The sequence below is a fragment of the Tenacibaculum aiptasiae genome, from assembly GCF_008806755.1.
Classification (GTDB): Bacteria; Bacteroidota; Bacteroidia; order Flavobacteriales; family Flavobacteriaceae; genus Polaribacter; species Polaribacter aiptasiae.
This window is the reverse complement of the sequence record NZ_WAAU01000011.1, coordinates 1-103,373: the sequence shown is the minus strand read 5'-3', so window position 1 is coordinate 103,373 and position 103,373 is coordinate 1. Positions and strand designations below refer to the sequence as shown.

General features: G+C 30.1%; 106 protein-coding genes and 3 tRNA genes. 49 read left to right on the top strand and 60 right to left on the bottom strand.

The window, feature by feature from the left end:
- Positions 1-217: 217 nt before the first annotated feature.
- The 8 genes from F7018_RS07390 to radA all read left to right on the top strand — a co-directional run bounded on the left by F7018_RS07390 (position 218) and on the right by radA (position 6,904).
- Complete coding sequence (locus F7018_RS07390) at positions 218-2,146, top strand: hypothetical protein (protein ID WP_150899402.1); 1,929 nt, start codon at positions 218-220, stop codon at positions 2,144-2,146.
- Positions 2,147-2,150: 4 nt separating this feature from the next.
- On the top strand, positions 2,151-3,023 hold the full coding sequence (locus F7018_RS07385; RefSeq protein WP_150899401.1) for an HNH endonuclease signature motif containing protein: 873 nt from the start codon (positions 2,151-2,153) through the stop codon (positions 3,021-3,023).
- A gap of 1 nt (position 3,024) precedes the next feature.
- A complete protein-coding gene (locus F7018_RS07380) occupies positions 3,025-3,438 on the top strand; it encodes an SMI1/KNR4 family protein (RefSeq protein ID WP_150899400.1) in 414 nt (137 codons plus the stop codon).
- A gap of 199 nt (positions 3,439-3,637) precedes the next feature.
- Positions 3,638-4,054 carry an SMI1/KNR4 family protein gene (locus F7018_RS07375; protein WP_150899399.1) on the top strand — a complete coding sequence of 139 codons (417 nt, stop codon included), beginning with the start codon at positions 3,638-3,640 and terminating at the stop codon, positions 4,052-4,054.
- A 62-nt stretch (positions 4,055-4,116) separates the two neighbouring features.
- Positions 4,117-4,374, top strand: a complete 258-nt coding sequence (locus tag F7018_RS07370) for an SMI1/KNR4 family protein (RefSeq protein WP_150899398.1) — start codon at positions 4,117-4,119, stop codon at positions 4,372-4,374.
- A 165-nt stretch (positions 4,375-4,539) separates the two neighbouring features.
- The gene (locus tag F7018_RS07365) at positions 4,540-4,950 is read left to right on the top strand and encodes an SMI1/KNR4 family protein (protein WP_150899397.1); all 411 of its coding nucleotides are present in this window, start codon (positions 4,540-4,542) and stop codon (positions 4,948-4,950) included.
- A gap of 124 nt (positions 4,951-5,074) precedes the next feature.
- Positions 5,075-5,467: a hypothetical protein gene (locus F7018_RS07360; protein WP_150899396.1), complete on the top strand. Its 393-nt coding sequence runs from the start codon at positions 5,075-5,077 to the stop codon at positions 5,465-5,467.
- A 75-nt stretch (positions 5,468-5,542) separates the two neighbouring features.
- Positions 5,543-6,904: a DNA repair protein RadA gene (gene radA / locus F7018_RS07355; protein ID WP_150899395.1), complete on the top strand. Its 1,362-nt coding sequence runs from the start codon at positions 5,543-5,545 to the stop codon at positions 6,902-6,904.
- 2 nt (positions 6,905-6,906) lie between these two features.
- Here radA and F7018_RS07350 read toward each other — a convergent pair whose 3' ends face one another.
- From F7018_RS07350 to F7018_RS07310, 9 genes are all read right to left on the bottom strand, one after another.
- Complete coding sequence (locus F7018_RS07350; protein WP_150899394.1) at positions 6,907-7,266, bottom strand: RDD family protein; 360 nt, start codon at positions 7,264-7,266, stop codon at positions 6,907-6,909.
- A 128-nt stretch (positions 7,267-7,394) separates the two neighbouring features.
- Positions 7,395-8,363, bottom strand: coding sequence for an arsenosugar biosynthesis arsenite methyltransferase ArsM (arsM, locus tag F7018_RS07345; RefSeq protein WP_150899393.1), 969 nt, complete (start codon positions 8,361-8,363; stop codon positions 7,395-7,397).
- Entirely contained in the window at positions 8,360-8,788 is a 429-nt protein-coding gene (locus F7018_RS07340) for a DoxX family membrane protein (RefSeq protein ID WP_150899392.1), read from the bottom strand. The genes arsM and F7018_RS07340 overlap by 4 nt, the downstream gene beginning before the upstream one ends.
- Entirely contained in the window at positions 8,788-9,609 is an 822-nt protein-coding gene (locus F7018_RS07335) for a purine-nucleoside phosphorylase (protein ID WP_150899391.1), read from the bottom strand. The genes F7018_RS07340 and F7018_RS07335 overlap by 1 nt, the downstream gene beginning before the upstream one ends.
- Before the next feature lie 63 nt (positions 9,610-9,672).
- Positions 9,673-10,272, bottom strand: a complete 600-nt coding sequence (locus F7018_RS07330; RefSeq protein WP_150899390.1) for a TIGR04282 family arsenosugar biosynthesis glycosyltransferase — start codon at positions 10,270-10,272, stop codon at positions 9,673-9,675.
- A complete protein-coding gene (locus tag F7018_RS07325) occupies positions 10,265-10,720 on the bottom strand; it encodes a rhodanese-like domain-containing protein (RefSeq protein WP_150899389.1) in 456 nt (151 codons plus the stop codon). Before F7018_RS07325 ends, F7018_RS07330 begins: the two co-directional genes overlap by 8 nt.
- Positions 10,721-10,978: 258 nt before the next feature.
- Positions 10,979-12,031, bottom strand: a complete 1,053-nt coding sequence (gene arsS / locus F7018_RS07320) for an arsenosugar biosynthesis radical SAM (seleno)protein ArsS (protein WP_150899388.1) — start codon at positions 12,029-12,031, stop codon at positions 10,979-10,981.
- A gap of 93 nt (positions 12,032-12,124) precedes the next feature.
- A complete protein-coding gene (locus tag F7018_RS07315) occupies positions 12,125-12,460 on the bottom strand; it encodes an arsenosugar biosynthesis-associated peroxidase-like protein (protein WP_086029663.1) in 336 nt (111 codons plus the stop codon).
- 30 nt (positions 12,461-12,490) lie between these two features.
- Positions 12,491-13,198 (bottom strand): DUF547 domain-containing protein, encoded by a 708-nt coding sequence (locus tag F7018_RS07310; RefSeq protein WP_150899387.1) that lies wholly within the window; start codon positions 13,196-13,198, stop codon positions 12,491-12,493.
- A gap of 136 nt (positions 13,199-13,334) precedes the next feature.
- On the opposite strand from F7018_RS07310, the gene F7018_RS07305 reads away from it, so the two are divergent.
- Positions 13,335-13,721: a hypothetical protein gene (locus F7018_RS07305; protein WP_150899386.1), complete on the top strand. Its 387-nt coding sequence runs from the start codon at positions 13,335-13,337 to the stop codon at positions 13,719-13,721.
- A gap of 72 nt (positions 13,722-13,793) precedes the next feature.
- On the opposite strand, the gene F7018_RS18425 is transcribed toward F7018_RS07305, so the two are convergent.
- Positions 13,794-13,946 (bottom strand): hypothetical protein, encoded by a 153-nt coding sequence (locus tag F7018_RS18425; RefSeq protein ID WP_175578683.1) that lies wholly within the window; start codon positions 13,944-13,946, stop codon positions 13,794-13,796.
- 217 nt (positions 13,947-14,163) lie between these two features.
- Between F7018_RS18425 and F7018_RS18680 the strand changes: the two genes are divergently transcribed.
- Positions 14,164-14,619, top strand: coding sequence for a hypothetical protein (locus F7018_RS18680; RefSeq protein ID WP_217701363.1), 456 nt, complete (start codon positions 14,164-14,166; stop codon positions 14,617-14,619).
- A gap of 403 nt (positions 14,620-15,022) precedes the next feature.
- On the opposite strand, the gene F7018_RS07300 is transcribed toward F7018_RS18680, so the two are convergent.
- Both F7018_RS07300 and F7018_RS07295 read right to left on the bottom strand, forming a co-directional pair.
- Positions 15,023-15,757: a LytR/AlgR family response regulator transcription factor gene (locus tag F7018_RS07300; RefSeq protein ID WP_150899385.1), complete on the bottom strand. Its 735-nt coding sequence runs from the start codon at positions 15,755-15,757 to the stop codon at positions 15,023-15,025.
- Between the two features lies 1 nt (position 15,758).
- On the bottom strand, positions 15,759-17,957 hold the full coding sequence (locus F7018_RS07295) for a tetratricopeptide repeat protein (protein WP_150899384.1): 2,199 nt from the start codon (positions 17,955-17,957) through the stop codon (positions 15,759-15,761).
- A 171-nt stretch (positions 17,958-18,128) separates the two neighbouring features.
- Between F7018_RS07295 and F7018_RS07290 the strand changes: the two genes are divergently transcribed.
- Together F7018_RS07290 and F7018_RS07285 are read left to right on the top strand one after the other, a co-directional pair.
- Positions 18,129-19,730, top strand: coding sequence for a thioredoxin domain-containing protein (locus F7018_RS07290; RefSeq protein ID WP_150899383.1), 1,602 nt, complete (start codon positions 18,129-18,131; stop codon positions 19,728-19,730).
- Between the two features lie 131 nt (positions 19,731-19,861).
- Entirely contained in the window at positions 19,862-20,050 is a 189-nt protein-coding gene (locus F7018_RS07285) for a hypothetical protein (protein WP_150899382.1), read from the top strand.
- 311 nt (positions 20,051-20,361) lie between these two features.
- Here the strand turns inward: F7018_RS07285 and F7018_RS07280 are convergent.
- From F7018_RS07280 to F7018_RS07270, 3 genes are all read right to left on the bottom strand, one after another.
- Positions 20,362-20,447: transfer RNA gene (locus F7018_RS07280), tRNA-Leu, on the bottom strand.
- A gap of 58 nt (positions 20,448-20,505) precedes the next feature.
- A tRNA-Leu gene (locus F7018_RS07275) sits at positions 20,506-20,594 on the bottom strand.
- A 20-nt stretch (positions 20,595-20,614) separates the two neighbouring features.
- Positions 20,615-20,686, bottom strand: a tRNA-Gly gene (locus F7018_RS07270).
- 173 nt (positions 20,687-20,859) lie between these two features.
- Here F7018_RS07270 and cyoE point away from each other — a divergent pair.
- The 10 genes from cyoE (at position 20,860) to tsaB (ending at position 28,155) form a co-directional block, all read left to right on the top strand.
- Positions 20,860-21,762, top strand: coding sequence for a heme o synthase (gene cyoE / locus F7018_RS07265; RefSeq protein WP_150899381.1), 903 nt, complete (start codon positions 20,860-20,862; stop codon positions 21,760-21,762).
- Positions 21,762-22,346 carry a cytochrome c oxidase subunit 3 gene (locus tag F7018_RS07260; protein ID WP_150899380.1) on the top strand — a complete coding sequence of 195 codons (585 nt, stop codon included), beginning with the start codon at positions 21,762-21,764 and terminating at the stop codon, positions 22,344-22,346. The genes cyoE and F7018_RS07260 overlap by 1 nt, the downstream gene beginning before the upstream one ends.
- A 56-nt stretch (positions 22,347-22,402) precedes the next feature.
- Complete coding sequence (locus F7018_RS07255; protein WP_150899379.1) at positions 22,403-23,386, top strand: cytochrome c oxidase subunit 3; 984 nt, start codon at positions 22,403-22,405, stop codon at positions 23,384-23,386.
- Positions 23,387-23,404: 18 nt separating this feature from the next.
- On the top strand, positions 23,405-23,743 hold the full coding sequence (locus F7018_RS07250) for a cytochrome C oxidase subunit IV family protein (RefSeq protein WP_150899378.1): 339 nt from the start codon (positions 23,405-23,407) through the stop codon (positions 23,741-23,743).
- A 63-nt stretch (positions 23,744-23,806) separates the two neighbouring features.
- Positions 23,807-24,454, top strand: a complete 648-nt coding sequence (locus F7018_RS07245) for a hypothetical protein (RefSeq protein ID WP_150899377.1) — start codon at positions 23,807-23,809, stop codon at positions 24,452-24,454.
- Positions 24,455-24,466: 12 nt separating this feature from the next.
- Positions 24,467-25,114 (top strand): SCO family protein, encoded by a 648-nt coding sequence (locus tag F7018_RS07240; RefSeq protein ID WP_150899376.1) that lies wholly within the window; start codon positions 24,467-24,469, stop codon positions 25,112-25,114.
- A gap of 1 nt (position 25,115) precedes the next feature.
- Positions 25,116-25,637 carry a DUF420 domain-containing protein gene (locus tag F7018_RS07235; protein ID WP_150899375.1) on the top strand — a complete coding sequence of 174 codons (522 nt, stop codon included), beginning with the start codon at positions 25,116-25,118 and terminating at the stop codon, positions 25,635-25,637.
- Positions 25,630-25,842 (top strand): hypothetical protein, encoded by a 213-nt coding sequence (locus tag F7018_RS07230; RefSeq protein WP_150899374.1) that lies wholly within the window; start codon positions 25,630-25,632, stop codon positions 25,840-25,842. Before F7018_RS07235 ends, F7018_RS07230 begins: the two co-directional genes overlap by 8 nt.
- A gap of 217 nt (positions 25,843-26,059) precedes the next feature.
- Complete coding sequence (locus F7018_RS07225; RefSeq protein WP_150899373.1) at positions 26,060-27,385, top strand: TolC family protein; 1,326 nt, start codon at positions 26,060-26,062, stop codon at positions 27,383-27,385.
- A 92-nt stretch (positions 27,386-27,477) separates the two neighbouring features.
- Positions 27,478-28,155, top strand: a complete 678-nt coding sequence (tsaB, locus tag F7018_RS07220) for a tRNA (adenosine(37)-N6)-threonylcarbamoyltransferase complex dimerization subunit type 1 TsaB (RefSeq protein ID WP_150899372.1) — start codon at positions 27,478-27,480, stop codon at positions 28,153-28,155.
- Here the strand turns inward: tsaB and F7018_RS07215 are convergent.
- The 3 genes from F7018_RS07215 to F7018_RS07205 form a co-directional block, all read right to left on the bottom strand.
- Complete coding sequence (locus tag F7018_RS07215) at positions 28,152-28,958, bottom strand: mechanosensitive ion channel family protein (protein WP_150899371.1); 807 nt, start codon at positions 28,956-28,958, stop codon at positions 28,152-28,154. The genes tsaB and F7018_RS07215 overlap by 4 nt on opposite strands.
- A 64-nt stretch (positions 28,959-29,022) precedes the next feature.
- Positions 29,023-29,376 carry a DUF1304 domain-containing protein gene (locus tag F7018_RS07210; RefSeq protein ID WP_150899370.1) on the bottom strand — a complete coding sequence of 118 codons (354 nt, stop codon included), beginning with the start codon at positions 29,374-29,376 and terminating at the stop codon, positions 29,023-29,025.
- Between the two features lie 163 nt (positions 29,377-29,539).
- Positions 29,540-29,740, bottom strand: a complete 201-nt coding sequence (locus tag F7018_RS07205) for a dodecin family protein (RefSeq protein WP_150899369.1) — start codon at positions 29,738-29,740, stop codon at positions 29,540-29,542.
- Positions 29,741-29,911: 171 nt separating this feature from the next.
- Between F7018_RS07205 and F7018_RS07200 the strand changes: the two genes are divergently transcribed.
- Positions 29,912-30,259 carry a toxin-antitoxin system YwqK family antitoxin gene (locus tag F7018_RS07200; RefSeq protein WP_150899368.1) on the top strand — a complete coding sequence of 116 codons (348 nt, stop codon included), beginning with the start codon at positions 29,912-29,914 and terminating at the stop codon, positions 30,257-30,259.
- Between the two features lie 55 nt (positions 30,260-30,314).
- On the opposite strand, the gene F7018_RS07195 is transcribed toward F7018_RS07200, so the two are convergent.
- Both F7018_RS07195 and purN read right to left on the bottom strand, forming a co-directional pair.
- Positions 30,315-30,953, bottom strand: a complete 639-nt coding sequence (locus F7018_RS07195) for a ribonuclease H1 domain-containing protein (RefSeq protein WP_150899367.1) — start codon at positions 30,951-30,953, stop codon at positions 30,315-30,317.
- Positions 30,946-31,515, bottom strand: coding sequence for a phosphoribosylglycinamide formyltransferase (gene purN / locus F7018_RS07190; protein ID WP_150899366.1), 570 nt, complete (start codon positions 31,513-31,515; stop codon positions 30,946-30,948). The genes F7018_RS07195 and purN overlap by 8 nt, the downstream gene beginning before the upstream one ends.
- 180 nt (positions 31,516-31,695) lie before the next feature.
- Between purN and F7018_RS07185 the strand changes: the two genes are divergently transcribed.
- From F7018_RS07185 to pyk, 5 genes are all read left to right on the top strand, one after another.
- A complete protein-coding gene (locus tag F7018_RS07185) occupies positions 31,696-31,932 on the top strand; it encodes an acyl carrier protein (protein ID WP_093871978.1) in 237 nt (78 codons plus the stop codon).
- Positions 31,933-31,939: 7 nt separating this feature from the next.
- On the top strand, positions 31,940-33,190 hold the full coding sequence (fabF, locus tag F7018_RS07180) for a beta-ketoacyl-ACP synthase II (protein WP_150899365.1): 1,251 nt from the start codon (positions 31,940-31,942) through the stop codon (positions 33,188-33,190).
- Between the two features lie 6 nt (positions 33,191-33,196).
- Complete coding sequence (gene rnc, locus F7018_RS07175; RefSeq protein WP_150899364.1) at positions 33,197-33,934, top strand: ribonuclease III; 738 nt, start codon at positions 33,197-33,199, stop codon at positions 33,932-33,934.
- Positions 33,935-34,018: 84 nt separating this feature from the next.
- A complete protein-coding gene (locus F7018_RS07170; protein WP_150899363.1) occupies positions 34,019-34,489 on the top strand; it encodes an IPExxxVDY family protein in 471 nt (156 codons plus the stop codon).
- 3 nt (positions 34,490-34,492) lie between these two features.
- The gene (gene pyk / locus F7018_RS07165) at positions 34,493-35,920 is read left to right on the top strand and encodes a pyruvate kinase (protein WP_150899362.1); all 1,428 of its coding nucleotides are present in this window, start codon (positions 34,493-34,495) and stop codon (positions 35,918-35,920) included.
- Positions 35,921-35,974: 54 nt separating this feature from the next.
- On the opposite strand, the gene F7018_RS07160 is transcribed toward pyk, so the two are convergent.
- Positions 35,975-38,275, bottom strand: coding sequence for a M20/M25/M40 family metallo-hydrolase (locus F7018_RS07160; protein WP_150899361.1), 2,301 nt, complete (start codon positions 38,273-38,275; stop codon positions 35,975-35,977).
- 102 nt (positions 38,276-38,377) lie between these two features.
- Between F7018_RS07160 and F7018_RS07155 the strand changes: the two genes are divergently transcribed.
- Positions 38,378-38,845 (top strand): CBS domain-containing protein, encoded by a 468-nt coding sequence (locus F7018_RS07155; RefSeq protein ID WP_150899360.1) that lies wholly within the window; start codon positions 38,378-38,380, stop codon positions 38,843-38,845.
- Here F7018_RS07155 and F7018_RS07150 read toward each other — a convergent pair whose 3' ends face one another.
- Together F7018_RS07150 and F7018_RS07145 are read right to left on the bottom strand one after the other, a co-directional pair.
- Positions 38,846-39,196 (bottom strand): hypothetical protein, encoded by a 351-nt coding sequence (locus F7018_RS07150; protein WP_150899359.1) that lies wholly within the window; start codon positions 39,194-39,196, stop codon positions 38,846-38,848.
- Positions 39,186-39,728 carry a GNAT family N-acetyltransferase gene (locus F7018_RS07145; RefSeq protein WP_150899358.1) on the bottom strand — a complete coding sequence of 181 codons (543 nt, stop codon included), beginning with the start codon at positions 39,726-39,728 and terminating at the stop codon, positions 39,186-39,188. Before F7018_RS07145 ends, F7018_RS07150 begins: the two co-directional genes overlap by 11 nt.
- Positions 39,729-39,896: 168 nt before the next feature.
- Here F7018_RS07145 and F7018_RS07140 point away from each other — a divergent pair, with 168 nt between their 5' ends.
- Positions 39,897-40,232, top strand: a complete 336-nt coding sequence (locus F7018_RS07140; RefSeq protein WP_150899357.1) for a single-stranded DNA-binding protein — start codon at positions 39,897-39,899, stop codon at positions 40,230-40,232.
- 58 nt (positions 40,233-40,290) lie between these two features.
- On the opposite strand, the gene F7018_RS07135 is transcribed toward F7018_RS07140, so the two are convergent.
- Genes F7018_RS07135 through F7018_RS07125 form a run of 3 tightly spaced genes read right to left on the bottom strand, consistent with a single transcriptional unit; the run spans position 40,291 to position 44,194 of the window.
- Positions 40,291-41,046 (bottom strand): LytR/AlgR family response regulator transcription factor, encoded by a 756-nt coding sequence (locus tag F7018_RS07135; RefSeq protein WP_150899356.1) that lies wholly within the window; start codon positions 41,044-41,046, stop codon positions 40,291-40,293.
- A 3-nt stretch (positions 41,047-41,049) separates the two neighbouring features.
- Positions 41,050-42,102 (bottom strand): sensor histidine kinase, encoded by a 1,053-nt coding sequence (locus tag F7018_RS07130; RefSeq protein ID WP_150899355.1) that lies wholly within the window; start codon positions 42,100-42,102, stop codon positions 41,050-41,052.
- Between the two features lie 7 nt (positions 42,103-42,109).
- Positions 42,110-44,194, bottom strand: a complete 2,085-nt coding sequence (locus tag F7018_RS07125) for a two-component regulator propeller domain-containing protein (RefSeq protein WP_150899354.1) — start codon at positions 44,192-44,194, stop codon at positions 42,110-42,112.
- Positions 44,195-45,036: 842 nt separating this feature from the next.
- Between F7018_RS07125 and F7018_RS07120 the strand changes: the two genes are divergently transcribed.
- Positions 45,037-45,366, top strand: coding sequence for a hypothetical protein (locus tag F7018_RS07120; RefSeq protein WP_150899353.1), 330 nt, complete (start codon positions 45,037-45,039; stop codon positions 45,364-45,366).
- Between the two features lie 204 nt (positions 45,367-45,570).
- Here F7018_RS07120 and F7018_RS07115 read toward each other — a convergent pair whose 3' ends face one another.
- The 3 genes from F7018_RS07115 to metG form a co-directional block, all read right to left on the bottom strand.
- On the bottom strand, positions 45,571-47,700 hold the full coding sequence (locus tag F7018_RS07115) for a Tex family protein (protein ID WP_150899352.1): 2,130 nt from the start codon (positions 47,698-47,700) through the stop codon (positions 45,571-45,573).
- Positions 47,701-47,762: 62 nt separating this feature from the next.
- On the bottom strand, positions 47,763-49,253 hold the full coding sequence (locus F7018_RS07110; RefSeq protein ID WP_150899351.1) for a hypothetical protein: 1,491 nt from the start codon (positions 49,251-49,253) through the stop codon (positions 47,763-47,765).
- Positions 49,254-49,324: 71 nt separating this feature from the next.
- Positions 49,325-51,385, bottom strand: a complete 2,061-nt coding sequence (gene metG, locus F7018_RS07105) for a methionine--tRNA ligase (protein ID WP_150899350.1) — start codon at positions 51,383-51,385, stop codon at positions 49,325-49,327.
- A gap of 115 nt (positions 51,386-51,500) precedes the next feature.
- On the opposite strand from metG, the gene F7018_RS07100 reads away from it, so the two are divergent.
- The 3 genes from F7018_RS07100 (at position 51,501) to F7018_RS07090 (ending at position 54,026) form a co-directional block, all read left to right on the top strand.
- Positions 51,501-52,487 (top strand): S66 peptidase family protein, encoded by a 987-nt coding sequence (locus F7018_RS07100; protein WP_150899349.1) that lies wholly within the window; start codon positions 51,501-51,503, stop codon positions 52,485-52,487.
- 80 nt (positions 52,488-52,567) lie between these two features.
- Positions 52,568-53,650 (top strand): cytochrome-c peroxidase, encoded by a 1,083-nt coding sequence (locus F7018_RS07095; protein ID WP_150899348.1) that lies wholly within the window; start codon positions 52,568-52,570, stop codon positions 53,648-53,650.
- 16 nt (positions 53,651-53,666) lie between these two features.
- A complete protein-coding gene (locus F7018_RS07090; RefSeq protein ID WP_150899347.1) occupies positions 53,667-54,026 on the top strand; it encodes a YraN family protein in 360 nt (119 codons plus the stop codon).
- Between the two features lie 51 nt (positions 54,027-54,077).
- On the opposite strand, the gene F7018_RS07085 is transcribed toward F7018_RS07090, so the two are convergent.
- Positions 54,078-55,460 carry a TlpA family protein disulfide reductase gene (locus F7018_RS07085; protein ID WP_175578681.1) on the bottom strand — a complete coding sequence of 461 codons (1,383 nt, stop codon included), beginning with the start codon at positions 55,458-55,460 and terminating at the stop codon, positions 54,078-54,080.
- Between the two features lie 128 nt (positions 55,461-55,588).
- Between F7018_RS07085 and F7018_RS07080 the strand changes: the two genes are divergently transcribed.
- A complete protein-coding gene (locus tag F7018_RS07080; RefSeq protein WP_150899345.1) occupies positions 55,589-56,383 on the top strand; it encodes an SDR family oxidoreductase in 795 nt (264 codons plus the stop codon).
- 2 nt (positions 56,384-56,385) lie between these two features.
- Here F7018_RS07080 and F7018_RS07075 read toward each other — a convergent pair whose 3' ends face one another.
- Positions 56,386-56,742 carry a hypothetical protein gene (locus tag F7018_RS07075; protein WP_150899344.1) on the bottom strand — a complete coding sequence of 119 codons (357 nt, stop codon included), beginning with the start codon at positions 56,740-56,742 and terminating at the stop codon, positions 56,386-56,388.
- A gap of 111 nt (positions 56,743-56,853) precedes the next feature.
- On the opposite strand from F7018_RS07075, the gene F7018_RS07070 reads away from it, so the two are divergent.
- The 3 genes from F7018_RS07070 (at position 56,854) to F7018_RS07060 (ending at position 61,040) form a co-directional block, all read left to right on the top strand.
- The gene (locus F7018_RS07070) at positions 56,854-57,375 is read left to right on the top strand and encodes a CvpA family protein (RefSeq protein ID WP_150899343.1); all 522 of its coding nucleotides are present in this window, start codon (positions 56,854-56,856) and stop codon (positions 57,373-57,375) included.
- 9 nt (positions 57,376-57,384) lie between these two features.
- Positions 57,385-58,515 (top strand): helix-turn-helix domain-containing protein, encoded by a 1,131-nt coding sequence (locus F7018_RS07065; protein WP_150899342.1) that lies wholly within the window; start codon positions 57,385-57,387, stop codon positions 58,513-58,515.
- Positions 58,516-58,655: 140 nt separating this feature from the next.
- Positions 58,656-61,040 (top strand): TonB-dependent receptor domain-containing protein, encoded by a 2,385-nt coding sequence (locus tag F7018_RS07060; protein WP_150899341.1) that lies wholly within the window; start codon positions 58,656-58,658, stop codon positions 61,038-61,040.
- Between the two features lie 58 nt (positions 61,041-61,098).
- Here F7018_RS07060 and F7018_RS07055 read toward each other — a convergent pair whose 3' ends face one another.
- From F7018_RS07055 to F7018_RS06990, 14 genes are all read right to left on the bottom strand, one after another.
- Positions 61,099-61,728 (bottom strand): carbonic anhydrase family protein, encoded by a 630-nt coding sequence (locus tag F7018_RS07055; protein WP_150899340.1) that lies wholly within the window; start codon positions 61,726-61,728, stop codon positions 61,099-61,101.
- 18 nt (positions 61,729-61,746) lie between these two features.
- On the bottom strand, positions 61,747-63,618 hold the full coding sequence (locus F7018_RS07050) for a SulP family inorganic anion transporter (protein ID WP_150899339.1): 1,872 nt from the start codon (positions 63,616-63,618) through the stop codon (positions 61,747-61,749).
- A 103-nt stretch (positions 63,619-63,721) separates the two neighbouring features.
- Positions 63,722-64,405: a universal stress protein gene (locus F7018_RS07045; protein WP_150899338.1), complete on the bottom strand. Its 684-nt coding sequence runs from the start codon at positions 64,403-64,405 to the stop codon at positions 63,722-63,724.
- A 2-nt stretch (positions 64,406-64,407) separates the two neighbouring features.
- Entirely contained in the window at positions 64,408-65,940 is a 1,533-nt protein-coding gene (locus tag F7018_RS07040; RefSeq protein ID WP_150899337.1) for a SulP family inorganic anion transporter, read from the bottom strand.
- 269 nt (positions 65,941-66,209) lie between these two features.
- Positions 66,210-66,506 (bottom strand): hypothetical protein, encoded by a 297-nt coding sequence (locus tag F7018_RS07035; protein ID WP_150899336.1) that lies wholly within the window; start codon positions 66,504-66,506, stop codon positions 66,210-66,212.
- Positions 66,507-66,573: 67 nt separating this feature from the next.
- Positions 66,574-67,326 carry a tetratricopeptide repeat protein gene (locus tag F7018_RS07030; RefSeq protein WP_150899335.1) on the bottom strand — a complete coding sequence of 251 codons (753 nt, stop codon included), beginning with the start codon at positions 67,324-67,326 and terminating at the stop codon, positions 66,574-66,576.
- Positions 67,326-69,089 (bottom strand): BatD family protein, encoded by a 1,764-nt coding sequence (locus F7018_RS07025; RefSeq protein WP_150899334.1) that lies wholly within the window; start codon positions 69,087-69,089, stop codon positions 67,326-67,328. The genes F7018_RS07030 and F7018_RS07025 overlap by 1 nt, the downstream gene beginning before the upstream one ends.
- 50 nt (positions 69,090-69,139) lie before the next feature.
- Positions 69,140-69,967, bottom strand: coding sequence for a tetratricopeptide repeat protein (locus F7018_RS07020; protein WP_150899333.1), 828 nt, complete (start codon positions 69,965-69,967; stop codon positions 69,140-69,142).
- 6 nt (positions 69,968-69,973) lie between these two features.
- Entirely contained in the window at positions 69,974-71,017 is a 1,044-nt protein-coding gene (locus F7018_RS07015) for a VWA domain-containing protein (protein ID WP_175578680.1), read from the bottom strand.
- A 3-nt stretch (positions 71,018-71,020) separates the two neighbouring features.
- Positions 71,021-72,028: a vWA domain-containing protein gene (locus F7018_RS07010; protein ID WP_150899332.1), complete on the bottom strand. Its 1,008-nt coding sequence runs from the start codon at positions 72,026-72,028 to the stop codon at positions 71,021-71,023.
- Positions 72,015-72,932 (bottom strand): BatD family protein, encoded by a 918-nt coding sequence (locus F7018_RS07005; protein ID WP_150899331.1) that lies wholly within the window; start codon positions 72,930-72,932, stop codon positions 72,015-72,017. Before F7018_RS07005 ends, F7018_RS07010 begins: the two co-directional genes overlap by 14 nt.
- Before the next feature lie 28 nt (positions 72,933-72,960).
- Complete coding sequence (locus F7018_RS07000) at positions 72,961-73,827, bottom strand: DUF58 domain-containing protein (protein ID WP_150899330.1); 867 nt, start codon at positions 73,825-73,827, stop codon at positions 72,961-72,963.
- Complete coding sequence (locus F7018_RS06995) at positions 73,828-74,157, bottom strand: hypothetical protein (protein WP_150899329.1); 330 nt, start codon at positions 74,155-74,157, stop codon at positions 73,828-73,830.
- Positions 74,158-74,244: 87 nt separating this feature from the next.
- Positions 74,245-75,234 carry an AAA family ATPase gene (locus tag F7018_RS06990; protein ID WP_150899328.1) on the bottom strand — a complete coding sequence of 330 codons (990 nt, stop codon included), beginning with the start codon at positions 75,232-75,234 and terminating at the stop codon, positions 74,245-74,247.
- A gap of 262 nt (positions 75,235-75,496) precedes the next feature.
- Between F7018_RS06990 and F7018_RS06985 the strand changes: the two genes are divergently transcribed.
- From F7018_RS06985 to F7018_RS06965, 5 genes are all read left to right on the top strand, one after another.
- Positions 75,497-78,496, top strand: a complete 3,000-nt coding sequence (locus F7018_RS06985; RefSeq protein ID WP_150899327.1) for a TonB-dependent receptor — start codon at positions 75,497-75,499, stop codon at positions 78,494-78,496.
- Between the two features lie 17 nt (positions 78,497-78,513).
- A complete protein-coding gene (locus F7018_RS06980) occupies positions 78,514-79,386 on the top strand; it encodes a hypothetical protein (protein WP_150899326.1) in 873 nt (290 codons plus the stop codon).
- 10 nt (positions 79,387-79,396) lie between these two features.
- Entirely contained in the window at positions 79,397-80,194 is a 798-nt protein-coding gene (locus F7018_RS06975) for a hypothetical protein (protein ID WP_150899325.1), read from the top strand.
- 279 nt (positions 80,195-80,473) lie between these two features.
- Complete coding sequence (locus F7018_RS06970) at positions 80,474-83,437, top strand: SusC/RagA family TonB-linked outer membrane protein (RefSeq protein ID WP_150899324.1); 2,964 nt, start codon at positions 80,474-80,476, stop codon at positions 83,435-83,437.
- A 13-nt stretch (positions 83,438-83,450) separates the two neighbouring features.
- The gene (locus F7018_RS06965; RefSeq protein ID WP_150899323.1) at positions 83,451-84,779 is read left to right on the top strand and encodes a RagB/SusD family nutrient uptake outer membrane protein; all 1,329 of its coding nucleotides are present in this window, start codon (positions 83,451-83,453) and stop codon (positions 84,777-84,779) included.
- Positions 84,780-84,834: 55 nt separating this feature from the next.
- On the opposite strand, the gene F7018_RS06960 is transcribed toward F7018_RS06965, so the two are convergent.
- Complete coding sequence (locus F7018_RS06960) at positions 84,835-85,599, bottom strand: UDP-2,3-diacylglucosamine diphosphatase (RefSeq protein ID WP_175578679.1); 765 nt, start codon at positions 85,597-85,599, stop codon at positions 84,835-84,837.
- Positions 85,600-85,693: 94 nt separating this feature from the next.
- Between F7018_RS06960 and F7018_RS06955 the strand changes: the two genes are divergently transcribed.
- The gene (locus tag F7018_RS06955; RefSeq protein ID WP_150899322.1) at positions 85,694-86,140 is read left to right on the top strand and encodes a nucleoside deaminase; all 447 of its coding nucleotides are present in this window, start codon (positions 85,694-85,696) and stop codon (positions 86,138-86,140) included.
- Between the two features lie 6 nt (positions 86,141-86,146).
- The gene (locus tag F7018_RS06950; protein ID WP_150899321.1) at positions 86,147-86,770 is read left to right on the top strand and encodes a hypothetical protein; all 624 of its coding nucleotides are present in this window, start codon (positions 86,147-86,149) and stop codon (positions 86,768-86,770) included.
- A 60-nt stretch (positions 86,771-86,830) separates the two neighbouring features.
- On the opposite strand, the gene F7018_RS06945 is transcribed toward F7018_RS06950, so the two are convergent.
- The gene (locus F7018_RS06945; RefSeq protein WP_246175081.1) at positions 86,831-87,316 is read right to left on the bottom strand and encodes a methylated-DNA--[protein]-cysteine S-methyltransferase; all 486 of its coding nucleotides are present in this window, start codon (positions 87,314-87,316) and stop codon (positions 86,831-86,833) included.
- Entirely contained in the window at positions 87,309-88,073 is a 765-nt protein-coding gene (locus tag F7018_RS06940) for a TatD family hydrolase (protein ID WP_150899319.1), read from the bottom strand. Before F7018_RS06940 ends, F7018_RS06945 begins: the two co-directional genes overlap by 8 nt.
- Before the next feature lie 76 nt (positions 88,074-88,149).
- On the opposite strand from F7018_RS06940, the gene F7018_RS06935 reads away from it, so the two are divergent.
- The gene (locus tag F7018_RS06935) at positions 88,150-88,632 is read left to right on the top strand and encodes a retropepsin-like aspartic protease (protein ID WP_150899318.1); all 483 of its coding nucleotides are present in this window, start codon (positions 88,150-88,152) and stop codon (positions 88,630-88,632) included.
- Positions 88,633-88,844: 212 nt separating this feature from the next.
- The gene (locus tag F7018_RS06930) at positions 88,845-89,060 is read left to right on the top strand and encodes a hypothetical protein (RefSeq protein ID WP_150899317.1); all 216 of its coding nucleotides are present in this window, start codon (positions 88,845-88,847) and stop codon (positions 89,058-89,060) included.
- 59 nt (positions 89,061-89,119) lie between these two features.
- On the opposite strand, the gene F7018_RS06925 is transcribed toward F7018_RS06930, so the two are convergent.
- Together F7018_RS06925 and F7018_RS06920 are read right to left on the bottom strand one after the other, a co-directional pair.
- Positions 89,120-90,307 (bottom strand): pyridoxal phosphate-dependent aminotransferase, encoded by a 1,188-nt coding sequence (locus tag F7018_RS06925; RefSeq protein ID WP_175578678.1) that lies wholly within the window; start codon positions 90,305-90,307, stop codon positions 89,120-89,122.
- Positions 90,308-90,333: 26 nt separating this feature from the next.
- The gene (locus tag F7018_RS06920) at positions 90,334-91,425 is read right to left on the bottom strand and encodes a fatty acid desaturase family protein (protein WP_150899316.1); all 1,092 of its coding nucleotides are present in this window, start codon (positions 91,423-91,425) and stop codon (positions 90,334-90,336) included.
- Positions 91,426-91,570: 145 nt separating this feature from the next.
- On the opposite strand from F7018_RS06920, the gene rsmG reads away from it, so the two are divergent.
- A complete protein-coding gene (gene rsmG / locus F7018_RS06915; RefSeq protein ID WP_150899315.1) occupies positions 91,571-92,200 on the top strand; it encodes a 16S rRNA (guanine(527)-N(7))-methyltransferase RsmG in 630 nt (209 codons plus the stop codon).
- A 48-nt stretch (positions 92,201-92,248) separates the two neighbouring features.
- Here rsmG and F7018_RS06910 read toward each other — a convergent pair whose 3' ends face one another.
- The 5 genes from F7018_RS06910 to chrA form a co-directional block, all read right to left on the bottom strand.
- Positions 92,249-92,875 (bottom strand): arsenate-mycothiol transferase ArsC, encoded by a 627-nt coding sequence (locus tag F7018_RS06910; protein WP_150899314.1) that lies wholly within the window; start codon positions 92,873-92,875, stop codon positions 92,249-92,251.
- An 11-nt stretch (positions 92,876-92,886) separates the two neighbouring features.
- Positions 92,887-93,354, bottom strand: coding sequence for a DUF6428 family protein (locus tag F7018_RS06905; protein WP_150899313.1), 468 nt, complete (start codon positions 93,352-93,354; stop codon positions 92,887-92,889).
- Between the two features lie 48 nt (positions 93,355-93,402).
- A complete protein-coding gene (locus tag F7018_RS06900) occupies positions 93,403-93,732 on the bottom strand; it encodes an ArsR/SmtB family transcription factor (RefSeq protein ID WP_150899312.1) in 330 nt (109 codons plus the stop codon).
- A 103-nt stretch (positions 93,733-93,835) separates the two neighbouring features.
- Positions 93,836-95,068 (bottom strand): DEAD/DEAH box helicase, encoded by a 1,233-nt coding sequence (locus tag F7018_RS06895; protein ID WP_150899311.1) that lies wholly within the window; start codon positions 95,066-95,068, stop codon positions 93,836-93,838.
- A gap of 75 nt (positions 95,069-95,143) precedes the next feature.
- Positions 95,144-96,265, bottom strand: coding sequence for a chromate efflux transporter (gene chrA / locus F7018_RS06890; RefSeq protein ID WP_150899310.1), 1,122 nt, complete (start codon positions 96,263-96,265; stop codon positions 95,144-95,146).
- A 309-nt stretch (positions 96,266-96,574) separates the two neighbouring features.
- Here chrA and F7018_RS06885 point away from each other — a divergent pair, with 309 nt between their 5' ends.
- Positions 96,575-97,192, top strand: coding sequence for a YceI family protein (locus F7018_RS06885; protein WP_150899309.1), 618 nt, complete (start codon positions 96,575-96,577; stop codon positions 97,190-97,192).
- A 46-nt stretch (positions 97,193-97,238) separates the two neighbouring features.
- On the opposite strand, the gene F7018_RS06880 is transcribed toward F7018_RS06885, so the two are convergent.
- The 5 genes from F7018_RS06880 to F7018_RS06855 form a co-directional block, all read right to left on the bottom strand.
- Entirely contained in the window at positions 97,239-97,712 is a 474-nt protein-coding gene (locus F7018_RS06880) for a hypothetical protein (RefSeq protein WP_150899308.1), read from the bottom strand.
- A gap of 186 nt (positions 97,713-97,898) precedes the next feature.
- The gene (locus F7018_RS06875) at positions 97,899-99,626 is read right to left on the bottom strand and encodes an NACHT domain-containing protein (protein WP_150899307.1); all 1,728 of its coding nucleotides are present in this window, start codon (positions 99,624-99,626) and stop codon (positions 97,899-97,901) included.
- A gap of 449 nt (positions 99,627-100,075) precedes the next feature.
- The gene (locus tag F7018_RS06870) at positions 100,076-100,885 is read right to left on the bottom strand and encodes a hypothetical protein (RefSeq protein WP_150899306.1); all 810 of its coding nucleotides are present in this window, start codon (positions 100,883-100,885) and stop codon (positions 100,076-100,078) included.
- Between the two features lie 160 nt (positions 100,886-101,045).
- Positions 101,046-102,176 (bottom strand): hypothetical protein, encoded by a 1,131-nt coding sequence (locus F7018_RS06865; protein WP_150899305.1) that lies wholly within the window; start codon positions 102,174-102,176, stop codon positions 101,046-101,048.
- 566 nt (positions 102,177-102,742) lie between these two features.
- A complete protein-coding gene (locus tag F7018_RS06855) occupies positions 102,743-103,198 on the bottom strand; it encodes a hypothetical protein (protein ID WP_150899303.1) in 456 nt (151 codons plus the stop codon).
- Between the last annotated feature and the right edge of the window lie 175 nt (positions 103,199-103,373).

Genomic DNA, 103,373 nt, shown 5'->3' with positions numbered 1-103,373 from the left:
AAATTACAAAATTAATTTTGTAATTTGTTTTTATTTACTTATGTTTGCATCCTGATTCTACATAATTAGTTAAGAAAATAGCTATTTAATCAAACAAATGTTATGTTTTTAGGTTTTTGAAGTTTTACCACATTACTTCTTTAAAACTTCACCTAAGCTTTCAGAATTACAAAGTAGCAAATGCTACACGTACTTTTTTTAATATAAAACTATATTTATGAATGCTTATGAATATGGGTTGAAACATTTTGCGGTAAAGTTTCAGCCTCAATCAAATTGTGTCGTTTTTAACGATAAATATAAAATAGAAGGAGATGAAGATGAGCATACCCAAGAAGGGTATATACCAAGCTTATTTAGTTATTTACAAGTGGAACTTGTAAATGGAACACATTTTAAAAAACAGGCTAATCCTAAAAAATTAAATGCAGATTTGGTAGAGGGTTTTTTAATACCAAATAATTATATAACTATTACTGAAAATAATACCTTAGAAGAACTTCCAGGTAGTTATGTAAAGGTGTATAGTTATAATGACAATTATTTTGTTAGAACTGAAAAATCAAATACAGAACATTTAGAGGAGGTTGAAATATTGGGAGCTCAAAAGAATAAAAAAACAGCGAAGCCTAAGATTTTTGGATTGTCTGAGGTTAAACTTAGAGAAATTTTAGAAGATAAATCAAAATCGCTTGTCTTCTTTTTTACAGAAGATGGAGCGGTTTTAGAACATGCTTATTCACAAATTACAACTATTGAAACAAATGAAATTGTATTTTTTTTAGAAAAGAATAGTCTTTTTAATCCTATGTCTGTGTTAAGGATCAAGTCTGGAAGTGGTATAGATAAGGATACAAAACTACCTTTTTCAGCAATAACAAAATTAGCCCAGTTATATAATGTAGCTATAGGAAAAGGAGAGGTAGAGAAAGTATTTAAAAATCATTTTGAAAGTAAAACTTCAAAAGGGGATAATCCACTAGCTACTGTTTTTTATGAAATAGGAGGTTTTATTTTAGAAGTTAAAGCAAAAGCTTTAAAAGGATTGTTGGGAGATCCTTTGGTACTTATTGGAAATGAAATAACAAAAACGTTTAAAACAGATGTAAATCGTTGGGAATATTATAAAGAAGATGGAAGTGTAAATGAAAAATTTGCACCAATTTTTCCTGGATTTAAAGAGTACTTAAATAGTCCTAAAGAAAAAGAAAATGTAGGTGTTACTTTAGAGAGTAAAATAACATCTTTAAAAGAAGAGCTTTCTAATGCAATTAAAAGTGTACCCAATAAAGAATTTAGAGCTTTTTTGTTTAACAAATTAGCTTTTGTTTTTAAAATTACTGACGCTCTTATTGATTTGTACAAAAGTTTAAAAAAATTAATTACATCTAAAAATCTGTTTATTTATTTAAACGCATTTTTTATAGGTGTTTATAATAGTCTTGTAGAGGCTATTGGAGGTATTGTTTCGTTGATTGGTCATATTATAAATTTACCAGCTTATTTATTAAAAATAGACAAAATTACTTTTAAACAAAGTGTTTCATTAGGAATGGAGATGTTGGAAAATGCAACAGAGGCTTTTTTAAAGTTATTTTCAATAAAAAATATAAAGACGCTTTTTAATGGGTTGATTTCAGTTGCTAAGCTATTAATAAACGCTGTGTTAAATCCAGATACAATATTGTCTAAGTTAGCAGATGGAGTAAACTATACAGCAACAAAAGTAGATCAGGTAGGGTACGGTATAGGTTATGTTATTGGTTTTATTGTAGAAGAAGTATTAACAGCAATAGCTACAGGAGGTGCTAAAACAGTAGCTCAGGCTTTAAAAATTACTTTTGAGTCGTTAGCAAAAGCAGTAAGTAAAGGTAAAACTGCAGTTAAAATTGTTGTAAAAAAACCTTCAGATTTTATACATGCACTGTCAGGTTTGTTTAAAAAACTAAAAGAATTAGATGTAGCAAAATTGATGGATGAATTTCTTACATGGATACAAGAATTGATCAAGACAACAAAGCAATTGGCAACAGAGAAATTTGATGATTTATTTAATTTTTCTGAAAAATCATGGTTGAAGAAGTTCAATCTTTCACCAACTAATTTTATAAATGATGTTTTAACACTTTGTCCTGTAAAAAAATAGAGCTATGAGAAATATAATACAATATCTTCTTAAAAGAAGAGAAGTAAAAAGACAATTAAGATTATTTATAAATAATCCTCTTTTTAAAATTGTTTATTTAAAAGATTCTAGTTTAATTCTTGGGTGTTTAGGAGCTGCTTTGAATGAAAGAGGAAATAGAGTTATAACTTGGAATAATGTTATTATTTTTAACGAAACAAAAAAAATATCCTTATCTAAATATGTGAAAAAGTTATATAAAGACTGGAAGAAGTCGAATAAAACTTTAGAAGACTTTATGAATATAAAAGCTCAAAAGTTTTCAAACGAAATTAATGATTTGTTGATTAAGTTTAAATTAAATGTTAAGCCAAACACAGTTACAATTGATTTTTTAAATGAAAGTGGAATAATTGTTTTTAGGGGTATTCGCGAAAACATTGAAAAATACTTTAATTTTATCAAGAAAACTGAGAATGAGAGAAGGAAATTAATTTCGGAAATGAATGAAAGAATAGCTTTGAAAGGAAATAAGTATAAACCTGAAAATGCAATAGCTAAGGGCTATGATGATATTCCTATTAGTAAAGGAGGAAAAGGAGCTTCTCCAGATTTTGATGGCTTAATCCATTATTTATATAATAATGATCCAGCTTTTGGTAAAGTAAGAATTAAAGTAACAGGGAGTAGAGATAAAGATTTTAAACAATGTTTAGAATTAATGAATTTAAAAAAAACTCCAAAAGGATATACATGGCATCATTTAGATGATTTAGATGAAAACTTAGAATGCACAATGCAGTTAGTACTAAGGGATGCGCATGAGGCAACAGTAACACATTTAGGTTCAGCAGGTCAGTTTAATAATTTATTAGGTATAAAAGAAGAATATTTATAATATGAAATTTATTGATACAGAAAAGAGAATAACAATAAAAGAATTAGATTTATTTACAGAGAGTTTTAATTTAAATCTTCCTGAAGAGTATAAGAAACATATTTTAAAATACAATGGAGGGTATCCAGAAGATAATTATTTTCAAGGTAAAGGGATTAATTATTTTCATTCAATAAAATATGGAGAATATGGAAGTTTAGAAGATACTTTAAAAAGAATATCGGATGTTTTACCAGATAATTTTTTCCCGTTTGCTTATGATGAAGGGGGAAATCAGTTTTGTATTTCTTTAAGAAAAGAAGATTATGGTAAAATATATTTTTGCCCAATGGATATGGGAGAGGTAGTACCTGAATTATTGGTAAGTTCTTTTGAGGATTTTATGAGTCAATTAACAGATAATGAGGATTATTAATGAGGAGTTTTTTGTAGGTGGTTAGAAGTTGTTTTGTTAATCTTAATAAAGGAAAATAGCTAAGTGTATTTTGTTATTATAATGGTTTTGATATATTTATAAAAGTTGATTTCTTTGAATTTTTTAACTGAAAATATTGAAGTTATTTTAAAAGAGTTTTTAATAAAAGAGAAATAAAATATGATAGATAATTTAAAAGATGAATTTTAAAACAAAATTTGAAAAAATAACACAACTAGAGTTAAATGAATTTGAGTTGTTATTAGATGGCTTAAAATTACCAGAAGATTATAAGCAACATCTGTTGCAATACAATGGAGGGTATCCTGATGGAGACTATGTTTGTTTTAAGCACCCCAATAAAATAATTCATTTAGAGTATTTTCATGCTGTTAAATCTGGATTAGAAGAGTATTTGTTTTTGAGGAATGTATTGCCTAAGGGGCAGATATCTATAGGGGCTATTCCTGGAGGAAGAATAAGTATTTCTTTAGATGAAGTTAGTTATGGGAGTATATACATATCTTATGAAGATGTAAACCCAGAGAAAATAGCTGATTCTTTTACAGAATTTATAAATGGTTTATTTGAAGCAGATCCAGATACTTATTTTTAAAAGAACCTATTGTTCTGAATGGAGTAGGGTAATTCTTGTTTAGATATGGTTTTTAAAATATTATGATAACATTCACAAAAAGATTTGAAGATACTAGCTTAGAAGAAATAAGTGAGATAGAAAGTTTATTAGAAGCTAAATTGCCTAATGATTTTAAAAGTATTTTATTGATATACAATGGAGGTTATTTAGCTATTGGTTATCAAAAGGATAATTTGGGTGAAATTTATGTTTATTTTTCTAGTGAAGGTCCATATAAAGTAGCAAGCTCTTTTACGGAATTTCTTGAAAGTTTAAAAATAACAGATACAGATTTCTAGAATGGTACGAATAATATTATTCTAACGTCATACTCTAAACTAAGATAAGGAGTTTCTTAGCTGTATGTGTTTAGGATATTTTAATATGCCAATTAATTTTTTTTATCGATAAAAAAATGGGAGCTTATAGTAGAAAAATTATAAATAACTTGAGTAATATGCTATATGAAATTTATAAGAGATGATAAATTGATAAGTTTAAATGATTTGAAAGATTTAGAAAAATTAATTGAATCAAGTTTATCAAAAGATTATAAACAACATATGTTGAGTTATAATGGAGGATATATGTATTCTGAAAGAAGTAAAGTATATTCTTATGAAGAAGAGTATGTTAATTTTGGGCGGTTTTTTGATTTAGAAAAGGTTAAAAAAATGTTTAACCGCAAACATGATTTTTTAAAAAACAGTTTTTTAACGATAGGTACAGTTGTTGGAGGGTATATAGCAATAGGATACAATCAAAATAACTTTGGAGAAATTCATATTTATCATTCTGATGGAAATCCAAAAAAAATAGCTAATTCATTTACGGAATTTATTGAAAATCTTGAAGAAGAAGATGAGTACTTGTAAAATAGTATTGTAATAATAATTTTAACACTTTACTTCAACTGAGGTAAAGTGTTTTTGTATAAAAAGTAGGGTTTTTTAATCGTGATTCGTTTACCTAAAAAATAATTTAAATAAACAGTGAATCATGATAAATATAATTAGAAAATCAAGCTTAGTTTTAATGTTAGTTACTTTGTTAGCTTCTTGTAATGATAACGATGAATTAGTTATAGATAAAAATCCTTTAAATGCTAAAATTGAATTTAAGAAGGCCAAAGGATTAGATATCCAAGTAATAGGGACTAGTGATGATAAAACAGCCGATTATGAGTGGGAAGTTATTGATGAAGTAGAAAAGAAAGCACAACGTTATAAGGCTGAAAATAATGAAGGAAAAGCGGTTTTAGGATGGGGTCCAAGATTAGGAGTTACAAAGTTTACCTTAATCATTACTTCTAAACAACAGAAAGAGCCAATTAAAGTAACAAAAGAGTTTACAAGAACTCAAAAAGAAATTGACGATCATAACGGTAAATAAGTTATAGAAAAACCAGAGTAAATTTACTCTGGTTTTTTATTGTTGTAATATATTTGTTGAATAAACACAACAACAATGGCTAAAACCAAAACAACTTTTTTCTGTCAAAACTGTGGAACACAACATGCACAATGGGTGGGGCAATGTAATATTTGTAAAGAATGGAATACTATTGTTGAAGAAGTAATACAGAAAGAGGAAAAAAGGAGCTGGAAAACGCCGTCAAATAAACAAAAAACAACGTCTAAACCACTTAAAGTGGAAGATATTCAATTGAATCTTGAAGAGCGTGTAGAAACTAAAAATAATGAGTTAGATACGGTTTTAGGTGGAGGTATTGTTAAAGGAGCAGTTGTTTTGTTAGGAGGAGAGCCAGGAATAGGGAAATCAACATTATTATTACAAATTGCTTTAAAAATTCCTCAAAAAGTATTGTATGTTTCAGGAGAGGAGAGTCAATCGCAAATAAAAATGCGAGCAGAACGTTTAGAGGCGAGCAATTCAAATTGCTTAATTCTTACTGAAACAAATACACAACAAATATTTAAAAATATAGAAGAGGTTCAGCCAGATGTTTTGGTAATTGATTCTATTCAAACATTACATACAAATACTATAGAAGCATCGCCAGGAAGTATTTCGCAAATTAGAGAGACCTCAGCAGAGCTTATAAAGTTTGCCAAAGAAACTTCGACTCCAGTACTATTAATTGGACATATAAATAAAGAAGGTAATATTGCAGGACCTAAAATATTGGAGCATATGGTTGATGTAGTATTACAGTTTGAAGGCGATAGAAATCATACCTATCGAATTTTACGTTCTCAAAAAAACCGTTTTGGATCTACGGCAGAATTAGGGATTTACGAAATGTTGTCTAGTGGGTTAAGAGAAGTATCTAATCCTTCAGAAATTTTAATATCAAAAAAAGACGCCGATTTAAGTGGAACCGCAATTGCTTCAACGCTGGAAGGAATTAGACCGTTAATGATTGAAATTCAAGCATTGGTTTCTACAGCGGTGTATGGAACACCTCAGCGAACCACTACAGGGTATAATTTAAAACGATTGCATATGATTCTTGCAGTGTTAGAAAAACGAGCAGGTTTTAAATTAGGGGCAAAAGATGTCTTTTTAAATGTAACAGGAGGTATTCATGTAGATGATCCTGCGATTGATCTAGCAGTAGTAGCAGCTATTTTATCATCAAATCAAGATATGGCGATTAATCCAAATGTTTGCTTTGCTGCAGAAGTAGGTTTGGCTGGGGAAATTAGACCAGTTTCTAAAATAGATCAACGCATTATAGAGGCTGAAAAATTAGGATATAAAACTTTTGTTACTTCTAAATATAATAAGATTGCAAGTAGAGACCATTCTATAAAACTAATTTTGGTTAGTAAAATAGAAGAGGCTTTTGCTACGTTGTTTGCTTAATATTATTTATTTTTTAGTCGGGTTTTAGATATTAAATCATGTCCGCCTTGTTCTAGTCCAAATAAATAAGAAACTGTATCAAAAGGGTTTAATCTTAGCAAAGTTCTATATAAAGTTTTTCTTATACTAGGTTTAGAATTAGTCATATCAACAACTACAGTATTTGTAATCATTTTACCCAATGTTTGACCTAAGAAATATTCAAAAATGAAATAATAAAATATAAAGACTAGATAGTATAATTCTGCATAATCGAAGGAATAAAGTCCACTATATAAAATAAGACTAATAAAGCTTACGGCTAGAGTATCAATCACAAAATTTATTATCCGTGTTCCTTTATTAACCTCATTTGTTTTCATAGCATCTTTATGATTGATTATTTGGTGGCTAAACTATAAGATTCAGGATAAATAATCAAACTCAATTTTGTAAATAAAAAAAACTCTTACACATTACATTATAAGAGTTTTTTTAGTTGTAAGGTTTTTTAACAGCATCCACCACCATCATAGTGATAAGTAGATTCTGAGAAATAAATATCATCTCTGCCTAAAGCTTGTAAAGCGGCAGCAGTTTTATCGCAAATAGCTAATGGTTGATTTTTTAATAATGTATGTCCAGCTCCATCATCAAAATAATCTTCATCACCATAATAAATAGCAGCTTTTCCTGTAAATACACAAGGGCCATCTTCTGGCATTGGATCTTTGATAGCAGCTACTTCAATAGATTCAATGTAAATTAACTCATCAGTTGGGTAATTCTTTGGGTCTAAAATTCTATAAGGTTTTCTAGCTCTAATTTCAATAGTTCCAAAGCCTGCATCGGTCAACATTTTTACATATTCCGCAATAGGTAAGCTCCCACTTAAACAAAGAGCACGTAAACGCTCGTCGTTACGTAGAGTTTCGTTCATAGGTTGCTCACATGTAGGATCGCTCATTACTAAACGCCCGTGTGGTTTTAAAACACGATACATTTCAGCAATAGCTTTCTTTAAATCTTCAGTTTTAAAGATATTAAATAAGCAGTTTTGTGCAGCTACATCAATAGAGTTGTCTTCTACTGGTAGATTTAAGGCGTCTCCTTTACGTAAATCAACAAACTCACTTTTAAACCAATCGTTTTGCTCTTCGGCAACTTTAAAGTTTTTACGAGATGCTTCAAGCATTTCATCTACTACGTCTAATCCTATAACACCACCTTTGTTTCTGTTGAAATAAGAAAACTGTAATAGTTCCATTCCACCACCAACTCCTACATATAACATTTTAGGGTTATTGGTTAAATCACGTGCATGTACAGTAGAACCACAGCCATAGTTCATTTCTTGCATAATACGTGGGATTTTTAATCCAGGTAATTCCCATATTGGATTGGTAGTACAGCATAAACCAACATCAGGTGTTAGTGCAGCTTCTTTGTATACATTATGTGTTGTATCTAAATAACTCATTTTTGTTTTTTTAATTTAGTGTCGATAAATACATCGACAGAAAAAATATCTAATTCACGGGGTAGTATTAATAAACTTACTAAAAGTATAGTTCTGTACATTACATGCGATAAGTCCCAAATAGGTTCCTTTAATCCATGTCCAATTGTTACGATAACTAAAACACTAGCTAAAGCATATAAAGCATAGTCTCTTTTAAAGCCTATTACTAACAAAAAACCAGCAGTTAATTCAATAATAGAAGTGTAATATGCTGTAAATAACAATAAAAAATCTGGAAGTAAATCGCCATAGCTAGCTAAGAAAAAGTTTTTATAAACTGCTTCTAATCCAAATTTAAATACTTTGCCAAATCCTTGAAAAAAGAAAATGAATCCAAGAATCAAACGGATGGTTGTTATTGCTATTTGTTTATTTTTTTGCATTAAATGTTTTTAACTAATTCTTTAAATAAGGTAATCATTTTAGGTTCTGCTTGTCCAGCTATTGCAATGATTTCTGCAATATCAACAGGTTGTAAATTTTTAGGGTCACACTCATCTGTCAATACAGAAATTGCTGCACAAGGCAAGTCTAGTTGTTTAGCTACAATTACTTCAGGAACTGTACTCATACCAACAGCATCAGCTTCTAATATTTGTAACATTCTGTATTCAGCTCTGGTTTCTAATTGAGGGCCTACAACACTAGCATATGTACCTTCATGCAATTGTATGTCGTTAGTTTTTGCGATATCTTTCAATAAAGCATTAATTTTTTTCGAATACGGCTCTAGCATGTCAGCAAAAATATTTCCAAACTCGTTAGCTCCTTTAAAAGCTAATGGAGATCCTCCTTGTAAATTGATATGATCTTCAAGTAACATTAAATCTCCTTTTTTATAAGAAAGATTAACAGCTCCAGCAGCATTTGAAACTAATAAAGTTTGAATTCCTAAAGCATGCATTGTACGAATACCATAAGTTACTTCCCATAAGTTATAACCTTCGTATACATGGAAACGCCCAGACATTACCAATACTTTTTTTCCAGATAAATTACCATAAATTAATTTTCCAGAGTGAAACTCAACAGTAGCTTGAGGAAAGTGTGGGATTTCTGAATAAGGAACTTCATGCTCTATTTCAATTTCATCTACTAGTTTACCTAAACCAGTACCTAATACAATTCCTATTTGCGGGTTTGTTATTCCTTTATTTTGAAGAAACTCTTGCGTTTCTTGTAAATCTAATTGTTTTTTTAGCATTTTAATTTTGTGTTTGTCGTTACGATGTACAAAGTGTTTCCTTTATACTGTTCGAAATAGTTTTTATAAAAATTGTTCGAATGCAGGATTACCTTTAATGTCATCAAAAACATCTACATCGTTTAAGGTTTCTAACAAATGTACTGAAACGTTTTGTAAATCGTTTAAAGTGTCTTGTCTTACGGTAGAAGTACCCCAAGCTTTGTTTTTAAACACTTCTGAATGCAGTTCTTTCATTCCTAAAAGATAGTAACCGCCATCCTCGGCAGGACCTATGACAACATCGTTTGAATTTAGTTTTTCAAAGGCTTCATTAATATGATTTGGCTTTAAATTGTATAAATCGCTCCCAATGATTAAAACCTTTTCATAGTTTTTGTTGAAAGCTTCTTGAAAAGCGTTCTTCATTCGTATGCCTAAATCATCACCATTTTGTTGATGTTTTTGATAATTCGAAGTATCCCAAATATCATTGTTTCTAACTTTTACTGAATAATAGACGGCTTTATCGCAGTTTAAATCTTGTGTAACCTCTTTGGTATGGTTTAGCAAGAATATATAAATGTTTAATGCAGATTCATCTCCTATTGTTTTTGCTAAACGTGTTTTAACTTTTCCTAGTTCTGGGTTTCTAGTGAAGATTAATAGTAAGTTTTTACTCATAAATTTTTTCTCCTTTATGTAACCACTTTCCCCATTCTTTGTTAAAGGCGTGGATTTTTGTAGTAGGTTTATTTTCTTTATTAACAACAGTGTTGTTTTGGTTTTTCCATTCAAAAATACCACCGTATAAATTATAAATATTTGAAAAACCAGCATTGCGTAGCTTTTCGGCAATATCTTCAGAACGAATTCCAAGTGAGCAGTATACTACGATTTTAGTGTTTTTGTTTTCTGGAAGCTTTTTTAAGGTGTTTTCTAAGTTAAAAAAGTCATATCCAACACAAATCGCATTTTTAAGATGGCTTACAGCAAATTCTTTAGGTTCACGAGCATCTAGTAAAATTGCTTTTTGGTCTTTAGCTAAATCACTTACAGAAATATAAGGAATGCTTTCTGTGTTGTGTTTTTTTAATAATTGCTTTAAGTTTTGTTGAGAGAAACAATTCATTGAGAATAAAAGACAGAATACCAAAGTAATTGCATTTACCTTTTTTAAAAACTGAAATTGATATGAAAAAAACTTTAAAAACATTATTTCTATTAGTGGTTGTTTCTACTTTATAGTCTTGGGAAGATGAAGTTCCTTGCAAAGGTAAAACAACAACCTATATTTTACTATATGATTTGACTAGAACTATGGATGAACCTTGTTTTGAAAATATTTTAAAAGATGAAAAGTTCCCTGTTAAGGGAACTTTTTTATATGTTAAGCAACAGTGCCTTGACAACTACTTCCTGCACCTGCAGTACATCCGTAACAATGTTGATTAATAATAATATTTCTGTTTTGAATAAGCTCTTCGTTGTATTCTGAAATATGTTTTACTTTGCTGTCTACTTTTAAATTTAACATTTGGTTAAAATCGCAATCATATAAATAACCATCCCAGCTTACAGATAATGTATTGGTACACATTACATTTTCTACTGCCATAGGATTGTATGCTTCTACTAAAGCATACATATAATCTTCATAGTTTTCAGAAGCAATTAAATAATCTAAAAATCTACTAATAGGTAAATTTGTAATAGCGAATAAGCTGTTAAAATCAATGTTGAAATCTTCTTTTAAAGCTTTTTTAAAGTCAGACTCTAAAGCAGCTTGATCTCCAGGTAAAAATGCTCCAGAAGGATTGTATACTAAATCGAGTTTTAAGTTAGTTCCTTCAATACCGTAACCAACATCATTTAGCATTTGAAGGGCTTTTATCGATTTATCAAAAACACCATCGCCACGTTGTTTATCGGTTTTTCCACGAGTCCAATGTGGCATTGAAGATACTACGTGAACGTTATGTTTTTTAAAGAAATCAGGTAAGTCGTAAAATTTTTTATTAGCTCTAATAATAGTTAGGTTAGAACGTACAATAAAATCTTTAATTCCAGCTTTAGAAGCTTCTTCAACAAACCATCTAAAATTAGGGTTCATTTCAGGGGCTCCTCCAGTTAAATCTAACGTATGGGCGCCAGTAGTTTTTATAACATCTAAACATTGCTGCATGGTTTCTTTGGTCATAATTTCTTTACGGTCAGGACCAGCATCAACATGACAATGCGCACAAACCTGATTACACATATATCCTAAATTAATTTGTAAAATTTCTAATTTACTAGGACGTAGTGGAAACTGATTTGTTTCTTTTATTTTTTTAGCGAATGTAGGTAGTTCACCGTCAGCGAAAATTCCATTTGATAAAATTTCTAACTGACGTTGAGTGTTTGCTAAATCATTGTTTCTTGCTAAAAGCGATTTCTTCATTTGTATACATTATTCTATCAGGTCGAGCGCAGTCGAGACCTAAGCAGTATCTCTCGACTGCGCTCGAGGAAACATTTTTTGAAGAAGGGATAATTACATTTCTAATTTATTCACCTTGTTCATCATTTGAACTCCGTGTACCAAAGTAGCACCACTTTTTATAGCGGCTCCTACATGAATAGCTTCCATCATTTCTTCTTTGGTAATTCCACGTTGTAAACCATCTTTTGTATAGGCATCTATACAGTATGGGCATTGCTCTGTGTGTGCTACAGCCAATGCAATTAAACTTTTTTCTCTTGCGGTTAAAGCTCCTTCTTCAAATACTTTACCATAATAATCGAAGAACTTGTTTCCAAGTTCTTCACTCCATTCTGTTATTTTTCCAAACTTACGTAAGTCAGCCGGATCATAATATGTTTTAGACATATGTTTATTTTAAGTTGAAAAATAAAAATACTACTTTCCGTTTAAACTCCAATCATATTCTAAGAATCGAACCTTAGCTTTAGGGTCTATCTTGGTGTTTGAATATTTGTTTAGGAAATCAATTAATGATCCTTTTTTAGTAAAATCACCTTTAAACCACTCAAATATTTTAGAAAGCTCAACTTTATTTTTACTAATCTTATTTCTATTGGTATCATTAATGAACTTCTTCATTAAGTCTTTGGTTTTAGCTTCGTAATTAGCTTCTGTAAAAGCAAAATTTCCTAATTGAGGACAAGAACCCGAAGCACAATTTACACCTACATGTATTTTAGGATCGTTGTAATCTTTACGTAAAATTTCATGTTCAATATGATTTAATGTGTAAGATTTACCTCCAACTTTTGCAAAAGGAATGCTCCAAGCATCTTTTCCTTTCTTTTTTATTTTCAAAATACTTTTTAAAGGGTAGTTGTCTAAAATTAATTTAATAGTATAGGCATTATAAGCATTTACCCAAAAAGCTTTTGTTTTTGCTGCAGACCATGATTTTTTAGGAGAGGTTTTGGCTAAATAATCTAGGTAAGATTGCAATTTAGCTTCGTCTTTTTTGAATGCTTTGTAGTTTACATTCCCTTTAGTACTTACGTGTTTTTTTAATAGAGCATCGAAAGTTGATGTTTGACTATAAGAGGTTAAGAAAAAAGATAAACTTAATATTAGAAATAAATTTTTCATGCTTATTTGTTTTAAACTGTCTGTTTAGACGTTGACTTATATAAGACATTACAAAGGAAATATAGTTTACTGTAAATGTTCTATTTTTGCATAGCTAAAAAAAGAAAATTGCTAATTTAATTTCAACAGTATTTTTATGTTAAAGAGGTTAATGTTTATTAATTACTGTACCCAGAGAATAGGTTTGTGGGATAAGAAAGATTTAGAAGATGGAGTAAGTCATATATTTAAAACACAATTAACATTTTTATTAACACCGTTTATAATCATTCCCTATTTTATTTTTGCATCTAATATTAATGGAGCATACTTATTAGTAGCTATATATGGTTCATTTATTTGGTATTCTCCATTTGTAAATGAAAAAATAAAAAAAATAATAGTTTTAAAAGAATTGGTGTCTGAATATAAAAAAATTAATATGACAAAAAAAGTATTTAATTTTATGATAGGAATTCTAATAACTGCCTTGTCTGTAGTTTTTCTTATTTTCTCATTTAGTGTCTTTAACTATATTGAATAATAAAGAGTTGAATAACATAATGTAAGTTTTATAATATATGACTAGTTTGATAAGATTTTATCTTAAAGTAAATTATTGTAGCCAAAAAATAGGTAATAGATATAATGTTGAAGGAGGTGTTGTTAATAAAATACTTTTAGAATGGTCGTTTATAACTTCTGGAATAGTTTTAGGAGGGCTGATTCTATTGAAGATAAGGAATGTTTTAGTTGCAGTTTTGATCATGGCTGGATATGTTTATCTTTTTAGATCACTTTTAGCAAAAAAAATAAAAAATTCGATAGATTTTGATTCCTTGGAGATGCATTATAATAGTGCTTCTAAATTAATTAGGTATTTTTATTTTTTTCTGGGATTAATTTTTTTAATATCTAGTGTTTTTATAATGCTTTATATTCTTAAATTTTTTGGTTTATATGTTTGATGGAAATAGGTTTAAATAATGAGAAAATATTCAATTCATACAATTAGGTATAGAAAACATTATTTATTTTTTTTCTTGTCTTTTATAATCTCAAATTTTATATCTCTCGTTTTTATTTCAGAAATAAAGAACTTTATACCAGATGGAGGTGTTTTTTTTAGCTACATTATTTTGAGTATAGTGTTAGCTTTTCTGTTTTTAAGACTTTTTAAGTCAAAATACTTAGGTTATATTGAGGTTGCGTTTACTAAAAAAGAAATAATTATAAAAAATAAAGATGGGGAAAGATTATTAAATGAAAGTATAGAAGATTTAGAGAAAATTAACTACAGATTTATTTTGAAAAATTATCCCTCTATTTTATTGAAGTTTAAAAATGGGAAAAAGATTAAGTTTTATTGTTATGAGAAGTATAATAATGAAGTTGATAATTTAATAATACATTTAAATACGATTTTTAATAAAAAGGATTAAGGATGTTAGAGAGTATAAGTGTATAAAAGTTCTTTTGCTTATGCTAGTTTGTAGTTATATAGGATATATGAATAGTAATAATATAAAGTTATAACGATAAAATGTTGTGACTTTTTTGGTGTAAATAGGTGATTTATAAAGTATGAGTGCTTAGGTTCTTAGGATAAAACTGTCTGTGTTTTAGAAAGAGAAACCAAAAATGTTATAGATTTTTATTTCTTCATTATCTATAAATTCATCTTTATGAGGAGTGACATTCGAACTTGAAATCAAAATGAAAAAGGCAAGAGGGTACATTTATATTTCATTAAAAAATATTAAATTCTATAGTAATTTCTACAACCTACAAGAGCTTAATTGAAAGTTTATTTCAAAAATAAATTGACGTAATATATTAAAAAAACTACCCAATTATTCTCATTAACATTTCTATGTTTTTTTTATTTCTTCTAGAAACAGTTAATACTTTTTTGTTCTTCAAAATAACAGTGTTTTCTTTAATTTCATATATCTGTTTTATATTTACCAATAAAGAACGGTGAATTCTGAAAAAACCTACTTCTCTTAATATATTCTCGTAATATTTTAATTGTTTAGAAGCTATTAATTGTCTTTCCTTTTCCATAAAAATGATAGTGTAATTTCCAGAAGCCTCACACCACATTATGTTATCTATATTAATTAAATTGTATCCTTTGCTAGATGGAATGGATAGTGTTTTGAAACCAGAACTAAAGAATTGCTTTAAAAAAGCATACTTCTGAAGGGTAAATCGTTTTGCTTTTCTTTGTTCATAAGAAGAAACAACGGATTTAAGTTTTTCAAAATCTATAGGTTTCATTAAATAATGTAGTGCAAAATAATCAAAAGCTGTTTCTTTAAATTCACCATAAGCCGTAGTAAAAATAATTTCAAAATCTAAATTATCTAGACTATCTAGTAATTGAAAAGCATCTTTAGTGCCTAGTCGTATATCTAGCAAGACTAATTCTGGGCATAATTGTTCAATTACTTGTTTTCCTTCCTCTATTGTAGTGGCTTCTCCTATTATTTTTAATGCGGGTATGTATTGTTGTATTCCAATTTTAAGAGATTCTAATGCGTTAGGTTCATCTTCAATAATAATAGTCTTTATCATGTTAATACACAGGTATTAATATTCGTGTTTGAGTTCCGTGAGGTGTCTTGTTTGATGGGCTAACAAAAAGACGTTGTGTGTTTTTTGTATCAAGTAATTTTAACCGTTCTTCGATGTTCTTTATAGCAATTGATTCATGATTAATAATACGTTGTTGTTTTTCTTTTGTAGATGTTTCAATTCCTATTCCATTATCATTAACTACACATTCTAATTCTTGATTTATTATATTGAAGGAAATACTAATAAACCCTTTACGTTCTTTTAAGGTTGAAACGCCATGGATAACAGCGTTTTCTACTAGCGGTTGAATTAGAAGTGGAGGTAGATAGATTTCTGAGCTATCTTCTATAGAGTTTACTATTTCAAAATCAAAAGAGTTTCTAAAGCGCTTTTTTTCTAGTTCTATATAGTTTTTAATAATCTCTATTTCTTTGTCTAAAGAAATAATCTCTTTTTTACAAGAAGCTAATATAGCTCGCATTAATACTGAAAATTGTGCTAAATATTGTTGTGCACTATTAGGGTCGTTTGCTAAAACGTATTGTTGAATACTGCTTAAACTATTGTAAATAAAATGTGGATTCATTTGCATGTTTAGAGCTTGAAAACGTAAATTAGTATTCTCAGATTGTGCTTTTAATTGTTTAAAACGATGATTTCTGTGTAAAAAAAACAGAAGTAGTATTAAACAGAAGAAACCAATAATCCACCATAGTTTTTGTTGCTCGGAAATTCCTAATTTTTTATCTATAGTAGTTACTTCATTTTTTAAATTATTTTCCCTTTGTGCAGCAGAATCTAAACGTTTTTTGTAAGCATATTCATATTCTATTGCTGTGATTTTTTGTATTTTCTTTTTATTGAAAAGGCTGTCGCTTAATGTTTTAAACTTAATTTGATTATTATAGGCTTTTTTAAATTGTTGTGTTTTATAATATGTTTTAGAAAGTAATTCAGTAGCTAGTTTTTGATTTTCTACAGATTCAAATTTTTCAGCTAGCTTTAATCCTTTTATTAAATTATATAATGCTTTTTTATATTTTTTTTGATGATAATAAGTTTCTCCAATGCCTATATAAGAAACGCTTTCTCCAAATTGCTTCCCCTCACCAACTTCTAAATTAGTTGATAATCCTTTTTTGAAATATTGAAGTGCTTGTGTGTACTTTTTTGTTTCTAGATGAATTTTTCCCAAAGCATTTAAACAATAAGAAATATGTTCTTTATTACCTATTTCTTGACTCATTTTCAATGCTTTTTTGAAATATTCTATAGCCTTTACATTTTCTCCATTTTCTTTATAAATTCTCCCAATATATCTTAAGCTTTTTACTAGTGAATTATTTTTTTTAGAATCATTTATTTTTAATGATTTTTTAAAGTATTCCAGAGCTGTCTTAAATCTTTCTTGACGAAAATAGATGTCACCAATTTCGTTTAAGCAAAGAGAAACTCCTTGAGTTTTATTGTTTTTTTTTAATATTAGTAGTGCTTTTTTGTAATTTTCAATGGCATGAGGATAATCGCCTCTAACAGCATATATGGTTCCAATATTGTATAATCCACGGCCAACTCCCACTTCATCATTAATTTCTTGCTTTATAAGTATAGCTTTTTTTAAGTATTCTAAAGATTTCTCATATTCTCCTAGGCTTTGGTATAAGGTTCCAATATTATTTAAGCAGGCAGAAACACCATTTTTGTCTTTTAGTTTTTCGTCAACCTGTAAAGATTTTTTAAAATATTCTAATGATTTTTCTCTATTACTTAGTTGAAAATAAGCAACTCCAATAGAGTTAAGATTTTTCGATACTCCTTTTAAGTTACCAATCGCTTTATAAAGAACCATTGATTTTTCAAAATTATCAATTGATTCTTTGAAATTTGATTGATACATATGTGCTTGTCCTGTATAATTTAGACTTACAGCTTTTCCTTTTTTATAATCTATTCTGTCTGAAAGTAGTCTAGATTCATTAAGAATTTTTAACTCCTTATCTAGGTTAGTACCATAAATTTCATAGGCAATAGCATTCAATAAGTTTACTCTAGTAGTGTCCTTTTTGGTATGTGTTTTTAATACATGCTGTAGGCTATCTAATTTAGCATTTTGTGCAAAAGTTATATAGAAATTACTAAAGAAAAATACTAGTAAAGCGTAGATGCTTATTTTCTTTTCAAAACATTTTCTTTTCATATTCAATTAATTTATGCAAATGTAAAAGTTATTATCAGTAAAAATACCGCTTATACATTTTTTATAACCGCTAACGAATTATTTAATGTCTAACTCACTGTTTCTTATTAAATAGCAGAGAATTTTAGATTGATATTAAACCTAGTTACAATTAAATAATTTCTTAATTCTTTGAAAAAGACCCTTATCTACCAAATACAACAATTGCTAAGTTATAATAGAATTGACTTTGATAAAACAGAATTGGCTTTTCAGATAGAAAGCCATCCTTCATATCCGAGTCTACATGCAATAACTGGTGTTTTATCACACTTTGATATTGATAATCTAGCTTTAACTATTCCTATAAATCTTGGAGTATTAAAACAGTTACCTACTAGTTTTTTGGCTCAAATAGAAACTGAAAAAGGGGAAAGTTTTGTTGTTGTAAATAAAGATGATTCATACTGTAGGCTTCTCGTTTCTGACAAGAAAAAATACAAGCTTACTTATACTAAGTTCTTAGAAATGTTTACAGGGGTTATTGTAGTCGTTGAAAAAACTGAGTTTTTAGAAGTTAGAACAAAGAAAAATAACTTTGATAAAGTCTTGCTAATATCAACAATCATTTTATTTATTGGCTTGTTGGTTATACTAGAAATATCAATTCCATCCCTTTTTTATTTTGCTTTAAGTTTAGTTGGTGTTTTTATAAGTAGCTCAATCATTAAGCAAGAGGAAGGAAGTCAAACTATTTTAGGAAATACTTTTTGTTCTGATGCAACTGATAAAAAAGATTGTGACGCTGTTATAGGCTCAAAAGGGGCATTGATATTTAATCGTTTTAAATTAAGTAATATTAGTCTTTTATATTTCATTGGTTTGACATTCAATGCATTATTGCTTTTTCTCCAAGGTGGTGACTTAAATATATTATATCTATTGAGTTTTTTTGTGTTACCTATCACAATATATTCAATTTATTATCAAGCAGTAGTAGTAAAAAAATGGTGTTTGTTGTGTTTAGGGATTGTGGTGACTCTTTGGGTGCAAGCAATAATTACCTTCATAAATTCTGATATTTCTGCTTTTTCTTTTTCTATAAAATCAATTTTACTTATAAGTATTGGGTTTTTAGCTTCAGTAACATTATGGAGTTATCTCTCTCGTAAATTAAAATCATTAAAAGAATTAAGTCAAACAAAAATTGATTATTTCAGGTTTAAACGAAATTTCAACCTCTTCAACGCACTTTTGAAGTCGTCTGAAATAAAAGATACAACAATTATAAATACAAATGAAGTAGTTATAGGTAATGAGAATGCACTTCTTAATATTACCATTATTACAAATCCCTTTTGTGGACATTGTAAAGAAGTGCATAAGCTAATTGAAAATATTTATAGAAAATATCCAAATGAGACAAAAATAACAATTCGTTTCTATGTTAATATATATGATAAAGAGAGCGATGGAGTAAAAGTGACTTTGAGATTACTTGAATTATTTGATGAAAAAGAAGTGTTAATATGTCTTGATGCGATGCATGATATTTATGATGGAATGAAAACCGAAGATTGGTTAAACAAGTGGGGAAGTTGCTATGAAAAAGAAAAATATTTGTCAGTATTAACCAAAGAAGTAAGGTGGTGTAAAAACAATGAAATTAATTTTACACCTGAAATTTTAATTAACGGTAGGTCTTTTCCAAAAGAATATGATAGAAGTGATCTAGTTTATTTTATTCAGGAATTGGCTGAGGACTGTATTGAAAAGAATATACGCAAGAATTAGGAATGGGTTTCTATAGAAATGAAGTCTTTTTTTAATGCTTCGCGTTTTAACAATATTCTCTCGAGAAGAATAGACACAAACCTTGAGTGTCTTTAAATAGTCAAGGCTTATAAATATTTAAAACTTTAATTATGAAAAATTTAAAAAAATTAGGAAATGCCTTAAGTAAAAATGAGCAAAAAGCAATTAGTGGAGGAGGGGAACCTCATGCAAGTGGACGTCCATGTACAAATGCGCAAATAGCAGCAGGATGCTTAGATTTTCCTAACGATCCGAATGGGCCAAATCCATCAGGGACTTATTGTGTTTGTCCGTTTTAATCACGTATTTTTAGGTTAAAATTCCGTTGCTAATAAAAAATTATTAGCAACGGTTTTAATAAATAAAGTAGGCTCATTTCTTGAAAAAAATAACATGTAAACAAGCTGAAGTGTAAGATTTCGGTTTAATTAGTGTTAAGGGGCAAACGCTGTTGAAAAAGATAATTCTTAATAGTAAATTAAATAGTTTGAGGTTTGGGTTTATTTTTTACATGAAATGAGTAAAAGATAAAGGGAAAAGTATATGGAAAAGTTGATTTATAGAACATTTATAAAACAAAAAAGCCTTAACAAATTTGTTAAGGCTTTTGTACTGAAGGCGGGACTTGAACCCGCACGGGCATTACGGCCCATTGGATTTTAAGTCCAACGTGTCTACCAATTCCACCACTTCAGCGTTTATGCTTTTTTTTTGACTACTTTTAAAATTAAGCCTCGCTAATGAAAGCGAGGCTTGGTACTGAAGGCGGGACTTGAACCCGCACGAGCATTACGGCCCATTGGATTTTAAGTCCAACGTGTCTACCAATTCCACCACTTCAGCATAATCTCTTAAAAGGATTGAGCGAAAGACGGGATTTGAACCCGCGACCCTCACCTTGGCAAGGTGATGCTCTACCCCTGAGCTACTTTCGCGTAGTCAAAAATTATTTTAAAGAACTTCTGCATTGCTCCGAATGCGGGTGCAAATATAACACCATTTTTTGAATTACAAAGCAATTTTTTATTTTTTTTAAATTTAATTACCAATAAATTTTATTGCGATTACATAAGAAAGAAATATCTTTGCACAAATTTTAAAAAAAGAAGTGAGCACCGTTTCATCTGTAAATACAAAAACCTCTTTAAAATCAGTCTTTAACGATTTTAAGCAATTAACAAAAGTTGGCTTATCGGTTAGTGTAGTATTCACATCTATTACAGGATATCTTTTAGGAGCAGAAAATATAAATTATACAACAATACTATTATTAGCTATTGGAGGATACTTTATGGTAGGTGCATCAAATGCATTTAATCAAGTAATAGAAAAAGATATTGATGCAGTAATGCGACGTACTAAAAACAGACCTTTGCCTGCAGGTAGGATGTCTGTAACAACAGCATTAATCATAGCAATAATATTTACAATAGCTGGAATTGCTATACTATATGCCATTAATCCTAAATGTGCATTATTTGGAGCAATTTCGATATTCTTATATACAAGTGCGTATACTCCATTAAAAGCTATAACACCTTTAGCAGTTTTTGTAGGGGCAATCCCAGGAGCAATTCCTTTTATGTTAGGCTGGGTAGCTGCTACCGGAAATTTTGGAATTGAAGCTGGCTTTTTATTCATGATTCAGTTTTTCTGGCAATTCCCGCATTTCTGGGCAATAGGTTGGTTACAATATGAAGAGTATAATAAAGCAGGATTGCATATGTTACCTATGGATAAAAAAGACAAAGGAGCTATTGTGCAAATTATATTTTATACCTGTGTAATGATATTAATGTCTATTGCACCAGTATTAAAGGTAACAGGAAAGTTTTATATATATCCAGTAACAGCTGTTATTATATTATTATTAGGAATGCTAATGTTGTATTACGCATTTCAATTATACAAAACAGAAAAAAACACTGATGCACGAAAATTAATGTTAGCGAGTGTTTTTTATATTACAATAGTACCCATTATATATGTGGTAGATAAATTTTTACATTAATGAGTGAACAAACTTTACAAGAAGAGTTAAGAGCGGGTAAAAGAAAATCAGCGAAACCAATGTTATGGATTTCAATGATTAGTATGGTAATGTTTTTTGCAGGACTTACAAGTGCATATGTAATAAGTATGAATCGTGAAGATTGGGTTACTTTCGAATTACCACAAGCATTTTATGTAAGTACGGTATTAATAGTAATGAGTAGTATTACATTAATACTATCGCAAAAATTTTTAAAAAAGGATAAAATTCAGGTGTCATTCATGCTATTATTAGCAACTTTAGTGCTAGGATTAGGCTTTGTATGGCAACAATATGTTGGATTTAACGAATTAAAAGCTGTAGGATTGTATTTTACTGGACCAGAAAGTACAGTGTCTACATCTTTTATAATAGGGATAACATTTTTACATGTACTGCATTTATTAGCGGGTGTAATTGTATTATTAGTAGTAATTTATAATCATTTTAAAAAGAAATATTCATCGGCGGATATGCTTGGGTTTGAGTTAGGTGCAATCTTCTGGCATTTTGTAGATGTATTATGGATTTATCTATTTTTCTTTTTCTATTTCATAAGATGATGAAAAATGCGTAATTTTGGCGCACTGTTTTAACAAAAATTAACAAAAAGAGATTTATGGGAGCAAATATTGCTGTAAATTCTGACAACAAAGAGACCTGGGGCGGAGGTGGTGCAAAACCATTTGGCGCTAGTTATGGTAAAATGATGATGTGGTTTTTCATCGTATCTGATGCATTAACATTTTCAGGTTTTTTAGCAGCGTACGGTTTAACACGTTTTAAGTTTATTGACTCTTGGCCTATAGCCGATGAGGTATTTACCCACTTTCCAGGGTTACATGGTGTACACGCACCTATGTATTATGTAGCATTAATGACATTTATTTTAATTGTATCGTCGGTAACAATGGTGTTAGCGGTAGATGCTGGTCATCAAATGAAACAAAAGAAAGTAGCTTGGTATATGTTTGCAACGATTGTTTTTGGTATTATTTTCGTTGGATCACAAGCATGGGAGTGGAAAAACTTTATTAACGGTTCGTACGGAGCAGTTAAAACTTCTGATAACCATATTATACAATTTGTAAAAGATGGACATCAGATAGCGTTAGCCGATTTTGTACATACTGATAGAAAAGACGACAGAATCCACCATACCCGTAAGAATGGATTATGGTTTGATCAAGAGCCAGCAATTTCTCAGTATTCAGTGGCACAAGTACAAGAAGCTTTTAAAGCTGATCCTACTTTAAGAATTAGAACTGAAAAATTAAATCCAGAAACTAAACAAAAGATAATTTTATCTAGAGAAGAAAGTTTAGCGCAATTAGCTTTAGCAACTCAAGTTGTTGAAGGAGCTAACTTAAAAGTAAATGAGTATGGTAATCCAATATTTGCAGATTTCTTCTTCTTTATTACAGGATTCCACGGATTCCACGTATTCTCAGGGATTTTAATTAATATAATCATATTCTTTAATGTTGTACTAGGAACATACGAGCGTAGAGGACATTATGAAATGGTTGAAAAAGTAGGTTTATATTGGCACTTTGTAGATTTAGTTTGGGTATTTGTATTTACCTTCTTCTACTTAGTATAATAAAAAAACGATAGTAAAATGGGTCACGCACACGAATCGAATCAAAAAAGAATTTGGATTGTTTTAGCAATCTTAACAATTATAACAACTGTAGAAGTTGTATTAGGTATCATAAAGCCTGCATCGTTACATTTACATGGATGGGGAACTAGTTGGTTAAACTGGATTTTCATTATCTTAACAATTGCAAAAGCATACTATATTGCATGGGCTTTTATGCATTTAGAAGGAGAAAAAACATGGTTTAGAAGATCAATTGTTTGGACAGGAGTTTTCTTAATATCTTACTTATTATTTATTGTATTGATAGAAGGAGATTATTTATATGAAACATTAGCGCCATTAGTAAAATGGTAATTATATAAAATTGAAAGAAAAGGTGGTTTTAACCACCTTTTTTTGTCTTTAATTTGAAATCAAATGAAGGTAACAAAAAAACACGTAGTCTTATTTGCATTATTTATAGTGCCCTTGTTATTTTATATATTCTTATCATTAGGAATCAATAACTTTGCTAAACTACCAGTACTTACTAAAAATGTAACAGATATTTCATCAATAAATAAAAAGTATACGTTCGATAGGAAAATTTCAATCGTTACTTTTCTAGGAACTAATATTGATGAAGCAAGAGGAGAGTTATTTAATTTAAATGAAAAGATTTACAAGCCATTTTATGGGTTTAAAGATTTTCAATTAATCGTAATTGCACCGAGAGGAATGGAAGATAAAGTTTTAAAACTTCAAAAAGACATAGGAGCATTTACAAATATGATTAAATGGAATTTTGTATTTGCTAATGAAGCAGAAATAAAAGTGTTGTTTGATAGTTTTAAAACCAACCAATCATTAGATAATGCATTACACACATCAAAAGCTTTTATTATAGACAAAGAAATGCACTTAAGAGGAAGAACTGATGATGAAGATAGTGCAAATGGAAAGTTGTTTGGGTATAATATGAAATCGGTAGCTGAGTTAAATAGTAAAATGAAAGACGATGTTAAGGTGGTATTAGCAGAATATCGTTTAGCATTAAAAAAGAATAATGCTGATAGAAAAATCTAAAAACTTACAACTATGAAAAAACAAAATTATTCATACATAGGAATTTCATTCATTATCTTATTATTTGGTATTTATTCAGTGCCAAAAATTGTAAAACACTTTAATGCTGCAGACTTATATAAGTACACTAAGGTTCCAGATTTTGAATTTATAAACCAACATGGAGAAACGATTTCAAATAAAGATTATGAAGGTAAAGTATACGTAGTAGAGTTTTTCTTCGCAACATGTCCAACAATTTGCCCAATAATGAATGCAAGGTTGGTTGAAGTTCAGAATGAGTTTATGGGAAATCCTAATTTTGGAATTGCATCATTTTCAATAACACCAGAGATAGATACACCTAAACAGTTAAAAGCATATGCTAAAAGAAATGGTATAAATCATAAAAACTGGCATATGTTAACGGGTAAGCCAGAAGAAGTAGTTTATAATTTGTCAAATGACGGATTTAAATTATTCGTTGGAAAAGGTGAAGTATCTCATGGAGGGTTTGAGCATTCAGGTTTGTTTGCTTTGGTAGATAAAGATGGGTATATCCGTTCTCGTTATGACGAACAAGGTAATCCAATAGGTTATTATAGAGCGTTGGAAGAACATGGTTTTGATAATCAAATAAAAGAATTAAAAGAAGACATAAAATTATTGTTAAAGGAGTAACATGAGTGCAGAAGAAAAAAAATATAAAAGGTTTATTACAATAGTATCTATAATAATACCAATAGCGGTAGCTGCATTATTTAGAATTAAAATACCTAATGTAGAGCCCTTGACTTTTTTGCCACCTATATATGCAAGTATAAACGGATTGACAGCTGTGTTATTAGTAGCATCGGTAGTAGCAATTAAAAAAGGAAATAGAAAGCTTCACGAGCAGTTAAATACTTTAGCAATTGTATGTTCTGTGTTGTTTTTAGTTATGTATGTAGCCTATCATATGACTTCGGATTCAACAAAATTTGGAGGTGAGGGAGTAATAAAGTATATATACTTATTTATTTTATTAACACATATTGCTTTGTCTGTAATAATAATTCCATTTGTACTGGTAACATTTATGAGAGCTAGACTGGGGAAGTTTCCAGAGCATAAAAAAATAGCTAAGATCACATTTCCGCTATGGTTATATGTAGCAGTAACAGGAGTTGTAGTATATTTAATGATATCACCATATTATGTTTAAAAAATTAGTTTTAATTCTAGTATTAATAGCTTCAACAAACGTATCTGCACAATGTGCAATGTGTAAGGCTGTAGTAGAAGGAGGTAATGAAACAATGGCTGAAGGAGTTAATAATGGAATAACCTATTTAATGGTGTTTCCTTATATATTAGTTGGGTTGTTGTTTTATTTTATATACCGCCATAAAAAGGCTTCAAAAAATTAACAGTCTAATAAGAGTTTTTTTTTGTAACATATTCTATTTTTAGTCGTCATATAAAAACAGTTTTAAAAAAATGTTCGATTTTGAATCTAATAATGTTCGAAATCAAACAGTTAAATGAAATTGAAAAACAACTAGTTTACTGGTATACAAGAAGTTATGTTTTATTCTTTTTTGGAATACCAATTGACTAACTATAATGAACAAAAAAATATTCGTCTTGAAAACAAAAATTGTATTACTAGGAGCTCTATTAGTCTCATTAACAGGTTTTTCTCAAAAACAGTGGACGCTTAAAGAGTGTGTAGACCATGCATTAAAAAATAACATTACAATCAAACAAAATAAGCTAAGTGTACAACTTGCTGAAAAAGATGTAGCTATTGCTAAGGGGAGTTTTCTACCAGATTTAAATGCATCTTCAAGTGGTTCTGTAAATTTTGGTTCTTCAATTGCCCAAAATGGATCAAGGATTTCTGCCGATAACCTTAGGTTTAGTGGAAGTTTAAGAACTTCAACAACTTTGTTTAATGGGTTTAGAAATTTAAATACCTACAAACAAGCGAAATTAGGAGTTGAAGGAAGTAAATTAGATTTAGAAGTTATTGAAAATGATATTTCCTTAAATGTAGTAAATACTTATTTGAATGTATTATTTGCTAAAGAAAATTTAAATGTAGCTAAAATTCAGGCTGAAATAAGCAAAAAACAAATTGATAGAGCCAAAGCTCAATTTGAGGCTGGAGCAGTACCTAAAGGTGATTTGTTAAATGTTCAATCTACAGCAGCAACTGATGCGCAAAATGTAGTTACTCAAGAGAATACATTAAATTTAGCTTTGTTAAGATTATCACAGTTATTACAGTTGCCTTATGAAGGATTTGATGTTCAAACAATAGATTTAAATTCTCCTTCAGGTGCCCTGTTATATGATAATTCGAATGTGGTTTTCGAAAAAGCAGTAAAAAATAGACCAGAGATTACTAAAGCAGAATTAAATGTAAAGAATGCAGATCTTTCTATAGATTTAGCTAAAGGAGCTTATCTACCTAGCTTATCTTTTGATGCGAGTGCAGGAAGTTCATATCAGCATTTTTTCAATACAGATATTTTTCCCAATGATTATTTGTTTAAACAAATAAATGATAACTTAGGATATAGTGTTGGTTTATCATTAAATATCCCAATATTTAATCGTTTTCAAACAAAAAATAGAGTTTCAAAATCTATTATCAGTAAAGAAAATTCAGAGTTAGCTTTAGAGAATCAAAAATTACAATTGCGTCAAACAATAGAGCAGTCATTTTTAGATGCGAAAGCAGCAGCAAAAACATTTGAAGCAGCAAAAGTATCTTTAGATGCCCAAAAAGAAGCTTTTAAAAATGCACAAGTAAGTTATGATTATGGTTCAATGACACAGTTTGATTTTGATCAAGTTCGTAATCGTTTGGTTAATGCAGAAGGAGCTATGATTAGAGCTAAATACGATTATGTGTTTAAAACAAAAGTATTAAAGTTCTATTTTGGAGAGTCGATAGTAGATTAGACATAAAGTTCATATAAAAAGAAAAACCTCGTTAATTTTTACTTAACGAGGTTTTTCTTTATAATGTATCTTTGCAAAAAAGTATTATTAGTTTGGCATTAATTTTAAATATAGAAACAGCTACTAAAAACTGTTCAGTAAGTATTGCAGAAGACGGAAAGGTTATAGCTATTAGAGAATTAAATGAAGGAAGTTATTCTCATGCAGAAAAATTACATCCATTTATTCAAGAGGTTTTAGACGAACTAGCGTTAACCACAACTAAGTTAGATGCTATAGCAGTAAGCAAAGGCCCTGGTTCTTATACGGGACTTCGTATTGGGGTTTCTGCTGCAAAAGGACTTTGTTTTTCGATAGATAAACCATTAATATCCCTCGAAACTTTAAAGTCGTTAGCACATAGTATAAATGTTGAAGAGGGACTAATAGTACCAATGATAGATGCACGTAGAATGGAAGTGTATTCAGCAATATATAATTCAAACTATGAGCAAGAGCGAGAAATACAAGCTCAAATAATTGATGAAAACTCTTTTGAAGAAGAGTTGTCAAAAGGAAAAGTATATTTCTTAGGTGATGGGGCTGCAAAATGCAAAGAAGTTATTACACATGAAAATGCTGTGTTTGTAGATGGAAAGTTTCCTTCATCAAAAGAAATGGCTGCATTAAGTTATGAGAAGTACAAAAAAAACGACATCGAAGATGTCGCTTATTTTGAACCTTTTTATTTAAAAGATTTTATTGTGATTCCTGAAAAAAAGAAGGTTTAGCCTTCTTTTTGGATTTCCACAGAGTGTGGATAAGGAATTTCGATACCAGCTTTGTCTAAAGCTAATTTTACGTTTTCAGTAGTTTCGAAGTAAACATCCCAATAATTTGGAGTTTCTGTCCATGGTCTTACGGCAAAGTTTACAGAACTATCTGCTAATTCAGAAACATTCACACTAGGAGCAGGATCTTTTAATACTTTAGGGTTTGATGTTAAAACATCCATTAAAATTTTCTTAGCTTCTTTGATGTCTGCATCATACGATACTCCAAAAGTTAAATCAACTCTTAATTTACCTTCAGCAGTATAATTAATAATGTTACCATTTGATAAAGCACCATTAGGTACAATAGCTAATTTGTTTCCTGGAGTATTTATGTGAGTAGTAAATACTTGAATTTCTTTTACCACACCAGTTACACCTTGTGCTTCAATTAAGTCACCAATTTTAAAAGGTTTAAAAATCATAATTAAAGCTCCTCCAGCAAAATTTGATAATGATCCTTGTAAAGCCAAACCAACAGCAAGACCAGCAGCACCAATAATAGCAGCAAAGGATGTTGTTGCAACTCCTAAGTTAGAAATAACAGTAACAAATAATAAAGCTTTTAAAGACCAGCTTAACAAATCGCCCAAAAACTTCTGTAGTGTAACATCCACGCTACGTTTGTTCATTATTTTTTTAAAGGTTCTTACAACAAATTTAATGGCAAATAATCCTACAATTAAAATTGCTAAAGCAGTTAGTACCTTAGGTGTGTAATCAATTAATAAGCTTTGAAACTTGTCTAAATACTCTTTCATGTTTAAGTTTTTAAAAAATTAATAAAATGTAAGTAGCGTTAGTTTTTTAAAAAGTGAAGCAAAGTTACAGTATCAATAACAATATACCAATTAAAGAAGGTATAGATTGAACAAAGAATATTCTTGGCTTTTTTGTTGAATAAGCGCCATAAATCCCGGCAACAAAAACACAACCTAAGAAGAATAGTGCTACATCAGTTTTCTCAGATAAAATAGACCAAATTAAGCCAGCAGCTAAAAAACCATTATACAACCCCTGATTGGCAGCTAATATTTTAGTTTCTTCAGCATATTCTTTCGATTTTAAACCAAAGGTTTTAATTCCTTTAGGTTTGGTCCATAAAACCATTTCTAAAATAACTATATAAATATGGATTAACGCTACTAAGGCAACGAAAAATAATTGAGGATAAGTCATTGTTAATTGTTTTTTAGGTTAGTTAATAGTTGCTTTTTAATAACAACAAAGTTTATTTACACAAACATATGCAAAAAAATAGAGAGAAATTAGTAAGAATTATAGGCATAAAAAAACGATATTGTACACAATATCGTTTAAATAGTAGTTAGTTAATATAGTGTTACTTTACTTCAAAAGTAACTTTTAAGTTAACTCTAAATTCAGTTACTTCATCATCGTTTACAACTACGCTTTGCGATTGTACAAATGCTGATTTAATTCCTTTAACTGATTTAGAAGCTTGTTTTACGGCTTTTCTGGTAGCATCTTCCCAACTTTTGTCAGAATTGGCTAAAATTTCAATAACTTTCATTACTGCCATAATAATTTCTTTTATGATTTATACCTCATAAATATACTAATTTTAAAGGTTATTTCCTTGTCAAAAAATAGGATTAAAAACCAATGTTAAATTAATGTTACGAAAATGTTTCAATTATGTAAATATTTTTATATATTTGTAATGTAAGTGTTAATCCTTAAAAGTTTAGATATGAAGAAATTAATAATAGCCGCTTGTGTTTTATCAGTATCATTATTACAAGCTCAAGATACAGAACCAAAATTTGAGAAATCAGGAGATTTAGTAAAAGCAACTTATTTTTATAAGGATGGTAAAGTAAAAGAGCAAGGTTTCTTCAAAAACAAAAAGTTAACAGGGACATGGACTTCTTTTGATGAAAAAGGAAACAAGACTGCTATTGCACATTATGAAGCAGGAAAAAAAGTAGGTAAATGGTTTATGTGGAAAGAAGATGGATTGAAAGAAATTGATTATAACAATAATGTTATAGCAAGCGTGCAAACTTGGAAAGAAGAAACTAAAATGGCTATCAAATAGCCTTTGGGAGATTAAACAGAATAAAAAAAACCGAGTAGATTTTCTACTCGGTTTTTTATTTTCTTCCAAAATCAGCAGGAATTTCTCCCCAAGCTTTAGTTTCCCATTTTAATAAAGGGTTTTTAAAAGAGTTTTCTTTTAGCCATTTCTCGGCACGTTTTATTAAGTCTAAAATATCTTTATTCTTCTCATCAAAAACAATATTAGTTCTACATTGTTTTTTTCGAACCCATCCCATTGCTATTTTAGAATCTGAATAAATAGGTAGTTCATGCATGTTTTTACTTTTTAATAAAGCAATTCCATGGACTAAAGCTAAAAACTCACCAATATTATTGGTTCCATTAATAAAAGGCCCCATTTTAAAGATTTCTTTTTTATTGTGAGTTAAAACACCTCTGTATTCCATTTTTCCAGGATTACCAGCACAAGCGGCATCTACAGAGATACTTTCTAAAATAGGATTTCCATATTTAGCTTTTTCGGCAGCAGATAGAACAATTTTTTTAGTATCTTTTCCTTTATAGTCGTTATAACTCTTGGTAAACGCAATTTCGGCTTCTTTTTTATCAATAAAAGCTTTGTATTGGGCACCTTCATACCCCGTTATTTGTTTTTTGCAAGCATTCCAAGAGGTAAAAATACCTTTTTCTTTACCTTGCCAAACAACATAGTATTTTTTCTTTTTAGACATTCTTTGTAATTACTTCTTCAATTATTTTAGGAAAATGTTCATATTCTAAGATATGAATTTTTTCAGCTATTTGCTCAGGTGAATCGTTTTTGTCTATAATTGTTTTAGCTTGAAAAATAATAGCTCCTTCATCATAATTTTCATTAACATAATGAATTGTAATACCGGATTCCGTTTCATTATTTTCCTTTACAGCTTTATGAACATTCATTCCGTACATGCCTTTTCCTCCATATTTAGGTAACAAAGCAGGGTGAATATTTATAATTTTATTAGGAAAAGCTTCAACAATTTTTGCAGGAATACGCCATAAGAATCCAGCAAGGACAATTATGTCAGCTTCAACCTGTAAAAAGTTTAGTACGGTGTCGTCTTTTGTAAAGCTCTCTCTATCAAAGAGTGATGCTTCTATGTTTAGTCGTTCACAACGGTCAAAAACTTTGGCATGTTCATTGTTAGACAGCACGTGAGTAACAGTGGCAATTTGAGAAGAATTGAAGTATTTAATTATATTTTCGGCGTTGGATCCAGAGCCAGAAGCAAAAATTACGATACGTTTCATGTTAAAATTTAGTTGTTTTGTTACTGCAAAAAAAAGAATAATTATTAACAACGGTGGTGTGTGTAGCGAAATATTCAAGTATTTTTTTTATTTTAGGCATCACATTTTTGAGCAAAAGTTAGAATTAATAACTAAGATTTGTATTTTTGCCTCGATTTTAAATTTTAAAACAAACAAATTATGTCAGACATTGCATCAAGAGTAAAAGCAATTATCGTAGACAAGTTAGGAGTAGACGATAACGAAGTAACTAACGAAGCAAGCTTCACAAACGATTTAGGAGCAGATTCATTAGATACTGTTGAGTTAATCATGGAATTCGAAAAAGAATTTGATATTCAAATTCCAGATGATCAAGCAGAAAACATTGGTACTGTAGGTCAAGCGGTAAGCTATATAGAAGACGCAAAAAAATAAGATTTATATGCAATTAAAGCGAGTTGTAGTAACTGGACTTGGCGCATTAACGCCAATAGGGAACAATAAAGAAGAATATTGGAATAGCTTAGTTAACGGAGTTAGCGGAGCAGCACCTATAACGTATTTTGATGCTGCCAAGTTCAAAACTCGTTTCGCATGTGAGTTGAAAAACTTCAACGTGAATGATTTCATACATAGGAAAGAATCACGTAGAATGGATAGATTTACTCAGTATGCAATGGTAGCTTCTGATGAAGCTATTGCTGATGCTAAGTTAAACTTAGATGAAGTCAACAAATTAAGAGTTGGTGTTATCTGGGGAGCAGGAATTGGAGGATTGGAAACATTTCAAAACGAAGTATTAGATTTCGCAAAAGGAGATGGTACACCAAAATTCAACCCATTCTTTATCCCAAAAATGATTGCAGATATTGCTCCAGGAAATATTTCTATTAAAAATGGATTTATGGGGCCTAACTATACTACGGTATCTGCTTGTGCATCATCTGCAAATGCGATGATAGATGCACTTAATTACATTAGACTAGGTCATTGTGATGTTATTGTAACTGGTGGTAGTGAAGCTGCTGTTACAGTTGCAGGTATGGGAGGGTTTAATGCAATGCACGCTTTATCAACTAGAAATGAAAGTCCAGAAACAGCATCAAGACCATTTGATAGCGAACGTGATGGGTTTGTTTTAGGAGAAGGAGCAGGAGCAATTGTATTAGAAGAGTACGAACATGCCAAAGCTCGTGGAGCTAAAATTTATGCAGAAGTTATTGGAGGTGGAATGTCATCTGACGCTCACCACATGACTGCACCACATCCAGAAGGAATTGGTGTAATTGCAGTAATGAAAAACTGTCTTGAAAATGCTGGTATAAAGCCAGAAGACGTAGATCATATTAATACTCACGGTACTTCTACCCCTCTTGGAGATGTAGCTGAGTTGAAAGCGATTTCTGAAGTTTTTGGAGATCATGCTAAAAATATAAACATCAATTCTACAAAGTCCATGACTGGACATTTATTAGGAGCAGCTGGTGCTATAGAATCTATTGCAGCAATCTTAGCAATGGAGCACGGTGTTGTACCTCCAACAATAAATCACGAGAATGTTGATGAAAATATTAATCCAGATTTAAATTTAACACTGAATAAGCCACAAGAGAGAGATATCAAAGTCGCGGTAAGTAATACATTTGGTTTTGGTGGACACAATGCTTGTATCGCTTTTAGAAAACTAGATTAACCCTATATGAATTTTCTTCGTAGAATAGTAAGACCCCAGACTAAAGAAGATGAAAACTTTTACTACGAATTAAAAGAACTGCTTAATTTTAAACCTATAAAATTATCGCATTATAAGAAGGCTTTTACACATAGGTCTCTTAAATTAGTTGATAGCAAAGGAAACCCTATTAACTATGAGCGATTAGAATTTTTAGGTGATGCAATTTTAGGTTCGGTAATAGCATCTTATTTATATAAAAAGGTGCCTAAAGGTGACGAAGGATATTTAACTCAAATGCGTTCTAAAGTAGTAAGTAGAGAACACTTAAACGCTTTGGGAAAAGATTTGGAGTTGATACGTTTTGTAAAAAGCAATATTTCACAAGATCATATTAGCAATAATATTTATGGTAATATATTTGAGGCTCTAATAGGTGCTATATACTTAGATAGAGGATACAATTATTGTCATCAATTTATTTATGAACAAGTAATATTACCTTATGTAGATATTGAAAGATTAGAAGGTAAAATTTCTAGTTACAAAGGTTTTGTGATAGAATGGTGTCAGAAGAAAAAGAAGAAATATAAATTCGAATCATACGAAGATTCTGGAAACCAAAACAAGAGGCATTTTAGTGTTAGAGTAAGTATTGATGGTACTATTGTAGCCAAAGGAAGAGCTACTTCTAAGAAAAAAGCAGAGGAAATTGCAGCAAAAAGAGTGTACTATGCTATGCAAAGTCAGATGACAAATTCTTAACATTTAGCCGAAAACGTTTTCGTAAATTTCACATTATATTTTAGATACATTCATTAATTTAGCAAAAAACAAATAGTTGTTTTAATGGCTACCTATGCACTAAATATTGATGATTTTTCTGATAATGATTATGCATTAATAGGTATTCATACTGTATTGAGTGAGTACAGGTTAGCTTATTTGTTAAATCAATACCTGCAAATTAAGTTTTGCAGAGCCAGTTATGATTTAGATTTTACTCGAAAAAACAACCAATCTTCTTACGCCGTGTATGAGTATACTAACGTAGAATTAGAATATGATTGGTTCTTAATTTCCAATAAATATAAATCGACACAAAAAACTATATCAACGAGTCTTTTTAATGAAAGTGATTCTATAATGTATTTAGTTTCTGAAAAAAAGAAGGTTGATTATTTTCTCAAGATAGAAGGAGATTTTGATTATGAATATATTGTGAAAACAATAGAAAAAATAAATCAAATACCTCAAGTTATAACCTCTTACGAAGTAGAGGTTGAATCGTTAAAATCGAAAGATTTTTTAATATTTTAAATTATGCCACACAATAAGAAAACAAAAATTGTAGCAACATTAGGACCAGCAACAAGTACAAAAGAGGTTTTAGCTGAAATGGCTGCATCTGGAGTAAATGTTTTTAGAATTAACTTTTCTCACGCAGATTATGATGTTGTAAAAGAGCGTATTCAGCAAATTAGAGAAATTAATGAAGAAAGAGGTTACAATGTAGCAATTTTAGCTGATTTACAAGGGCCAAAGCTTAGAGTGGGGGTAATGCAAGAAGGAGTAGAATTAAAAGCTGGAGATACCTTTACTTTTACTACAGAAGAATGTGAAGGAACTAAGGAAAAAGCTTTTATGACTTACCAACGTTTTCCTAAAGATGTAAAAGCAGGAGAACAAATTCTTGTAGATGATGGTAAACTATTATTTGAAGTAGTTTCTACGGATAAAGAGAAAGAAGTAGTAGCTAAAGTAATAGTAGGTGGTCCATTAAAATCTAAAAAAGGAGTAAACCTCCCAAATACAAACATTTCTTTACCAGCATTGACTGAAAAAGATAAAAAAGACGTTGTTTTTGCTTTACAACAAGAAGTTGATTGGGTTGCTTTATCTTTTGTAAGAACTCCAGAAGATTTAAGAATTTTACGTGACTTAATTAAACAAAAGTCAAGATATAGAGTACCAGTTATTGCTAAGATTGAAAAACCTGAAGCAGTAGAAAATATAGATGCATTAATTCCTTATTGTGACGGATTAATGGTAGCTCGTGGTGATTTAGGTGTTGAAGTACCAATGCAAGATGTTCCTTTAATTCAAAAGAGTTTAGTTCGTAGAGCTAAAGAAGCAAGAATTCCAGTTATTATTGCTACTCAAATGATGGAAACTATGATTGATAATGCAGTACCTACAAGAGCAGAGGTAAATGATGTTGCAAATTCAATTATGGATGGAGCAGATGCAGTAATGCTTTCTGGTGAGACATCAGTAGGAAAACACCCTATTAAAGTTATTAAAAAAATGACTGAAATTATTAGTAGTGTTGAGTTCTCTGAATTAATTAAAGTTCCACAAGAGCCACCTCATATTCGTACAAACAGATTTATAACAAAATCTATTTGTCATCACGCAGCTTTAATGGCTGATGATATTAACGCAGCAGCAATTTCTACATTAACTAATAGTGGTTATACAGCTTTCCAAATTTCAGCATGGAGACCAAAATCACACGTATTAGCATTTTCATCAGAGAAAAGAATCTTAGGAAAGTTAAATCTTTTATGGGGAGTTAGAGCTTTCTATTACGATAGAGATTTAAGTACAGATGATACTGTTGAAGATATTAATGAAATAGCCAAAGAAAAAGGTTTTGTAAAAGGAGGAGATTTTATGATCAACTTATCATCAATGCCAGTAAAAGCAAAAGGTATGGTAAATACTTTACGTGTTTCTCAAATAGACTAAGAAGCATAAGATAAATAAAAAAGCGCAACCTATTTTGGGTTGCGCTTTTTTATTTTATAACTGTATTTTTTTGGAAGTTATAATGGCATCGTTGGTTACAAAAGGCATTGGCATCATTATTTCACTTCTAGGCTTTAAATTAAACTTAGGATGTGTTAATAAATCGTACGAAACTTCATTTAAAACAATGTTAGGTTTTTCATCTTTATCTATAGTGAATGATACGGTTACATCCTTATCAGAGTTTGCTATTTGATAAATTAATAATACTCCTTTGTGAGCTTTAAAAGCCTTGCCAGCATCATAAAAAGCGCCGTTTACTTTCAAATCCTTTAATTGGATAGGAGTATTGTTGTAAAACTCATATTTATTGATGTTACGCGTAGGTGTAATTGTTAAGTTTAACTTCCTTTCATTATTAATAATGGTATCTAAATTGATTTTAATATTAGAAGTACTTAAGTTTTTGTTTTCTGCCTTTTTATGATAGTTAAAACGAGTATTATACTTGCTTTTACCTTCCACCGAAGGAATACTTCCTTCTTGATAATCTGAGTCGAAAATTTGTTTTGTGTAATTATCTAATGTTTTGTTATAAGTACCCCAGTAAGCAGTATTGTCATCAGAATTTTGAATATAAACTATACTATTAGGTCTTTTTTTATCAATTGAAAAACCACTGTTAAAAGTAGCAAGAACAAAGAATACTATAGATATAATGCCAACAATAGTTTGCCATCTGTTCTTTCGTTTTTGTTGATGAAAAACAGGTAAGGTAAAACCAAAAACTAAAACAATAAAAATAGCTGAAACAAATAAAATTTTAAGTCCTAATGCAACAGGAAACAATTGAATCATAGGAGCTATAATATATACAGTTGGAACTGATATTATGGCAAATAAAGTGGCTTTAGAATTTGCTTTTAGTTTCATTAAAATTAGAATAGCTAAAATTAAAAGAGAAGCATATACAGGAATAATAAAGAAACCTGCTCCTGGTAAGTATTGGTAAATGAAATAGTTTAAAATAAAACTAAGAGCTATTGGAGCAATAAATAAATCTGTAGTTTTATGTTCTTTAAAACGGCTGTAAATTTTAAATACAATCCAAATATTTAAAAATATAAAAGCAATGATGTATTGATACCCGTTATAAGTAAAACCATGAAGCATATCGGTATATTGCGGGTGTATTATTAAAATTAACTGCCATAAACCGTAAGATACACCAGCACAAATAACCAATGAAGCTATGTAAGGTATAAAACCAATAAAAGTGCCTCTAATAGTAAGTTTATTCTTTGAAAAACCTAAAAAGAGTAGCACACAAAATATGATGAAACTTATAATTAATAAGGTGCCTCCCCAAGAGAAAGGGTAAGTCAACATTTTAATTATTGGAAAGTTTACATAAATATAATCTTCGTCACTGTTTAAGTTTGTTAAGTCAGAATTAGCAAAATAATTTAGAGATGTAGTAAAATATTCTGCCTGATGCATTAAAGTTTCTCTATTTAACCTTTCATAAGAATCCTGAGCAGTATGATAATCGAAATGATCATCAATAAAAGCAAAATTGAATCCATTGATATTTCCTTTTTCTCTAAATACAGTTAAATCAGTATCGTTAGGTAATTTTTTATAAATACTGTACATTAGTGAATTAGCAGCAGGGTAGTTTGGGTTAGAATTTAAAAATTCAGTAAGTAATTTTTTATTCATACCATTTGTTTCCATTAGCATATAGCTAGAGCCTCCACTACCTCGTGCTTCAAAGTTTAATACTATTCCAATATTCTTAGCTAGAGGATGATTTTCTACAAAAGCTTGTGCCCCTAATAAACCTAATTCTTCGGCATCAGAAAAAAGAATAATTATATCATTTTTTGGCTGTTTATTTTTAGCTAAAAATGCTCTTATTCCTTCTAGTATAGTTACAACACCTGAACCTGCATCACTAGCTCCTAATGAAGAATGTGGATTAGAGTCATAATGAGTAAGTAATAGTAATGATTTTCCATTACCAGATCCCTTAATTTTAGCTATGATGTTTTCAGTAGTAGTACTTGCTCTCCATTTTTTATTAATAGCTGTTTGGTATTGAATTTCAGGAGTTAAATTCAGTTTTTTTAACTCATTTACGATATAATCTTGAACCACTTTGTGCTCAGGTGAACCTGTGTGGTGTGTTTTTTTCGAAATGTTTTTTAAATGAGATAAAGCATTACTTAACGAAAAGTCCTCAGATTTTAGTTCTTTATTATTTGAGGGAACCGAAGGAATTACATCTTTAAAACTCCAATAAACTGTAAAAATTATGATTAGTACAGCGATAAAATTATTTGATGATTTCATAGTAAAATTTTAATGCATATAAAAGTAAGTAAATTTATTCTTTATCTGCGAAATAGTTAATTAGTTAAAAATCAGTATATTTAGTAGCTAAATCTTACTATTATGGGAATTATTAACTTTCAAGGGAAGCGAACAAATCAACAAGAAAAAGAGTCAGTGCCAATTTTGGTTTCTGATTATATGTCTAAAAATCTTATTACGTTTAGAGAAGATCAATCTATTGAAGATGTTATCGATTCTCTAATTAAAAATAAAATTTCTGGAGGTCCTGTTGTCAATGATAAGAATGAATTAGTTGGAATAATTTCTGAAGGAGATTGTATAAAACAAATATCTGAAAGTAGATATCATAATTTACCTATTGATAAAAATAATACAGTTTCAAAGGCCATGATTACGCAGGTTGAAACTATTGATGGAGATATGAATATTTTTGATGCTGCTAATAAGTTTTTAGAATCGAAAAGGAGACGTTTTCCAATTACTGAAAACGGAAGATTAGTTGGATTAATAAGTCAAAAGGATGTGTTAAAAGCTGCAATGAAGTTAAAAGGTAATACTTGGAAATAATTAATCTTGTTTAACCAATAAATACATTTCATTTTCCAGTTCTAAGTATCCTTGGTCATATACATAAAAATAGGTGTTTCCTGTTTTTGTAGTATAGATAGAGGTGATGAATTTAAAATCAAAACCTCTATCAAATAATTTACGCCTGCTAACTTTTGTCTTTCCCGATGCGTTAAGTTCAGCAAGGATTTTATAATTTTTACGCAATCTATTATTGGTATTTCTAACGAGGTTTTTACTTTCCTTGTTAATTTTATTGTTATAGGCGTTTCGACAATAATCAGAACAGAATTTTTTATCAACTCTACCAATAACTTTTTCAGCACATTCTAAACATTTTTTAGCATCCATAGTCTGTTTTTTTCAATTCATACCATTTAGCATTGTTACCTTCGAACTTAAAATCGTTTACATATTTCAATCCTATTTTTTGTAGAATTTTATTGGATCCAATATTATCTGTTTCTGCAGCTCCATAAATGATATCATATTTCATTTGCTTGAAACCAAATTTTAAACATGTTATTGCTGATTCTGTTGCATATCCTTTTCCCCAGAATTTTGGTAATAATCTATAGCCTATATCAATAAAGTTTGTAAAGCCATTTAATTCTTCTTCTATACCTTTATTAAATTTTAACCCTGACCATCCTATAAAATCTCCTGATTCTTTTTCAAATGCAGCAAGCCTACCAATACCATTTTCATTGTATTGTTTTTCGAAAAATTCAATAATATCTTCAGCCTGTTTATAAGTAGTAATTGGATTATTTCCAAGATATTTATGTACTTCTGGGTTTGAGTCTAATTCAAAGATATGTACTGTATCTTTTTTTTCAAACGGCCTTAATTTCAAACGATTTGTTTCTAATTGGAACTTCATTTTTAGCTATGCTTTTTTTCAAATATAGGAAAATATAAACGACTACATTCATTTACAAACGAAAACAAACGACTACTTACCGATTATGATTTGGATTGTGTTAGATATTTGCAGTGTTAATTCGATTGAATAACAAAGTCTTAACTGTTTAATGAAAAAATAATAATTATGAATGCACTAAAAAACAGAGTACAGTTGATTGGAAATTTAGGAAATGACCCAGAAATTATCAATTTAGATAATGGTAAAAAAATAGCTAAGTTTTCATTAGCTACAAATGAAACGTATAAAAACTCGGAAGGAGAAAAAGTTACTGATACAGAATGGCACTATATAGTTGCATGGAATAAGATTGCTGAAATTATAGAACAATACTTGCAGAAAGGAAGTGAAGTAATGATTGAAGGAAAATTAACTTCTAGATCTTTTGAAGATAAAGAAGGTATTAAGCGCTATGTTACCGAAGTAATTTGTAATGAATTACTAATGCTAGGTGGTAAATAGTGGGAAAGTTGTTTTATGAAAAAGAGGAAAAGGCATTTTATAAATGCCTTTTTTTATTTTAAATACCTAAGACTCTATTTAATATTTCTTGTCTTCTTCTAGCTACTGGAATGTTTTTATTGTTATTCATTTTGCAATAAAAACCGTCATTTTTAATAATTTTTGAAGTATGATTTATGTTGATGATATAACTTTTATGAGTTCTAAAAAAGGGTAAACCATCAAAAACATCATCGTAATCACCAAGATTACGAGATGCTATTATTTGCCTGTTGTTAGTACAATGAAAAATGGTATAGCGTCCTTGAGATTCTAAAAAAACAATATCTTTAAATTTAATCAACTCAATACGATCGTTAGATGGTATTGCTATGAAATCTTGTTTTATAGAATCACTGATTGTTTTATTTAGACTGTTAATTTGTGTTTTTGATGTAAATATTTCTTCTTGAATATCTTTTTTTACTCTATTCACAGCAGAGATTAATTCTTCTGTAATAACTGGTTTTAAAATATAATCAACAGCATTGTATTTAAAGGCTTTTAAAGCATACTTTTCATGAGAAGTAACAAATATTACTTTTAGATTTTCTGGTAAAATACAGTCTAATAATTCAAATCCAGTTTTGTCTTTTAATTGTATATCTAGAAATAAGATATCAGTATTGTTGTTTTGTAAAACTTTTATTCCTTCTTCAAAAGAAGTAGCTTCTGCTATTACATTAATATCTCCACAAAACTCATTTAAATAATATTTTAGGAGTCTAATGTTTTTTACTTCATCGTCTATAATAATAGCATTTATTTTATCCATAGTTTATTTTTTATGTGATGTCATGTTATTTTGGGTAGGTATGTTTAAAACAACCTTGGTTCCTGAAGGGGTACCATTTTCATGTAAATCAATTATTTGTAATCGCATTTTTTTCTCATGTATACTATTGTAACCAGAAATTCTATCTTTTAAAATCTCGGTACTCCAAGAGCGTCTCTTTTTCCTTCTATTAATTTTAGCAGCAGCTCTTCCAACACCATTATCGATAACTTTAATTTGAATATAATCATCTATCATTGAAAAATCTATAGTTAATTTCCAATTCTCTTCTTTGTTAGATAATCCATGTATAATAGCATTTTCAATTATGGGTTGAATTAGCATGCAGGGTATTTTATGGTAGTTGATATTTATTTCAGGGGAGATATTGAAAATAGTGTTTAGTTTTTTTTCGAAACGCATTTCTTCTAATTCAATATAATTTTTTAAATAAGATATTTCATCTTTTAAAAAAGTCCACTCAGACCCTGTCATATCTAATGTTGTTCGAAAAAGTTTAGAGAATATTTGAATATAATGTGTTGCTACTTTAACACCATCAAAAATTAATACGCTTTGAATACCATTTAAAGCATTCGATATAAAATGAGGATTCATTTGCGCTCTCAATGCCTTAGATTCTTGTTTGACAATTTGTAGTTGTGCTAAATATTTTTCATGAATTCTATTTTTTTTATGTTGATAAAAAAGATATAAACTGGATAAAATTATTAATGTACTTAAATAATAAAACCAGGTTGTTTTATAAAAAATTTGAGAAACAAAAATGTTATATTTTAAATGATTTGATTGTTTTCCTTCATTATCATAACCTTTTATTTCTAGTGTATGATTTCCAGAAGGTAAATCTCTTAAACGTAATGAGCTAGTGTTTTCCATTTTTGTCCATTCATTATTATCATAATAGCTAAGCTTGTAAAAGAAAAGGTTATCATTTGCATTGTTTATAACACTGTTTTTCAAAGCAAATCCCATTTCTATACTATTATGATTATAAGAAAGCTTTATTTTTTTAGGTTTGTTTGAAAGCCCCATTCGTGTTCTAGTAACTTTCTTTTTTTTCTGGATTGTATTTCTGTATATAAGAACAATAAATGGATGACTTTTGAGGATTAAATATTAGTTCATCAGGATTAAAGTTTACAATACCATTTAAACCTCCAAAATATAAAGTACCGTTTTTAGCCTTATAAAAAGACTTAGCATTAAATTCATTATGAGGCATTCCATCTTTTTCATAATAATGATTAGTTAATGAGTTTTCTAAATTGAGTTGTATGAGTCCATTAAAAGTACTAATCCATAAAAAATTACCATGTGGAATTAATCCTACAATATTGTTGTTTTTTAACCCGAAGTCTTTTAATTCTATGTCTTTATAATTGGATTTTGCTGAGATTTTATAAAGACCATCACGAGAACCAGCCCAAATGTTTCCATAAGAATCCTTTGTGATAACCTTTATAGATTTTGACATATCTAAGTTTGAATTATCATTTTTTAGATAAGTAACAGCCTTATTGGTTTTTAAGTTTTTTTTGTATAGGCCTTGTAGCCCTCCAATCCATAGATTATTATTTTCTTTATCTAAAAATAAATAATTAACTTCTTTATTTAAAGATATTGAAGGAGATAAGTTTCCAGTGTAAATTAATTTTTTAGTGCTTAAATTATATTTAAAAAGACCATTAGTAGTGGCTAGTAATAATTCATTATAGTTACTATTTAGAATATCTATAATAGTAGGAGGAAATTTTAATTTTAGCTCATTAAAAATAGGGTGTACATTAAAAGTATTAGTTTTTAAATCAACATCAAAAAGGCGATTTGCAAAACCATATAAAATAACTTTACTTTCATTATTAATAAATTCTATATCGTAGATAATTCCTTCATAAAATGGATCTTTATTGGTAGTGTTTTTTAATTCAATTTTTGAAAAAATACTGTCTGTAATAGTTTTTTTATACAAACCATAATGAGCAGCAACATAGGTGTTTAAACTATCGTCCTCAATAATTCCTCTAGTACTAATGAGTTTGTTTTTATTACTTAAAAATCGATTAAAGGAATTATTATAAAGTTGAAAGCAGTAGATTTTTTCAGGGCTTATACCTATAATAGTATTGTTTTGAAAAAATTCTACCTCTTTTACAGATACGTTAATAGAATTTAAAGTATTGTTTTTTAAAATAGGTATTCCATTACGAAACTCAATAGTTCCTAAGTATATTTTTTTGGTGTCAGTTGCTATTAACTTATATGTATTTTTTGATGTGTACTTTAATTTATAATTAAAAAAGGGTAATTGAAGAACAAATGCTTCTAGGTTTTTATCATAAAAATAGCCTCCTTGTTTTTTTTGTAGTTTGAATTTTCCTGAATAACTTTCTTTATAAGGAATATTTTGATGTGATTTGAGATAGTAAAATGGACGATCTTTATAATCTTTTTCTATTTTGTTTAAGAAAAAATTTGGTAAAGGATGAAAAGTTAGTTTTTTACTCTCTAATTCTCCTACATAAATACCATGATAAGTTAAAAAAGTAATCTGTTGATTTTTTATGTTTAAAATTTTAGAGATTAATAGTAGATGAAGATTATCTTTAGGTAAGGGAACATTGAAGCTATATTTTTTTGTTTCTTGATTTGGTCTAATACAATAAAATGTATTGGTACAGGTACCTAACCAAATATTACCATTTGCATCTTCATAAGCGGAGTTAAACCAACTATCTCTTTTTTCTCCAATTTTTTCTGTAGGATGTAAACATTGAATAACTCCTTTGGTTGGATCAATTTCGAAAGCCCCAAATTCGGTTAAAGCCCAGAATAGTCCATTTTTAGTTTCAATAAAATCGTATACTTCTTCAATGATATTACCATTTTTAGTTTTTAGCTTATAAAATTCTTTTTGGTTTCCCATTTCTCTGGTAACACCATTTAGGCTATTGTGCCAGATAAAACCGGAACTATCTATAAATAAAATTTTATTTTGAGATGAAGAGATGCCACTGTCGGCAATTGAAATTTCGTTTATTTTATTCTGAGAAAAACAATGTATAGAAGAAACAATAAGCCATAACAAACTTATTCTTCGATTCCATTTAAGCCCCCACTTAATCATATATAATATTATTACACCTAAATTAATAGGTGATGTTAATTCATTTTAACAATAGAAAATTATTATACTTAAGTAGTTTGGGCTGTTAAATATAATTTTTTATGATTAGAAGAACTAATTTTTAGTTACTTATTACTTGACTTTAATTACCCATTACTAGTTATTTTTTAATAAAAACTAATACATTCTTCAAACGGCTTCAAAAAAGCCTTTCTGACATCTCCTTGAATTTACCGTTTATTACATATTACCTACCGTTGGTTACACAGATGTATACGTTAGTTGATTTGCATAAGGTTTTAATTAGGTATAGATGTTTCTTTGTATAGGAGTTAGCAAATATATAACTCTAACTAAATTAGTGATGATAGTATTCTACTAAACAGAATTAGATAATTCTTTTTATAAAATCTATTTATCAAGAAGCTAGTTTAAAGTTCATGAAGTTAGGAATAAAGAAACAATGATAGAGTGGAGGCCATCAATGTTAAATCACCTACCAATAATAGTAGTTTGTTATTATGTTTAGATAATTAAGGGATATCTAGGGATACGTTATGTAAGGTTAGGCTATGGATTATTGGTAGGGAGTTGATGGTGATTTTAAAATTTTATCATAATAAAATAATCATCAGCCCTATTCACTGAGTTGGGGGACTTAGGCTCTTTCTATTAAATATAGTATTACGGAATAGGGTTTGATGATTTATAAAAATGTTTTTGATAGACAATACTAAGTAAGGGCTATGAATATACTTATTGTGTTAATGTTTGTTCTCGTTCTATGTAATTGCATGATAAAGATATGTTTAACTAGCCCCTACTTTTATTTGAAAAATAATATGGAGTTTAAGTTGATAACTTACAAAACTATTAGAGGTACAAAGAAAATTTTAGAGTTAAAAAATTATAAAGCAACCGAAGCTATAATTTACAAAGATGGTTCACCATGTTTTTATGTTGATTGTTTTGATTTAAGGACAGAGTCAAATGTAATTCTGAATAGTATGGTGCTATGTCGTCAACAAAAACTTAAGGAGGTAATAAAAGAAATAGGTAGAATAAATAAAGTAAATATATCAGTGCAAAAAGTTCCTTTTTTTTCGATTAAGACAAAGATTGAGTTTAAGGAATTGGATTTACCTCCATTACCTAAAGAATGGTTGATGTAATTGAAGTTTCAATAAAATAAACGAATGTGTTTTTATTTCAATGTTGTTTACTAATTACTATTAAATATAAAGGGAAATTGCAAAGAAAACAATGCCCCGCCCCCCGAAAGACGCTTTATATTTAGGATGTTTCGAATTTCTAAGAATAAAGAGTTAGAAAGATGTTATGTAAATAACATCTTTCTTTTTTGGTTAAACTTTAGTTTACTTGTTAAAAGCCATACTTAATTGAATTCGTTTTCTAGTAATGTCAACTTCTAATACTTTTACTTCTACATGTTGATGTAAATTTACATACTCATTCACATCTTTTACAAAAGTATTGGCAAGGTTAGATACATGAACCAATCCACTTTCCTTAATACCGATATCTACAAAACATCCAAAATTGGTAATATTATTTACAATTCCAGGAAGTTTCATGCCTACTTTAATATCGTTAATAGTTTTTATGTGTTCATTAAAGCTAAAAGCTTTAGCCTTTTCTCTTGGGTCTAAACCTGGTTTTTCTAGCTCCTTTACAATATCTTGTAAAGTAGGAAGTCCATAGGATTCTGTAATATAATGCTGTAATTTTAATTGTTTTAAAATTGATGTATTACCTATTAAATCAATTACATTATTACCAGAATCTTTAGCTATTTGTTTTACTAAAGTATATCGTTCAGGGTGAACTGCAGAATCATCTAATGGATTAGTACTGTTTTTAATACGTAAAAAACCAGCAGATTGTTCAAAAGCTTTTCCTCCTAATCGTGGTACTTTTTTGATAGCAGTTCTATTTGCAAAAGCTCCATGTTCGTTTCTATAGTTTACAATGTTTTCGGCTAATTTAGGACCTATTCCAGATACATAGCTTAATAAAGAAGCACTTGCTGTATTTATATTTACACCTACTTTATTTACACAATGTTCTACAACAGTATCTAATGATTTTTTTAAACTTGATTGTTCTACATCGTGTTGATATTGCCCTACACCAATAGACTTTGCATCGATTTTTACCAATTCTGCTAAAGGATCAGCTAATCTACGACCAATTGAGATTGCTCCTCTTACAGTTACGTCGTAGTTAGGAAATTCATCACGAGCAATTTTTGAAGCTGAATAAATGGATGCCCCTGCTTCGCTGACAACAAAAACTTCTATAGAGTTTTTAAAATGAATTCGTTTTAAAAGTTGTTCTGTTTCTCTAGATGCTGTTCCATTACCAATAGCAATTGCTTCAATCTTATAAGCGTCTGTTAGTGAGCTGATTTTTTTTATTGCTTCTGTTGTTTGACGTTGAGGAGCATGAGGGAAAATAGTTTCATTATGTAATAAATTACCTTGAGCGTCTAAACAAACTATTTTACAACCGGTTCTAAAGCCAGGATCAATTGCTAGTATACGTTTTTCTCCTAATGGAGCGCCTAATAAAAGTTGTTGTAGATTTTTAGCAAATACTTTTATAGCACTTTCGTCTGCTTTTTCTTTGGCCAAATTAAGGGCTTCTGTACTTAGAGAAGGTAAAAGTAAACGTTTGTAGGCGTCTGCTATGGCTAACTCAATTTGATCAGCACATTCGTTATGTGAACGAATAATACGGTCTTCCATTTTTTGAAGAGCTCGCTCATTATCTATTTCAATTTTTACTCGAATGAAGCCCTCTTTTTCCGCTCTTAAAATTGCTAATAAACGATGTGAAGGAATACGACTTAAATTTTCCTCCCAATCGAAATAGTCTTTAAATTTTTGAGCTGCTTCTTCGTCTTTTTTAGTTTTAACAACTTTTGTAATAATGGTAGCAAAACGCTCTAATTGATATCTAATATTATTTCTAATGTCTGTACGTTCGTTAACCCATTCAGCAATAATATGACGAGCACCTTCTAGAGCTTTTTCTTCAGAATCTACTTCTTTATTAATATATTTTGAAGCTGTATATTCTAAGTCGTTTACTCTTTGACTCATAATCATTTTAGCCAAAGGTTCTAAGCCATTTTTACGAGCAGTTTCTGCTTTTGTTTTACGTTTCTTTTTATATGGAAGATATAAATCTTCTAAAGAAGTAAGGTCTTCTATTTTATCTATTTTATCTTTTAGTTCTTGAGTTAAAAGATTTTGATCTTCAATAGCTTTTAAAATAGCTGTTTTCCTTTTTTCAATAGCTTCAAATTGTTCTTTTAATTGAACTATTTGTCCAATTTCAACTTCATCTAAATTACCTGTTTTCTCTTTTCGATAACGAGCAATAAAAGGGACAGTACAATCTTCATTTAATAATTCGATAGTATTTTGAATTGATTTTTGTGAGATTTGTACACGAGAAGTAATATAGGATATAAGTTGCATAGAATATTTTTAAAATGAAAAACCTCCCTAAAAAGGAAGGTTTCAAATATAATAATTGACTTTTAGTTAGTGAATTTTAATAGTTCAAAAGATTTTTCTTTTTTATTATAATCTATATAGATATAAAAATTTTTATATTTAAAAATGGCATCGCTTGTATCATACTTTTTTATAGGAATACCAAAAAAATCAGAAATTTTGAGTTTTGATCTTTCAGGTGCTAAGTGATTTTTAATTTTATCGAAAGCATTTGTTAATTTTTCATTTTTTAAATGAGAAAAATTTTCATCAAGTATACTTGAAAATTTTATGAATTCAAATTCTGATGAGGACATATAACCAAGAAAATTATACTGAGTACTGTTAGAGAAAGAAACAGATTGTCCATTAGGTAGACTTATACTACTAGAACTAAGCCCACTTCCAGAACCCCCATATCCTATTATGACTGGTCCTAAAGAACCTCCAATTGTAACATAGTATTTGTTGTTGTAGAATTGAGTATTAATAGCAATTTTAGCATAATTCAAAGTACTGAAAAACTTTTTCGTTTTTTTTAATTCATTATATTTTTTATAGGTACTAGTACGTGTTTCAAAAGGAGAATTTCTGAATTTAATAGTATCTGTTTTCAAAAGAAGGATTTCTTTTTTTATTTCCTTATTAATTAAATCAGTAATCCTAAAGCTCATTTTTTCTTTAGAGAAAGTTAAGGTGAAAAGTTTATTATTTAGGAGGTACGAGTTTGATTTTTTTTTACGTCTCTTTATTTTTTTTAAAGGGTTTTCTAATTTAAAAGATGATGCTATAAAAGTTTTTAAATTCACTTTTACAAATTGTGTATATTCTGAGTTATTGTTTAAGGTAAATATTATTGTTTCATCTTGGATGTACATTTTTCGTCTTTTAGAAGATACTTCGATAGAATTAGGAGTGTTTTTATCAAATTTGAGAAGAGGTGAAGACTTCATTAATATAGACATTAATTCACTTTTCTGCCCTACTGAAGATATTAGATCAAGTTTACTTAGATCTATTTTATTTCGTTTAGGTTTGTCATTATTAAAAGTATAAAAGTAAAGTCCGTTAACCTCTTTAGATCCAGATATAAGATAAAATGTATTATTTATTGTTACTGATTGTAGATAGGTTTCGTAATCAGTTAAAAGTTTAAATTCTTTAGAAGTTGAAGTTTTTTTAGCTTTATCAAAAGTGATTTCTAAAAAATCATTTTTTTTATTTTTTAGATATAATTTATAATCTCCGTTTTCTGCAATACTATATCCAATAATATTTTTATATTTTCTTCTTTTATTCTTAAATAAGAGTTTGTTTGTAATAGAAAATTTATTGTCAAAATCATAGATATATACATTTTTTGCATCTGTAATAAAAATTGAAAAATTATCATTTTTATCATTCACTAAGGGGTAAATGTCTTTTAGAGTAGAGTTAGAAGTAGCTAAACTATTTTCAAAAGAGGTTAATTTTTCTTGGCTATACGTTACAAAGTGAATAATTGTTATAGCAATTAAAAGCAATGTTTTTTTCATATCAATTTATTTATAATAAAAAAACCTCACTAAGAAGTGAGGTTACGAATATACTAAAATGTTGTTTTTGTTTAAGCGATAAACTCTCCGTTATTAACCTTGCCAGAAGGTTGTACAAAGGCAAGTTTTCCATCAGGAGTGTCTGTCATTAAAATCATTCCTTGACTAACCACTCCACGTAATTTTCTTGGTGCTAAATTACATAACACAGATACTTGTTGACCAATAATATCTTCAGGTTTAAAGCTTTCTGCAATACCAGAAACAATAGTTCTTTTATCAATACCTACATCTACTGTAAGTTTTAATAATTTTTTAGTTTTAGCTACTTTTTCAGCTTCTAAAATAGTACCTACACGAATATCTAATTTTGTGAAGTCATCAAATTCTATAGTTTCTTTTTGTGGTTCTATTACTTTATTTGCCGCTTCATTTGCTTTTTTAGTAGCTTCTAATTTTGCTAGTTGCTCTTCAATCGTTTTATCTTCTATTTTAGGAAATAATAATTCAGCTTTTCCTTCTTGTATTTGATGCCCTTCTGGTAATAAAACTTCTTTTTCAGAAACTTTATTCCATTGTAAGTTTTCATCAGTTTTTAATATCGATTTTAACTTCTTTGAAGTAAAAGGTACGAAAGGTTCTGATAATACCGATAAAGCTGTTGCTATTTGTAAGGCAACATACATAATTGTTTTAACACGCTCTTCATCTGTTTTAATTAAATTCCAAGGTTCTTCATCAGCTAAATATTTATTTCCTAAACGAGCTAAGTTCATTAATTCTTGTGAAGCCTCTCTAAAACGATAACGTTCAATAGACTTAGCAATAATGTTAGGGAATTCTTTTAAAGCAGCTAAGGTATCTTCATCAACTTCAGAAAAATCATTAGGAGTAGGTACAATACCATTGTAGTATTTGTTAGTTAATACTACCACACGGTTAATAAAGTTACCAAAAATGGCTGCTAACTCATTGTTGTTTTTTGCTTGAAAATCTTTCCAAGTAAAATCATTGTCCTTACTTTCAGGTGCGTTAGCTGTTAAAGTATAACGTAACACGTCTTGCTGACCTGGGAATTCTTCCAAATATTCATGTAACCAAACAGCCCAATTCTTAGAGGTTGATAATTTGTTTCCTTCTAAATTTAAAAACTCGTTAGCAGGTACATTTTCAGGTAAGATATAATCTCCATGAGCCTTTAGCATAGAAGGGAAAATAAGACAGTGAAATACAATATTATCTTTCCCAATAAAATGTACTAGTTTAGTGTCGTCTTTTTTCCAATAATCTTCCCAGTTTTTACCTTCTCTTGCAGCCCATTCTTTAGTAGCAGAGATATATCCAATAGGAGCATCAAACCATACATATAATACTTTTCCATCAGCTCCTTCAACTGGTACTGGAATTCCCCAATCTAAATCACGTGTTACAGCACGAGGACGTAAACCATCGTCGATCCACGATTTACATTGTCCTAAAACGTTAGGTTTCCAATCATTTTTATGACCTTCTAAAATCCATTCGCGTAAAAATGCTTCATGTTTATCTAAAGGTAAAAACCAGTGTTTTGTTTCTTTTAATGTTGGAACATTTCCTGTAATTGCTGACTTTGGGTTAATTAAGTCGGTAGCATTATGACTTGTACCACACTTTTCACATTGATCTCCGTAACTTTCTTCATTTCCACATTTTGGACAAGTACCAATTACAAAACGATCTGCTAAGTATTGATCTGCTTCTGCATCGTATAATTGTTCTGTTACTTCTTCAATAAACTCTCCATCGTTGTATAACTTAGTAAAGAATTCAGAAGCTGTTTTATGATGAATTTCAGCTGAGGTACGAGAATAATTATCAAACGAAATACCAAAGTCTTCAAACGACTTTTTAATAATTCCGTGATATTTATCAATAATATCTTGAGGAGTAACACCTTCTTTTTTTGCTCGCATTGGAATAGCTACTCCGTGCTCATCTGAACCACAGATGTAGGCTACATCTTTACCTCTTTGGCGTAAATAACGTGCATAAATATCTCCAGGAACATAAACACCTGCTAAATGACCAATATGAATAGGTCCGTTTGTATAAGGTAATGCTGCTGTAATTGTATATCTTTTAGGTGTACTCATGTTTTTTTACTAAAATTAAAGCGCAAAAGTACAAAAAAGCAATTTTTTATACTGTTATAAAATAGGTACATTTGATAGATTTTATACTTTAGAATCAAGAAAAAAAGACATGATTATGAGAAAAAGAATATTCTTGTTGTTTTTTATGCTGATGATTTCATCAGTTTTTTCACAAACTAAACATATGAAGTTAGTACAACCACCGTATTTACAAAAAGGAGATACGATTGCAATAGTAGCCCCAGCAGGTATTTTGAAAAACAGAAAACACATTATTGATAAAGCTAAAGAATTAGCAGAAAGTTGGGGATTAAAAGTAGTGTATGGTAAGCATATGTTTAATCAAAACCATCATTTTGCAGGAACTGATGAAGAACGTTGTCAGGATGTTCAGGATGCATTAGATAATCCTAATATAAAAGCAATTTGGTCAGCTCGAGGAGGGTACGGTTCTGTTAGAATTCTAGATAAGTTGGATTTTACTAAGTTTAAAGAAAATCCAAAATGGATAATAGGTTATTCTGATATTACTGCTTTTCATAATCATATTCATAATTTGGGAGTTGAAACAATGCATGGTATGATGGGAACAAGTATGCAAGATGAAATAGAAGATATTCCAGAAACTATTGAAACGCTAAGAAAAGCTTTGTTTGGAGAAACATTAAACTATACTATACAATCATCGAAATATAATAGAATAGGAGAAGTGTCAGGTGAGATAATAGGAGGAAACATTGCTATTTTAGCTTCTATGCTTGGTTCTGATAGTCAAATGTCAACAGAAGGAAAGATTCTTTTTATTGAAGAAATAGGTGAATATAAGTATGCTATTGATAGAATGTTGCAAAGTTTAAAACGAGCAGGCTATTTTAATAAATTGAAAGGAGTTATTGTTGGAGATATGACTAAGATTAAAAGAAATACAACTCCTTGGGGGAGTTCTATAGAACAGTTGATTTTAGATGTGATTCCTAAAGACATTCCTGTTATGTTTAATTTTCCTGCTGGTCATGAACCAGACAATAGAGCTTTGATAATGGGAAGAACTGTTAAGTTAAATATTGATAAAAGTAGTTCTTCAGTTGCTTTTACAAAATAAATAAACTTCGTTTCATTTTGATTTAAATCAAAACCGTTTTTTTGCTTTTTCAGGAACTTTGTTATGTAAACAAATGAAGAATGAAAAAGAGCGAATTATATATTTTACTACCCTTTGTTTTAGTTTTTTTCTATTCATGTTCAAATGGAACAGAAGTAGATGAATATACTTTATTGCCTTATACACTAGATTTTACTGGTTTTTCACAACCAAACATTCCTGAAGATAATCAACTAACGGAGCAAGGAGTTTCCTTAGGTAGGAAGCTTTTTTATGAGAAAAGTTTAAGTAAAGACAATTCGATTTCTTGCGCTTCTTGTCATGAGCAAAAGAATGCATTTTCAGATAAAAGAAGGTTTTCTATTGGAGTGAAAAAGTTACCAGGAAAAAGACAAGCTATGGCTATTTTTAATATGGCATGGAATACAAATGATTTCTTTTGGGATGGTAGAGCTCATTTATTAAGAGATCAGGCTTTAATGCCTATTGAAGATGAATTAGAAATGGATGAAACAATAGAAAATGTTATAGAAAAGCTTAAAAAGAAAAGTGACTATAAATTATTATTTAATAAGGTTTTTCCTAGTGGAGGAATATCTGCAGAAACTATTTCTTTAGCATTAGAACAGTTTATGAACTCAATTATTTCGAATCAAAGTAAATATGATCGCTATTTAAGAAAAGAAGCGACATTAACAACAAGTGAAGAAAGAGGGCGAATATTATTTTTTAAAGGTTACGATGGAAATAATCCAAGCAATTCTGGAGCTAATTGTGCGCAATGTCATAATGGTGCTAACTTTGAGAACAATGAGTACATGAATAATGGCTTAGATTTAGAAATTAATTTTAAAGATATTGGAAGGGAGAAAGTAACTAAAAGTTCTTTTGATAGAGCAAAATTTAAAGTACCTTCTTTAAGGAATATCGAGGTAACAGCACCTTATATGCATGACGGAAGGTTTAAAACATTAGAAGAAGCTATAGACCATTATAATGATGAAGTGATAAATTCACCTACTTTAAACTTAACATTAGCAAGTATTAGTAAAAAAGGCTTAGAATTAACAGAACAGGATAAACAAGATTTAATAGCATTTTTAAAAACATTAACAGATACTAATTTGTTAGAAAATCCAAAGTTTTCAAATCCATTCAAATAAGTTGTAACTTAACAGAATGGCAGAACATAATGAACTTGGAAAAAAAGGTGAAGAATTAGCTATTGAATATTTACAAGAGAAAGGATATGTAATTCTTGAAAAAAACTATCGATTTCAAAAAGCTGAAATTGATATTATTGCAAAAAAAGAGGAAGTATTAATAGTTGTTGAGGTAAAAACAAGATCAACGAGTTATTTTGGAAGTCCACAAGATTTTATAAGTTCTAAAAAAGTTAAATTATTAGTGTCTGCAGCTGATAACTATATAAATGAAAAAGAATTAGATATAGAATTACGATTTGATGTTATAGCATTAATTAAAGAAAAAGGAAAGTTTAAAATTGAGCACTTGGAAAATGCTTTCTTACATTTTTAAAATAAAACACCCATCAAATTTTGATGGGTGTTTTGTTTATTGAAATCATTTTTAATGATTTTCAAAATATTTTTTTACATCTTCTAGTTCCTCTGGTGTAGCAATAATTTTCTTATTACTATCTAAAACAAAGTAACTAGGAGTTCCTAATAAGTTATAAGCTCTTACAGTTTCATTATCCCATTTATATTCTGGGTGAGTACCTGCTGCATTATGCCAATTAGGTAATTGTTTTTTAAACTCATTCCAGTCTTTAAAATTATTGTCTGAATTTTCAATTGAAAAAGAAATTACAGAAGTGTTTTTGTGATTGTTCATAAAACTGTATAAGTTAGGAACGTCTCTAACACAGTGAGGACAAGCTGTACTCCAAAATACTAATAAATACTTATCACTATCATTTAAAGTAGATAATTTCATTTCTTTACCATCTTCTTCCCAAGAAAAATCAGGAGCAGTTCTACCTACAGTAGCACGTAATACATCTAATATTTTTTTCTTGAACTCAGCATCTTTTTGATTATCTGGTAATTTATCATAGTGCTCAGCAAATAACCAATCTACAGATTCACCGTCACGTTTGTCAGATAAAGAAGTAATTAAAAATTCTAATACAGATTTTTTTAATTTTCCCTTAGGTAATTCATCAATCACTTTATTGATAGCACCTCTTAATAACTTTTGCTGTAATTCTTTATCTTCAGAATTGTTTAAGTAAAAAACATAATCGTTAATTCTGTCAACTAAGAAAGAAGAGTTAAATAAAGCTTCACTTTTAAAATCGATATATCTAAAGAAGTTGTCTCCAACAGTTGTTAAATAATCTTCCATGTTGTCAACAGGACTAGAAGGATTATATCTTTGAGAAGCTTTAATGAAATGATGAACTAACATTCCTTCAGACTTATTTTCATAAGTTTCTTGAACATCTTCAAGTTGTTTAACTTGTTTTTTATATGCTTTTTTAGCTTCCTTATTTTCTTCTTTAATATAAGCTACTTGATTTTCGTCAATCTTTTTTTGAACAGCAGCATATGCCTGTAAATATTCGTTGTATAATTTATTTTCTCTAGATGAAGTAAAAACAACTGATTCATCTGGATATTTTGGATTAAAAATAAATTCTACATTTTCTTTATTAAAGAAAAAGTCTACAAACCCAGCACCTCTATTTCTATAAGTTGCTCTATAAGCACCTGGTTTAGCTGTGCTTGGTAAGTCGAATTTAAATTTACCTATTGATTGCTTGTTTCCACCAACGACAACAGTATCGAATTGAATTGTTGTATTGGTAACGAATTTTTGTTTTGCTCCTTCTATTTTATACAGAATAACCCAATTGGTTTTTTCTGTAGGAGTCATTGTTCCTTTAACAGTATACTGAGCGTTAACTATTGAAGTAGTAAGTATTAATAGAGCCAGTAATTTTTTCATCATTATAATTTAAAGGGTTGTTATTAAGGTTTTAAAACTAGTCATTTACAAACTTCTTTCCAAGAAGTGTACCATTTTTATTTTTTGTTGTTTATTTTAGGGGAGTTTTTCTTTAAAGTAAATATTATATGCATATTAAAAATAAAGTTTTCTGGATAACAGGCGCCTCATCAGGTATTGGTAAATCATTAGCGATTGCGTTATCTAATTACGATGCAAATTTAATTTTATCATCGAGAAATACAAATGCTTTAGAGGAGACAAAAATACTTTGCAAAAACTCAAAAAACGTTAAGATTTTGCCAATAGATTTAGAAGATTATAACAGTCTGACTTCTAAAGTGGGTGAGGCTATTTCTTGTTTTAATGGAATTGATGTTTTGGTTAATAATGGAGGAATTAGCCAACGTTCTTTAGTAAAAGATACGAGTATATCTGTTGATAAACGTTTGATGGATATTAATTATTTAGGAACTGTAGCTTTAACAAAAGCATTACTTCCACATTTTACACAAAGAAAAGAAGGGCATTTTGTTGTAACAACTAGTATTGTAGGAAAAATAGGGACTCCATTGCGCTCATCTTATGCAGCTACAAAACATGCATTGCATGGCTTTTTTGATAGTTTACGGGCAGAACATCATAAAGATAACATAGCAGTTACTTTGGTTTGCCCAGGTTTTGTAACTACTAATGTGTCTAAAAATGCATTAACAGGAAATGGGAGTCCTCAAAATTCCATGGATGCAGCAACAGCCAATGGTATAAACCCTGATAGATTTGCTGAGTTGATGATAAAAGCAATTAGAAAAAAGAAAGAGGAGGTTTATATAGCAGGAGCTAAGGAAAAGCTTGGAGTATATGCCAAGCGTTTTTTTCCAAAATTATTATCAAAGATGATAAGAAAATTAAGCGTTACTTAATTTTATTCAAAGAAATCTAAAGCTTCAAAATAATTTATAATTGCTTCTTTAATCAATACAGATTGTTCACCTGGTTTTAAATTAGGTAATTCTGTTAGTGTTTTATAGTGAGGCCAACCATCATTATCAAAAAAATCGAATTCATAATAACCATAAGGTTCTAAAAGTTTGCAGATAGCAATATGCATTAAGTTAACCTTTTCGTCTTTTTTAAATTTTCGATGCCCTTGACCTAACTCTTGTACACCAATTAAATAGATGATGCCATCTAAATTCAGTTCATCTCCATCAGCAAATTGTTGTGATAATTGCTTTACAACAAAATCCCATTTTTCTTTTAAGTTAACTTCTTTCGTCATTTGATTTTTTTAAGAAAATGCAAAGATACAAATGAGTTGTGTATATTTGAACATAGAATTGATGCACATAATTACTTTATGAACTCTTTAGAATACTTTTAATTATTGCCTATGAATACTTTTGATATTATTATAACAGCTTTACTTCTTTTTGGTTTTGTTCGCGGACTTATGAAAGGGTTATTTGTAGAGGTGGCTTCTTTAGTAGCTTTAGTAGCTGGGGTTTATGGAGCAATTCATTTTTCATACTTTATTGGAGACTGGTTAAAGAATAGTGTTACTTGGGATGAAAAATATATTTCTTTAGCAGCATTTGCAGGAACTTTTGTTGTAATTATAATTGTAATAGCTTTGTTAGGTAAGGCCTTAACCAAAATAGCGGATTTTGCCTCTTTAGGAATTTTAAATAAAATATTAGGAGGAGCTTTTGGCGCTTTAAAAATAGGATTGATATTGAGTGTTATTTTCATATTTTTTGGAAAAATGAATGACACCATTCCATTTGTTTCTGAAGAAAATCTTAATGAATCTATTTTATATAAACCAGTCAAAAAAATTGCGCCAACTATTTTTCCATCTATTATAAAGGATGATGAGGTTCAAGAGGAAGAAGAAATAAAAGAAACAAATTAAAAGTTGTATATGGATAGTGCTTCAATTCGAGGTTTTATAACACTTATTTTAATATTTATAGCACTATTGCTTTCGGCATTTTTACTCACTGTAAAAACTAAAAACAAAACAAGTAATCAGTTAATGGCTATTTACTTTATTGTTTTTTCTATTCATATTAGTGTTTTTTTTTATGCTAATTATGTACAAGTACCGGTTACTTTAGATATGCTTCGAGATCAAATCGGATTTCTAGCTAGTCCGCTTCTATATTTATATGTAGTATCCTGTATTTATTCATATTTTAAACTTCAGCCCAAGCATTTGTTACATCTTATTCCATTTGCTATTGAATTACTTATTTATTTTCCTAATTTCTATTTGGCTTCTAAAGAACAGCAAATTGAGTTTTATAATAATTACTACTCTAATATTGAAACAAAAATATCTTTAGTTTATGGACTTTTGGTTTCAATAGTTTATTTGGCTTTCATATTTGTTGAATTAAAAAAATATAAGGAGTTATTGTTAGAAAACTATTCATCTATTACAAATTATAATTATAAATGGTTATTTCAATTGGCTAGTATTAGTGTTGTTTTAATTTCTCTTTCATTAATTAAAAGTATTTATAAATTATTTGGTTCAGATGAAGAAATATTGGACGTTATGCGAATTATAACAACATTAGTCCTACTTGGATATTTATGTTGGATTGTTTTGAAAAGTTTATATCAACCAGAACTGTTTAGAGGAATTGACACCAAACATCAATTAGTTAAAAACTTTTTAGAAGAAAAAACTAAGGATACAAAAGAAGAAGTTTTAGAAGAAGTGTCCGTAGTAAAAAAGTTTATGGAAGAAGAAAGACCTTATTTAAATTCATCTCTTACCATTCATAATTTGGCAAATCAAATGAATATTCCTTACAGAGATTTATCAATATTAATAAATCATAATATAGGACAGCATTTTTTTGAATTTGTAAATGGATATCGAATTAACAGAGCCAAAGAAATTCTTGAAAATCCGGAAAATAAGAAGTTAACCGTACTAGAAATTTTATATGAAGTAGGTTTTAACTCTAAATCTTCTTTCAATACAGAGTTTAAAAAACAAACAGGATTAACACCAACTCAATATCGGAAAAAACATTTGTAGTCAGGTGTTTATGATAAAGTCGAACGTTTGTGTGAGATAGTCAAACCAATTTATTCATGAAAAAATAGTTCGACTTTATGCATTCGGTCGCAAGCAATTTTAAATAGCTACAATTTTGCTCTCAAATAAAAAGTATATTCATGAGAGTTAAAAGCATTTTCATTTTAGCATTATTATTTCAAGCTATAAGTTTAACAGGACAGATAAAGATTACAGGTAAAGTAACAGAAGGTAATGAGCCGATTGTTTTTGCCAACGTTATTTTACAAAGTTTAGAAGGAAAAATTATTAAAGGAACTACAACTATAGATAATGGTGAGTTTTCATTATCCGCTCCAAAAGGAACCTATAATTTAAGAATAAGTTTTATTGGTTTCTTAGAAATAAAGAAACAAGTAAGTTTAAATACAGATATAGATTTAGGAACTTTAATATTAAAGGAAGAGAGTAGTAGGTTAAATGAAGTTGTAATTAGATCGAAGAAAAGATTAATAGAACAAAAAACAGATAGATTAATTTTTAATGTAGAAAATAGTGTGTCTGCAAGTGGAGGTGATGCTTTAGACGCGTTAAAATTAGCTCCTGCTATTACAATCCAAAACAATCAAATAAGTATGGTTGGAGGAGAGGCAACCAGAGTAATGGTTGATGGACGTTTGATTCAACTTTCTGGAGAGGAATTAGTGTCTTTTCTAAATTCAATCTCAGCAGATGATATCAAGAAAATAGAAATTATAACCAATCCGCCAGCCCAATATGAAGCATCTGGAGGAGGTGGAATAATTAATATAGTATACAAGAAAGGAAGAAGGAATTCTTGGAAAAACACAACTTCATTTTCTTATAATGTAAATACTTATGGTTATGGAACATTGCGAAATAATTTCTCATACAATAAAAATAAAATTCAACTAAATGCTTCGATTAATACTACAAGAGGAAGTTTAAGAAACTTAGAAAGAAGTGCTACTTTTTTTCCAAAAAGTACATGGAAGGTTGGCATTGATTCAAAAGATACTAGAAAAAATAATTCAGCTAGGTTGTCTATAAACTATTTATTGTCAGATAATATTGAAATAGGAGGGCAATATCTAGGAAGTTTTAATAGACCTTTTTCTGATGCCCCTGGAACAACTGAGTTTTATAATGAATCTAACCAATTAGATAGTTTATTGGTAAAAACTGAGCCTAGACGCAGAAGTATAAACAACAATATATATAATGCTCATATAATTGCTAAACTTGATACTATGGGGAGAAAACTAACTGTAGATTTTGATTATTTTAATTATGAAAATAAACTAGAAGCGGATGCATTAGTGAATACTTTTTCTCCTTCTGGACAATTTGTAAGGGTAAATCAATCAGTTAAAAATATTACCAATCAAGCAATAGATAACTATAGTATAAAAGCAGATATGTCTCATCCTATTGATAAATTGGATTTGTCTTATGGTTTTAAGTTTAGTTTCATTAATACAAAGAATAAATTAGATAATTTTAATACAATAACTAATGTGCCTGTATTAGATACCAATTTATCTAATGAGTTTGAATATGAAGAAAATGTGCAGGGTTTTTATGTAAATGCTTCAAGAAAAATTAGTGATAAATGGAATTTGCAAGCTGGTCTTAGAATAGAAAATACTGAAACCAGAGGTTTTTCTGAAACTTTAAACCAAGTAAATAAGAATAGTTATACTAAGTTATTCCCTTCAGTATTTGTATCTTATAATAAAAACGATAACAATACATTTTCATTTAATTATGGAAGAGGTATCAACCGCCCAAATTATAGAGATTTAAACCCTTTTAGAAGCTATGTGAATAGTAATGTATACTCAGAAGGAAATCCATTTATTCAACCTGCGTTTATTGACAGATTTACTTTTACTCATAATTACAAAGGTAAGTTTATAACTTCTTTATATTTTAGTTATACATCTGATGGTTTTGGTACATTATTTTCTGCCGAACCTGAAAATAATATTCAAGCAGTTATAAGAAGGAACTATTATAATGGGACTTATTGGCAACTTTCAGAAATGTATAATGTTCGTTTTACAAGTTGGTGGAAGAGTCAAAATTATGCACATATTTCAGGTGTTAATGCTAATGTATTTGAAGATTTATCAGCACCTGTTAAGAATGGTATTCAATTTAGATTCTCAACGAACAATACTTTTACATTATCAGAAAATACAAGTGTACAAACAGATTTCTTTTATCAGCCAAAATCTAGTTCAAATATTTACGAATTAGGAACGATGTACGGATTGAGCTTAGGAGTTAAAAAAACATTCTTAAAAAAGCAGTTACAAGCAGCTGTTTTTGTGAATGATATTTTTGACAGTGCTAGTTTAAATAATTTGACTTCTGAAGTAAATGGAGTTAAAACAATTTATGACCAGAATTATAGTAGTAGATATTTACGTTTTTCAATATCCTATAGTTTTGGAAATAAAAAAATAAAGACTAGAAATCGTGGTTTTGGAAATAGTGAAGAACAGCAGAGAGCAAATTAGCATAAAAAAAGGGAGTTTTTTAAACTCCCTTTTTTATATTATAACAAATGATAATGAATTAAATCATTTCAACTTTTCCAGTAGTTAAAGAGTAAACTCCACCTACTATTTTAATTTCACCATTATCTTCCATTTCTTGTAAAATTTTACTTCTTTGACGGATACGATCCATAGTTAATTTTACATTGTTTTCTACAGTCTTAGCTACAAAAGCACTATTTGTTGAATTAGCTTCACCTTCTACTTGTTCTGAAGCTAATTTTGCAGCAGGAACAATATTATCTAACATTGCAGTAATATTTCCTAATTCTACTCCATCACAAGCAGCTTTTACAGCACCACAACTTTCATGACCTAATACAAAAACTAATTTACTTCCTGCTACAGCACAAGAGTATTCCATACTTCCTAAAATATCCACGTTTTCGAAGTTACCAGCTACACGAGCTACAAAAACATCACCAATAGTTTGGTCAAAAACCATTTCTACTGGTACTCTTGAATCTATACAAGATAATATTACAGCTTTTGGAAATTGACCACCAGTTGTTTGTTCAACTAAGTCAGTTACGTTAGATGCTGTTAAGTTATTGCTAGTATAACGGTTGTTTCCGTCTAATAAGTCTTGTAATACAGAATCAGCTGTTAATTCTGCTTGCACGTCTTTTGTAATAGCTACATTTCTCATAAAAGTATTTTTATTTTTTTAATTATTAATTTTTATGTTTTGTTTTACCCAAACCATACAATCGTCAAAAGACTCAAAAATATGATCTTCTGATATTAAATCTGGGATAATATCAATTCGTTCCATCATGTAGCGAGGTTGCTTTAATAAACCAACAAAAAGTACCTGTACATGCGTTCCGTTTGATTTTAAATCTTGAATCGTATCTTCCATGGCATATAGCCCAGATTGATCCATATACTGCATTCTGTCTAAACGCATAATTACAGAGGTTGCAGTTTTAGGAATTTGTTTAGTTAACGCTTGAAAATCACTAGTAGAGCCAAAAAATAGAGGTCCTTTAATGTGTTTTACAAACAAATGTTCTTTCAATTCCTCAGGGAAATCTTTTTCATCTTTCCAAGCCTCTTCTTTTTTCAGTGATTTTACATCTGAGCGCTCAGCTGTTAAGTCACCTATTTTCTTCATAAACATTAAAGAAGCTATGACTAAACCAATACCTACTGCATATACTAAATTCCAGAAAGTAGAAAGTACTAATACCACTAGCATAATAATTACCTCAGAACTCAGTTTTAAAGGTCCAAACTTAGCATCGCGTGGTAAGTTAGGTATAGCTTTTAGTCCTTTGTAGTCCATAACACCAATACCAACAGTAATTAAAATTCCTGCTAAAACTGCTGCAGGTATTTTTGAAGCTATTGGGCCTAGTCCTAGTAAAATAACTAATAGCATTATACCAGCTATCATACCAGACAATTTAGTTTTACCACCAGAGTTTATGTTTACTACTGTACGAATAGTAGCTCCAGCTCCAGGAATACCTCCAAAAATTGAAGCAATAGTGTTACCAATACCTTGTCCTATTAATTCTTTATTTGGTTTATGCTTTGTTTTAGTCATATTATCAGCTACAACTGATGTTAATAAAGAATCTATAGCTCCTAATAAAGCTAAGGTTAAAGCAGTAAATACATAAGGTGTAATGCTGGATATGGTAAAGTTTGTGAAAATTTCCATGTTTGGCATTGGAAAACCGCTTGGGATTTCTTCAATAGGTCTGTAGTTTAAACCAAAACCTAAAGCAATACCAGTCATAACTATTAAAGCAACTAAAGTACTAGGAACGGCTGTTGTAATGCGTTTAAATCCATAAATAATGAATATGGTTCCTAAAGCTAATATTAACTCTAAGAAGTTAATATTTTTTAAAGCTCTTGGCAGTACTTTAAAAGTACCTAAAACACCTGAAGCTTCTTTACCTGCTAAAGTTTTACTTTCTTTTAATATATCAGCTTGTGTTATATTTTCAGCTCTATTAATAGTTTCTTTGAAATCTTCAAGAACTAAAATACCTTCACCAGCTTCTTCTTTTAAAATATTATCTAAAATTACTTCTTCTGCTTGTGGTTTAAATTGCTCAACAAATTCTGCGTCTTCTTTAGCATAATAACCTACTGAAGGTAAAATTTGTGTAACCAAAATTATAACTCCAATAGCGGTCATAAAACCAGAAACAACAGGGTAGGGTATATAACGAATATACTTACCTAAACCTAAAACTCCCAGTCCAATTTGCATTAAACCAGCTAATAAGAAAACAGTTAAAATTGTTGGTAGTGCTCTACTAACATCTCCGTCGTTAGCAGCCAATATACCTGCAATAACAACCATACTTACAGCAGTCATTGGCGCTGTAGGCCCAGAAATTTGAGTATCTGTTCCTCCGAAAAGTGCTGCAAAAAAAGCAATAAAAATAGCACCGTATAAACCAGCACTAGGTCCCAAACCAGATGAAACACCAAAAGCCAAAGCTAGTGGTAATGCTACAATTCCGGCTGTAATCCCTCCAAAGAGATCACCTTTAAGATTTGAAAATAGTTGTTTCATATATTTTTAGTTGAGTAGGAATAAATATACTAAAAAAACTGTAATAGATATCTACTCACGTTTGGGACTGATTTATTGATTTTAGTAACTTAGATTTAATATTTTAATTGGCAACTACTAATGAAACATTCATTTTATTAAGTAGTTTGTCAAATGATTTTGTAGACTTTGGATTAACCATTTCTCTATCTACCAATATTAAATTGGCATCATTTGAATTAACTACTTGAAAGTTTTTTAATGGTTTATTAGCATTTTCAATAATTTCATTAATAAATTCATTATTGTGCTGTTGCTCTATTTCATTATATAAGCCTAATGAGATTTCATTTTCTGGTTGAAGTTCACTCTCAGTTGAGGCTATAATAATTGTTTTGCCTTTTTTCTTTAATACGTGCTTACTAATCTTATCGCCTAAAGCACTTATGCTTTTACTTCTGCGCTTTCCAATTACAATAATATTTGGATTGGTATTTTCTAAAAAAAGGTCAATTTCATTTTTAATATTTCCAAAAGTAAATGAAGAGGTAATATTGATATCATACTTTTTAGAAAATTCAGAAACTAATTCACTAATTTCTTTATTAGTTTGAGTGAAGTTAGAGTTAATGGCTCTTTTTGCTGATAATTGATTATCAGTAACTACAACATCAGTTGGCTTTTTTACGTGGAAAAAATGGATGCTAGCATCTGTTTTTTTTGCCAAGCTAATAGCTGTTTTTAATGATGTTGCCGTGCTATCCTTTAAATCAGATAGCACGACAATTTTATGTTTAGGGACTGCCATTTTTATGAAGCTTTTGGTCTTAGTTTAAAAAACTCAATAAAACTAGCAGGGTTTTCTACTATACCTCTTTCAGAAATTAACTTAATGTCAATGTTTTTCTCTTTTGCTTTAAAGGCAAAATCTTCAAGAATTTCAATAATGTCATGGTCTAAGAATCTAGTTTGTCTTACGTCTAATTCTAAATAAGAATTTTCAGAAAGATTATCTAATTCTTTTAAAATAGCTCCTTTGTTAAAGAAAGTAACTTCTTCAGCTAAAGACATTTTTATTTTGTGAACACCGTTACTCTTGTCTTCTATATGTAAAAAGTGAGAGTTTTGGTAACTCTTAAATAAGATAACAACAATTCCAACTGCAAGACCTAAACCAATACCTAATAATAAGTCACCAGTAACAACCATTGGTAATACTGTAGCCATAAAAGGAATAAATTGTTTCCATCCTAATTTATACATGTTGATAAATGTAGCTGGCTTCGCTAATTTAAATCCAACAATTAATAATACTGCAGCAAGAACTGATAATGGAATTTTATTTAATAAAGTAGGAATTAAAATTACAGAGATTAATAATAAAATACCATGTACAATTGCAGACATTTTACTTTTACCTCCTGATTGAATATTTGCAGAACTTCTTACAATTACTTGAGTTACTGGTAATCCTCCAATTAAACCAGAAATAATATTACCAGCACCTTGTGCTAATAATTCTCTGTTGGTAGGAGTTACATTCTTATCTGGATCTAATTTATCTGTTGCTTCAACACATAATAATGTTTCTAAACTTGCTACTACTGCAATAGTGAAAGCTACAATCCAAACATCTTTACTTCCAATTACAGCAAAGTTTGGAAAAGTAAATTGACTTAAGAAAGAATCAACACTTTCTGGAACAGGTACACTTACTAATTGTTTAGCGCTGATTGCTAATGACTCGTTTCCTTGAGTTACAACGAAGAAGATAATACCAACGATTACAGCCACTAATGGACCTTGAACTAATTCGAATATTTTACCTTTTTTAGATAATACTTGTTGCCAAAGGATTAAGATTCCTAATCCAATAACACCAACAATTGTAGATCCCATACTTATGGCATCTAAAGAAAAACTTGTAGCTGATTTATCGTAACCAAAGAAGAAAGGTATTTGTTTCATAATAATTATGATTCCAATACCAGTTAACATTCCTTTAATTACAGATGAAGGGAAATAATAACCAATAACTCCTGCTTTTAATACTCCAAGAATTAATTGAATAATACCTCCTAATACAACTGCTACTAAAAAGTTTTCAAAGCCTCCTAAAGAAGCAATAGAAGTTAATACTATGGCAGCTAAACCAGCAGCTGGTCCACTTACTCCTATTTTTGAGCCACTAATGGCTCCTACAACGATACCACCAACAATTCCTGCTATTAAACCAGAGAATAGTGGAGCACCACTGGCTAATGCAATACCTAAACATAATGGTAATGCAACAAAAAATACTACGATACTAGCGGGTAAATCGCTTTTAATTGTTTTAAACATAGACGTGATTTTAACCTAGGGTTATTTTTAATTTAAATTATATATAAATGAAATTTAAGTGCTGTGATAAATGCACTTTTGAAAAAATATTTTATTACTTCCTTTTTTAAGTAATTAGTTAAAAAACTTACAGTTAAATTGTTTGTTTTGAAATGTGTATTATTTTTAAAAAGGACATTAACACGATTTTCAAGGTTTGTTATTTTAGGCCTTGATTATGAATAAGGTATGTTAAAAAACATCTGATAGATGTTAGTAATAAGTAATATTTATGAAAATTCTGGAGGTGGAGATTCTAGACTTCTCGATATAGAATTATACTTATTTGAGATGTAAGTATTTTTTTCATCTCTACAAGGAAGTGTATAAGAAGATGAAAACTCATTTGAAAACTCAATGATTTTTATTTCATTTTTTTCAGAATTCTCATTGTTTTCAGCATCTTCCTCTATGTCGATTGCTAATGATGACTCACAAAGTTCTTCTGTAATGCTATAATACGAAGGAATAGCTACTGAGGCTAGTAGTATTATAGTGAGTAGGTATACAAAGAAGTTTTTGGTCATTGTCGATTTTTTGACGAAAAACAAATATAAAAGATATGAATTAATAAAGTGTTAAATAAATGAAAATTTATAAGACTTTGATAACCTTACTCTTTACCCAACCAATTTTACCATCTGCTAATTTGATTTTCTTCCAATCGTCCACAGCATCTAATACTTTAATTTTTGTTCCTTCATGTAAAGTAAATATAGCATCCGAATCATCAGTAGGAGCATTTTTTATTTCTACTTCTTCATTAAAAACAATTGCTTCAATATTACTCTTTGACTGATTGTATTGTGTAAAAGTTATTGCTAATGTTGTTATTAAAAGAATAAAAGACAAAATACTAGTTGTAAAAAAGAGTCTTTTTTTACTTGGTGTATACGAAAAGTAGAACATTAGGAATAAAAAAGATGCTACAAAAGACAGTAATACTGTAATAACTGCCCAAGTATCATAAGATAATTTTTGTAAGAAATTATCATTGATTTTTTGAAAAATAGATTTAGGTAATTCTTCTATTCTATCTAATGTTAATCGTTTTGCTATAATTAAATTGTTTTGAGCATCCTCATTTAAAGGATCTAGTAAAAGAGCCTTTTCATAATTGTAAATTGAAGGAGCTACTTGATTTAATTTATAATAAGCATTCCCTAGGTTAAAGTATAATTCAGAAGAAACTTTACCCGAGTTTTTAATCTCATCATACAACTTAATAGCTTCTGAATATTTTTTTTCTTTATATAACGTGTTTGCTTTTGCAAATGTGTCATTTACGGCTTGGGCTAGCACAAAATGTGCTGTAAAAAACAATAATATTACAATAATTCTTTTCATTATAACTGTTTGTCTAATTGTGTAATTACTTGTTTTGCTTTCTCGTATTCTTCTTTCATTTGCACGTTGGTAATTGGAGTATAACGAGCAAAATCGCAATCGTTTAAAACATCGATAAAACTTTTTATAGTAGAAGTATCAATTTGTTTACTGTCTAATAAATCGGTTATTTTATCACTACTAATGTCAGAAGTTTCTACGCCTAATTTAGCTTTTAAATAATTATGTAAAGCTCTTTCTAGGGCTTCATAAAAAGCTTCTTTATTTCCTAGTTGTTTTTGAGCTTCCGATAAATATTTTTTAGCAAGTTTATCAGCTTTTCTCAACTTATTCCCAATTACATCACCATCACGTTCTTCTTTTTTCTTGTAAATATAAATTCCTACAGGAATTAAAATAATAGGTAATAATAACAAAATGTAAAATACAGTTGATTTGAAAAAATCTGAGTTATCTATAGTTTCTAAGTTCGTAGACGATTGAATATACCTAAAATCGTTTCCTGTAACTTTTATATTTTGTTTTGCAACCGATTTATTATCAGTTGCTATTGGTAATTCCTTACCTTCTAAAACATCAACATATAAATCTTCTGTAGTTATGGTTTGATAAACTTTTTCTTTTGGGTTGAAGTAAGAAAAACTCGTTTTTGGAATTTTATACTTTCCTTTAAATTCAGGAACTACGGTATAGTTGTCAGTTACAGATCCTTTTAAACCAGATGAAGTTATACTAACATTTTCTTTTCTTTCAGGTTGATATACTTCTAATTCCTTAGGTGTTTCTATTTTAGGAAGTTCAAATAGTTTTAAGTTTCCTTTTCCATTTACAGTTACTTTTATTTTAGCTGATTCGTTAGCTTTTAAAGTAAGTTTGTTTAAAGAAACATCAAAAGAAAATTCTCCTACTGCACCCGTAAAGTCTTCTGGTTTATTTTCAAGAGGTAATGCTTTGGCTCTAACTACTTTTTTTGGAGAAGAAAACTCTTTCCTTACCTGTTTTGTAATAACATTTCCAAAAAAATCGGCACGACCAGTTGGTACAGCTACTATAATATCCATTTTCATAGGGTCTATAGTTAGTTTACCGTCTTTTGTTGGGATTAATAAAGCTTTATGTAATACAGCATAACGATATCGTTCTCCATTGTATTTTCCAATTTTTACAGGAGTGCCATTTCGTTTAATTTCTTGATTCCAAAAGCCATTGTACTGTGGCGCTTCTGTAATAGCGTTATCGTAAATACCTACGTTTTCACTAAAATATAAACGATATTCAACATATATTCCTTCCCCTACATATGGGTTTGATTTAGATAATTCGGCAACTAGATGGATGTTCTGTTGCGCTATGTAGTTAGGGTCATTAGGGTTTTTAGGCAGTTCAACAGCATCTAAAACAATAATTTTAACTGGGTTAGATTTTATTGTTTCTCCATCAATTTCTATGGTAGCAGATGGTAAGTTGAATTCACCTTTTCTTTTAGGTTGAAGAATATAAGAATATGATTGAGAAAAAGATAGTTTTCCGTTGATTAAAGATTGACTAACTGCTTGACTTGGCCCACCTACAACTTTAAAGTTTTTGAAGTTAGGTGCTTTAAAATTATCAGCACCTTGTTTGTTAATAGTAAATTCAACACGTAATCGTTGATTAACGCCTAGTTTATTTTTACTAACTGATGCTTTTAATACAGAATCTTGTGCATTAACACTAAGTGTAATAAAATAGATTATTAACGATATGTATAGTTTCAACTTCATATTCAGTTTTAAAAAATGCAAAAATAATTAAGATTTTATAAGTTGGTAAATTACCAGTCTTTTTCTTGTTTTACCTTTCTTCCTTTGGATTTTTTAACATTCATTTTCTTTTGTGTCTTTTTCTCTTCGTTGTTTAAACTTTCTAACAATTGCTTCATTTGCTCGGGAGACATTTTTCCTTGTTGAGGCTGAGGCTTTTGCTTTTGGTCTTTTTTGTCGTTTTTATTAGGCTGTTTATTCTGATCTTTATTTTTTTGATCCTTATTCTCGTCCTTTTTATCTTTATCCTTGTCGTCGCCTTTTTTGTCTTTATTTTTATCTTTTTGCTTGTCTTTGTCGTCCTTGTTTTTTTGATCTTTCTTATTCTGATCTTTTTTGTCTTTATTCTTATCCTTGTTGTTCTTTTGGTTTTGTTGCTGCTTTTTTAATTTCTTTTGTGCAACAGCCAAATTATAACGAGTTTCATCGTCACCAGGATTTCTTCTTAAAGCATTTTTAAAAGCATCAACAGCTTGTTGATATTGTTTTTGCTCCATCATTGCATTTCCAATATTGTGGTATGCTTCTGCTTGAGCAAATTTATCTTTTGATGTTTTGGTGGTTACTTCAAATTGAGCAACAGCTTCTTTGAATTTTTTGGCTTGATACAAGGTGTTTCCATAATTGTAACTAGCTTTTTCATATTTACTATTTTTACCTAAAGCTTTACGATAGGCAATAGCAGCATCATCAAATTTTTGTTTGTTGTATAATTTATTTCCTTCACGTAATAAAGCTCTTGCTTCTCGCTGTAGTTTTAAAGTATCTTGTTGTGCGTTGCTGGTAATAACAATAGCAAAAAACAGCACTAAAAATAAAACATAATGTAAACTTTTCATCTTCATTTATTTTTTAGATTCTTCGTTAAATAAGTCTACTTTCTTTACCCACTTCGTTTTTCTTTCGAAGAAAAATAAATCAATAATTAAGAAAAATAAACCAATTCCTAAAAACCATTGGAATTGATCTTTATAATCAGAAAATTGCTTGGTTTCGAATTCGCTTTTCTGAGCATTCGCTATAATGTTTTCAATGGTGTTAACTGGGTTTTCAGTTTTGTTTCCATCAATATATTCTCCATTTGAAGCTTCTGCAATACCTTGTAAAACATCTGGTTTTCTTTTAGTAATTACAGTTTCTCCTTTTCTATCTTTTTTATAACCAATAAGCGCGCCATTTAATTTGATAGGAATTGGCCCTCCTTTTTCGGTACCTACACCTATGGTATATACTTTTACACCTTCGTTAGCTATGTTTTGAGCAATTTGCTTTGTTTCTTCTTGATGATCTTCACCATCTGAAATAATAATTAAAAAACGATTGGTTTGTTCATCATTATTATAATATGTTTTGGCTAAGGTTAAAGCTTCATTAATAGCAGTTCCTTGACTTGAAACCATATCAGGATTTGCGTTTTGCAAGAACATTTTTGCAGCTGCATGGTCTGTAGTAATAGGTAGTAAAGGATAAGCATTTCCGGCATAAATAATGATACCAACTCTGTCACTTCCTAGTTTGTTTATTATTTTAGAAATAATCTGTTTCGATTTTTCTAATCTATTAGGAGCTATATCTTCTGCCAACATACTCTTAGATACATCAAGAGCGAAAACAACATCAACACCTTCTCTTTTTACCGTTTTTAATTTAGTCCCCATTTTAGGGTTTACTAGAGATATGATTAAAAAAGAAACTCCAATGATAAAAAACACCAATTTTAAAACAGATTTGAATGTAGAGGTGTTTGGAGCTATTTTATTTAATAGTTCTTTGTTTGTGAATTTTTTTTGAGTTCTTTTTTTCCACCATAAAACCAACAGAAAAACAACAATTATTACAGGAATAATTGCAAAAAAGGAAAAATATATTGGTTCTTCTATACGATACATTGTTTATATAAAACTTTTAAATAATGTGTTTTTTAATACGAATTCTAATAATAAAAAGATACCTGCTAAGAATACAAGGAATCTGTATTTTTCAGTATAATTATAGTATTTAAACTCTTCTATTTTTGTTTTTTCAAGCTTATCTATTTCATCATAAATAGCTTTTAATTTAGAGTTGTTAGTTGCTCTAAAATATTTTCCTTCAGTTTCTTTAGCTATATGTTTTAGTAAAGATTCGTCAATTTCTACTTGTTGGTTTCTAAATGAAATTTTTCCGGTTCTTGGATCTTTTGCCCAAGGGAAAGGAGCCATTCCGTTTGTTCCTATTCCAATAGTATAAACTTTAATGTTGTTTCCTTTTGCTAATTCGGTAGCTGTTTTAGGATCAACAAAACCAGCATTGTTTACACCATCTGTTAAAAGGATAATAACTTTACTTTTGGCTTTGCTTTCTTTTAGCCTGTTTACTGCTGAACCAAGTCCCATTCCAATTGCAGTACCTCCTTCAAGTTGTCCCCATCTAATATCTGAAATGGTTCTTTTTACAATTGATTTGTCACTGGTAATTGGAGTTTGAGTAAAACTTTCACCTGCGTATACAACAATACCTATACGATCATTAGGTCTTCTGTTAACAAAATCGGTAGCAACACGTTTAAGAGCTTCTAAACGATTTGGTTTTAAATCTTTTGCAAGCATACTGGCAGATACATCAATTGCCATAACAATGTCTATACCTCGGTTTGTTTTTGTTTTCTTACTAACAGCTACATTTCTTGGTCGAGCTAAAGCAACAATTAAACAGGTTAAAGCTAAAAGCCTTAAGAGATATAATAATGGCTTAAGTTTAGGTAAAATAGAGCCTTGTACCTTAAACCCTTTTATACTTGAGATTGTTAAATGAGCGCTGTCTTTTTTTCTTGAATAATAATTCCAAAAAGCAAGTAGAGGAATTAAAATTAATAACCATAAAAATTCAGGGCTATGAAATTCAAAATTATTCCACTTCATCTTCTACTTCTTCTTTTTTAGGTTTTAAATTATCTATTACATCTTTAGCGTCTTTACGATCTTGTTCAATCTCATGAGATAAAGGTTTTGATTTCGCAAATTTTACTAAATCCGATTCTTGTAGTAATTCTTTTAACTTTTGAATTGTTTCTTTAGTAGTCTCAATAGACTTTGTTTCGTCAAAATCTTTTAAGGTGTCAATTAATTCATCTGTTGTACTTTCTAGTGCAGGAATGTTTAATTCTCTTTCAATGTATGATCTAACAATTCCTGTTAATTCACTGTAATATTTTTTAATATGGTTGTTTTGCCATAATAATTTGCTGTCCAATTCTTGAAGCTTTTGAATTGCTTCTTCATAAGGAGGTAATAGTGGTACAACAACTGTTTCTTGTTCTTCTTTTTTCTTTCTGAAAACGAAGTAGTAGATTATTAAGCCAATAAGTATTAATATGGCTATTGCCCAATAAATATAATTTTTAAAGTCATCAAATTGGTAAGGTTCTCCTTTGATTCCTTTTATTGGGAATTTTTTAATTTTTGTAGTGTCAATAGCTACAGTAGCTACATTGATAAGTAAGCTATCTGTTAAATAAGCCTGGTTTTTTATAAAAATTTGTTGTTGTGGTATATAAAATGAGCCGCTATCAAAACCAGTTAAAATATATTTTTGAACTAATTTGTTTTTAATAGTGTCTATTTTTAAGGTGTCAACAACTTCTAATCCTTTAAGGTTGTTTAATTTAGGGATAATTACATTTTCAGTATCATCAACAGAGATTTTATATTGAAATTGTTCACCAATTCTAATATTAGTAGTATCAACTTCAACCTGAACTTTGTTAGATTGTGAAAATCCAATAGAAGATATTAATAAGAAGATGTAGAATAATTTTTTTCTCATTTTATACTGTCTTTGTTAAAGTAGACAATTAACCTTTTCGTTTAAAATAACCTAATAACTTTTTTACATAACTTTCATCTACACGTGTACTGATGGTTCCTGCGCCACTTTTTGTAAAAGTAGTTTCGAAATAATCAGATAAGCGCAATGCGTTAGCTTTGTATTGATTTCTTACTGATGCTGAACTAGTGTTAACTAATTGCATTTTTCCTGTTTCTGCATCTACCATTGGTACCATACCTAAATTAGGAATCTCTTCATCAGATTTATCATATACACGGATACCTGTAACATCGTGTTTGTTTCCAACAATTTTTAATGTACGTTCGTAATCATCATCCATAAAATCAGAAAGCATAAAAACAATAGCTTTCTTTTTCATAATATTAGATAAGAATTTTAATGCTTCGTTAATATTAGTTTGTTTGCTTTTTGGATTGAATTCGATTAACTCTCTAATAATTCTTAAAACATGACTCTTCCCTTTCTTGGGGGGGATGAATAGTTCTACTTGGTCAGAAAATAAAATTAAACCAACTTTATCATTGTTTTGGATAGCAGAAAATGCGAGAGTTGCAGCAATTTCTGTTATAGTATCCTTTTTAAATTGATTAGTAGTACCAAAAAATTCAGAACCAGAAATATCAACCACCAACATCATGGTTAATTCACGTTCTTCTTCAAAAACTTTTATATAAGGTTCATTATAACGTGCAGTTACATTCCAGTCAATAGCTCTAATATCATCTCCGTATTGGTATTGACGTACTTCAGAGAAGGTCATACCACGACCTTTAAAGGTCGAGTGGTATTCTCCTCCAAAAATATGATTAGACAAACGACGTGTCTTAATTTCTATTTTCCGAACTTTTTTTAGTAATTCTTTTGTGTTCATTTAATTTAACCAAGCTTCTGGTAAAGGTGGTAAATCTACATCTGTATATTCAGCATCTTGTTTTATAGATAGTAAAGGCGCTTTTTGTATAGATAAATTTACATTGTTCTTTTTACCAATTTCTCTAATTACTTCATCTAACTTTCTTTGTTGGCATAATACTAAGCTGTTCATTATTACGTTAGATTCTGTTTGTAAATCAAAACAATCCACATAAAAAGAAGGGGAATCATCTTTGTAAATGATAGCTTCAGTACTTTTTCTTCGTCTTAATTCTAAAATTTTTTTTGTTCCATTTAACGTTTTGTACGTTGTTAATTTAAATCTCATATTAGCTTTGTTTAAGGGGGTAAAACTTTTGCTTAGTTGAGTAGATAGTTATGGTTTTGTTTTGTGTATTTGTAGGCTTTTTTCTAGTTAAGGTACCTGAACCTCATTTATAATTGAATTAATAATATCTATAGATGTAACGTTTTCAGCTTCTGCTTCGTATGTAATTCCAATTCTATGACGTAAAACATCGTTTACAACAGCTCTAACATCTTCTGGAATAACATAACCTCTACGTTTAATAAAAGCATAACATTTAGCTGCTTTAGCTAGTGCAATACTTCCACGAGGAGAAGAACCAAAGCTAATTAAAGGTTGTAGTTGTTCTAAGTTATATCTTTCAGGATAACGAGTAGCAAAAATGATATCAAGAATGTACTTCTCAATTTTTTCATCCATGTATACTTCATTAACAACTTGACGAGCTTTTATAATTTGCTCTACAGAAACTACAGGGTTAACTTTTCCAAAGCTTCCGTTTAAGTTTTGACGCATTATTATTTGTTCGTCTTGTAATTTAGGATAGTCAATTACAGTTTTTAACATAAAACGATCAACTTGCGCTTCAGGAAGAGGATAAGTTCCTTCTTGCTCTACTGGATTCTGAGTTGCCATTACTAAAAATGGTTCTTCTAATTTAAAAGTTTCATCTCCAATAGTGATTTGTCTTTCTTGCATTGCTTCAAGTAATGCAGATTGTACTTTAGCAGGAGCACGGTTAATCTCATCAGCTAAAACAAAATTGGCAAAAATTGGACCTTTTTTAATAGAAAAGTCATTTTCTTTTACATTGTATATCATGGTACCAACAACATCCGCAGGTAATAAGTCAGGTGTAAATTGTACACGGCTAAAACTTGCTTGAACAGCTTTTGATAGTGTGTTAATTGCAAGTGTCTTTGCTAATCCAGGAACACCTTCTAATAAGATATGTCCGTTACCTAAAAGCCCGATAAGTAATCGTTCAATCATATATTTCTGACCTACGATAACTTTATTCATTTCTGTAGTTAGTAAATCTACAAAAGCACTCTCTCTTTCTATTTTTTCATTAATAGCTCTAACATCTATATCCATATGAATTGAAATATATATTTTGAATTTTTGTGAAACAAAGCTACAATAATAAGAAAATAAGTGTTGTTAAAGTAAGGTTCAACCAAAAAAAAGGATTATGCAGTAAAAACAGGTGTTTTGCTTTTTTGATTGTTAAAAAAGTTAATTTTATAAGGATTGAGCATCTTATTTGTTATTTATTTAAATAAAATACATTAAAACATTGTTTTTTGTGTATTTAATTTAAATATTTGTTGAACTAATTAAATTTAAATAATAGTTCATGAAAAAAAACTCACTATTCAAAAAAATTCTATTTTTTAGTTTATTTTTTGTAACAATTTCTATGACAGCACAAACGGTAAAAGGGTTGGTCGTTGATGAAAACAAAGAACCATTGCCCTTTTTTAATGTCTTAGAAAAAGGAACCACTAACGGTGTAACAACCGATGACAAAGGAGAATTTTCTATTAAAGTAAAGAAAATTCCGACAACACTAGTAATCTCTTCTATAGGTTTTAAAACAGTAGAAAAACAAATTAGCTCCACTCAATATGTTACCATTGAAGTAAAAGAAGAGAGTGAAAACTTAGACGAAGTAGTTTTAGTAGGATCAAGAAACAAGTCAAGAACAGCGATAGATACCCCCGTACCAGTAGACATTATCGATGTAGCTGAATTAACAGCAACATCACCACAAGTTAACTTGAATCAAATCTTGAACTATGTTGCTCCTTCTTTTTCGTCAAATACACAAACAATTTCTGATGGTACAGATCACATTGATCCAGCTTCTTTAAGAGGATTAGGACCAGATCAAGTATTGGTATTAATTAATGGGAAAAGAAGGCATACTTCTTCTTTAGTAAATGTGAATGGAACATTTGGTAGAGGAAGTGTAGGTACTGATTTAAATGCTATTCCAGCAGCTGCAATTAAAAGAATTGAAGTTTTAAGAGACGGTGCTGCAGCTCAATATGGTTCAGATGCAATTGCAGGGGTGATTAATATTGTACTTAACAACAAGACAAATGAGTTAAGTTTAGCAGTTACTTCTGGAGCGCATGTTTCAAAAAATTCAGATAAGCAAACTGGAGGAATTGACGGAGAGAGCGTTAATGTATCTGCAAACTATGGAATTAAACTAGGAGATAAAGGAGGTTTTATAAACTTTACTGGAGATTTTGATTTTAGAAACCCATACAATCGTATGAAAGAGTATGAAGGTTCTATTTTTAATGCCTATAATTCTGTAGAATGGGTAGCGAATAACTCAGGGTTAGATATAGCTAATTTGTCTTTATCGGATATCAAATTTGCTGCGCAAGGGGTAACGCATTTTGATTTGGCAACTAAGAGTGCAATTAATAATGCTACTTCTTTAACAGAGATTTTTGGGGTTAATGCTGGGGCTAATTCAGTTGAAGGTATTTTATCTGAGTTTACTAGAGATAGTGCTGGAAATGTTACAGGTATTGTAGGGATTAATACGACTGATGCGGAATTAGCTGTTCGTGGTTTAGATAGGACAGATTTTACAATGCGTGTAGGTCAATCGGCGCTTAGAGGAGGTCGTTTTTTCGCTAACATGTCTTTACCTATAGATGAGGAAGGTACTGAGTTATATTCGTTTGCAGGTATTAGTTCAAGAATAGGAAACTCAGCAGGTTTCTATCGTTTACCAAACCAATCAAGGACATATACGCCCTTTTATATCAATGGATTTTTACCAGAGATTAATTCAAAAATAAGTGACATGTCATTTGCTGTTGGAATTAAGGGTAAAATCAAAGAATGGGATGTGGATTTAAGCAATACTTGGGGTAGAAATTCTTTCTTATTTGAGATTTCAAATACTTCAAATGCTTCAATGTTAAATAATTCACCAACTCGTTTTGATGCAGGAGGTTTTGCTTTTACTCAAAATACAACCAACTTAGATTTTTCGAATAATTACAAAGGTATTTTTAATGGATTAAATGCAGCTTTTGGAGCAGAATTTAGAAAGGAATTATACGAAATTGTAGCAGGAGAAGAAGAGTCTTACACACAGTATGATGCAAATGGATTACCAGTAACAGCAACGACAACAGCTTCAGTCGATGTCTTTGGAAATACAAGACCAGGTGGGGCACAAGTTTTTCCAGGCTTTAATGCAAAGAATGAGTTGTCAAGAGACCGTAGTAGTTTTGCTGCATATGCAGATTTAGAGGCAGATTTAACCGATAAGTTATTAGTAGGATTAGCTGGACGTTTTGAAAACTATAGCGATTTTGGTTCTACATTTAATTATAAAGTTTCTGGTCGTTATAAGTTAAATGAAAACTTAAATATAAGATCGGCTTTTAATACAGGATTTAGAGCACCATCGTTACACCAATTAAACTTTAGTACTACATCAACCTTATTTGGTCAAAATGGAAATCCAGAAGAAGTAGGAACTTTCTCAAATGATAGTAGAGTAGCACAATTATTAGGGATTCCTAAGTTAAAGCAAGAAGAATCTGCAAGTATAAGTTTAGGTTTTACAGCTAAAATTCCATCAGCAAACTTAAAAATTACTGTAGATGGTTATTGGGTAGGAATTGAAGATAGAGTGGTTTATACTGGTCAATTCAGAACTAATGATAGTAACGCTAATCCAAATGATGATTCTGATTCTGAATTTGGTAAGTTGCTTAGAGAAGCAAATGCAACTGCAGCATCATTTTTTGCCAATGCAATTGATACAGAATCAAAAGGAATTGATATTGTTATTACACACAAAACAGCTTTAAATGATAAAATGAATTTAAAGTCAGATTTATCAGCTACGTTCTCAAAAACAAAGCAAGTAGATGATATTCATAGTTCGGAACAAATAGCGAATGCAGGATTAATAGATACTTACTTTCCAGAAGATAGTAGAGTGTACTTAGAGGAGGCAGTGCCAAGAACTAAGGTAAACTTATCAAATACTTTAAGTACTAAGAGATTTAATGTGTTTTTAAGAAATGTATACTTTGGTGAAGTAACTGAAGCAACAACTAATGTTAGTAGACAACAAGTGTTTGGAGGAAAAGTTGTAACAGATTTATCAGTAGGGTTTAAAGCTACGGAAGAATTAACATTTACTGTAGGGGCAAACAATATCTTAGACGTGTATCCAGATAGAGCAGGTCAAGCTTTAGGAGATGGAGGAAACAACCGAAGCAGTGGACGTTTCGATTGGTCACGTAGAGCGCAACAGTTTGGAATTGGAGGTAGATTCGTATTTGCCCGTTTGAACTTTGTTATTAAGTAATATAAATTACAGAAGAAATGAAAAAAATAAAATTATCTATATATATATTATTGCTTTCACTAGGGTTTGTTTCTTGTGAAAGTGAAACAACCGACCCTGTAGAGGGGATTGCTACTGCAACAGAGCAAATAGTTATTGGTTTTAGTGATACAAATTTAAAAACAAATGTATTAGAAAATGGAGGTACAGCTACTTATCAAGTTAGTTTATCTAAGCCACTACCAGTAGATGGGGTGGTAGTTTTTGATATTACATCTTCAGATGGTTCTACAGAATCTACAGCTGGTGTAAATGAAGTATCTCATAATGAAGTAAAAATTCCAGCAGGAGAAACTTCAGTAAATGTGACATTTACATTTGCTGATGACACTGTTGCAGATGCAGAGGAAATATATAATGTTTCAATCAAAAATTTAAATGTTTCATCAACTCTTATAAAATATTTTATAACCCTAAATAATAAGAGTAGTGAAAGAACAATTAATGTTTATGATACTTTACCTCTTGTAATAGAAGGACCGATTGGAGATATGGACATTGTGTTAGATTGGCCAGGTTCTGAAGATTTAGATTTGTATTTAAGATCAGAAGCTAAAATTACTTCTACGGTAATTGCTAATAGTTGGTTTTCTCAACCAGAAGAAGTTACTATTACACAAGCTTTAGCTGATGGGGATTATTTTTTAGGGTTAGATAACTTCAATATCGCAACTCCTTATAATATTCCATGTACTTTATCACTTAATTTCTCTGGAGGTAAGAGTGAGGTTCTTTTAACAAGTTTAGAAACAACCACTACAGCTGCAGCAAATGGTGAGCCAGATATTTGGTATAAAATCAATAAGGTAACTGATGGTAGTAAAGTAACTTACACAATAATCAAATTATAAGCTAATTAAAATGAAACATATATATAAAATAAGTTCTTTATTAATTTGTGCAATGCTTTTATTGAGTTCTTGTGCGGTTAATGATGATGATGCAATAACTGTTAAGCCAGTAACGAGTATTACTGCAAAAACTGAAGCGAAAATTAAACGTATAATGACTACAGAAACGAGTTATGATGCGGTAATTTCTTTTACGAGTCCAGTAACCAGTTTATCAAGGTTAACATATACATTGGATGGAGAAGAAATGTTTATTGATGCTACTCAGGGAAGTCAAAATGTGACAATTACAGTTGATATGTCTGATCCAGATGTGCATGTTAGAACTATAAAATTAGTAGACTTAAAAATTATAAATGCTAGTATAGATAGCGTAAAACCAGAAATCTCTAAAGATTTAAATGAATTAAAAATAATCAAGGGAGAAAATACGGTTGTATTTACTTTTACTTGGAATGATGATAGTGATTTAGATTGTGGTACAATCACTAAGACTCCAGCTGTAGCAGGTATAAACCTTTCTACGAGTACAACTTCAACTACTGAAGTTGCTGTTTTGCCAGATAATGTTGCTGATGGAGAATACTTCTTTGCAATTTTACCATGGACAGTTAATAATAACTCAATTGAGTGTTATGTTAATGTGTTGAATGGTACTACTGAAACAAATTATACAGGTAATTTGGTTGGGGCTACTCCAGGAGGATTCTTTGGGTATACTACCGTTGCTGATTTTATAAAAATAACAAAATCAACAGATGCAGGTACTGGAGCTGTAACTATAGATTTAGAGCAGGTTTTATTTTAATAATTAAAACAATGTTCTCATTAATTAGTCGCCTATAATTTTAGGCGACTTTTTTGTTTTTTATAGTATGTTAATTATAGGTACGATTATAATAGTTATTGAAGAATTTCTATTTTTTAATGATAGGATATATATAGGTTTTTAGCAGTTTTTTCCTAGAGGAAAGAAGAAGGAGGAATGTGGTTTTGATTCTTTGTGTCTGAAAATAAGGTAGTTATAATTTGTTTTTTAAAAACAAAAAAACGAAATTTAGCTATTACTAACTATAACCTTTATTTTATGATTAAAATATCTATTAGCAAAATACTGCTACTAAATGCATTCTTTTTTTTGTTTTCCAATTGGGTTTTTGGACAAACAATTAAAGGAAAAGTAACAGATATAAATGGCGAAAGTATACCATTTGTAAATGTTATTGAAAAAGGAACTACTAATGGAACAACCACAAATGATGTGGGAGAGTTTTCATTAAATGTTAAAAAAATCCCCACCTCATTAGTTTTTTCATCACTCGGTTTCACAACAGTAGAGCAGCAAGTCACTGCTAATAGTTTGATGATAAATGTAATACTGAAAGAAGATAATTCTGTCTTAGATGAGGTGGTAATTTCAGGTTTGGCAACATCAACCAAAAGGTCAAACTTAGCAAATACTGTTTCTACAATCTCTGCAGCAGATTTAACTCAGGTAACGGCTCAGTCAGGATTTGATAGTGCACTTTCCGGTAAGTTTACAGGTGCTGAAATTAAAGCAAATTCAGGAGCTCCGGGAGGAGGTATTTCTATGAGATTAAGAGGGGTTACTTCAATTTTTGGTGATCAGCAGCCTCTTTTTGTAGTTGATGGAGTCTATGTGGATAATTCTACTGTATCATCGGGAAATAATATTGTCAGTGAAGCAGCAGGGGGAGGTAACCCATCAACAAATCAGGACGATGCATCTAATAGGATTGCAGATATTGATCCTGAGGATATAGAAAATGTTGAAATATTAAAAGGAGCATCAGCTGCAGCACTTTATGGGTCTAGAGCTGCTGGTGGGGTGGTTATTATTACAACAAAAAGAGGTAAGAAAGGAAAACCAAGAGTTTCGTTTTCTCAAACTGTAGGTCTCAGAAGTCCAACAAGATTATTAGGACTTAGAGATTGGGATCAAGCAGAGATAACGGCTTTAGGAGGCCCGACAAACCCTACATTAAGAGATTATGAAGCTGAATTATTTGATCATACTAGAATTTCAACTACAACTCGTTTTACAACATCAGGAGGAAGCGAAAAAAATGATTACTTCTTTGGGGTTACTTATAAGGATGAGCCTGGATTAGTGGAGAATACAGGGTATAAAAAAGCTGCAGTTCGTTTAAATATTGGACAAAAGTTTAACGAGTGGTTGGATATGTATGTTACTTCTAATTATATCAATTCAAGAGCAGATAGAGGATTTTTTAACAATGGTAATGCCAATAGAACAGTAGGGTACGCATTAGCATTTACTTATCCATGGGAAAACTTATCTCCTGTAGATGGTGTTTATCCATCTGGAGGAGCAGGTTCAAATGTTTTAGAAACTGTGGCTATTACAACAAATAGAGAAGATGTAAATAGATTTATTGGAAGTATGACAGCTAATGCTAAAATATTTGATACTGGTAAAAGCAAGTTAAAATTAGTATTGCAAGGAGGTTTTGATCAATATACATTGAGAACAACTAGTATTTTCCCAAGAGCATTATCGTATTTTAGATCTCCAACATCGTTAAGAGGAGCCGCTATTTCAGGAACTACAGTTAATACAAACTACAATTTATCAGCTTTCTTTGTACATAACTTAAATTTAGATAATGGTTTAAGCTTTACAACACAAGCAGGATCATTTTTTCAAGACTTTGATCGTAATACTGTAATTACAATAGCAACAGGTTTAAATGGATCTCAAACAAATCTAGGGCAATCAGAAAGTGTTTCTACGCAACAAAACATAACATTACAAAAAGATAAAGGTTTCTTTGTGCAAGAAGAAATTAACTATAAGGACAAAATTATAGGTACCATTGGTATGAGAGGAGATAAATCGACAAACAATGGTGATGCAGATAAAATGTATTATTATCCTAAGGCAAACTTAGCTGTTAATTTACATAAGTTTGATTTTTGGAGCTTTGATGAAGTAAGTTCTTTTAAACCTAGAATTGCTTATGGAGAAGCGGGAAGGTTTTCAAACTTTAGAGATCGATTTACTACAATGACAGGTCAATTAATTGATGGAAACTCAGGTTTAGCTCCAGGTAACTTTAAAGGAAACCCTAATATAGGTCCAGAGAGACAAAAAGAATTAGAATACGGGGTGGATTTTAGCTTATTTGATAACAGATTTAATTTTGAATTAACTTTTTACAATAAGAAAGTTGAAGATTTGTTAATTGAAACGAATAAAGAACCGTCATCTGGTTTTGTTACAGAGGTGAAAAATGCAGGAGAATTAGAGAATAATGGTATTGAAATAGCTTTAAATGCAAATATTATAGAAAATGACGATTTTTCATGGAGTTCAAATTTAAAGTGGTGGAAGAACAAATCAAAAATAACAAAGCTTGATGTTCCAGCATTTACGGAAGGAGGTTTTGCTTCATCACTAGGTACTTTTTATATTCAAGAAGGTTTTAGTGCAACTCAAATAGTTGGAACTTATGATGCTAGTCAATTTACAGCAGAAGAAATAGCAAGAAGAGACCCAGAAGGCGATGGCTTTTTTGTATATGGAAATGCAGAACCAGATTTTCAGTTATCATGGCAAAACCAATTTAGATACAAAAACTTTGACTTATCGTTCTTGTGGCATTGGAAAAAAGGAGGAGACGCAATTAACTTAACAACATTATTATATGATTTAGCAGGTACAACTTGGGATTATGATGATGTTGGTTTAGATCCATCAGGAACTTTAACTAATGGAGCCTATAGAGCAAGTCAAGCTTTTGCGAATCCAGAACCGTTAATTGAAGATGCAGGATATATAAGGCTACGTGAGGTAGGATTATATTATACATTCGATGATGGGGTGTTTAAGGGAGTACAAAAGGTAAAAGTGGGGGTTTCAGGTAGAAACTTGATAAACATATTTGATTATAACAGTTATGATCCAGAAGCTTCAAATTTTGGAAATAATGTTTTAGCAAATAATGTAGAAGTAACACCATATCCAGCTTCTAAGTTTGTCAACTTTCATATAAATATTAATTTTTAACACATAGGTTATTATGAAGAATATATATTTAAAAACTATTTTATTATGTTCGGTTTTTGTGTTTTTTAGCTGTGAGTTAGAAGATATTGCAAACCCTAATGCACCAACAGTAGAGAGTTTTTCTGAAGGAGCTAGTCAAGCAGATGTACAATTATTATCAGTAGGTTTAGAAGCTGTAATTAGAAATGATTTAGAGTTTCATTATAATACAGTAAGTTATTTGGCTAGAGAGTATTATGATCTTTCAGGAACAGACCCTAGATATACAGGAGAGGTTTTAAAAGGACCTTTAGATAACAATGGATTTTTAACAACTAGGTCTTATGCTGCTTGGTATAGGGCAGTTAAGGCAGCAAACGTAATGATTACTGCGGTAGAGAATTCATCAGCAGGTTTTTCAGATCAAGTTAAAAACTCATATTACGGATTCGCAAAAACATTAAAAGCATACTCACTTTTAATGGTGGCAAATCGTCAATACACTAATGGAATTAGAGTAGATGTTAGTGATCCTGATAATTTAGGGCCATTTGTAACCTATCCAGAAGCATTGGTTGCAATTGATAACCTATTAAATGAAGCAAATACAAATTTATCGAATGCATCTGCGACTTTTGATTTTCCTTTAAGTTCTGGTTATGCTGGATTCGATACGCCAAGTACGTTTTCAAGGTTTAATAGAGCTATCGCTGCTAGAGTTGCTTTGTATCAGGGAGATAAAGCTAAAGTGTTAACATTATTAAATAATTCTTTCTTTGATTTAGCAGGAGCTTTAAAGGCAGGGCCATCTCATGTATTTGGTGCCACAGGTAATGATATTTTAAATAATCAATTCCATGTTTTAGGTCAGTCTGGTCAAGAGTTTGTAATTCATAATTCTTGGATTAATGATGCTGAAGCTGGTGATACAAGGGTAACTGATAAAGCTTTTTTATTATCATCTCCGGCTACATTTGACGGATTAACTGGAACTCATCAAATAGCAATTTATAAGAGTAATACAGACCCTGTTTACTTAATTAGAAACGAAGAGTTAATATTAATGTTTGCAGAAGCAAATATTGGAACTAATAATGCAACAGCTTTAAATGCAATTAATGTTATTAGAAACGCAGCAGGTTTAGCAAGTTTAGTTTCTCCTGCTGATATTGACGTAAATGATGATAATGCGCTTTTAGAAGAAGTTTTAAAGCAAAGAAGATATTCTCTATTAGGAGAGGGGCATCGTTGGGTAGATTTAAGAAGATTAAACAGATTAAATGCTACTTATGTACCTCTAGATAGAGCTGGTGATAATATTATTAATGCTTTTCCAACTCCGTTTAATGAGAATGCGAATTAAACTAATTTAATTAGTTGTTATAAAAGTAAAGAGACCTCGTTTATGAGGTCTCTTTTTATTTATATTCTTTTAAAGATAGTTTTTGATTTTCGAAAACTCCATAGGTAAAATACTTTACCCAATCGCCAGTGTTTATATACTCACTGTTTTCTTGTAGTTTAATTTCTAAAGGAAGATGACGGTGGCCAAAAACAAAATAATCGTAATGTTTCGTTTCTAATTTACGTTTACAATATTGAACTAACCATTCATTGTCCTCTCCTAAAAATTTAGCGTCATCATCACCTGAAATCAATTTGTTTTTAACCGACATGTAATGACCTAAGCGTACACCTAAATCTGGGTGTAGCCATCTAAACATCCACTGAAAAGGTTTAAAGGTAAAAATCTTCTTCATTCGCTTGTAACCTTTATCACCTGGACCTAAGCCATCTCCATGACCAATTAATAATAGTTTGCCGTCAATGGTAAATTCTTGTGGTTCGTGGTATACAGGAATGTCTAATTCTTTCTCAAAGTAGTCGGTCATCCATAAATCGTGATTACCAACAAAGAAATAAATAGGAATTCCACTGTCTTTAATTTCAGCAAGTTTCCCCATAACACGAACAAAACCTTTAGGAACAACGGTTTTATACTCGAACCAGAAGTCAAATAAATCACCTAATAAAAAAATAGCCTCAGCATCTTTTTTAACTTCATTTAACCAACGCACAAACCTTTGCTCACGTGGAAAGCTAGCTTCAGCTGTAGGCGCTCCTAAATGTTGATCGGAAGCGAAATAAACTTTTGTATTCTCAGAAGTGTTAATTGATATCAAACTTGAAATTTTTGGTAAAAATAAGTATTTTAAGCAGAGTCTCTACAATCAAATTTTATCTACATTTGTTTAAACATCCATTCAAATTATACTTATGAACCCATTTGACGACACTTACTTTATGAAAAAGGCCTTGCATGAGGCTGAAAAAGCTTTTGATAAAGGTGAGGTTCCAGTGGGAGCAGTAATTGTATTTAAAGATCAAATAATAGCTAGAGCGCATAACTTAACAGAGATGTTGAATGATGTTACTGCACATGCAGAAATGCAGGCTTTTACAGCAGCTGCCGATTTCTTAGGAGGAAAGTACTTAAAAGATTGTGTTTTATATGTAACCCTAGAACCTTGTCAGATGTGCGCAGGAGCAAGTTATTGGACACAGATAGGGAAAATTGTATACGGTGCTAGTGAACCTAAATTAGGTTTTAGTGTATTAAATACCAAAATTCATCCTAAAACCAATGTTGTTTCTGGAGTTTTAGAAGAAGAATGTAGCTTTTTGTTGAAAAAGTTTTTTATTGAAAAAAGAAACTTAAATTAATTTATTATGTTACATGCGAGAAAGAACATAATAACATGTTTAATTGTTTTGATTATTGGGATTTCTTGTAAGCAAGCTAGAAAAAAGATTAAAGATGTTCAAATTAACCAAAATGAAATTATTTTAGATTCAATTTATAAGGTTGAAAAGTTAGATAGCACGATAAATTATAAGCCTTTGAGTTTAAACTTTAAAGGAAACCCAATTTTTTCAATAGGACAAAAGTTAACAGAAATTGATTCAACTCTATCTTATGGAATGGATCCAAATATGGACTATCAAAATTATTTTCCATTAATTCAAGATTATATGACTATGGATGATAGGCTTTCGGTTTGTAAAATTGGAAAACACTCACATATAATGGGTGTTTTATATTTCTCTGTTGATCAAAATTCTCAAAGAATTTTTAATGTTAGTGGAGCTTGGAGATTTAATGTTTATAAAAAAGAAGTGCTTAAACAAATGGAATTATGGTTGACTGAAAGCTTATTTCCGAATTTGAAAAACAAATTTAAGTTTGAAGATAAATGGAGCTATGATATTGAAAGCTCAAATCAAATAGAATTATTTAACTTGAGTAAAGATAAAAACGTTTGGGTTCTAGATTATAAAGTAGAGCTAAAATAGGAAAAGCAACATAATGATATAAGAAAGTCTAATATTGTTGTATTTCCTTGTAAGAAAAAACTAAAAAAGTGTCTGTTGTTTGCTGCCACTTTCATGTTCTAATAACCATTTTTTTCGCCAAACACCACCAGCATATCCAGTTAAAGAACCGTCGGAACCTATAACTCTGTGACAAGGAATTACAATCCAAATAGGATTTTTTCCATTGGCTGAAGCTACAGCTCTAATCGCTTTTGGATCGCCAATTTGTTTTGTTTGCTCTAAATAAGTCCTACTTTTTCCAAATGGGATGTTTAACAACTCTTCCCAAACCGATTGTTGAAATTCAGTTCCCTGAGGATTCAGTTTTAAATTAAACTCTTTTCTATTTCCAGAAAAATACTCGTCCAATTGAGCTACGCAATCTTTTAAATGAATTGGAGTCTCAGTTGAGGTTTTTATTGTATCGTCGTCCAATACAGAGATTGAATGGATTCCGTTTTCATCTCCAACAATCTTTGCTATACCTATTGGTGTTTTATAATATGCGGTTTGTAAGCTAGACACTAAAAACTTCTTTAGAATTTTGAGTTGTAATTTCGGAAATTTCATCGAAAGTTAATCCGTAAATATCAACTAGTTTGTCAATAACATTTGTTATGTAACTACTTTCATTACGTTTTCCTCGGTAAGGAGTAGGAGCCAAGTATGGAGAATCTGTTTCTAAAACTATATGCTTGATTTCAACTTGGTTTAAAAACTTGTCAATTTTTCCATTTTTAAATGTAGCTACACCTCCAATTCCTAGTTTCATATTGTACGAAATTGCTTTTTGTGCTTGTTCTAAAGTACCAGTAAAGCAGTGAAAAATTCCAAATAAATCATCACCTTTTTCGGTTTCCAATACTTCAAATATTTCATCAAAAGCATCGCGACAGTGAATTACAATAGGAAGCTTTTTTTCTTTCGCCCATTGTATTTGTGTTCTAAATGCTTCTTGCTGTTGTTTTAAAAAAGATTTATCCCAATACAAGTCGATTCCTATTTCTCCAATAGCATAAAAGTCTCTTTTGTCTAACCATTCTTTTACATGAGCCAACTCTTCTTTGTAGTTTTCTTTAACAGATGTAGGGTGTAGTCCCATCATTAAAAACACATCGTTAGGATAGTTTTTTTCTAAGTCTAACATTCTTTCAGTATAGCTACTGTCAATTGCAGGAATAAAGAATCGAGAAATACCAGCGTCTTTTGCACGTTGCATCATTTCGTTTCTGTCTTCATCAAATTGCTCTGAGTATAAATGGGTATGCGTGTCTGTAATCATAACTTGTTAAAGGACTTTTGAATAGTCTAAAGGTGATTTGTATTGTTGTATCTTTGTGGCGACAAAAGTACGAGAAATGGCAAGTTTGAAAAAAGTATTAAGAAAAAAGAAATATATCAAGGTAAAACTTAAGAAGATTGTAACCAATCACCTTGAGTTAAATGCTGAGATTAATGGTGTAAAGGGTAAATTTATTTTAGATACAGGAGCTTCTAATTCTTGTGTTGGATTAGACCTGATTGAGCATTTTAAACTAATTTCTGAAGAAAGCGAAGTAAAAGCTGCAGGTGCCGGTGCTACTGATATGGAGACACAAAAATCCGACAATAATTCTTTAAAAATAGGGAAGTGGCAAACCAATCAGTGTAATTTGGTATTGTTTGATTTAACCCATGTAAATACAGCTTTAACACAGCATGATGCTGAAAAGGTTGATGGAATTATTGGTGCCGATATTTTAGAAGCTGGAAAAGCTTTTATTGATTATGATAAGAAAGTACTTTATTTAAAAAAGTTGAAGAAAAAGAAAAGAAAAAAGCTAATTAAGGTTCCTTTTTAATCGCTAATTTTTGTTAAAAAAGGTTAAAATTTAATTTTTTTTACGCGCTTTTTTTCGAGAATAGTATCGATTTCCGTAAACCATATTTACTGAGTTTTGATTAAAATTCATCCTTCATTTTTGAAGTTTTTAAATGTTAATGAATTTTAAACTGGTGTAACAAATGATTTTATTGACCGTCATATTTGTGTAATCAATTTAAATCAACAACCATGAAATCATCAGTAAATAATTTAGTTTTAGAAAGAGGAATTTTAACGTCCGCCTACAAAAGAGAAATTCAACAAAACATCTGTACAATGAAGGCTCAGTCTTTATATGGAGTAAAAAGCCGATTAAAGTCTCGAGGAACAAAATTGTCAAGTGAAACAGGAGCTATCTTAAAAGTATCAATGTTTGTATTAGCTTTAGTAGTAATTGTTTTTTAATAAAAAAATCTCACCACATTGCTGTAGTGAGATTGTATATGAATAGGATGTTTTAATTTTTAGCTTAAAACTTCTTTAATTCTTTTAATAGCTTCACGTAACTGTAATTCAGAAGCGGCATAAGATAAACGAATGCAATTTGGTGCACCAAAAGCTTCACCAGTTACAGAGGCAACATTAGCTTCTTCTAATAATAACATAGAAAAGTCGTTAGCATTGTTAATTTGCTTACCTCTAATAGTTTTACCAAAGAAAGCAGAAATGTCTGGGAAAATATAAAAAGCACCTTCTGGTACATTTAATTTAAATCCTTCAATTTCACCTAATAAATCTAAAACCATATCTCTACGTGTTTTAAATTCATCAACCATGTATTGTACTTTGCTTGGTTCTGCTAAAACAGCTGTAATTGCAGCTCTCTGAGCTATACAGTTAGTTCCTGAAGTAATTTGCCCTTGCATTTTAGTACAAGCCTTAGCAATCCACTGAGGAGCTCCAATAAAACCAATTCTCCATCCTGTCATAGCAAATGCTTTTGCTAATCCGTTTACGGTAATCGTTCTATCGTACATGTTTTCTATGGCAGCAAAACTAAATGGTTTTGTCCCGTAGTTAATGTGCTCATAAATTTCATCAGATAAGATATATATCTGAGGGTGTTTTTCTAAAACCTTAGCTAATGCTCTGTATTCTTCTTCGCTATAAATAGATCCACTAGGGTTATTTGGCGAGTTAAAGAAAATCATTTTAGTTTTAGGAGTAATAGCAGCTTCTAATTGCGCTGGTGTAATTTTAAAATCACTATCAATAGATGAAGGGATTTCAACAAATTTAGCTTCACATAAAGTTGCAATTGCAGAATAACTTACCCAGTAAGGAGCTGGTAATAAAATTTCATCACCAGGATTTAATAATACCTGAGCAACATTGGCAATAGATTGCTTTGCTCCTGTAGATACTACAATCTGATTTGGAGCATAGGTTAAATTATTATCTCTCTTAAACTTTTCGCAAATAGCTTCTTTTAATTCAACATATCCATCAACAGGAGTGTATGAATTATAATCTTGATTAATAGCTTCAATTGCTGCGTCTTTAATAAAGTCTGGAGTGTTAAAATCTGGTTCTCCTAAGCTTAAACTAATAATGTCTCTACCTTCGGCTTTTAACTCTCTTGCTTTAGCTGCCATGGCTAAAGTTTGTGAAACAGGTAAACTGTTAATTCTGTCTGATAATTGTTGTGACATTGGTGTGTTGTATAGTGTGTTGTTATTTACGCCAGTTGTGGTTTTTTTCCTAACTCAGCTAAGTGCTTAAAGTGTTCTATAATAGCTCTTCGCGTAGTTTTATACTCGTTATAAGGAAGGTTAAACTCTAAAGCGGTTTCCTTTACAATCTTTGCTAATTTATCATAGTGAATATGAGAAATGTGTGGAAAAATATGGTGCTCTACTTGGTGATTTAATCCTCCAGTGTAAAAGTTAACTAACCAGTTTTTTGGTGCAAAATTAGCCGTAGTGTATAACTGGTGAATTGCCCAAGTGTTTTTCATATTTCCATTCTCATCTGGTAATGGCATTTCTGTTTTTGGAACTACGTGTGCTAATTGGAATACAACACTTAAAATAATTCCAGCAGTATAGTGCATTACAAAGAATCCTACTAATACTTTCCACCAAACAATGTTTAATACAGCAATTGGTAATACAATCCATAATGAATAGTATACAATCTTAGAAATTACCAATTTAGTCCATTCTGTAGCTGGATTAGGGAACTCTCCGTAAGATAATTTTCTTTTTAAGTAATTGTGCATTTGCTTAATGTCGGTAGTAATTGCCCAGTTAATAGTTAATAATCCGTAAAGGAAAATTGAATAATACTTTTGGAATTTATGAATCCATAACCACTGTGCGTGCTTTGAAAAACGAATAATTCTACCAGCATCAATATCCTCATCATGATCTTGAATGTTTGTATACGTGTGGTGTAAAACATTGTGTTGTACTTTCCAGTTGTATACGTTTCCAGCTAAAATGTAAATACTGCTTCCCATTAATTTGTTTAACCACTTTTTGTTAGAAAAAGAGTCATGGTTTGCATCATGCATTACATTCATTCCAACACCAGCCATTCCAACTCCCATAATAACGGTAAGTGCTAACTTAATCCACTGCGACATATCTACAGTTAAGATTAAAATAAATGGGATTAAGAAAATGGCGAACATTATAATTGCTTTCGAATATAATTTCCAGTTTCCGGTACGTTTAATATTATTTTCTTTGAAGTATGAATTCACACGCTTGTTTAGTGTTCTAAAAAACTTTGCGTTATCTATTCTTGAGAAGTTTATTGTCTTCATTTGTTGTTTGTTTGAACCGCAAAAATAAACGTTTTTACTAGATGGTTATTGCTCAAAGAGAACTTTTTAACAAGAAATATATCTTTTATGAGATAAATGAGTATTAAGAATTAGTTTTTTATTTTTGCAGCGAAAAATTCACTTAATGGAGCTTATAAAAAAATATTTTAGCAATTTAACAGAAACGCAACTAGAACAGTTTTCGAAACTTCAAGAGTTATATGAAGATTGGAACTTGAAAATCAACGTGGTTTCTCGTAAAGATATTGATGAATTGTACTTACGTCACGTGTTGCATTCGTTAGGAATTGCTAAGGTGATGCAGTTTAAACCGGGTTCAAAGGTAATGGATGTTGGTACCGGAGGAGGTTTTCCAGGGGTACCTTTAGCTATTTTATTTCCAGAAACTCAATTTCACTTAGTAGATTCTATCGGAAAAAAGATTAAAGTAGTTAACGAAGTTGTTGAAGGTTTAGGACTTGAAAACGTAAAAACTACGCATGGTAGAGTGGAGGAAGTAAAAGATACTTACGATTTTATAGTAAGTAGAGCAGTGGCTCAAATGGAAACTTTTGTTGGTTGGACCAAAGGAAAGATTGCTAAAAAGCAAGAGCACGATTTAAAGAATGGAATCCTTTATTTAAAAGGAGGTGACTTAACTGAAGAGTTAAAAAAATATACTTCGGCAACTATTTACAATTTGCCAGACTACTTTGAAGAAGATTTCTTTGAAACTAAAAAAGTAGTACACTTACCAATGAAATACAAAGGATAGTTGTAAAGCTATACCTTTCAAAATAAAAATCTATTAAATAGCTCAGGGCTATTTAATAGATTTAAAAATATATAGCATCTCCGAAGCTATTTCTAAACTTCTTTCAGCATATTTTTCTTTTTCTAAAGGTGTATTATCAAAGGCTTTAGGATCTTCATAAGTAACAGGAACTCTTTTGTTTGCTCCTGCAATAAAAGGACATCCTTCATCTGCTTGAGAACAAGTCATGATGGCGCAGAACTCATTTACTGGATTAAACTCATGATCGTACTTTTTTGAAAAACCAATTACTGGCTGTATGTTTTCTGAAAACTTTACTGCATAAACTGGATTAGCTGTTTCTGATAAACTTTGAATTTTAAACCCTTGCTGCTCCAATGTTGTTACCACATTCTTATTCATAGCCGTTGCTTCTGTTCCGCCCGAATAGCAATAAACATTTGGAATGTTTAGATAATGAGCCATGGTTTGTGCCCATATTTGCGATAAATGACTTCTTCTAGAATTGTGTGTACAAATGAAGTTTAAATTAATCAGCTCGTTGTTGTTTACACCTTGTTGGATATAATCGATTAACGGTTGTAGCACTTCTTTTCTGTTGTCTGAAATAGTTTCAGATAAGCTGGCAATTGTTTCCTCTATTTGAGAAAAAACGGTTGTTTTTGTTGCTTCCATATTCTTTTCTATTAGCAGCATCCAGAGTTAGGAGCGCATGCCGATTGACTTTGTAATTCTGATAATTTCATCTTTGGCTTTTCTTCAGGAATTCCGCAGTTATCTTTAGCTAAACAATCGGTTTGTTTGGTAGTTAATAAGAAATTCGTTCCATCGAAATCCAATCCATATTTTCCAATAGTAGCACCTTGGTATTCAACTTCAATCTCTAAATCAGGGATGTTTAAAGCTTTTTCTGATAATTCAATAATATGAACTAATTTTTCTGGATGCAATCTATGATCGTAGTCATTGGCATTCCATAGTTGGAAGTTAACTACTTCTTCGTTTCTAATAGTACCTCCACAATCAATAAAATTCTTTGTGATTTTACCTACTTCAGTAACATGAAAGTGATTCGGTACTAATTCACCATTAGGTAATTGAAAAGCGATGGTGTTTAGGTTTGCTAGATGGTTTTTAATTTCTGATAATTTCATATCTATGACGTTTAATTGTAATATTGCGATTAATAATTGTAAATTTTTTTAGCAGCAACTGTTTGGGTTGCTATTAAAGTCTAAAAAGTTATTCAATAAGGTTTTTACTTTTTCCCAGTGCTCCTGATTTATACAGTAGCATACACTAGTTCCTTCAATATTTCCTTTGATAAGGTTTAAGTTTTTTAATTCTTTTAAATGTTGCGATATTGTTGGTTGGGCTAAACCGATTACTTCTACCAAATCGCCACAAACGCAAGAGTTTATTTTAAACAAATGCTGTAAAATAGCAATACGAGCAGGATGCCCTAATGCTTTGGCTATTTTAGCAAGCTCATTTTGTTCGGCGGTAAATATTTCTGATTTGGTAAGTCCCATTCGTTTAATTATTATATTGCAATATTACGATTAATATTTAAAACGGACACATTTTTAACCATAATTTTTTGTTATCCGTAAGTTGTTATAATTTATAAGTGGTTTAGTACCAACGTTTTTTTCGTTTCTTAGACGCTTCAGATTTACGTCCTTTCTTGTGTTTGCTAATGGTATTCGGTTGCTTTTTCTTTTTAGGTTTTTGTAAAGCGAAAGGATGATCTTCAACAATTTTTATAGATCGACCTATGAATTCTTGAATGGCTTTGATGTATGAAGTTTCATCTGCGCTACATAATGAAAAGGCAATTCCCGATTTTCCTGCTCTACCTGTTCTACCAATTCTATGTACATAGGTTTCTGGAATGTTAGGCAGGTCGACATTAATTACCGCATCTATTTTACTAATGTCTATACCACGTGCCGCAACATCTGTAGCAATTAAGATATTTACTTTATTGTTTTTAAAGTTTTCAATGGCTTCGTTACGAAGCGCTTGCGATTTATCACCATGAACACTCGTTGCTTTGTAGCCGTTCTTTAAAAGTGTTTTTTCAAGTTTATCAACACCAAACTTTGTACGTCTGAAAATAATAATACGTCCATTAATGGTATTACGAAGCAGGTGCAAACATAAATCTACTTTGTTCTTTTTTGGCGTATAGTATAATAACTGACCAATGTTGTTTGAAGTACTTTCCGATGGCGTAACCGAAACCGTTTCTGGCTTGTATAACATTGAGGAAGCTAGCTCTGTAACTTTCTCTGGCATGGTTGCCGAAAACAATAAGGTTTGTTTTTTACGCGGACATAGTTCTTCAATCTTTTTCACATCGTGAATAAATCCCATGTCTAACATTAAATCTGCCTCATCTAATACAAAGGTTTTTAATACACGTAAATCTATATCGCCTTGTTTGTGCAAATCGATAAAACGACCTGGAGTAGCAATTAAAATATCGACACCTTTAGCTAACAACTCTTTTTGAGGTTTAATAGAAACTCCTCCATAAATAGCCGTGGTTCTTAAGTTGGTGTATTTGCTGTATGTTTTAAAGTTTTCTTCAATTTGTATGGCCAATTCACGGGTAGGACTTACAATTAATGCTTTTATTTTCTTCGCTCTTTTTTCAGCATCTGGTTCTTTCGCTAAATGATGAATAATAGGCAATGCAAAAGCCGCAGTTTTTCCCGTACCAGTTTGCGCTGCTACAATAACATCTTTCTTTTCTAAGATTATTGGAATCGCTTTTTCCTGTACCAAAGTTGGTTTGTGGTATCTTTCTTCTGTAAGTGCTTTTACAATAGATTTATTAAGCTGTAAGTCTGAAAACTGCATTGATTCTTTTTTGCAAAGGTAGTTTAAAAGAAACAACGTTTGGTATTTAATTTACGCGTATGTAATAAGGCGTTTTTAGAAAAAAGTTAGTAAGTAGCCTAGGAATGAACCCCCTAGTACTATAAATGCACTGTTTAGCTTTTTAAAACCAAAAACTGTAATTAAACTTAGCAGGGCTATAACAATTGTACGCCAATCTACCAAAGTGTCTTTTGCCATTTCAATACATACCGCAATAATTAATGCTACTGCCGCCACGTTTACAGCATCTAAAACCGCACGGATGGTTTTAGATTTCCTCATTTTTGGCATTAATGGATTTAATAGCCATACAAACAAAAATGAAGGTAAAAAGATTCCAAGAGTTGCCACAACTGCTCCCCATAGTCCATTCATTTGCCATCCTATAAAAGTTGCAGTAGATAAAACGGGGCCTGGTGTTATTTGTCCCACCGCTACGGCATCTATTAAGGCTTGTCTGGTTAACCAACCATTGGCGACTAATTCTGCATCTAAAAAAGCAAACAATACATAACCACTACCATATAAAATTGCCCCTATTTTTAAAAAAGTAAGGAATATTTTAAGGTTACTTAGATTCAATGTGTCGCTAGCTTGATACAGCAACAAAGGCATAATGCTTGGTAGGTTTGTAGCATTTTGTTTTACAAAATAGATGGCTAAGCCCAGCAATCCACAGCCTAGCAACGTAACTATTTCATTTATTCCCAATAAACAAGCGCCTAATGCTATTGCTCCTATGATGGCTAGTTGGGTGTTTTTTATTGCTTTTTTACCAAGTCTATAAGCAGCCATCACTATTATGGCTATTACTGCTGGTTTGATACCATAGATAAAGGGTTCTACTTTGGGTAGCTGTCCGTATTCTTGATATAGCCAAGCAAAGATTGAGGTGATGACTACCGCAGGAAAAATAAAGCAAAAACCTGCCACTATTAATCCTTTCCATCCCGCTTTTTCATGTCCGCAGTGCATGGTCATTTCTGTAGAGTTAGGTCCCGGAATTAAATTAGTTGCTCCCATAAGATCTAAAAAGTGTTCTTGGGTCATCCATTTACGTTTTTTAACAACTTCATCTTCCATCATGGCAATATGAGCAGCTGGACCCCCAAAGGCAATGCTTCCTAGTTTAAAAAAGAGCTTTGCTATTTCTTTTAAATCGTTTTTTTGAGACATCTACAATGTTTTGTGCTGTAGTTTTTTTAATGTATTTACAAATCTAAAGATTTATTATCCAACAATATAGTCGATTTTATACAGTCACTTTATATTTCTGTGAGTAAGGTGTTCTTTTCAGTAGAATAAGGAAATTCATCTGTCAATCGACTCACCAAAGGCTCTCGTTTTCCTGTTTTTCTGTGGTTTTTTATGGTTTTATGCCTTGTTTTTAGAGAATTATAGACTTTACGGAGTCGTTTTTACATTTCATTTACAATAAATAGGGGAGGCTGTGTCTATATTCGTAACTATATAAAACGGATTATTATGAATTTAATTAAAAAGAGTATTGTTTTAGTAGCGGTATTGATTACTGTTTTTGTGGTGAGTGGCTATACTAAAAGTACATTGACCGATAAGAAGACTGAAGCTGTTAAAGCTGAAGGTCCAACGATTAATTTTTTTGTGACGCATGGGCATTGTAGTACGCCTTTTGCTGGTAAGGTAAACGATTTAAAGGTAGATTATCCAACCCGATTGGATATGGGAAACCCTTTGGAAGATATGGTGATTTCGTTTGAGGTAGATCCTAATTCGTTTAATGTGTGTAGGGCAGAAGAGTTAACTCCGAAAATTAAAACGCCTGGTTTGTTTGTTGGTGTTAACAACGAGAAAATTAGGTTTAGGTCTACCAATGTATATACGATGGGAATAGATTGGTATCAGGTAAATGGTAAAATGTCTATTAAAGGCGTAGAAAAAGATGTGAAGTTGTTTGTTACAGGGATTAGAAAACCAAACGAGCAAGTAGCAACAACCTTGGTATTAGATGGACAGGTGAATTTGTTTGATTGGGGAATTGATTATGATTTGATTGTTAACGGAAAGTCGGACAATGTACCTACCAAATGGCTGTATTTGAATATGAAGATTGAATTAGTATAGAAATATCAAAAAACACTCTTGTTAAAGAGTGTTTTTTTGTAGCACCTTATCTTAGGATAGTTGTAGTAGTTAGCTTGATGTCTTCAATTTCTCCACCATCAGTTAGTAGTTGATTTATGGCGTTAAATTCTGCGCTCTTTCCAGCTATTTGAATAACGGTGTTGCGTTTAGGAGAGTTATTAAAGTATAGATTTACTACTTTGTTAATTTTAATGAAAGCATTGTTGCTGTTATATTTTTGAATCGTTTCTGAGCCATTTGTGAATCGTTCGATATATTCATCTTTCCACCTAACTTGAGGGAGCCATATTCTCATAAATACAATTGGTAAAAAGATGTAAGCTTCATCTGTTTCAAAATTATTAGAAGTGTTTTTCTGAATTATATCATAGAACGAATCATCATCTATATCTGAGTCTATTTTATCAATTTGATTAATAATTAACTGTATAGAATTACTAAATTGGTCAGTGACTATTTTTTTTTCTTTAGGCTTAAAAAGTGATTTGAATTTTATCATTTTTGAATTACGATTTTCATTGCAATGTCAAGTATAAAACATGTAGGACAGTTGATAAGCACTACACTTCAAATTTAACACATAACTAAATATAAACGTTTTGCTTTTATTTTTTGTTTAAATACAGAACCTTGGAGTTAACACAAAAACTTTATGTTTATAGATCTTGTTGATTGTAGTACTTTTTTATATTAAATCTAGAACTCTATTTTCTGATTTATTTTTTTGTTTGATTGTTTCTAGTATTCTTGATTTTTCCTTATTTAGTAGTTTTTCGAGTTTGTCTCCATAAGTGTCATCAATGTTTATATGGAAAGAAAATTTTTCTTCTTCTTTTATTGAGTCTTTTATGGAATTGATTTTCACTAACTTTTCGATTTTATTGTAAGACTTTCTAATTCTTTTCTGTTCCTTAAATTCGAAAAAATCACAAAAGAATTGGTTTAAGATAAAAATATTGGTAATTATTATTAGTTTTTTTTGTTCATCATTGTTATTATTGGCTTTTATAAGATTTTCATGTCTTGAAATTAAAAAATCAAAAACTTTAAAAATTAAAAGATTATATACGTTTTCGTAATCTAATTCAATCAAAATTGAAATATAATTTACTAAGCCGATGTTTATATCTTGATCATCAATAATAAATAATTGATATAATTTTTCATAAACTTTTTCTTTATTATCTTGACTTAACCCAGCAATATACTCAGCTGCAAAATATTCTTGAATTGATTTATGTACAAATGAATAATGAAAACCTTCTTTGTTTATAAGGCAAAGAGCTATTAATAAATCATTTAATAACTTATCATTGTTAAATTTTAAATTAGGAAATCTTTCTTTAATTTTAATTAATTGTTTTCTGAAATAGGTTTTATTAAAAACCAACTTATTTTCGAAAATCGTTAAGAATGAGAATACATTTAATACTGTATTGAATTCTTCTCTATTCAGACCACTTTCTTTTTCTCGTTCATAACCTAATTTAGATAAACTATCATGAGAATTAAAAAGTGTTTCAATAACTTGTGAGTAGAAAATATGTCTTTGTGATGGTAAGGTTGAATATGATTGAAAAGTCAAAATGAACATAGATAACAATAATGGATTTTGTAAAAAAGTACCAAACTTATTGTCATTGGTTTTCAAACTAGAAATAATCTTATCTGCAAGTTCGTGTTCTTGCTTTGGTAATTGTTGCTTTATAAATTTATAGATGTCTTTATTGTCTAATCTTCTTACATTTAGGTTTTTAAATAAAGGGAGTAATTCAATATTTACATAGGGTCTTGTAGTTATAACATATTTATTATTGCTAAATTTTTCAATAAAATTATCTATTTCTTTAATTACTTTATATCTAGTTTTAGCGTTTAATTCATCAAATCCGTCTAATAAAAAAACAAAATTACCAGAGGCAAGAAGTCTGTCTGAAAATTTTTCCTCTTTTGCTATTTTGGAAAAGTTAAATAGGTTTTTTATATAGGTTTCGAATGATCCTTCATGCTTTTCTAAATATCTAAGTTCAATTCTAATAGGAATTTTTTCTTTTTCGTCAGCAATTTTTACAAACAAATACTTGAGTAGCATACTTTTTCCAGAACCGGCATAACCAGTAATTGTAATACAATTATTTTTCTTAAATAAATCATTTCCATTATTAATAGTTACAATCTTATTTATGCCTTTAATAGATTCTGTATCTTCAAGTTTAATAGGGTAATAAATATCCATTAAATTCACAGGTTCAGATCTATATAAGATAGTTTTTACATATAAACTTCTTTTGTATGTATTTACTTGGTGTTCTAATAATTTATTATTTGCTATTTGGTCTATTTCGGAACCTATAGATTTCAAGATTTTAGTAAGGGGGTATTTTAATATATTAGTTATAATCTTGTCTTTCATTGTTTTTGGGTGTTATTACCAACTTGTTTATATGCGGAATATTGTTCTTATTATTTACCTAAATGTCTGGCTATACAGAATTTTTAAGCACTCGAATCTAGGATAAAAAAAGAAGCTGGTTTTACGGAAAACCATACTTTAAGTAAGGTTTTTCCTTATTTTTTATGCTTTTAAGCTAAAAATGTAGTTTTTTTCTTTCAGCGGCGTTCGCTGGAGGTTCTGCAGAGTTTCGAGAGCATCAGCGAAGCTCGCTGATGGTTCTGCAGAGTTTTGAAAGTGTCAGCGAAGCCCGCTGGAGGTTTTGCAGAGTTTCGAGAATGTCAGCGAAGTTTGCTGGTGGTTTTGTATTGTTTTTATGGGGTGTGTTATTCTGTAGATAAAGTAAAACTAAAAAACAACCTTGGTTGAGGTTGTTTTGAGTATGTGGTTAAATGTTATAGTAAAACGTTTTATTCTTTTGGAAAAGAACCTTTTATTTCAATTCCTGATTGAGAGATTTCAAGTATTTCTGTAGAAAAAGGATATGAAGAGTTTTTATGTTCCTCAATAATAGTTTTTCCTATTCTTTTAGAAAAGAACTCAAAATCACTTTTAGAAAAGATATAACAAAAATCTCTGTTGGGTATTACAAAATTAAAAGGAAATCCAAGTTCTGATTTTATTATTGATTGAAAAGATTCAGAAAGTAAAATAGATGCTTTCAAGTTAGAATCTTCAGTTTCTATATAACCAAGTTTTCTTCCTTCTATCAATTCTATTTCTAATTTAGAATTGTTTGCAATTAGATTTCCATTTTTTAGAGCTTGTATTTCGAGGTCATTTTTTGAAACATTCCATTTTTGGATATCATCTTCTGAAATCCAACTAAATTTATTGCTCTCTTGTATTACGTATATTTTATTCAGTTGGTCAGTAATGTTTTCAAAGACAAAACCATTGATTTCATAATCTGTAGGATATAATGACACAAAAATATTGTCTTTAATATCGTTCCAAGAATAAGATTCTTCGGTATTAAATTCTGCAATTGTTTTAGCAAAATCAGCAATAATAGTTTTGTCTTTATCTATAGAATAGTCTTTTCTAATATTATCTAAACTAATTTTAAGTGTAACTTCTCCTTTTTGAATTGAAATTAATTCAGTTTCATCAATCGAGTCGATTTTAAGTCCATGTAGTTCTATTTGAGTTTTGAATTCATCTAATACAAAATCTCTTTTAGTTTTTTTATAACCAAAAATTCCGTTTAATATTCCCAATTTTATTAAGTGTTTTAAATGTGTTGTAGTGGTAACTTGTATAACTTAAAATAGCAATTAAATTTTTAAGCATTCGAATATAGCTAAAAAAAAGATTTGGTTCTACTTTTAGAAGTAGATGAGAATGAATAATTGCTTGTAGGTATTGTTGTATATAAAATTACATTTGGTTAAATACTCCGTCATAATCTATTGGATATATGATTTCATAATTCCAATCATCTTTTGCTGTATTCAATCTTTTTGTTATTAGACTGTTTTTTAGAAGGTTCTCTTGGTTTAGGATATTAATAATCATTGGGATTGACTTTTCCCATTCTGTAACTTCAAATAACATGTTTGCCCCACCAGGTCCTAAATCTCCAGCAACCCATTTGCCTATTCCATTACTTTTTAGTTCTTCATGAATTTTTTCCTCCATTTTATGTCTTAAATCTAAAACATGAAAATCATTTTTGTTTTTAGGTCGCATTTGGACAAAAATGATTTTCCCTATATCATCAAAATTATCCCTGTAACCTTTTTCTTTAAGGTTAGAGTTTATTGAATCAATTTCAGATTCAGTTATAGCCTTTTTATTTTTTATTGTCTGAAGTGTGTTGTAATTATCATCAAAACGAATTTCTCCTTCTATTAAATTTAAGGTAGTGCTGTCTTTTACAATTCTACTAAATTCAATTTTATCTTCTGTTTCATTTTTATAATTCGAGCTAATATATTCAATGTCCACTTTTTCTATAGTTTTTATACTTGTCTTGCTTTTACAGTTCAAAAAAAGAGAAAATATTAATAATATTATTCCTATGTTCTTCATCTTTTTACATTTTAATCCTTGTTGTACGTTGACTTTTATTATCCTTATTAAACTAGGAATTACAGATATAATAGAAGAAATACCTAAAATCAATCCGTAATTTACTTCATTATATCTCAGTTGTCTGATTCCATCATCACAAGCTGTACACTCAATTATTTTTAAGTTTGCGTCAATAGCACAAATTCCTGTCAATATTATTATAAAAATTAAAATTGCTATAGAAGTATTGGTGCTAATCTTGTTGATTGACTTAGAGAATAAATCTAAAGCAAGTAATGAGAAGGCAATTCCTAAACCTGTATAATAAATTGGTGAGGCAAATAAATAGAAGTTTTTTCCAACGAATTGGATTTTATTATTTGTTGTCCATTGATATAAATCTAATACTATACTTCTCAAAAATGATTCGAGAAATACTGAAAGTCCAATTCCTATCAAAAAGAACATCAATCCTATTATTATTTTTCTTTTCATTTCAATTTTGTTTTTATGCAACAGCTTGGTTATTTATTCTTGGATATAAGTTTTTTTGTAATATGTCTTTTTTATATTAGTCCTACGACAATTAATGAAATCAAAATTACCGTGAAGATTACAGATCCAATAATGTTAAAAATTGAGATTTGACATTCAGTTTCTTTTCTTTTAGTCCAAATGTATAATCCTATTCCAGTACAGAACAGAGCTATTATTACTCCACCCAATTCAAAGAAAAATGGTAGCAAATAAGAAGGAGCGATTAAAAGGATGGTTCCTATCCAAATTCCACTTTGAATTGTCTTTTTGTACTTATCAATGTCCAATAGAGAAAAGGTAGAAACGATGGCGAATGGAAAAAAAGAAGTCCTGCAAACAGAAGGTAAAATGGTGTCATTCTACCTTCATTAAAAGCCCAAATTGAAATTATTGTCATAGAAATAATTATTCCTAGTATTTGGTAATAGCTTAAATATTTGTTTGATAGTTTTTTCACGTATGCTACAATTTGTTTGTGTATGGCTATACAGAACTTTTGGTGTTTAATTTATGAATAGTATCTATTATTGGGTGAATATTGATTTAAATTCATTTTCAGAAATCAGTTCGTAATAGTTCAATAAATCATTAATCATTGTTGCTTCAATTCCACTACAATGACTGTGTTCATAGTCTACAGAATTGAATATTGAACCAAGTCTAATGTATTCACTTGAAGTACAACCACCGTAATCTTCTTTTCCTATTCTAGTTTTTAAGAAATTTTTTAATGAGTCCATTTTAATTTTTGAGACTAAATGGCTCTTTCCTGTTCTTTTAGATTGCAATAAGTATCCTTCATTTTTTAATTCGACCGTAAAATGTTCTTTGCTTTGACTGAAACATCCCCAATTATGGATTTCAATATCAAAGCTTGACATAGCAAAAACTTTATCCAAAGTTTTAGAATTGTTTTCAATTCTTGGCTTACAAGATAAAATCAGTCCAACTGTTAATAATATTAGAATCAGTTTTTTCATATGTGCTGCAATTTGTTTAATGTGTCTAGCTGTACAGAGCTTTAAGTGTTTTGTATAACTTAAAATAGCAATTAAATTTTTTAAGCATTCGAATATAGCTAAAAAAAGAATTTGGTTCTACTTTTAGAAGTAGACGAGAACAAGCAATTATTTGTGGGTATTGTTAGCGGTTGTT

Excerpts from the sequence above, each read along its gene's own strand:
- F7018_RS07390 (WP_150899402.1), top strand. The coding sequence starts at position 218 with ATGAATGCTTATGAATATGGGTTGAAACATTTTGCGGTAAAGTTTCAG.
- F7018_RS07385 (WP_150899401.1), top strand. The coding sequence starts at position 2,151 with ATGAGAAATATAATACAATATCTTCTTAAAAGAAGAGAAGTAAAAAGA.
- F7018_RS07380 (WP_150899400.1), top strand. The coding sequence starts at position 3,025 with ATGAAATTTATTGATACAGAAAAGAGAATAACAATAAAAGAATTAGAT.
- F7018_RS07375 (WP_150899399.1), top strand. The coding sequence starts at position 3,638 with ATGAATTTTAAAACAAAATTTGAAAAAATAACACAACTAGAGTTAAAT.
- F7018_RS07370 (WP_150899398.1), top strand. The coding sequence starts at position 4,117 with ATGATAACATTCACAAAAAGATTTGAAGATACTAGCTTAGAAGAAATA.
- F7018_RS07365 (WP_150899397.1), top strand. The coding sequence starts at position 4,540 with ATGAAATTTATAAGAGATGATAAATTGATAAGTTTAAATGATTTGAAA.
- F7018_RS07360 (WP_150899396.1), top strand. The coding sequence starts at position 5,075 with ATGATAAATATAATTAGAAAATCAAGCTTAGTTTTAATGTTAGTTACT.
- radA (WP_150899395.1), top strand. The coding sequence starts at position 5,543 with ATGGCTAAAACCAAAACAACTTTTTTCTGTCAAAACTGTGGAACACAA.
- F7018_RS07350 (WP_150899394.1), bottom strand. The coding sequence starts at position 7,266 with ATGAAAACAAATGAGGTTAATAAAGGAACACGGATAATAAATTTTGTG.
- arsM (WP_150899393.1), bottom strand. The coding sequence starts at position 8,363 with ATGAGTTATTTAGATACAACACATAATGTATACAAAGAAGCTGCACTA.
- F7018_RS07340 (WP_150899392.1), bottom strand. The coding sequence starts at position 8,788 with ATGCAAAAAAATAAACAAATAGCAATAACAACCATCCGTTTGATTCTT.
- F7018_RS07335 (WP_150899391.1), bottom strand. The coding sequence starts at position 9,609 with ATGCTAAAAAAACAATTAGATTTACAAGAAACGCAAGAGTTTCTTCAA.
- F7018_RS07330 (WP_150899390.1), bottom strand. The coding sequence starts at position 10,272 with ATGAGTAAAAACTTACTATTAATCTTCACTAGAAACCCAGAACTAGGA.
- F7018_RS07325 (WP_150899389.1), bottom strand. The coding sequence starts at position 10,720 with ATGAATTGTTTCTCTCAACAAAACTTAAAGCAATTATTAAAAAAACAC.
- arsS (WP_150899388.1), bottom strand. The coding sequence starts at position 12,031 with ATGAAGAAATCGCTTTTAGCAAGAAACAATGATTTAGCAAACACTCAA.
- F7018_RS07315 (WP_086029663.1), bottom strand. The coding sequence starts at position 12,460 with ATGTCTAAAACATATTATGATCCGGCTGACTTACGTAAGTTTGGAAAA.
- F7018_RS07310 (WP_150899387.1), bottom strand. The coding sequence starts at position 13,198 with ATGAAAAATTTATTTCTAATATTAAGTTTATCTTTTTTCTTAACCTCT.
- F7018_RS07305 (WP_150899386.1), top strand. The coding sequence starts at position 13,335 with ATGTTAAAGAGGTTAATGTTTATTAATTACTGTACCCAGAGAATAGGT.
- F7018_RS18425 (WP_175578683.1), bottom strand. The coding sequence starts at position 13,946 with ATGATCAAAACTGCAACTAAAACATTCCTTATCTTCAATAGAATCAGC.
- F7018_RS18680 (WP_217701363.1), top strand. The coding sequence starts at position 14,164 with ATGAGAAAATATTCAATTCATACAATTAGGTATAGAAAACATTATTTA.
- F7018_RS07300 (WP_150899385.1), bottom strand. The coding sequence starts at position 15,757 with ATGATAAAGACTATTATTATTGAAGATGAACCTAACGCATTAGAATCT.
- F7018_RS07295 (WP_150899384.1), bottom strand. The coding sequence starts at position 17,957 with ATGAAAAGAAAATGTTTTGAAAAGAAAATAAGCATCTACGCTTTACTA.
- F7018_RS07285 (WP_150899382.1), top strand. The coding sequence starts at position 19,862 with ATGAAAAATTTAAAAAAATTAGGAAATGCCTTAAGTAAAAATGAGCAA.
- F7018_RS07260 (WP_150899380.1), top strand. The coding sequence starts at position 21,762 with ATGAGTGAACAAACTTTACAAGAAGAGTTAAGAGCGGGTAAAAGAAAA.
- F7018_RS07255 (WP_150899379.1), top strand. The coding sequence starts at position 22,403 with ATGGGAGCAAATATTGCTGTAAATTCTGACAACAAAGAGACCTGGGGC.
- F7018_RS07250 (WP_150899378.1), top strand. The coding sequence starts at position 23,405 with ATGGGTCACGCACACGAATCGAATCAAAAAAGAATTTGGATTGTTTTA.
- F7018_RS07245 (WP_150899377.1), top strand. The coding sequence starts at position 23,807 with ATGAAGGTAACAAAAAAACACGTAGTCTTATTTGCATTATTTATAGTG.
- F7018_RS07240 (WP_150899376.1), top strand. The coding sequence starts at position 24,467 with ATGAAAAAACAAAATTATTCATACATAGGAATTTCATTCATTATCTTA.
- F7018_RS07235 (WP_150899375.1), top strand. The coding sequence starts at position 25,116 with ATGAGTGCAGAAGAAAAAAAATATAAAAGGTTTATTACAATAGTATCT.
- F7018_RS07230 (WP_150899374.1), top strand. The coding sequence starts at position 25,630 with ATGTTTAAAAAATTAGTTTTAATTCTAGTATTAATAGCTTCAACAAAC.
- F7018_RS07215 (WP_150899371.1), bottom strand. The coding sequence starts at position 28,958 with ATGAAAGAGTATTTAGACAAGTTTCAAAGCTTATTAATTGATTACACA.
- F7018_RS07210 (WP_150899370.1), bottom strand. The coding sequence starts at position 29,376 with ATGACTTATCCTCAATTATTTTTCGTTGCCTTAGTAGCGTTAATCCAT.
- F7018_RS07205 (WP_150899369.1), bottom strand. The coding sequence starts at position 29,740 with ATGGCAGTAATGAAAGTTATTGAAATTTTAGCCAATTCTGACAAAAGT.
- F7018_RS07200 (WP_150899368.1), top strand. The coding sequence starts at position 29,912 with ATGAAGAAATTAATAATAGCCGCTTGTGTTTTATCAGTATCATTATTA.
- F7018_RS07195 (WP_150899367.1), bottom strand. The coding sequence starts at position 30,953 with ATGTCTAAAAAGAAAAAATACTATGTTGTTTGGCAAGGTAAAGAAAAA.
- purN (WP_150899366.1), bottom strand. The coding sequence starts at position 31,515 with ATGAAACGTATCGTAATTTTTGCTTCTGGCTCTGGATCCAACGCCGAA.
- F7018_RS07185 (WP_093871978.1), top strand. The coding sequence starts at position 31,696 with ATGTCAGACATTGCATCAAGAGTAAAAGCAATTATCGTAGACAAGTTA.
- fabF (WP_150899365.1), top strand. The coding sequence starts at position 31,940 with ATGCAATTAAAGCGAGTTGTAGTAACTGGACTTGGCGCATTAACGCCA.
- rnc (WP_150899364.1), top strand. The coding sequence starts at position 33,197 with ATGAATTTTCTTCGTAGAATAGTAAGACCCCAGACTAAAGAAGATGAA.
- F7018_RS07170 (WP_150899363.1), top strand. The coding sequence starts at position 34,019 with ATGGCTACCTATGCACTAAATATTGATGATTTTTCTGATAATGATTAT.
- pyk (WP_150899362.1), top strand. The coding sequence starts at position 34,493 with ATGCCACACAATAAGAAAACAAAAATTGTAGCAACATTAGGACCAGCA.
- F7018_RS07160 (WP_150899361.1), bottom strand. The coding sequence starts at position 38,275 with ATGAAATCATCAAATAATTTTATCGCTGTACTAATCATAATTTTTACA.
- F7018_RS07155 (WP_150899360.1), top strand. The coding sequence starts at position 38,378 with ATGGGAATTATTAACTTTCAAGGGAAGCGAACAAATCAACAAGAAAAA.
- F7018_RS07150 (WP_150899359.1), bottom strand. The coding sequence starts at position 39,196 with ATGGATGCTAAAAAATGTTTAGAATGTGCTGAAAAAGTTATTGGTAGA.
- F7018_RS07145 (WP_150899358.1), bottom strand. The coding sequence starts at position 39,728 with ATGAAGTTCCAATTAGAAACAAATCGTTTGAAATTAAGGCCGTTTGAA.
- F7018_RS07140 (WP_150899357.1), top strand. The coding sequence starts at position 39,897 with ATGAATGCACTAAAAAACAGAGTACAGTTGATTGGAAATTTAGGAAAT.
- F7018_RS07135 (WP_150899356.1), bottom strand. The coding sequence starts at position 41,046 with ATGGATAAAATAAATGCTATTATTATAGACGATGAAGTAAAAAACATT.
- F7018_RS07130 (WP_150899355.1), bottom strand. The coding sequence starts at position 42,102 with ATGGGGCTTTCAAACAAACCTAAAAAAATAAAGCTTTCTTATAATCAT.
- F7018_RS07125 (WP_150899354.1), bottom strand. The coding sequence starts at position 44,194 with ATGATTAAGTGGGGGCTTAAATGGAATCGAAGAATAAGTTTGTTATGG.
- F7018_RS07120 (WP_150899353.1), top strand. The coding sequence starts at position 45,037 with ATGGAGTTTAAGTTGATAACTTACAAAACTATTAGAGGTACAAAGAAA.
- F7018_RS07115 (WP_150899352.1), bottom strand. The coding sequence starts at position 47,700 with ATGCAACTTATATCCTATATTACTTCTCGTGTACAAATCTCACAAAAA.
- F7018_RS07110 (WP_150899351.1), bottom strand. The coding sequence starts at position 49,253 with ATGAAAAAAACATTGCTTTTAATTGCTATAACAATTATTCACTTTGTA.
- metG (WP_150899350.1), bottom strand. The coding sequence starts at position 51,385 with ATGAGTACACCTAAAAGATATACAATTACAGCAGCATTACCTTATACA.
- F7018_RS07100 (WP_150899349.1), top strand. The coding sequence starts at position 51,501 with ATGAGAAAAAGAATATTCTTGTTGTTTTTTATGCTGATGATTTCATCA.
- F7018_RS07095 (WP_150899348.1), top strand. The coding sequence starts at position 52,568 with ATGAAAAAGAGCGAATTATATATTTTACTACCCTTTGTTTTAGTTTTT.
- F7018_RS07090 (WP_150899347.1), top strand. The coding sequence starts at position 53,667 with ATGGCAGAACATAATGAACTTGGAAAAAAAGGTGAAGAATTAGCTATT.
- F7018_RS07085 (WP_175578681.1), bottom strand. The coding sequence starts at position 55,460 with ATGAAAAAATTACTGGCTCTATTAATACTTACTACTTCAATAGTTAAC.
- F7018_RS07080 (WP_150899345.1), top strand. The coding sequence starts at position 55,589 with ATGCATATTAAAAATAAAGTTTTCTGGATAACAGGCGCCTCATCAGGT.
- F7018_RS07075 (WP_150899344.1), bottom strand. The coding sequence starts at position 56,742 with ATGACGAAAGAAGTTAACTTAAAAGAAAAATGGGATTTTGTTGTAAAG.
- F7018_RS07070 (WP_150899343.1), top strand. The coding sequence starts at position 56,854 with ATGAATACTTTTGATATTATTATAACAGCTTTACTTCTTTTTGGTTTT.
- F7018_RS07065 (WP_150899342.1), top strand. The coding sequence starts at position 57,385 with ATGGATAGTGCTTCAATTCGAGGTTTTATAACACTTATTTTAATATTT.
- F7018_RS07060 (WP_150899341.1), top strand. The coding sequence starts at position 58,656 with ATGAGAGTTAAAAGCATTTTCATTTTAGCATTATTATTTCAAGCTATA.
- F7018_RS07055 (WP_150899340.1), bottom strand. The coding sequence starts at position 61,728 with ATGAGAAATGTAGCTATTACAAAAGACGTGCAAGCAGAATTAACAGCT.
- F7018_RS07050 (WP_150899339.1), bottom strand. The coding sequence starts at position 63,618 with ATGAAACAACTATTTTCAAATCTTAAAGGTGATCTCTTTGGAGGGATT.
- F7018_RS07045 (WP_150899338.1), bottom strand. The coding sequence starts at position 64,405 with ATGGCAGTCCCTAAACATAAAATTGTCGTGCTATCTGATTTAAAGGAT.
- F7018_RS07040 (WP_150899337.1), bottom strand. The coding sequence starts at position 65,940 with ATGTTTAAAACAATTAAAAGCGATTTACCCGCTAGTATCGTAGTATTT.
- F7018_RS07035 (WP_150899336.1), bottom strand. The coding sequence starts at position 66,506 with ATGACCAAAAACTTCTTTGTATACCTACTCACTATAATACTACTAGCC.
- F7018_RS07030 (WP_150899335.1), bottom strand. The coding sequence starts at position 67,326 with ATGAAAAGAATTATTGTAATATTATTGTTTTTTACAGCACATTTTGTG.
- F7018_RS07025 (WP_150899334.1), bottom strand. The coding sequence starts at position 69,089 with ATGAAGTTGAAACTATACATATCGTTAATAATCTATTTTATTACACTT.
- F7018_RS07020 (WP_150899333.1), bottom strand. The coding sequence starts at position 69,967 with ATGAAAAGTTTACATTATGTTTTATTTTTAGTGCTGTTTTTTGCTATT.
- F7018_RS07015 (WP_175578680.1), bottom strand. The coding sequence starts at position 71,017 with ATGTATCGTATAGAAGAACCAATATATTTTTCCTTTTTTGCAATTATT.
- F7018_RS07010 (WP_150899332.1), bottom strand. The coding sequence starts at position 72,028 with ATGAAGTGGAATAATTTTGAATTTCATAGCCCTGAATTTTTATGGTTA.
- F7018_RS07005 (WP_150899331.1), bottom strand. The coding sequence starts at position 72,932 with ATGAGAAAAAAATTATTCTACATCTTCTTATTAATATCTTCTATTGGA.
- F7018_RS07000 (WP_150899330.1), bottom strand. The coding sequence starts at position 73,827 with ATGAACACAAAAGAATTACTAAAAAAAGTTCGGAAAATAGAAATTAAG.
- F7018_RS06995 (WP_150899329.1), bottom strand. The coding sequence starts at position 74,157 with ATGAGATTTAAATTAACAACGTACAAAACGTTAAATGGAACAAAAAAA.
- F7018_RS06990 (WP_150899328.1), bottom strand. The coding sequence starts at position 75,234 with ATGGATATAGATGTTAGAGCTATTAATGAAAAAATAGAAAGAGAGAGT.
- F7018_RS06985 (WP_150899327.1), top strand. The coding sequence starts at position 75,497 with ATGAAAAAAAACTCACTATTCAAAAAAATTCTATTTTTTAGTTTATTT.
- F7018_RS06980 (WP_150899326.1), top strand. The coding sequence starts at position 78,514 with ATGAAAAAAATAAAATTATCTATATATATATTATTGCTTTCACTAGGG.
- F7018_RS06975 (WP_150899325.1), top strand. The coding sequence starts at position 79,397 with ATGAAACATATATATAAAATAAGTTCTTTATTAATTTGTGCAATGCTT.
- F7018_RS06970 (WP_150899324.1), top strand. The coding sequence starts at position 80,474 with ATGATTAAAATATCTATTAGCAAAATACTGCTACTAAATGCATTCTTT.
- F7018_RS06965 (WP_150899323.1), top strand. The coding sequence starts at position 83,451 with ATGAAGAATATATATTTAAAAACTATTTTATTATGTTCGGTTTTTGTG.
- F7018_RS06955 (WP_150899322.1), top strand. The coding sequence starts at position 85,694 with ATGAACCCATTTGACGACACTTACTTTATGAAAAAGGCCTTGCATGAG.
- F7018_RS06950 (WP_150899321.1), top strand. The coding sequence starts at position 86,147 with ATGTTACATGCGAGAAAGAACATAATAACATGTTTAATTGTTTTGATT.
- F7018_RS06940 (WP_150899319.1), bottom strand. The coding sequence starts at position 88,073 with ATGATTACAGACACGCATACCCATTTATACTCAGAGCAATTTGATGAA.
- F7018_RS06935 (WP_150899318.1), top strand. The coding sequence starts at position 88,150 with ATGGCAAGTTTGAAAAAAGTATTAAGAAAAAAGAAATATATCAAGGTA.
- F7018_RS06930 (WP_150899317.1), top strand. The coding sequence starts at position 88,845 with ATGAAATCATCAGTAAATAATTTAGTTTTAGAAAGAGGAATTTTAACG.
- F7018_RS06925 (WP_175578678.1), bottom strand. The coding sequence starts at position 90,307 with ATGTCACAACAATTATCAGACAGAATTAACAGTTTACCTGTTTCACAA.
- F7018_RS06920 (WP_150899316.1), bottom strand. The coding sequence starts at position 91,425 with ATGAAGACAATAAACTTCTCAAGAATAGATAACGCAAAGTTTTTTAGA.
- rsmG (WP_150899315.1), top strand. The coding sequence starts at position 91,571 with ATGGAGCTTATAAAAAAATATTTTAGCAATTTAACAGAAACGCAACTA.
- F7018_RS06910 (WP_150899314.1), bottom strand. The coding sequence starts at position 92,875 with ATGGAAGCAACAAAAACAACCGTTTTTTCTCAAATAGAGGAAACAATT.
- F7018_RS06905 (WP_150899313.1), bottom strand. The coding sequence starts at position 93,354 with ATGAAATTATCAGAAATTAAAAACCATCTAGCAAACCTAAACACCATC.
- F7018_RS06900 (WP_150899312.1), bottom strand. The coding sequence starts at position 93,732 with ATGGGACTTACCAAATCAGAAATATTTACCGCCGAACAAAATGAGCTT.
- F7018_RS06895 (WP_150899311.1), bottom strand. The coding sequence starts at position 95,068 with ATGCAGTTTTCAGACTTACAGCTTAATAAATCTATTGTAAAAGCACTT.
- chrA (WP_150899310.1), bottom strand. The coding sequence starts at position 96,265 with ATGTCTCAAAAAAACGATTTAAAAGAAATAGCAAAGCTCTTTTTTAAA.
- F7018_RS06885 (WP_150899309.1), top strand. The coding sequence starts at position 96,575 with ATGAATTTAATTAAAAAGAGTATTGTTTTAGTAGCGGTATTGATTACT.
- F7018_RS06880 (WP_150899308.1), bottom strand. The coding sequence starts at position 97,712 with ATGATAAAATTCAAATCACTTTTTAAGCCTAAAGAAAAAAAAATAGTC.
- F7018_RS06875 (WP_150899307.1), bottom strand. The coding sequence starts at position 99,626 with ATGAAAGACAAGATTATAACTAATATATTAAAATACCCCCTTACTAAA.
- F7018_RS06865 (WP_150899305.1), bottom strand. The coding sequence starts at position 102,176 with ATGAAAAGAAAAATAATAATAGGATTGATGTTCTTTTTGATAGGAATT.
- F7018_RS06855 (WP_150899303.1), bottom strand. The coding sequence starts at position 103,198 with ATGAAAAAACTGATTCTAATATTATTAACAGTTGGACTGATTTTATCT.